The sequence below is a fragment of the Streptomyces sp. NPDC003038 genome, assembly GCF_040611115.1.
Lineage (GTDB): Bacteria > Actinomycetota > Actinomycetes > Streptomycetales > Streptomycetaceae > Streptomyces.
The window spans coordinates 173015-285984 of sequence record NZ_JBEXNN010000003.1; the positions used below are offsets into that span (position 1 = coordinate 173015).

The 112970-nt window shown below is 72.1% G+C and carries 105 protein-coding genes, 2 tRNA genes, 1 pseudogene and 1 riboswitch (2 of these 109 running past the window's edge); of the genes and pseudogenes, 40 read left to right on the forward strand and 68 right to left on the reverse strand.

Annotated features, from left to right (window positions below):
* The 3 genes from ABZX75_RS05705 to ABZX75_RS05715 form a co-directional block, all read right to left on the reverse strand.
* Positions 1-297, reverse strand: the 5' portion of a protein-coding gene (locus tag ABZX75_RS05705; RefSeq protein ID WP_355408191.1) for a glycerol-3-phosphate dehydrogenase/oxidase. Its footprint begins 1416 nt before the window's first position; the window shows 297 of its 1713 coding nt (coding positions 1-297); its start codon is at positions 295-297; its stop codon lies beyond the left edge, outside the window.
* A gap of 82 nt (positions 298-379) precedes the next feature.
* Positions 380-1897, reverse strand: a complete 1518-nt coding sequence (glpK, locus tag ABZX75_RS05710) for a glycerol kinase GlpK (protein WP_355408193.1) — start codon at positions 1895-1897, stop codon at positions 380-382.
* Positions 1898-1972: 75 nt separating this feature from the next.
* Positions 1973-2821, reverse strand: coding sequence for an MIP/aquaporin family protein (locus ABZX75_RS05715; RefSeq protein ID WP_355408195.1), 849 nt, complete (start codon positions 2819-2821; stop codon positions 1973-1975).
* Here ABZX75_RS05715 and ABZX75_RS05720 point away from each other — a divergent pair.
* Both ABZX75_RS05720 and dhaK read left to right on the forward strand, forming a co-directional pair.
* Entirely contained in the window at positions 2820-3077 is a 258-nt protein-coding gene (locus ABZX75_RS05720; protein ID WP_355408197.1) for a hypothetical protein, read from the forward strand. The two genes, ABZX75_RS05715 and ABZX75_RS05720, sit on opposite strands and share 2 nt — an antisense overlap.
* Positions 3078-3194: 117 nt before the next feature.
* The gene (dhaK, locus tag ABZX75_RS05725) at positions 3195-4199 is read left to right on the forward strand and encodes a dihydroxyacetone kinase subunit DhaK (RefSeq protein ID WP_355408199.1); all 1005 of its coding nucleotides are present in this window, start codon (positions 3195-3197) and stop codon (positions 4197-4199) included.
* A gap of 168 nt (positions 4200-4367) precedes the next feature.
* Here dhaK and ABZX75_RS05730 read toward each other — a convergent pair.
* Positions 4368-4441: transfer RNA gene (locus ABZX75_RS05730), tRNA-Pro, on the reverse strand.
* A gap of 148 nt (positions 4442-4589) precedes the next feature.
* On the opposite strand from ABZX75_RS05730, the gene ABZX75_RS05735 reads away from it, so the two are divergent.
* On the forward strand, positions 4590-5291 hold the full coding sequence (locus tag ABZX75_RS05735; protein ID WP_355408201.1) for a transketolase: 702 nt from the start codon (positions 4590-4592) through the stop codon (positions 5289-5291).
* A 13-nt stretch (positions 5292-5304) separates the two neighbouring features.
* Positions 5305-6213: a transketolase C-terminal domain-containing protein gene (locus ABZX75_RS05740; RefSeq protein WP_355408203.1), complete on the forward strand. Its 909-nt coding sequence runs from the start codon at positions 5305-5307 to the stop codon at positions 6211-6213.
* A 130-nt stretch (positions 6214-6343) separates the two neighbouring features.
* Here the strand turns inward: ABZX75_RS05740 and ABZX75_RS05745 are convergent, their stop codons facing one another.
* From ABZX75_RS05745 to ABZX75_RS05780, 8 genes are all read right to left on the reverse strand, one after another.
* Entirely contained in the window at positions 6344-6889 is a 546-nt protein-coding gene (locus ABZX75_RS05745; protein WP_355408205.1) for a GAF domain-containing protein, read from the reverse strand.
* Positions 6886-7569, reverse strand: coding sequence for an ATP/GTP-binding protein (locus ABZX75_RS05750; RefSeq protein WP_355408207.1), 684 nt, complete (start codon positions 7567-7569; stop codon positions 6886-6888). The genes ABZX75_RS05745 and ABZX75_RS05750 overlap by 4 nt, the downstream gene beginning before the upstream one ends.
* Positions 7547-7885 (reverse strand): DUF742 domain-containing protein, encoded by a 339-nt coding sequence (locus ABZX75_RS05755; RefSeq protein ID WP_355408209.1) that lies wholly within the window; start codon positions 7883-7885, stop codon positions 7547-7549. Before ABZX75_RS05755 ends, ABZX75_RS05750 begins: the two co-directional genes overlap by 23 nt.
* A 122-nt stretch (positions 7886-8007) precedes the next feature.
* Positions 8008-8442 carry a roadblock/LC7 domain-containing protein gene (locus ABZX75_RS05760; RefSeq protein ID WP_355408211.1) on the reverse strand — a complete coding sequence of 145 codons (435 nt, stop codon included), beginning with the start codon at positions 8440-8442 and terminating at the stop codon, positions 8008-8010.
* A gap of 74 nt (positions 8443-8516) precedes the next feature.
* Positions 8517-10220: an ATP-binding protein gene (locus tag ABZX75_RS05765; RefSeq protein WP_355408213.1), complete on the reverse strand. Its 1704-nt coding sequence runs from the start codon at positions 10218-10220 to the stop codon at positions 8517-8519.
* A 479-nt stretch (positions 10221-10699) separates the two neighbouring features.
* The gene (locus ABZX75_RS05770) at positions 10700-11899 is read right to left on the reverse strand and encodes an MBL fold metallo-hydrolase (protein WP_355408215.1); all 1200 of its coding nucleotides are present in this window, start codon (positions 11897-11899) and stop codon (positions 10700-10702) included.
* 179 nt (positions 11900-12078) lie between these two features.
* Entirely contained in the window at positions 12079-12864 is a 786-nt protein-coding gene (locus ABZX75_RS05775; protein WP_355408217.1) for an SGNH/GDSL hydrolase family protein, read from the reverse strand.
* 162 nt (positions 12865-13026) lie between these two features.
* A complete protein-coding gene (locus ABZX75_RS05780) occupies positions 13027-14025 on the reverse strand; it encodes a LysM peptidoglycan-binding domain-containing M23 family metallopeptidase (protein WP_355408219.1) in 999 nt (332 codons plus the stop codon).
* Between the two features lie 4 nt (positions 14026-14029).
* A riboswitch (cyclic di-AMP (ydaO/yuaA leader) is annotated at positions 14030-14202 on the reverse strand.
* 321 nt (positions 14203-14523) lie between these two features.
* Here ABZX75_RS05780 and ABZX75_RS05785 point away from each other — a divergent pair.
* Positions 14524-15342, forward strand: a complete 819-nt coding sequence (locus tag ABZX75_RS05785; RefSeq protein ID WP_355408221.1) for a tyrosine-protein phosphatase — start codon at positions 14524-14526, stop codon at positions 15340-15342.
* Positions 15343-15408: 66 nt separating this feature from the next.
* Here the strand turns inward: ABZX75_RS05785 and ABZX75_RS05790 are convergent, their stop codons facing one another.
* The 15 genes from ABZX75_RS05790 to ABZX75_RS05860 all read right to left on the reverse strand — a co-directional run bounded on the left by ABZX75_RS05790 (position 15409) and on the right by ABZX75_RS05860 (position 32936).
* A complete protein-coding gene (locus ABZX75_RS05790; RefSeq protein WP_355408223.1) occupies positions 15409-16839 on the reverse strand; it encodes an aspartate aminotransferase family protein in 1431 nt (476 codons plus the stop codon).
* The gene (hpnH, locus tag ABZX75_RS05795) at positions 16836-17867 is read right to left on the reverse strand and encodes an adenosyl-hopene transferase HpnH (RefSeq protein WP_355408225.1); all 1032 of its coding nucleotides are present in this window, start codon (positions 17865-17867) and stop codon (positions 16836-16838) included. The genes ABZX75_RS05790 and hpnH overlap by 4 nt, the downstream gene beginning before the upstream one ends.
* A gap of 5 nt (positions 17868-17872) precedes the next feature.
* Positions 17873-18550, reverse strand: coding sequence for a 1-hydroxy-2-methyl-2-butenyl 4-diphosphate reductase (locus tag ABZX75_RS05800; protein ID WP_355408227.1), 678 nt, complete (start codon positions 18548-18550; stop codon positions 17873-17875).
* Positions 18550-20952, reverse strand: a complete 2403-nt coding sequence (gene shc / locus ABZX75_RS05805; protein WP_355408229.1) for a squalene--hopene cyclase — start codon at positions 20950-20952, stop codon at positions 18550-18552. The genes ABZX75_RS05800 and shc overlap by 1 nt, the downstream gene beginning before the upstream one ends.
* Before the next feature lie 119 nt (positions 20953-21071).
* Positions 21072-22244 (reverse strand): polyprenyl synthetase family protein, encoded by a 1173-nt coding sequence (locus ABZX75_RS05810; RefSeq protein ID WP_355408231.1) that lies wholly within the window; start codon positions 22242-22244, stop codon positions 21072-21074.
* On the reverse strand, positions 22241-23620 hold the full coding sequence (gene hpnE, locus ABZX75_RS05815; protein ID WP_355408233.1) for a hydroxysqualene dehydroxylase HpnE: 1380 nt from the start codon (positions 23618-23620) through the stop codon (positions 22241-22243). The genes ABZX75_RS05810 and hpnE overlap by 4 nt, the downstream gene beginning before the upstream one ends.
* 160 nt (positions 23621-23780) lie before the next feature.
* Entirely contained in the window at positions 23781-24737 is a 957-nt protein-coding gene (gene hpnD / locus ABZX75_RS05820) for a presqualene diphosphate synthase HpnD (protein ID WP_355408235.1), read from the reverse strand.
* Positions 24738-24745: 8 nt separating this feature from the next.
* A complete protein-coding gene (hpnC, locus tag ABZX75_RS05825; RefSeq protein WP_355408237.1) occupies positions 24746-25675 on the reverse strand; it encodes a squalene synthase HpnC in 930 nt (309 codons plus the stop codon).
* A gap of 362 nt (positions 25676-26037) precedes the next feature.
* A complete protein-coding gene (locus ABZX75_RS05830) occupies positions 26038-26820 on the reverse strand; it encodes an ABC transporter ATP-binding protein (RefSeq protein ID WP_355408239.1) in 783 nt (260 codons plus the stop codon).
* The gene (locus ABZX75_RS05835; RefSeq protein ID WP_355408241.1) at positions 26813-27742 is read right to left on the reverse strand and encodes an ABC transporter permease; all 930 of its coding nucleotides are present in this window, start codon (positions 27740-27742) and stop codon (positions 26813-26815) included. Before ABZX75_RS05835 ends, ABZX75_RS05830 begins: the two co-directional genes overlap by 8 nt.
* Positions 27743-27835: 93 nt before the next feature.
* Positions 27836-28720, reverse strand: a complete 885-nt coding sequence (locus ABZX75_RS05840; RefSeq protein WP_355408243.1) for a glycosyltransferase — start codon at positions 28718-28720, stop codon at positions 27836-27838.
* Entirely contained in the window at positions 28717-29496 is a 780-nt protein-coding gene (locus tag ABZX75_RS05845) for a CDP-alcohol phosphatidyltransferase family protein (protein WP_355408245.1), read from the reverse strand. Before ABZX75_RS05845 ends, ABZX75_RS05840 begins: the two co-directional genes overlap by 4 nt.
* Positions 29474-30535, reverse strand: coding sequence for an iron-containing alcohol dehydrogenase family protein (locus tag ABZX75_RS05850; RefSeq protein WP_355408247.1), 1062 nt, complete (start codon positions 30533-30535; stop codon positions 29474-29476). Before ABZX75_RS05850 ends, ABZX75_RS05845 begins: the two co-directional genes overlap by 23 nt.
* A complete protein-coding gene (locus tag ABZX75_RS05855) occupies positions 30523-31287 on the reverse strand; it encodes a phosphocholine cytidylyltransferase family protein (RefSeq protein WP_355408249.1) in 765 nt (254 codons plus the stop codon). Before ABZX75_RS05855 ends, ABZX75_RS05850 begins: the two co-directional genes overlap by 13 nt.
* Positions 31284-32936, reverse strand: coding sequence for a DUF5941 domain-containing protein (locus ABZX75_RS05860; RefSeq protein ID WP_355408251.1), 1653 nt, complete (start codon positions 32934-32936; stop codon positions 31284-31286). The genes ABZX75_RS05855 and ABZX75_RS05860 overlap by 4 nt, the downstream gene beginning before the upstream one ends.
* Here ABZX75_RS05860 and ABZX75_RS05865 point away from each other — a divergent pair.
* The 3 genes from ABZX75_RS05865 (at position 32913) to idi (ending at position 35564) form a co-directional block, all read left to right on the forward strand.
* Positions 32913-33050, forward strand: coding sequence for a hypothetical protein (locus tag ABZX75_RS05865; RefSeq protein WP_355408253.1), 138 nt, complete (start codon positions 32913-32915; stop codon positions 33048-33050). The two genes, ABZX75_RS05860 and ABZX75_RS05865, sit on opposite strands and share 24 nt — an antisense overlap.
* A 506-nt stretch (positions 33051-33556) precedes the next feature.
* Positions 33557-34807, forward strand: a complete 1251-nt coding sequence (locus tag ABZX75_RS05870; protein WP_355408500.1) for a bifunctional class I SAM-dependent methyltransferase/N-acetyltransferase — start codon at positions 33557-33559, stop codon at positions 34805-34807.
* 157 nt (positions 34808-34964) lie between these two features.
* Positions 34965-35564 carry an isopentenyl-diphosphate Delta-isomerase gene (gene idi / locus ABZX75_RS05875; RefSeq protein ID WP_355408255.1) on the forward strand — a complete coding sequence of 200 codons (600 nt, stop codon included), beginning with the start codon at positions 34965-34967 and terminating at the stop codon, positions 35562-35564.
* A 14-nt stretch (positions 35565-35578) separates the two neighbouring features.
* On the opposite strand, the gene ABZX75_RS05880 is transcribed toward idi, so the two are convergent.
* Positions 35579-36124: an ATP-binding protein gene (locus ABZX75_RS05880; RefSeq protein WP_355408257.1), complete on the reverse strand. Its 546-nt coding sequence runs from the start codon at positions 36122-36124 to the stop codon at positions 35579-35581.
* A 106-nt stretch (positions 36125-36230) separates the two neighbouring features.
* Entirely contained in the window at positions 36231-36947 is a 717-nt protein-coding gene (locus ABZX75_RS05885; protein WP_355408259.1) for an HdeD family acid-resistance protein, read from the reverse strand.
* Positions 36948-37023: 76 nt separating this feature from the next.
* On the opposite strand from ABZX75_RS05885, the gene ABZX75_RS05890 reads away from it, so the two are divergent.
* Positions 37024-37836, forward strand: coding sequence for an enoyl-CoA hydratase-related protein (locus ABZX75_RS05890; protein ID WP_355408261.1), 813 nt, complete (start codon positions 37024-37026; stop codon positions 37834-37836).
* On the opposite strand, the gene ABZX75_RS05895 is transcribed toward ABZX75_RS05890, so the two are convergent.
* Entirely contained in the window at positions 37820-38449 is a 630-nt protein-coding gene (locus ABZX75_RS05895; RefSeq protein ID WP_355408263.1) for a DJ-1/PfpI family protein, read from the reverse strand. The genes ABZX75_RS05890 and ABZX75_RS05895 overlap by 17 nt on opposite strands.
* Positions 38450-38797: 348 nt before the next feature.
* Entirely contained in the window at positions 38798-39766 is a 969-nt protein-coding gene (locus ABZX75_RS05900; RefSeq protein ID WP_355408265.1) for a GlxA family transcriptional regulator, read from the reverse strand.
* A gap of 108 nt (positions 39767-39874) precedes the next feature.
* Between ABZX75_RS05900 and ABZX75_RS05905 the strand changes: the two genes are divergently transcribed.
* Positions 39875-41512, forward strand: coding sequence for an ABC-F family ATP-binding cassette domain-containing protein (locus ABZX75_RS05905; protein ID WP_355408267.1), 1638 nt, complete (start codon positions 39875-39877; stop codon positions 41510-41512).
* Between the two features lie 204 nt (positions 41513-41716).
* On the opposite strand, the gene ABZX75_RS05910 is transcribed toward ABZX75_RS05905, so the two are convergent.
* The 6 genes from ABZX75_RS05910 to ABZX75_RS05935 form a co-directional block, all read right to left on the reverse strand.
* Positions 41717-41926 (reverse strand): hypothetical protein, encoded by a 210-nt coding sequence (locus ABZX75_RS05910; RefSeq protein ID WP_355408269.1) that lies wholly within the window; start codon positions 41924-41926, stop codon positions 41717-41719.
* A gap of 84 nt (positions 41927-42010) precedes the next feature.
* Positions 42011-42790, reverse strand: coding sequence for an SDR family NAD(P)-dependent oxidoreductase (locus tag ABZX75_RS05915; protein ID WP_355408271.1), 780 nt, complete (start codon positions 42788-42790; stop codon positions 42011-42013).
* A gap of 30 nt (positions 42791-42820) precedes the next feature.
* Positions 42821-43999 (reverse strand): MAB_1171c family putative transporter, encoded by a 1179-nt coding sequence (locus ABZX75_RS05920; RefSeq protein WP_355408273.1) that lies wholly within the window; start codon positions 43997-43999, stop codon positions 42821-42823.
* On the reverse strand, positions 43989-44489 hold the full coding sequence (locus ABZX75_RS05925; RefSeq protein WP_355408275.1) for a hypothetical protein: 501 nt from the start codon (positions 44487-44489) through the stop codon (positions 43989-43991). Before ABZX75_RS05925 ends, ABZX75_RS05920 begins: the two co-directional genes overlap by 11 nt.
* Before the next feature lie 271 nt (positions 44490-44760).
* Positions 44761-47298, reverse strand: coding sequence for a Tex family protein (locus ABZX75_RS05930; protein ID WP_355408277.1), 2538 nt, complete (start codon positions 47296-47298; stop codon positions 44761-44763).
* Between the two features lie 80 nt (positions 47299-47378).
* Entirely contained in the window at positions 47379-48242 is an 864-nt protein-coding gene (locus ABZX75_RS05935; protein WP_355408279.1) for a hypothetical protein, read from the reverse strand.
* A 187-nt stretch (positions 48243-48429) separates the two neighbouring features.
* Here ABZX75_RS05935 and ABZX75_RS05940 point away from each other — a divergent pair, with 187 nt between their 5' ends.
* A complete protein-coding gene (locus ABZX75_RS05940; RefSeq protein ID WP_355408502.1) occupies positions 48430-49959 on the forward strand; it encodes a M1 family metallopeptidase in 1530 nt (509 codons plus the stop codon).
* 5 nt (positions 49960-49964) lie between these two features.
* On the opposite strand, the gene ABZX75_RS05945 is transcribed toward ABZX75_RS05940, so the two are convergent.
* Positions 49965-50867, reverse strand: coding sequence for an oxygenase MpaB family protein (locus tag ABZX75_RS05945; RefSeq protein ID WP_355408281.1), 903 nt, complete (start codon positions 50865-50867; stop codon positions 49965-49967).
* Positions 50868-51038: 171 nt separating this feature from the next.
* Between ABZX75_RS05945 and sph the strand changes: the two genes are divergently transcribed.
* Complete coding sequence (sph, locus tag ABZX75_RS05950) at positions 51039-52037, forward strand: sphingomyelin phosphodiesterase (RefSeq protein WP_355408283.1); 999 nt, start codon at positions 51039-51041, stop codon at positions 52035-52037.
* Between the two features lie 143 nt (positions 52038-52180).
* Here sph and ABZX75_RS05955 read toward each other — a convergent pair whose 3' ends face one another.
* The gene (locus tag ABZX75_RS05955) at positions 52181-52495 is read right to left on the reverse strand and encodes a 4a-hydroxytetrahydrobiopterin dehydratase (RefSeq protein ID WP_355408285.1); all 315 of its coding nucleotides are present in this window, start codon (positions 52493-52495) and stop codon (positions 52181-52183) included.
* A gap of 1 nt (position 52496) precedes the next feature.
* Positions 52497-53741, reverse strand: a complete 1245-nt coding sequence (locus ABZX75_RS05960; RefSeq protein WP_355408287.1) for a Twin-arginine translocation pathway signal — start codon at positions 53739-53741, stop codon at positions 52497-52499.
* A gap of 260 nt (positions 53742-54001) precedes the next feature.
* Here ABZX75_RS05960 and ABZX75_RS05965 point away from each other — a divergent pair, with 260 nt between their 5' ends.
* The 3 genes from ABZX75_RS05965 (at position 54002) to ABZX75_RS05975 (ending at position 55093) form a co-directional block, all read left to right on the forward strand.
* Complete coding sequence (locus ABZX75_RS05965) at positions 54002-54211, forward strand: hypothetical protein (RefSeq protein ID WP_355408289.1); 210 nt, start codon at positions 54002-54004, stop codon at positions 54209-54211.
* Positions 54212-54420: 209 nt separating this feature from the next.
* A complete protein-coding gene (locus ABZX75_RS05970) occupies positions 54421-54933 on the forward strand; it encodes a hypothetical protein (RefSeq protein ID WP_355408291.1) in 513 nt (170 codons plus the stop codon).
* 28 nt (positions 54934-54961) lie between these two features.
* A complete protein-coding gene (locus ABZX75_RS05975; RefSeq protein WP_355408292.1) occupies positions 54962-55093 on the forward strand; it encodes a hypothetical protein in 132 nt (43 codons plus the stop codon).
* A 213-nt stretch (positions 55094-55306) separates the two neighbouring features.
* On the opposite strand, the gene ABZX75_RS05980 is transcribed toward ABZX75_RS05975, so the two are convergent.
* On the reverse strand, positions 55307-57175 hold the full coding sequence (locus ABZX75_RS05980) for an AMP-dependent synthetase/ligase (protein WP_355408294.1): 1869 nt from the start codon (positions 57173-57175) through the stop codon (positions 55307-55309).
* Between the two features lie 85 nt (positions 57176-57260).
* On the opposite strand from ABZX75_RS05980, the gene ABZX75_RS05985 reads away from it, so the two are divergent.
* The gene (locus ABZX75_RS05985) at positions 57261-57989 is read left to right on the forward strand and encodes a MerR family transcriptional regulator (protein WP_355408296.1); all 729 of its coding nucleotides are present in this window, start codon (positions 57261-57263) and stop codon (positions 57987-57989) included.
* Between the two features lie 25 nt (positions 57990-58014).
* Here the strand turns inward: ABZX75_RS05985 and ABZX75_RS05990 are convergent, their stop codons facing one another.
* From ABZX75_RS05990 to ABZX75_RS06015, 6 genes are all read right to left on the reverse strand, one after another.
* On the reverse strand, positions 58015-60186 hold the full coding sequence (locus ABZX75_RS05990) for a 3-hydroxyacyl-CoA dehydrogenase NAD-binding domain-containing protein (protein WP_355408298.1): 2172 nt from the start codon (positions 60184-60186) through the stop codon (positions 58015-58017).
* Between the two features lie 54 nt (positions 60187-60240).
* Positions 60241-61455: an acetyl-CoA C-acetyltransferase gene (locus ABZX75_RS05995; protein ID WP_355408300.1), complete on the reverse strand. Its 1215-nt coding sequence runs from the start codon at positions 61453-61455 to the stop codon at positions 60241-60243.
* 138 nt (positions 61456-61593) lie between these two features.
* Positions 61594-62736: an acyl-CoA dehydrogenase family protein gene (locus ABZX75_RS06000; RefSeq protein ID WP_355408302.1), complete on the reverse strand. Its 1143-nt coding sequence runs from the start codon at positions 62734-62736 to the stop codon at positions 61594-61596.
* The gene (locus ABZX75_RS06005; RefSeq protein ID WP_355408304.1) at positions 62733-62867 is read right to left on the reverse strand and encodes a hypothetical protein; all 135 of its coding nucleotides are present in this window, start codon (positions 62865-62867) and stop codon (positions 62733-62735) included. The genes ABZX75_RS06000 and ABZX75_RS06005 overlap by 4 nt, the downstream gene beginning before the upstream one ends.
* Positions 62867-64030, reverse strand: a complete 1164-nt coding sequence (locus ABZX75_RS06010) for a CaiB/BaiF CoA-transferase family protein (RefSeq protein ID WP_355408306.1) — start codon at positions 64028-64030, stop codon at positions 62867-62869. The genes ABZX75_RS06005 and ABZX75_RS06010 overlap by 1 nt, the downstream gene beginning before the upstream one ends.
* A 113-nt stretch (positions 64031-64143) precedes the next feature.
* Positions 64144-64545, reverse strand: coding sequence for an MmcQ/YjbR family DNA-binding protein (locus ABZX75_RS06015; RefSeq protein WP_355408504.1), 402 nt, complete (start codon positions 64543-64545; stop codon positions 64144-64146).
* A 259-nt stretch (positions 64546-64804) separates the two neighbouring features.
* Here ABZX75_RS06015 and ABZX75_RS06020 point away from each other — a divergent pair, with 259 nt between their 5' ends.
* Positions 64805-66454: a PKD domain-containing protein gene (locus ABZX75_RS06020; protein ID WP_355408308.1), complete on the forward strand. Its 1650-nt coding sequence runs from the start codon at positions 64805-64807 to the stop codon at positions 66452-66454.
* 185 nt (positions 66455-66639) lie between these two features.
* A complete protein-coding gene (locus ABZX75_RS06025) occupies positions 66640-67839 on the forward strand; it encodes a saccharopine dehydrogenase NADP-binding domain-containing protein (protein WP_355408310.1) in 1200 nt (399 codons plus the stop codon).
* Between the two features lie 54 nt (positions 67840-67893).
* Here the strand turns inward: ABZX75_RS06025 and ABZX75_RS06030 are convergent, their stop codons facing one another.
* Complete coding sequence (locus tag ABZX75_RS06030) at positions 67894-68571, reverse strand: endonuclease V (RefSeq protein WP_355408311.1); 678 nt, start codon at positions 68569-68571, stop codon at positions 67894-67896.
* Between the two features lie 26 nt (positions 68572-68597).
* Here ABZX75_RS06030 and ABZX75_RS06035 point away from each other — a divergent pair, with 26 nt between their 5' ends.
* Positions 68598-68897, forward strand: coding sequence for a YciI family protein (locus ABZX75_RS06035; RefSeq protein ID WP_355408313.1), 300 nt, complete (start codon positions 68598-68600; stop codon positions 68895-68897).
* Between the two features lie 173 nt (positions 68898-69070).
* On the opposite strand, the gene ABZX75_RS06040 is transcribed toward ABZX75_RS06035, so the two are convergent.
* Positions 69071-70180: an oxidoreductase gene (locus tag ABZX75_RS06040; RefSeq protein WP_355408315.1), complete on the reverse strand. Its 1110-nt coding sequence runs from the start codon at positions 70178-70180 to the stop codon at positions 69071-69073.
* Between the two features lie 323 nt (positions 70181-70503).
* Here ABZX75_RS06040 and ABZX75_RS06045 point away from each other — a divergent pair, with 323 nt between their 5' ends.
* The 3 genes from ABZX75_RS06045 (at position 70504) to ABZX75_RS06055 (ending at position 74330) form a co-directional block, all read left to right on the forward strand.
* Positions 70504-70920 (forward strand): SsgA family sporulation/cell division regulator, encoded by a 417-nt coding sequence (locus ABZX75_RS06045; RefSeq protein WP_355408317.1) that lies wholly within the window; start codon positions 70504-70506, stop codon positions 70918-70920.
* Between the two features lie 278 nt (positions 70921-71198).
* The gene (locus tag ABZX75_RS06050; RefSeq protein WP_355408319.1) at positions 71199-72839 is read left to right on the forward strand and encodes an ABC-F family ATP-binding cassette domain-containing protein; all 1641 of its coding nucleotides are present in this window, start codon (positions 71199-71201) and stop codon (positions 72837-72839) included.
* Positions 72840-73358: 519 nt separating this feature from the next.
* Positions 73359-74330: an acyl-ACP desaturase gene (locus ABZX75_RS06055; protein ID WP_355408320.1), complete on the forward strand. Its 972-nt coding sequence runs from the start codon at positions 73359-73361 to the stop codon at positions 74328-74330.
* Positions 74331-74444: 114 nt separating this feature from the next.
* Here ABZX75_RS06055 and ABZX75_RS06060 read toward each other — a convergent pair whose 3' ends face one another.
* Complete coding sequence (locus tag ABZX75_RS06060) at positions 74445-74687, reverse strand: WhiB family transcriptional regulator (RefSeq protein WP_355408322.1); 243 nt, start codon at positions 74685-74687, stop codon at positions 74445-74447.
* 319 nt (positions 74688-75006) lie between these two features.
* Between ABZX75_RS06060 and ABZX75_RS06065 the strand changes: the two genes are divergently transcribed.
* Entirely contained in the window at positions 75007-75669 is a 663-nt protein-coding gene (locus tag ABZX75_RS06065; protein ID WP_355408324.1) for a TetR/AcrR family transcriptional regulator, read from the forward strand.
* Here ABZX75_RS06065 and ABZX75_RS06070 read toward each other — a convergent pair.
* The 4 genes from ABZX75_RS06070 to ligD all read right to left on the reverse strand — a co-directional run bounded on the left by ABZX75_RS06070 (position 75653) and on the right by ligD (position 78949).
* Complete coding sequence (locus ABZX75_RS06070) at positions 75653-76024, reverse strand: hypothetical protein (protein WP_355408326.1); 372 nt, start codon at positions 76022-76024, stop codon at positions 75653-75655. The genes ABZX75_RS06065 and ABZX75_RS06070 overlap by 17 nt on opposite strands.
* A complete protein-coding gene (locus tag ABZX75_RS06075; protein WP_355408328.1) occupies positions 76021-76926 on the reverse strand; it encodes an alpha/beta fold hydrolase in 906 nt (301 codons plus the stop codon). The genes ABZX75_RS06070 and ABZX75_RS06075 overlap by 4 nt, the downstream gene beginning before the upstream one ends.
* A gap of 289 nt (positions 76927-77215) precedes the next feature.
* Positions 77216-77632 (reverse strand): nuclear transport factor 2 family protein, encoded by a 417-nt coding sequence (locus tag ABZX75_RS06080; protein WP_355408330.1) that lies wholly within the window; start codon positions 77630-77632, stop codon positions 77216-77218.
* Between the two features lie 297 nt (positions 77633-77929).
* On the reverse strand, positions 77930-78949 hold the full coding sequence (gene ligD, locus ABZX75_RS06085; RefSeq protein ID WP_355408332.1) for a non-homologous end-joining DNA ligase: 1020 nt from the start codon (positions 78947-78949) through the stop codon (positions 77930-77932).
* A 75-nt stretch (positions 78950-79024) separates the two neighbouring features.
* Between ligD and ABZX75_RS06090 the strand changes: the two genes are divergently transcribed.
* Positions 79025-80098 carry an ATP-dependent DNA ligase gene (locus ABZX75_RS06090; RefSeq protein ID WP_355408334.1) on the forward strand — a complete coding sequence of 358 codons (1074 nt, stop codon included), beginning with the start codon at positions 79025-79027 and terminating at the stop codon, positions 80096-80098.
* 91 nt (positions 80099-80189) lie between these two features.
* On the opposite strand, the gene ABZX75_RS06095 is transcribed toward ABZX75_RS06090, so the two are convergent.
* Positions 80190-81632, reverse strand: coding sequence for an NAD(P)-binding protein (locus tag ABZX75_RS06095; protein WP_355408336.1), 1443 nt, complete (start codon positions 81630-81632; stop codon positions 80190-80192).
* Positions 81633-81765: 133 nt separating this feature from the next.
* The gene (locus ABZX75_RS06100; RefSeq protein ID WP_355408338.1) at positions 81766-82842 is read right to left on the reverse strand and encodes an NAD(P)/FAD-dependent oxidoreductase; all 1077 of its coding nucleotides are present in this window, start codon (positions 82840-82842) and stop codon (positions 81766-81768) included.
* Between the two features lie 66 nt (positions 82843-82908).
* Here ABZX75_RS06100 and ABZX75_RS06105 point away from each other — a divergent pair, with 66 nt between their 5' ends.
* Complete coding sequence (locus ABZX75_RS06105; RefSeq protein ID WP_355408340.1) at positions 82909-83547, forward strand: cupin domain-containing protein; 639 nt, start codon at positions 82909-82911, stop codon at positions 83545-83547.
* A 108-nt stretch (positions 83548-83655) separates the two neighbouring features.
* Positions 83656-84219, forward strand: coding sequence for an NUDIX domain-containing protein (locus ABZX75_RS06110; RefSeq protein WP_355408342.1), 564 nt, complete (start codon positions 83656-83658; stop codon positions 84217-84219).
* A 171-nt stretch (positions 84220-84390) separates the two neighbouring features.
* Here ABZX75_RS06110 and ABZX75_RS06115 read toward each other — a convergent pair whose 3' ends face one another.
* The 3 genes from ABZX75_RS06115 to ABZX75_RS06125 form a co-directional block, all read right to left on the reverse strand.
* Entirely contained in the window at positions 84391-86487 is a 2097-nt protein-coding gene (locus tag ABZX75_RS06115) for an MDR family MFS transporter (protein WP_355408506.1), read from the reverse strand.
* Positions 86488-86546: 59 nt separating this feature from the next.
* Positions 86547-87902: a 6-phospho-beta-glucosidase gene (locus ABZX75_RS06120; protein WP_355408508.1), complete on the reverse strand. Its 1356-nt coding sequence runs from the start codon at positions 87900-87902 to the stop codon at positions 86547-86549.
* Between the two features lie 142 nt (positions 87903-88044).
* Positions 88045-89031, reverse strand: coding sequence for a helix-turn-helix domain-containing protein (locus tag ABZX75_RS06125; RefSeq protein ID WP_355408344.1), 987 nt, complete (start codon positions 89029-89031; stop codon positions 88045-88047).
* A gap of 218 nt (positions 89032-89249) precedes the next feature.
* On the opposite strand from ABZX75_RS06125, the gene ABZX75_RS06130 reads away from it, so the two are divergent.
* The 3 genes from ABZX75_RS06130 (at position 89250) to ABZX75_RS06140 (ending at position 91730) form a co-directional block, all read left to right on the forward strand.
* A complete protein-coding gene (locus ABZX75_RS06130) occupies positions 89250-89918 on the forward strand; it encodes a helix-turn-helix transcriptional regulator (protein WP_355408346.1) in 669 nt (222 codons plus the stop codon).
* A gap of 64 nt (positions 89919-89982) precedes the next feature.
* Complete coding sequence (locus ABZX75_RS06135) at positions 89983-90540, forward strand: toxin-antitoxin system, toxin component (RefSeq protein ID WP_355408348.1); 558 nt, start codon at positions 89983-89985, stop codon at positions 90538-90540.
* Positions 90537-91730, forward strand: coding sequence for an MAB_1171c family putative transporter (locus ABZX75_RS06140; protein ID WP_355408350.1), 1194 nt, complete (start codon positions 90537-90539; stop codon positions 91728-91730). Before ABZX75_RS06135 ends, ABZX75_RS06140 begins: the two co-directional genes overlap by 4 nt.
* Before the next feature lie 22 nt (positions 91731-91752).
* On the opposite strand, the gene ABZX75_RS06145 is transcribed toward ABZX75_RS06140, so the two are convergent.
* The 3 genes from ABZX75_RS06145 to metG form a co-directional block, all read right to left on the reverse strand.
* Positions 91753-92529, reverse strand: coding sequence for a hypothetical protein (locus ABZX75_RS06145; RefSeq protein ID WP_355408352.1), 777 nt, complete (start codon positions 92527-92529; stop codon positions 91753-91755).
* A gap of 41 nt (positions 92530-92570) precedes the next feature.
* A complete protein-coding gene (locus ABZX75_RS06150) occupies positions 92571-93122 on the reverse strand; it encodes a hypothetical protein (protein ID WP_355408353.1) in 552 nt (183 codons plus the stop codon).
* Between the two features lie 298 nt (positions 93123-93420).
* Entirely contained in the window at positions 93421-95148 is a 1728-nt protein-coding gene (gene metG, locus ABZX75_RS06155; RefSeq protein ID WP_355408355.1) for a methionine--tRNA ligase, read from the reverse strand.
* A gap of 507 nt (positions 95149-95655) precedes the next feature.
* Between metG and ABZX75_RS06160 the strand changes: the two genes are divergently transcribed.
* The gene (locus ABZX75_RS06160; protein ID WP_355408357.1) at positions 95656-96177 is read left to right on the forward strand and encodes a sigma factor-like helix-turn-helix DNA-binding protein; all 522 of its coding nucleotides are present in this window, start codon (positions 95656-95658) and stop codon (positions 96175-96177) included.
* 803 nt (positions 96178-96980) lie between these two features.
* Positions 96981-97700: pseudogene (locus ABZX75_RS06165) on the forward strand (IclR family transcriptional regulator C-terminal domain-containing protein); the annotation flags it as partial.
* A gap of 449 nt (positions 97701-98149) precedes the next feature.
* Here the strand turns inward: ABZX75_RS06165 and ABZX75_RS06170 are convergent.
* Together ABZX75_RS06170 and ABZX75_RS06175 are read right to left on the reverse strand one after the other, a co-directional pair.
* Positions 98150-98237 (reverse strand) — tRNA-Leu (locus tag ABZX75_RS06170).
* Positions 98238-98589: 352 nt separating this feature from the next.
* Positions 98590-99531 (reverse strand): beta-ketoacyl-ACP synthase III, encoded by a 942-nt coding sequence (locus ABZX75_RS06175; RefSeq protein ID WP_355408359.1) that lies wholly within the window; start codon positions 99529-99531, stop codon positions 98590-98592.
* Between the two features lie 217 nt (positions 99532-99748).
* Here ABZX75_RS06175 and fdhD point away from each other — a divergent pair, with 217 nt between their 5' ends.
* The gene (gene fdhD, locus ABZX75_RS06180) at positions 99749-100588 is read left to right on the forward strand and encodes a formate dehydrogenase accessory sulfurtransferase FdhD (RefSeq protein ID WP_355408510.1); all 840 of its coding nucleotides are present in this window, start codon (positions 99749-99751) and stop codon (positions 100586-100588) included.
* 68 nt (positions 100589-100656) lie between these two features.
* Here fdhD and ABZX75_RS06185 read toward each other — a convergent pair whose 3' ends face one another.
* Positions 100657-101085 (reverse strand): (2Fe-2S) ferredoxin domain-containing protein, encoded by a 429-nt coding sequence (locus tag ABZX75_RS06185; protein WP_355408361.1) that lies wholly within the window; start codon positions 101083-101085, stop codon positions 100657-100659.
* Positions 101086-101094: 9 nt separating this feature from the next.
* Positions 101095-102225, reverse strand: coding sequence for a bile acid:sodium symporter family protein (locus tag ABZX75_RS06190; protein WP_355408362.1), 1131 nt, complete (start codon positions 102223-102225; stop codon positions 101095-101097).
* 211 nt (positions 102226-102436) lie between these two features.
* Between ABZX75_RS06190 and ABZX75_RS06195 the strand changes: the two genes are divergently transcribed.
* The 4 genes from ABZX75_RS06195 (at position 102437) to ABZX75_RS06210 (ending at position 107113) form a co-directional block, all read left to right on the forward strand.
* On the forward strand, positions 102437-103291 hold the full coding sequence (locus ABZX75_RS06195; RefSeq protein WP_355408364.1) for a LysR substrate-binding domain-containing protein: 855 nt from the start codon (positions 102437-102439) through the stop codon (positions 103289-103291).
* 494 nt (positions 103292-103785) lie between these two features.
* Complete coding sequence (locus tag ABZX75_RS06200; RefSeq protein WP_355408366.1) at positions 103786-105609, forward strand: AMP-dependent synthetase/ligase; 1824 nt, start codon at positions 103786-103788, stop codon at positions 105607-105609.
* A gap of 181 nt (positions 105610-105790) precedes the next feature.
* Positions 105791-106639, forward strand: coding sequence for an aldo/keto reductase (locus ABZX75_RS06205; RefSeq protein ID WP_355408368.1), 849 nt, complete (start codon positions 105791-105793; stop codon positions 106637-106639).
* A gap of 54 nt (positions 106640-106693) precedes the next feature.
* Positions 106694-107113, forward strand: coding sequence for an RICIN domain-containing protein (locus ABZX75_RS06210; protein WP_355408370.1), 420 nt, complete (start codon positions 106694-106696; stop codon positions 107111-107113).
* A 259-nt stretch (positions 107114-107372) separates the two neighbouring features.
* Here ABZX75_RS06210 and ABZX75_RS06215 read toward each other — a convergent pair whose 3' ends face one another.
* Entirely contained in the window at positions 107373-107678 is a 306-nt protein-coding gene (locus tag ABZX75_RS06215; RefSeq protein ID WP_355408372.1) for a 4a-hydroxytetrahydrobiopterin dehydratase, read from the reverse strand.
* Between the two features lie 172 nt (positions 107679-107850).
* Here ABZX75_RS06215 and ABZX75_RS06220 point away from each other — a divergent pair, with 172 nt between their 5' ends.
* Both ABZX75_RS06220 and ABZX75_RS06225 read left to right on the forward strand, forming a co-directional pair.
* Positions 107851-109647, forward strand: coding sequence for an FAD-dependent oxidoreductase (locus ABZX75_RS06220; protein ID WP_355408374.1), 1797 nt, complete (start codon positions 107851-107853; stop codon positions 109645-109647).
* A gap of 52 nt (positions 109648-109699) precedes the next feature.
* Entirely contained in the window at positions 109700-110488 is a 789-nt protein-coding gene (locus tag ABZX75_RS06225; protein ID WP_355408376.1) for a helix-turn-helix transcriptional regulator, read from the forward strand.
* On the opposite strand, the gene ABZX75_RS06230 is transcribed toward ABZX75_RS06225, so the two are convergent.
* Entirely contained in the window at positions 110474-110644 is a 171-nt protein-coding gene (locus ABZX75_RS06230; protein ID WP_355408378.1) for a hypothetical protein, read from the reverse strand. The genes ABZX75_RS06225 and ABZX75_RS06230 overlap by 15 nt on opposite strands.
* 265 nt (positions 110645-110909) lie before the next feature.
* Here ABZX75_RS06230 and ABZX75_RS06235 point away from each other — a divergent pair, with 265 nt between their 5' ends.
* Positions 110910-111944, forward strand: coding sequence for a hypothetical protein (locus ABZX75_RS06235; protein ID WP_355408380.1), 1035 nt, complete (start codon positions 110910-110912; stop codon positions 111942-111944).
* A gap of 226 nt (positions 111945-112170) precedes the next feature.
* Positions 112171-112970: the 5' portion of an FAD-dependent monooxygenase gene (locus tag ABZX75_RS06240; RefSeq protein ID WP_355408382.1), read on the forward strand. Its footprint extends 667 nt past the window's final position; only the first 800 of its 1467 coding nucleotides appear in the window; it begins with the start codon at positions 112171-112173; its stop codon lies beyond the right edge, outside the window.

Here is a 112970-nt window from a genome sequence, read left to right on the forward strand (position 1 = left end):
GGCTAGGAACTGAAGCAGGAGTCCGCGTTCCTTCAGGGCTTCGGCGACGAGCCGGAAGTCCAGCATCTCCAGGTAGCGCAGACCGCCGTGGATGAGCTTGCTGGAGCGGCTGGACGTGCCCGAGGCCCAGTCCCGGGCTTCGACGAGGCCGACTCTCAGGCCTCGGGTGGCGGCGTCCAGGGCCGCGCCGGCGCCGACGACGCCGCCCCCGACGACGAGGACGTCAAGCTCGCCCTCTCCCAGTCGGACGAGGGCCTCCGCGCGCGCCCCGGGCGAGAGAGCCACCAGGTTCGCCATGGTCTCCTCCTCGTGCACCGGGTGCGGGTGTGGGCGGCGTACGCGGCTCGGGCCGGCCCATGCGGTCGCTCCCGGCCGGAACTCATTCGACCTTGGCCCAGTCGAGCGTGCGCTCTACCGCCTTCTTCCAGCCCGCGTATCCTTCCGCGCGCTGTTCCTCGGACCACTGGGGTTCCCAGCGCTTGGACTCCTGCCAGTGGGTGCGCAGTTCGTCCGTGTCCCGCCAGAAGCCGGTGGCCAGACCGGCGGCGTAGGCGGCGCCGAGAGCGGTGGTCTCGGCGACGACCGGGCGGCTGACCGGGACGCCGAGGACGTCGGCCTGGATCTGCATGCACAGGTCGTTGGCCGTCACGCCGCCGTCGACCTTGAGCACGTCGAGGTGGACGCCGGAGTCCTGCTCCATGGCCTCCACCACGTCGCGGCTTTGGTAGCAGATGGCTTCCAGGGTGGCCCGCGCCAGGTGGCCGTTGTCGTTGTACCGGGCGAGGCCGACGATCGCGCCGCGGGCGTCGGAGCGCCAGTACGGGGCGAAGAGGCCGGAGAAGGCGGGGACGAAGTAGATCCCGCCGTTGTCCTCGACGGTACGCGCCAGGCGTTCGCTCTCGGCGGCGTCACTGATGATCTTCAGCTGGTCGCGCAGCCATTGCACCGCGGAGCCTGTGACGGCGATGGAGCCTTCGAGTGCGTAGATCGCCGGGCTGTCGCCGAATTGGTACGCCACGGTGGTGAGGAGGCCGTGCTGGGACCGCACCAGTTCGGTGCCGGTGTTGAGCACCAGGAAGTTGCCGGTGCCGTAGGTGTTCTTGGCTTCGCCCGGCGCGTAGCAGACCTGCCCGACGGTGGCTGCCTGCTGGTCGCCGAGCACACCGGTGATGGGGATGGCGGCCCGCAGCGGCCGGGACGTACGGGTCTGTCCGAACGCCTCCCGGTGGGAGGACGGGCTGATGGTTGGCAACATCGCTCGGGGAACGCCGAAGAAGCCCAGCAGCTCGTCGTCCCAGTCGAGGGTCTCCAGGTCCATCAGCATGGTGCGGCTGGCATTGGTCACGTCGGTGGCGTGGATGCCGCCGTCGGGGCCGCCGGTGAGGTTCCACAGCACCCAGCAGTCGGTGTTGCCGAAGAGGGCATGGCCCTGCTCGGCCGCCTCGCGGACTCCGTCGACGTTCTCCAAGATCCACTGGATCTTGCCGCCGGAGAAGTACGTGGCCGGCGGCAGCCCTGCTTTGCGGCGGATGACGTCGCCCTGGCCCGAGCGTTCCAGCGCTGCCGCGATGGAGTCGGTACGGGTGTCCTGCCAGACGATGGCGTTGTAGTACGGGCGGCCGTTGCGCGGGTCCCAGACGACGGTCGTCTCCCGCTGGTTGGTGATGCCGATGGCCGCCAGGTCCTCCGGCGAGAGGTTTCCGTGCCGGAGCGCGTTCTGGATCACCGAGTTGGTGCGCTCCCAGATCTCCACCGGGTCGTGTTCGACCCACCCCGAGCGCGGGAGGATCTGCGCGTGCTCCAGCTGGTGCCTCGCCACCTCGTTGCCGGCATGGTCGAAGACCATGAAACGGGTGCTGGTGGTCCCTTGGTCCACCGCGCCGACGAAGTCCGCCATGGGGTGCCACCTCTCCTTGGGCTCTCCCGGGGGCGGCCGGATCACGGCCGCCCCGGGAGCCGGTCAGCTCTCGTGTCAGCTCCGGTCCGGGGTCGGGACCCGTCCGGGGGGCTCCGGCTCAGCGGTCGGCAGGAACCGGCCGATGAAGAACTTGTAGAGGCCCGCTCCCAGCACGCCTCCGATCAGCGGACCGATGATCGGCACCCAGAAGTAGAAGTGCCCGTACTGATCTCGCCACGCTCCTCCGTAGCCGGTGAGGAAGCTGGCGAGCCGGGGACCGAAGTCGCGTGCCGGATTGATCGCGTAACCCGCGTTGGTGCCCCAGGCCATACCGATGGCCACGACGATCAGGCCGATGATGAACGGCGCCAGGTTGGCACCGGGGGCCGTGTTGAGCAGGTCCGTGACCGCGAGGACCAGCAGCAGCAGGATCGCGGTGCCGATGATCTGGTCGCGGAGCGCTCCCCATTCGGTGACCGGCAGATTCGTGTTGCCGTTGGCTGGCAGCGTGGAGAAGACGCCCTGTGTCTTGATCGTGTGGGTGGGGTCCGCCTTCGCCAGCGCCTCGCTGTAGTTCCACCGGACGATCAGGGCCGCCACGAAGGCGCCGGCCGTCTGGGCCAGCGCGTAGGGAGCCACTTTGCTCCACGGGAAGCCCTTGAACACCGCCAGCGCGACGGTCACCGCGGGATTGATGTGAGCACCGCTCAGCCTCGCCGCGACGTAGACGCCGAGAGTGACGCCGAGGCCCCAGGCCCAGGCGATGCTGTCGTGGTCTCCCAGGCCGCCCGCCGGATCCGTGAGGGCCCCGCCGGCGACTACCTGAGCCACCACACCACAACCGAAGAGGATGAGGATCATCGTGCCGGCGAATTCCGCTGAAAGCTCGCCGACCAGTCCTGATCTCTTGAGGCGCTCAGCCATGGGTGCCCGCTTCCCGCCGGCCCAAGGACCGGCCGTCGACTGCCCCGAGTCCTCCAGGACTCATTGTAGGACCGGCCAGAGCCATACGCGCGCGAGGCGATACTGCCCGCTGCCCGGCCAGGGAGGAGAGTACGCCGCCACCTGCGGCATCGTCTGCGTCGACGGCGGCGCCCTGGCCGCGTGGACCGAACTGGCCGCGCCCCCGCCCTGGGAGGCGGGCGGCACCGAGCACGCATCGCGGATGTCCGCGGCGTGACGGCACACTGTTCGTATGGCGTGCGATCGCGAATGCGCCCGCCTGTCACCGGCGATGCTTGAGCTCCGTGAGGACACTGGGCAGAGGCTCGGCCGCCGGTTCCACCCGGGAGGTCCCATGAAGATGCTGATCAACAGTCCGGAGACCGTGGTCGCCGATGCCCTGCGGGGGATGGCTGCCGCCCACCCGGAGCTGAACGTGGACGTGGAGCGGCGGGTGGTCGTACGGCGGGACGCGCGGGAGGGCGGGCGGGTCGGGCTGGTGTCCGGCGGCGGCTCCGGGCACGAGCCGCTGCACGCCGGGTTCGTCGGGTACGGGATGCTGTCGGCCGCGTGTCCCGGGGAGGTGTTCACCTCGCCCGTCCCGGACCAGATGCTGCGCGCGGCGAGCGCCGTCGACGCCGGGCAGGGCGTGCTGTTCGTCGTCAAGAACTACACCGGGGACGTGCTGAACTTCCAGATGGCCGCCGAGCTCGCCGAGGAGGAGGGCGTCCGGGTGGAGCGGGTCCTGGTCAACGACGACGTCGCCGTCACCGACAGCCTGTACACGGCCGGGCGGCGGGGCACCGGGGCGACCCTGTTCGTGGAGAAGATCGCCGGGGCGGCCGCCGAGGAGGGCGCACCGCTGGAGCAGGTGGCCGCGATCGCCCGGCGTGTCAACGAGTCCTCGCGCAGCTTCGGCGTGGCGCTCAGCGCCTGCACCACTCCGGCGAAAGGCAGCCCGACCTTCGACCTGCCGGACGCGGAGATGGAGCTCGGGGTCGGGATCCACGGCGAGCCGGGCCGAGAGCGGCGCGAGACGATGCCGGCCCGAGAGATCGCGGAGGTCGCGGTGGGCGCCGTACTCGAGGAGCTGGCGGAGGTGGCTCCGGCCGACGGGCCGGTACTGGCCCTGGTCAACGGGATGGGAGCGACGCCGCTGCTGGAGCTGTACGGGTTCCACGCCGAGGTGGCGCGGCTGCTGGAGGCCCGGGGCGTGCCGGTGGCGAGGGCGCTCGTGGGCAGCTACGTCACGTCGCTGGACATGGCGGGCTGTTCGGTGACGCTGTGCCGGGCCGACGCGGAAATGACGCGGCTGTGGGACGCGCCCGTGCAGACCGCCGCGCTGCGCTGGGGCCGCTGACCCCATGGTGGCGGTGGGCCGGCCAGACCCGGTGCGAGGCGAGGAGATCCGGTGCGTGACGCAGACTTCTTCCGTCGCTGGATGACGGTCCCCATCTGGTCCCCAGGAACGATCAAAAAGCCGTGCCGGATTGCTCCGACACGGCCTCTGACCTACGACTCTTACGAGTCGGGACGACAGGATTTGAACCTGCGACCCCTTGACCCCCAGTCAAGTGCGCTACCAAGCTGCGCCACGTCCCGATGCCCGCTGACCTGGGGTTTCCCCTGGTTGAACGCGCAGGAGAACAATACCGCACTTCGCGGGGTGGTCGCGCGCGCCTTTCCCGGTCCGGTGGGCGCGGCTGCCGCCTCTTGACCTCAACCGGGCTTGAGGTTGCAGGGTGAGTGTATGACGCAGGCAACCGCGGACAGAGCGTTCCGCTACGAGGACCTGAGCCGCCTCATCGCGCTCATGACCGGGGCCGAGAAGCACGGGCCCGCCGCCACCTCCACGCTCGACGTGCTGTGGGTGCTCTACGACCGGGTACTGCGGGTGGGGCCCGGGGCCGCCGCCGACATGGGGAGGGACCGGTTCCTGCTGTCCAAGGGGCACGGGCCGATGGCGTACTACGCCGTACTCGCCGCCAAGGGATTCTTCCCCGTCGACTGGCTGAGCGGCTTCGGCTCGTACGACTCGCCCCTCGGCCATCACCCGGACCGCACCCTGATCCCCGGCGTGGAGATCGGCAGCGGCTCGCTCGGGCACGGTCTGCCGCTCGCCGTCGGCAGCGCGCTCGGGCTGCGGGCCCAGGGGCTGGACGACCCGGCGGTGTGGGTGCTGATCGGGGACGCGGAGCTGGACGAGGGCAGCAACCACGAGGCAATCGCCTACGCGGGCTCCGCCCGGCTGGACCGGCTGCACACGGTGGTGATCGACAACGACTCCGCGACCCACGGCTGGCCCGGTGGGATCGCGGCCCGCTTCGAGGCGGCCGGCTGGTCGGCGATCACCGTGGACGGCCGGGACCATACCGCGCTGCTCGCCGCATTCACCGCACCGCATCCGGGCCGGCCGCATGTCGTGGTCGCCCGCGTCGAGAAGAAGCAGTAGGGGGCAGGGAAGCATGAACACCATGCGGGAACGGTTCGTCTCGGTCACGTCGCGCCTGCTCGATGAAGATCACCGGCTGGCACTCGTGCTCGCTGAGATCACCATGGACGGGTTCCGCCCCGCCCAGCGGCGCCACCCGGAGCGGGTGATCAATGTGGGGATCCGGGAACAGCTGCTCGTGGGCGTAGGCGGCGGGCTGGCTCTCACCGGCCTGCGGCCGATCGTCCACACCTTCGCCAGCTTCCTGGTGGAGCGGCCGTTCGAGCAGGTGAAGCTGGACTTCGGACACCAGGGCACGGGCGGCGTCCTCGTCAGCGCGAGCGCAAGCTACGACTGGCCGTCCGGCGGCTTCACGCACATGGCGCCGGGCGATGTGGCGCTCCTGGACACGCTCGACGGCTGGACCGTCCACGTCCCGGGTCACCCGGACGAGGCCGAGGCGCTCCTCCGCCACGCCTACGCCGCCGGGGACGACAAGGTGTACGTCCGGCTCTCCGAGCAGTCGAACACCACGCCGCGACCGGTGGACGGCTCGCGCTTCCAGACCGTACGGGAGGGTCGCGCGGGCGTCGTGGTCGCCGTCGGGCCGCTGCTCGACAACGTCCTCGCCGCGACTGAGGGGCTGGACGTGACGGTGCTGTACGCCTCCACCGTGCGCCCCTTCGACGACGCGGCGCTCCGCGAGGCCGTCGGCCGCAGCGCGCCCGACGTGGTCCTCGTCGAGCCCTACCTCGCCGGCACCTCCACGGCAGCGGTCGGCCGCGCCCTGGCCGACACGCGTCACCGGGTCCTGGGGCTCGGCGTGGCCCGGGCCGAGCTCCGCCGCTACGGCACCATCGAGGAGCACACCTCCGCCCACGGCTTGGACCCGCGGTCGCTCCACGAGCGGATCAGCGCCTTCCGCCGCCCCTCCGCGGACTGACACGGCCCGGCCGCGGCAGCCAAGCAGCCGCAGCCGGGCTGCCGCGGGCCGGGACTCAGCCCCTGCCGGCCCCGGCCCCGCCACCGACCCGCCACCGACCCCCCACCGGCCAGCTCCGGGTGGGCCGCGCTCAGCCTCGCCGGTCCTCCCGCTCGTGGAGCAGCGTCACCAGCTCCGCGGCCAGCGCCTTGACGGTGGCCAAGCCCTCCGTCCCCCACCGCCTCGGCATCACGTCCACCGCGCAGACGGTCCCCAGGACGGTCCCGCGCCGGTCCGTCAGCGGCGCGCCGATGTACGACCGCACGCCGTTGCCGTCGACCACCGCGTTGCCCGCGAAGCGCGCGAAGTCCCGTACGTCCTCCAGCACCAGCGCCCGCCGCCGCACCACCACGTGCGGGCAGTACCCCTGGTCCCGGGCCAGCACGCGCGCCGGGTAGCCGTTCGCCGGGACCTCCGGCGCGTGGTGCAGTCCGGCGAAGAACTGCCGCTCCTCACCGATGAAGTTGACCCCGGCATGGGGTGCGGCCAGTGTCTCCGCGACGCGCTGCGCGAAGGCGTCCAGTTCCGCGTCCGCCCGCTCCCCCAGGCCCAGTTCGCGCAGCCGGACGGCGCGCTCGGGCGCCTCCCGGTCCACCGGTGTGAGCAGCAGGTGTCCGGTCGATTCGTAGTACGTCACGGCGGTTCCCCCGGTTCCGAAGACGAAGAGCTGGATGTGTTCAGCAGATGGCGGACGAGGGCGGCCAGCGTCCCCGTCCCGGAGCTCGACGACCGCGCGTCGCACCGTACGACGGGCACGCCCGGCCCGAGCCCCACCGCCGCGCGCACCTCGTCGGGCGTGTAGCGGTGCGCGCCGTCGAACTCGTTGACGGCGACGATGAAGCCGATGCCGCGCCGCTCGAAGAAGTCCACGGCGGGAAAGCAGTCGGCGAGGCGGCGGGTGTCGGCGAGCACCACGGCTCCCAGCGCGCCCACGCACATTTCCTCCCACAGGAACCAGAAGCGCTGCTGCCCGGGCGTACCGAAGAGGTAGAGCACATGCCGCTCGTCCAGCGTGATCCGGCCGAAGTCCAGTGCGACGGTCGTCGCCGTCTTCGCCTCGACCCCCTCCAGCGCGTCGGCGGACTCGCTCAGGCCGCTCAGCAGCTCCTCCGTGCTCAGCGGTTCGATCTCGCTCACCGCGCCCACGAAGGTGGTCTTGCCCGCCCCGAATCCGCCCGCGATCAGGATCTTGAGCGTCGCCGGCGGGGACGCCCCCGCGCCCCCGCCGGCGCCCTCAGTGGCGTCCACGCCGACAGCAGCGGCAGCGGCGTCGGCGTCGGCGTCGGCGTCGGCGTCACAGTCGCTTATGTAGGCCATCGAGCACCGCCCGGAGAAGGGACTGGTCGTCGGCGGCGAACGAGCCGCCGCCGGGGAACCGCGGCGCCTGCGCCGTGAGGGCCCCGTGTTCCATCAAGTCGGACAGCAGCACCTTCACCACCACCGCCGGCAGCCGCAGCTGTCCGGCCACCTCGGCGACCGTGACCGCCGCGGCGCCCGCGCACATCCGCAGCGCCAGGGTGTGTTCCGTCCCGAGCGGGACGCGCGGGCGCACCCCCGTCGCGGTCAGCAGGGAGAGCAAGTCGAGCGCGACGCCCGGCCTGGTCCGGCCCCCGCTGGCCGTGTACGGGCGCATCAGCCGGCCCGCCGAGTCGTCGAGCCACGGTGTGTCCCGGCCGGTTCCCTTCCCGTACGGCCCCGTCGTGCGGGCCCCCGTCCTGTATGCCCCTGAAGCACATGCCCCCGTCCCGCGCTCCCTCATCGCTCCGGGTCGGCGACGGGCCGCCGCGGCGGGGCCGCCAGGTACGGACGTACGCTCTTGACCAGCATCGCCATCTCGTAGCCGAGCACCCCGGCGTCGGCCTCGCGGTCGGCGAGCACCGCCAGGCAGGTCCCGGATCCGGCCGCCGACACGAAGACGAGCGCCGTGTCGAGTTCGACCACCACCTGCCGCACCTCCGCGCCGTCCGCGAAACGCGATCCGGCGCTCCGCCCCAGCGAGTAGAGGCCCGATGCCAGCGCCGCCATGTGGTCGGCGCTGTCCGCGTCCAGCCCGTGCACGCACGTCACCAGCCCGTCGGCCGTGAGCAGTACGGCGCTGCGCGTGTAGGGGACCCGCTGTACGAGGCCGCTGAGCAGCCAGTCGAGATCCGAGAGCCGGCCGCCGGTCTTCGTCGCCACTTCGCCGCCCATGGGGGTGCGCTCCTTGCTGAGGTGAGGGGTCGGGGTCCTCGGGGTCCGGGACATCGGGGTCGGGATCATCGGGGTCATACCTGGTTCTCCGACTGGGCGAGGCCGAAGCCCCGTTGGAAGGCGGCCATCAGGCCCGGGTCGTGCACGGGTGGTTCGGCGGCGTCGGACCGCCGCGGGACGGGTGCCTCCCGCAGCTGGGAGGCGAGGTGTTCCTGGGCACGGCGCCGTGGCAGCGGCGGCCGGTCGTCGCCCGCGGCGCGGGCAGCGGGCACGGTCGGAAGCGCCGACCCTCGCGGCACCTCCGGCAGGGGCGCGAAGGACGGCGCGGGCGGCGGCTCGGTCGCCGACGTGCCGAGTGCCCCGGGCCGGCGCTCCGGGTCCCAGGCCCAGGTCTCCGCCGGCTGCGTCCACGAAGGGCGCGGCGCGTCCGTCGCCCAGGCCGGTACGGTCGGCCCCGCCCCCGGCGCGTCCGGCCGGGGCGGGGTCATCCGTACGGGCTCCAGGGGCGGCATCACCGTGCCCTCGCCGGTCCCCCACGAGGTGGCCCGGGAGCCACCCGCGGCGTCGGCGGCGCTCGGCGCCTCGGCGCCCAGCAGTTCCTGCGGCAGGACGAGGACGGCCAGGACGCCGCCGTAGATGTTGGACTTGAGCTCGACGGCGATCCCGTGCCGGCGGGCCAGCGCCGAGACGACGAAGAGGCCGATCCGCCCGTCGGCCAGCAGATGCCGGACGCTGATCTGGTCGGGGTCGCCGAGCAGGGCGTTCATCCGGCGCTGTTCCTCGGCCGGCATGCCCAGCCCGCGGTCCTCCACCTCGACCGCGATCCCGGCGGTGACCCGTTCGGCGCGCAGCACCACATCGGTGTCCGGGGCGGAGAACACGGTGGCGTTCTCCACCAGTTCGGCCAGCAGGTGCACCACGTCGGCGACGGCGTGGCCACGGACGCTGCCGCCCGCCGGTGGCACCACTTTGACCCGTGTGTACTGCTCCACCTCCGCGACCGCGGAGCGGAGCACCTCGCTCAGGTCGATGGGCCGGGTCCACTGGCGGCGGGAAGCCGCGCCGCCGAGCACGGCGAGGTTCTCGGCGTGCCGGCGGATCCGGGTGGCGAGGTGGTCGACGTGGAAGAGCTCCTTGAGCAGGTCCGGGTCCTCGACCGTGTCTTCCAGTCCGTCCAGCAGCGAGATCTCGCGGTGTACGAGGGATTGCAGCCGGCGCGCGAGGTTGACGAAGACCTCCACTTTCCGTTCGCTGTCGGACGGGGTGGCCGGACCGGCCAGCCGTACGAGGGTCGCGTGCGCCTGCTCGCGGGCGCCGCGCAGTTCCTGGGAGAGCAGCCAGAACTCGTCCACCCCGGCCGGGTCGGTGCCGGGCGGGGGTGCGGTGGGGCCGCCGCGCACCGGGCGGGGCGGGGTCTCGCCGCGCTCCAGCCGCACGGCGGCGGCCCGCAGCTCCTGGCGGCCGCGCACGCTGGAGCGGCGCAGCGCTTCGCACCGGTCCCGGACGGCCTTGGCCGCGCGCTGGGCTCCGAGCAGGGCGGCGGCGAGCGCGCCGACGACGAGGAGGGCGCAGCCGGCGAGCACCGGCCACAGCCGGGGGTCGCGTTCGCCCGCTCCCCCGCCGAGCTGCAGGGTGAAGATCACCGCGGCGGTCCCGCTGAGCCCGGCGGCGAGCGTGGGCAGTACCGCGGCGCGGACCAGCTGGGGGCGTATCTGCCGACTGGGACCGGTGACGGCGTGTCTCGACGGGGAGTGGCGGGCGGCGCGGAGTCCGGACATCGGCGTCCTCGGTACGTGGGGCCCGGCTCCCAGTAGTTCCCGGGGCCGGTGTTGATCACCGGATACCCACGCTAGACCGCACGCTCACGCCCCGGGCGGGCAGTTGGGGAAGTTCGCCGCAGTGCTTCCCGCTCCCGACGGAGCGCTCGTACGACAGCCCGAATGCGCCGGGAGCGTGCACGCCCCGGCGCGTGTCCTCCACCCCCGGGCCCCGGCGCGGATCCCGCGCGGCGGCGACCCCGGTCTGTGCCCCCGCGGCCGGGCAGGCCGCCGGTAACGGCCACAACGGCCGTCAGCGCCCCCGGCGGCCTGCACGTGATCAGCCCGCGATCAGCCCGTAAGCCGTGCCGTCACAGTTCCGTCGGGCCGATGCCAGGGGGCGCCTCCCCGCAGTAGCTGGGGTAGCCGGGTAGCCGGGTAGCCGGGTAGCCGGGTAGCCGGGTAGCCGGGTAGCCGGGTAGCCGGGGTGGCCGCACTCCCTAGGAACCGACGGCTTCGGGCTCCTCGCGGACCACGGCCTTGGGCCGGCCGGTCACGGCGGGCCGGGAGACCGCCGCGGGCGCGGGCGGGCTGGCCGCCGCGAAGGGGCGCCACCACGGCGAGGCCGGCACACCGGCGGCGCCGGGCTCGAAGGGCTGCCCGGGCACCGGCAGCGCGACCGCCGCACCGGCCGCCTCGGCTGCGGTCAGCGTGCCCTCGCCCGGTTCGTCCCACGGGTGCGGCGCCAGGTTGAAGGTGCCCCAGTGGATGGGCAGCATCGTGCCGTGCGGGACGCCGCCCTGGAGGTCGAGGTGGGCGCGCACGCCCTCCTCGGGAGTCATGTGGATGTCGGGCCAGTACTCCGAGTACGCCCCGATCTGGATCATCGTGGCGTCGAAAGGCCCGTGCTCCGCGCCGATCTCCTTGAAGCCGGGGAAGTAGCCGGTGTCACCGCTGTGGTAGATCCGGTGCTCGTCCCCCGCGACGGCCCAGGAGGCCCAGAGGGTGTGCTGCTGGTTGCGCAGACCGCGTCCGCAGAAGTGCCGGGCCGGGGTGGCCGTGAGCGAGAGGCCCGCGACCTCGGTGCTCTCGTCCCAGTCCAGCTCGCGCAGCCGGTCGGCCGGAACGCCCCAGCGCTCTAGGTGCGCGCCCACACCCAGCGGGACGGCGAAGACCGTGTCCGTACCGGCCAGAGCCTTGATCGTCGGCAGGTCGAGGTGGTCGTAGTGGTCGTGCGAGATGACCACGACGTCGACCCGGCCCAGCGAGGCCAGCGGCACGGGCACCGGGTGCAGTCGCTTGGGTCCGGCGAAGGGGAAGGGAGAGCACCGCTCGCCCCACACCGGGTCGAACAGCACGCGGCGCCCGTCGATCTCCGCGAGGACGCTGGAGTGGCCCATCCAGGTCAGGCGCAATCCGCTGACCGGAGGCTTCGCCAGCTCGGCGAGGGTCGTGGGGTACACCGGGATCGGCGCGACCGGACTCCTGCGCAGCCTCTGCTCCTTGTGGAAGTAGATCTTCGCGAACTCCGCCATCGAGCCCGAGGGCCTGGTCCGGGCCCCGACCGGATTCTGGAAGGCGCCGTCGGCGAAGTTCGGCGAGCGGCGGATGCGCTCCAGCCGGGCACCGGACGGGTCCGCGCCGAAGGCTTCGGTCCGCAGGGCGCGCAGCCGTGGACGCAGGGGACGGGAGCCGGTCAAGGCGCCTCCTGGGAGGATGGGGTCAGGGCGGTCGTACGTCTACGACCATCCCAACGAACACCGACCCCGAAGGATTCCGCGTGCGGGCCCCGCCGCCCCCGTGTCCGGGCCTCCCCCGCCCGCCCCCGTGTCACGGACGGCCGCCGGGCCCGCCGCCGTGTCCGAGGCCCACCCCCCTCCTACAGCGGCAGCAGGTCCGGCCGCTTCGCCTCGACATGGTCCCCGGAGGACTCCCCGCGCAGCCGGCGGCCGATCCACGGCACCAAGTGCTCGCGCGCCCACTGGATGTTGTCCCGCGTCACGTCGACCGAGCCGCGCGGCCGCTGCGGCGGCCACGGCTGGTCCGGATCGGTCGGCACCTCCAGGCCGAGCACCTGCGCGGCGCGCAACGCGACCCGGGTGTGCCCTTCCGGCGAAAGGTGCAGCCGGTCGGCGTCCCAGGCCCGCCGGTCCTGTACGGACTTCAGCGACCAGAGGTCGAGCACGGGGCAGTCGTAGCGGTCGGCGATGGCGCGGACGTGCGCGCTGTACGTCGCCACCTTGCCCCGGATGTGCCGCAGGACCGGCACGCCCCGCGTGTCGAAGCCGGTCGTGATCATGACCTTGCCCACGGACGCCGTGAGGTCGGCGACGGCCGCCTCGAACCGCTGCGCCACGTCGTCGGGGTCGCTGCCGGGCCGGATGATGTCGTTGCCGCCCGCGCAGAAGGTCACCAGGTCCGGCGCGAGCGCCTTCGCCCGTGGGACCTGCTCGGCCACGATCTGGTCGAGGAGCCGTCCGCGCACGGCCAGGTTCGCGTATCGGAAGTCGTGCTCGTCACGCTGATCGGCCAGGAGCACGGCAAGCCGGTCCGCCCAGCCGAGAAACGAATCCCCGGGTCCCGGGTCCCCCACACCCTCGGTGAAGCTGTCCCCGATCGCCGCGTACGAGCCGATGGTCTTGAGTGTCGTCGTCGTCGCTGCCACGGAACGACATCCTTCACCCCCGTGGGCGACCTACGCCAACGTAAGCAGGGGTTGACGGACCGTGATCTATACCACCCGAGGGGTAAGGAATAAGTACACGTCAGGCCGGGACCCCCTTCGGGCCCCGGCCTGACGCCGTCCGTGCTTCGACGGCGGGTGCCGTCAGATGCTCACGCCCTTCGAACGGAGGTAGCTCACCGGGCTGATGTCGGAGCCGTAGGACGGGCCCGTGCGGATCTCGAAGTGGAGGTGCGGGCCGGTCGAGTTGCCGGTGGAGCCGACGAGGCCGATGCGCTGGCCGCCGGTGACGCTCTGGCCGACCGAGACGGAGAGCGCCGACATGTGGGCGTACTGCGAGTACTTGCCGTCCGCGTGCCGGATGACGACCTCGTTGCCGTACGAGCCGCCCCATCCGGCGGAGACGACGGTGCCCGCACCGACGGCCTTGACGGTGGTGCCGGAGCTCGCCATGAAGTCCACGCCGGTGTGGTAGCCGGAGGACCACATGCTCCCGCTGGCCCGGTACTGGGTGGAGATCCCGCCGCTGACCGGGGCCACGAAACCGGAGCCGGTGGGGGCGCTCGAACCGGAGGAAGCCTCGCCGGAGGCCGAGGTTCCGGTGGAGGACCGGCCGACGGACGCCGCGGGCTTCTCGGCCTGCTTCTCGGCGGGCTTCTCGGCCGGCTTCTCGGCGGGCTTACGGGCCGGAGCCTTCGGGGTCGCCGGGGCCGGCTTGACCGGAGCCGCGGCCTGGCTCTTCCCGCCGAGCGTCAGCTTCAGGCCCGGGTGGATCAGGGACGGGTCGGCGCCGACGGCCTCGCGGTTGTCGGCGTACAGCTGCTGCCAGCCGCCCTCGAGCCGGCGCTCCGCCGCGATCTTGGAGAGGTAGTCGCCCGGAACGACCGTGTACTGGGTCGGTGCGGCCTGCACGGCGGCGACGGGCTCGGCCCGCAGCGCCACGGGGACCTGCTCGACGTGCTGGACCTGCGGCGCCTGCACGGTGGAGGCGGCGGCGGTCGAGACGGTCGGCGCACCGGCCGCCTGGGCGCCGGTGGCTCCCATCAGCGGCAGCGCGAGGGCCGCGCCACCGGTGCCGGCGACGGCGAAACCGCGGGATATCGAACCGGACTTGGGACGGCGGTGCTTACCCTTTGCAGGCATGCTGAATTCCTCTCCGGCGCCTGCGAGGTGAGCTGTCGGGTTCGGACTGGAGATGTCCGGCCGTACACATGTGGCACATGTACGGCTTCACCCCGAGCCGTCCCGGTTTATAGACCCGGAACGGCGGCTTACCTGGTTCCCCCGCTCCTGCCGCGCGTGAGTAGTCGGGTGCGGTTTCCGGGCGGCGGCAGGATTTGGCGGTCCACCCGGATCGATCGCGAAGGTAATCGAGTCCGGCCACAGGGAACAAGCCATGAATTTCCTGACGGAATCACAGGGATGGGAGATCGGCGGAATTACGGTCACCCTCCGTCCATTCCCTCCCGTCAACAACCGCCCCCGCTAGGCCATTCGCTTTTCGCGATCAGGCACTCACGGTCACCGTATGATCTGGCTCACGGGGACGGCCTGATGTCCCTTTCGATGACGGCAAGTTGTGGCGAAGTAGTGGCCAAGTAGCTCAATTCGGACACCCCAGGACGATACGGAGGAGCTCCCGTGACCCAGCAGATACCCCCGGCCCCGCTGGCGCAGCCCGAGCCGGAGCCCGAGCTGATCGGGGTGCGCAACTTCCGTGACGTGGGCGGGCTGCCGACCTCGGACGGACGGAGGGTCAGGACGGGACGACTCTTCCGAAGCGGACATCTGGCACATGCCACCGAAACCGACGCACAGTTCCTGTCCTCGCTCGGACTGCACACCGTCTTCGACTTCCGCAACGAGGCCGACCACGCCCTGGAGGGCCCGGACGTCGAGCTGCCCGGCGTACGGAACGTCAACATCCCCCTGTCGGACCCCGCCGACGGGCGCGAGTTCTGGAAGATGGTCCGCGAAGGCGACCTCGGCCAGCTGCGCTCCCTCCTCGGCGACGGCAAGGGCGCGGCCCGCATGTCGCACTCGTACCGCGGGATCATCACACACCGCACCGCCGAGCACAGCCGGGTCGTGCACGCCCTCGCCGAGGACAGCGTTCCCGCCCTCATGCACTGCGCGGCGGGCAAGGACCGGGCCGGCCTGTCGGTCGCCGTCACCCTGCTCGCGCTGGGTGTCGAGCGCGAGGCGATCCTGGCGGACTATCTGGAGTCGAACGCCCCGAACCGCCGTTACGTGGTGCAACGCAGCAGCGCGACGGCCGAGGCGCGTTCCCCCGAGGTGATGGAGCTGCTCGCTCCGCTCTTCGACGCCCGCGCCGAGTACCTGACCGCCGCCTTCGACACCATCGACGGGCACTGGGGCGGGGTCGAGCGCTACCTCGCCGAGGGTCTCGGGCTCACGCCCGACACCCTCGGCCGGCTCCGCGAGCGGCTGCTCGACTGACCCCCGTCCCGGGGGCCGCCTTCGGCGGGCCCCGCGACAGCCGGGGAGGCGGGCCGGGGCAGGCCGTCAGCCGTTGCCGACGGCCTGCTTCACCAGGGTTCTGCCGAAGTCCCACATCAAAGTGCCGCCGCCGTGCGCCTCGTCCATGACCGAGCGGAAGGCGCCGACGAACCGGGCGACGTCCCGCTCGTCCACGATCAGCGGCGGAATGAGCTTGATCACTTCCAGGTGGTCGCCGGAGACCTGGGTGAGGATGCGGTGCTTGCGCAGCAGCGGCACCACGACCATCTGCGCGAAGAGTCCCTTGCGGGCCGCCTGCAGCATGGCCCACCGGCTGCGCAGCCCCAGCGAGGACGGCCGGCCGAACTCGATGCCGATCATCAGCCCGCGCCCCCGCACCTCGTGCAGCAGCTCGTACTCGTCCACCAGGGCCGCGAGCCGCCCGCGCAACAGGTCGCCCATCGCCCGGGCGTTGGCCACGACCTCCTCGTCCTCCATCACCGACAGCACCGCCAGCCCCGCCGCCATCGCCTGGGCGTTGGACCCGAAGCTCGCCGAGTGCACGAGCACCCGGTCCATGGACGAGTAGACCTTCTTGAAGATCCAGTCCTTGCCCAGGGTCGCGCCGACCGGTACGTAGCCGCCCGACAGGGCTTTGGCCACGCACACCAGGTCCGGCTCCACGCCCGGCTCGTGCTGGTACGCGTAGAAGTCACCGGTCCGTCCCAGCCCGGTCTGTACCTCGTCCACGATCAGCAGCGACTTGTGCCGGTGCAGCAGTTCCTGCGCGGCGAGCAGGAACCCGGGCGGCGCTTCGAGCACCCCCTTGCCCTGGATCGGTTCGACGACGAAGGCGGCCACGTCCCCGCGCCGCAGCTCCCGCTCCAAGGCGGCCAGATCGCCCAGCGCGATCTTCGTGTCGGGGAGCAGCGGGTCGAAACCGTCCCTGAAGCTCCGCTCCCCGTTCACCGAGAGCGAGCCGGTGGTCAGCCCGTGGAAGGCGTGGTCGCAGTAGAGGACCCTGGGCCGCCCGGTGGCGTACCGGGCGAACTTCAGGGCCGTCTCGACGGCCTCGGTGCCGCTGTTGCCGAAGAAGACCCGGTCCAGGTGCGGGCTGTACGAGAGCAGCTTCTCGGCCAGCAGTCCGGGCAGCGGCTGGCAGTCGAAGCGGGTGAGGTCGGCGAGCTGGGCGTCCAGGACGTCGTGCAGCGCCCGGCGGACGACCGGGTGGTGCCGGCCCAGGCCCATCACCCCGAACCCGGCCAGCATGTCGAGGTAGTCGTTGCCCTCGGCGTCCCAGAAGTGCGCTCCCTCGGCCCGCTCGTAGACCTTGTCGAAGCCGATGGTGTGCAGCATCCGGGGCAGTTGGTGGTTGAGGTGGCGGACGTGCAGCTCGTACCGCTCCCCTCCACGCGCCGCCAGCAGGGCGCCGAGGTCGAAGCCCTGGCCCCGGCCGCCCTGCGCCGAGGCCCTGGCCCCTTCCGGTGCCGCCGTCATGCCGAGGTGCCCCGGTTGCCACTCACCGTCTCCCGGGCCGCCCGCAGGGATTCCTTGAGCGAGCCCATGGTGGCGAGGACGGCGGTGGGTTCATAGCCGCAGTGCGCCATGCAATTGGCGCAGCGCGGGTCCTTTCCGCGGCCGTACTTGCTCCAGTCGGTGTCGTTGATCAGTTCCCGGTACGTCGGCACGTAGCCGTCGCTCATCAGATAGCAGGGGCGCTGCCAGCCGAAGAGGGAGTAATTCGGAATGGCCCAGGCGGTGCAGGGGAAATCGGCCTTGCCTTCCAGGAAGTCGAGGAAGAGCGGCGAGTGGTTGAGCCGCCAGCGGCGCCGGTTGCCACCCGCGAAGGCCTTCTTGAAGAGTTCGCGGGTCTGCTCGACGCCGAGGAAGTGTTCCTGGTCGGGGGCTTTTTCGTAGGCGTAGGCGGGCGAGATCATCATCTCGTCGACCCGGAGGTCGTCGTTGAGGTAGTTCAGTACCTCGATGACTGTCTGCGGAGTGTCCGTGTTGAAGAAGGTGGAGTTGGTGGTCACCCGGAAACCGCGTTTCTTCGCTTCCTTGATGGCCGCTACGGCCTCGTCGAAGACGCCCTCCTTGGCCACCGACTCGTCGTGCCGCTCACGCAGGCCGTCGATGTGCACGGCGAAGGCGAAATAGCGGGACGGGGTGAATTTCTCGATCTTCTTGCGCAGCAGCATCGCGTTGGTGCAGAGAAAGACGTACTTCCGCTTCGCCACCAACTGCCGGACGATCTCGTCGATCTGCGGGTGCATCAAGGGCTCGCCGCCCGCGATGGACACCATCGGCGCGCCGGATTCCAGCACGGCGCCGACCGCCTGGGCGACCGGCATGCGCTGCTTGAGCACCCCGGCCGGGTGCTGGATCTTCCCGCACCCTTCGCAGGCCAAGTTGCAGGCGTAGAGCGGTTCCAGCTCGACGATCAGCGGGAACTTCTCACGCTTGCGGAGCTTTTGTTCGAGAAGATAGGTCCCGACCCTGACGGTCTGGCGCAGTGGCATGGCCATCTGGCTCACCTCCTGGGGAGCAGCGAAGAACGGTGCCATTCATAAAACGCGGGCAGTACGGCACGCAGTACACGGAAGGCCGATATTCCACCGCGGACCGTGCCGATACGGACGAGTTCGTGCTCCGGAGCGTCCACGATCACCCGGACGGCCGCAACGGGGCGGCTCGCGCCCGACGCGGGGCCGCCGAGGGTGGCGGTCCACAACGTGGCCGCCGACTCCATGTCGACCGCGATGGCACCGGTGGCGCGCAGGTGCGCGCGTTCCTGGCCGCGGACGACGTGATCGGATCCGGTCAGTGCACCGGTGTGCACGGTCCGGCCCGGCAGGGCCCGGGCCAGTGCTTCGGCGAGCAGGCCGGTACCCGTGCACGTGACGGCTCCGTGCGGGTCCCGGGTCTCCTCGGCGACGACGAGGTCGCCGGGGTGCATGCCGGGGACCAGTCCGGCGCAGAATCCGGTCGCGAGGACCGCCGCCCGGCTCAGCTCCGGCCGGTCGAGGGCCCGGCCGACGGCCCGCTCGGCCGCGCGCGGGCCCATGCCGGTACGCAGGACGGCGTGCGGCGCTTCACCCGTGCCGCCCTGGCCCGCGCTGCGCAGGGCGAGCTGCTCGATGCGCAAGGCGCAGGCGATCAGCAGCGGGGCCGCGGACCCGGCACCGTCCCCCGTGCCGGGGGCAGCCATCAGGGCTCCCCGGGCAGCGCTCCGGCGGGAGCGCACGGTTCTCCGTACAGGTAGCGGCCGAGCGCCGTGAGCGGGAACACCTGCCGGTAGAGGTGGTAGTTGATGGAGAAGTCCCAGGGGAAGCCGGTGCCCGTGAAGTACGGCTCGTCCCAGGAGCCGTCCGCCTGCTGCGTCTCCACGAGGTACGCGATGCCCCGCTCGACGGCCCTGCCGCCCCTCTCTCCGGCCGACAGCAGGGCCATCAGCGCCCACGCGGTCTGCGAGGCGGTGGAGGCGCCCTTCCCGGCCCACGACCGGTCCTGGTAGGAGCGCTGGTCCTCGCCCCATCCGCCGTCGTCGTTCTGTACGGACTCCAGCCAGCGCACGGCCCGCCGGATCGCGGGATGCGCCGTGGCGATGCCCGCGGCGGTGAGCGCCGGGACCACCGACCCGGTCCCGTACACGTAGTTGGTGCCCCAGCGGCCGAACCAGCCGCCGTCCGGCTCCTGTTCGGCCAGCAGCCAGGCGATGCCGCGCCGGGCCCGCGGGTCGGTGGCCCGGCCCTCGAACGCGAGCATCTCCACCACGTGGGCGGTGACGTCGGCCGAGGGCGGGTCGATGACCTCGCCGAAGTCACAGAAGGGCAGCTTGTTCGGGAAGGGGCTGGTGTTGTCGGCGTCGAAGGCGGCCCAGGCGCCGTTCTTCGACTGCATGCCGAGGTTCCAGGAGACCCCGCGGGCGATGGCCGCCTCGACTCGCGCCGGGTCGGGGTGCTTGATCCGGCGCAGTGCGAGGACCACCTCGGCCGTGTCGTCGATGTCGGGGTAGGTGTCGTTGTGGAACTCGAACGCCCAGCCGCCGGGGGCCAGTCCGGGCCGGCGCACCGCCCAGTCCCCGCTGCGGACGATCTCCTCGCCGAGCATCCAGTCGGCGGCCTTGACCAGTGCCGGATGGTCGCGCCGCACGCCCGCGTCCACCAGGGCGATCGCGGCGAGGCAGGTGTCCCAGACCGGGGACTGGCAGGCCTCGATCATCCGGGCGCCGTCCTCGCGCCACACCGTGAACCGGTCCAGGGATTCCAGCCCGGCGCGCATCACCGGGTGCCTGAGGTCGTAACCGAGCAGGTGCAGGGCGATGATGGAGTACACGGCGGGCGGCTGGATTCCGCCCCAGCAGCCGTCGTTCTCCTGGCGCTCGATGATCCAGCGGGCGGCCGTGGCCATCGCGGCCTTGCGCAGCCGGCGCGGCGCGAACCGCCGGTAGAGGTGCAGGGCCCTGTCCATGCGCTGGAAGGCGCCGTCCCAACTGGCAAGCGGGGCGAGCGGTTTGGCCGGGTTCGGCACCCGCGCGTCGGCGTGCAGCTCGTCCAGGGTGAAGGGGGCCGGGCGGACCGGGCGCATCGCGGAGACGACGGTGAGCGGGACGATGGTCTGGCGGGCCCAACAGCCGAAGTCGTAGATGTTCAGCGGCACCCAGGGCGGCAGGAAGACCAGCTCGGGCGGGAGTTCGGGGAGGTCGTCCCACTTCCACCAGCCGAAGAGCGCCAGCCAGATCCGGGTGAAGACCCGGGCTGCGGCGATCCCGCCGTGGGCCCGGATCCAGGCCGAGGCCCGGGACATGTGGGGGGAGTCCGGCGCGTCGCCGGCGAGGCGCAGTGCCACGTACGCCTCGATGGTGGCGGACAGTTCGGGCGGTCCGCCGTGGAAGGTGGCCCAGGTGCCGTCGTCCCGCTGCTCGCCGCGGATGAAGAGGGCGGCGGCGTACGTGGTGGCCTCGTCCCGGATGCCGAGGAACTGCCGCAGCAGCAGGTCCTCGGCGTCCATGGTGACGTTGGTCTCCAGGTCGCCCTTCCACCAGCCCTCGGGGTCCTGGCGCTCCAGCAGGTGCCGGGTCGCCCGCACGGCTGCCTCGTACGCGGCCCGGTCGGCGGGATCCGCGGGCGCGGGCTGCCCGTACGGGCCCTGCCCGTCCGCCTGCCCCCTGCCGTCGGGCCGTTCCGGCAGATCCAGGGTGGTCCGCCCCGCCCCCGGTGCCCCGGACCTCGCGGCTCCGGCCCGGCCCGCCTGCTTCGGCCCGGCGGGCGCCAGGAGCGGTACGCGCCGCGCGGGCGCGTCCGCGAGCGCGCCGGCGCGGATTCGGCCGTCTGCGGCGGTGTCCGGCAGGTCGGAGGCGAACCCCGGCGGGGCCGAGCCGGCCGGCGCCGTTCCCGCCGGGGTCCGGGACGCACGCTCCTCGGCCGGAGCCTGTGCCGGGCCCCTGACCCGGACCCGGATACCGCCTGCCTCCTCGGCATCGGCCCGGACTGCTCCGGGCGGAGCCGGCCGGGCCGGTGGGCCCGGTTCGGCGCGGTCGGGCCGCGGCTGCGGATCGGTGTCGCTGCCAGCGCCAGCGCTCTCCGCGCTGCCGTCGGTCGTCGCTGTCATGGCTTCCCCTTCGAACAGTGTCCTCTGCTGAACTGGGGTCCGCCGTCGGCCGGTGCCCGCCCTTTCAGGCAGTGGCGCCGGCCGGCGACTCGCGAGTCATATCCTCGATCGGGTGGCGATCACCGCTTGCGCACGACGACGAAGTCGGCGAGGGCGACCAGTTGGTCGCGTACGCGCTGCGGCATGTCGACGTCGTCCAGGGCGCGGATCGCGACGGCGTGCTGGCGGCGCGCCTCGTCCGCGGTCCACTGACGGCCTCCGGCCGCCTCGATGAGCGCGGCGCGGGCGGCGAACTCCTCCTCGGAGAAGTTCTCGAAGTCGTTGCTCTTGGCGTCGGCGGAGAGCAGCTCGGCGAGCTCCTCGCAGGCGGGTCCGCCCGCCGCCAGCGCGGCGACGACCGGCAGGGACTTCTTGCGCTGGCGCAGGTCGCTCCAGGTCCGCTTGCCCGTGGCCTCCGGGTCACCCCAGATGCCGAGCAGGTCGTCGACGGCCTGGAAGGCGAGGCCGAGGTGGTAGCCGTACTCCTCCAGCTTGTCGGCCGTACGGTCGTCGGCGCCGCCGAGGACGGCGCCGATGGAGACGGCGCAGGCGAGCAGGGCGCCCGTCTTGTTGCCCTCCATCTCCAGGCACTCCTCGACGCTGACGCTCTCGCGGTGCTCGTAGGAGATGTCCTGGGCCTGGCCGTCGATGAGCTTGCGGGTGGCGGTGGTCAGCCGGCGCGCCGCGCGGCCCGCCTCGACGGTGCCGAGTTCCAGCAGCACCTCGTTGGCGAGGGCGAAGAGTGCGTCGCCGACCAGGATGGCCTGGGCGGGGCCGTGCACCTTCCACACCGTGTCGCGGTGGCGGCGCTGTTCGTCGCCGTCCATCAGGTCGTCGTGCAGCAGCGAGAAGTTGTGGACGAGCTCGACCGCGACGGCGCCCGGGATGCCGACCTCGGCGGCGACGCCCGCGGCTTCGGCGGAGAGCAGTGCGAGAGCGGGGCGTACGGCCTTGCCGCCGTCGCCGTCCGCCGGCTTGCCGTGGGCGTCGATCCAGCCGAAGTGGTAGGCGGCGACGGTGTCCATGGGCGCCGCGAGCCGGTCGACCGCGGCGCGGAGTGCGGGGGTCGACAGCGTGCGGCCGCGCTCCAGGAGGGCGAGGGTGTCCGCCTTCTCCGCTCCCCTTCCGGCTGTGCCGGCAGCGGCATCCGTGTTCTCGACAGCCGGATTCCCCGGGTTCACTGGCTCTCCTCTGGTTCCTGTTCGTGCGGTGCTTGCCGTGCCTGTGCCGGTGTCGCTGATGCCGGTCGTCATGCCGCCTCCTGCAGAGGGTGTACGCGGGGGCGGCCGAGTGCGGCGAGCGCGGCATGTGCCGCGCTCAGTCCGCTCCGGACTGCGCTCTCCATGGTCGCGGGCCAACCGGTCGCAGTCCATGCACCGGCCAGGTAGAGCCCCGGCGTGTCGGTCCGCGCCCCGGGGCGCAGCCGGCCGACGCCGGGTGTGGGGGCGAAGGTTGCCGTCCGCTCCCGGGTGACGAAGAAGTCCCGTACCTTGGCGCCGCGTGCGGCGGGCAGCAGCCGTTCCAGCTCGGGCAGGTACTTCGTCCGCAGGACCGAGACGGGTTCGTCGATGTCGTCCTGGGCGACCGACTGGGACAGCGCCAGGTACTGGCCGCCGTCGGGGAGCCCGGAGGCGTCTGTACGGTCGAACACCCACTGGACCGGGGAGCCGAGCGCGGCGAAGAAGGGTGCCTTGAGCACCTTGCGGTTGTAGACGACGTGGACGTTGAGGATGGGCGCGGTGCCGATGTCCAGGAGCTTGTCGGGGTCGGCGAGGGCGCCGGCCGGGAGCAGCCCGTGCGCCTCGCGCTGCGGGACGGCGAGGACGACTGTGCCCGCGTCGAGGGACTCGCCCTCGGTGTCGATCCGCCAGTCGCCCTCCGCCGTACGGGAGAGGGCGGTGACGCGGGTGCGCAGTTCGGTCCGTACGCCGGCCGCGTCGAGCGCCCTGCGGGCGAGGGTGTCGTGCAGGTCGCCGAGCGGTACCCGGGCCCAGCCGATGTCGGCGGCGCCGTTCTCGGAGAGCAGGCCGGTCTTGAAGACCATGGCGGCCAGGCCCAGCGAGGACTGCTCGGCGGTGGCGTTGAGGGTGGCGATGCCGACGAGGTCCCACAGGGCCTCGATCGTCCGGGCGGACTGGCCGTAGCGGGCGAGCCAGGTGGCGAAGTCCAGGCCGTCCAGCGCCGGGTCGGCGGGGTCGAGGCGGCGCAGCGCGAGGGCGGCGCGCCCGACGCTCGCGCGCTCGGCGAGCGAGAGGTGCGGGTAGCGGGCCAGCGCCCCGGCCAGGTGCAGGGGCACGGGCAGGGCGCTGCGGCGCAGCCGGCCGAGGCGCGGTCCGCCGGGGTGGGCGACGTCGAGTACGGGTACGTCGAGCCGGTCCTGGAGGGGGGCGAGGGCGGCGCCGTCGACGCGGTCGAGGAACCACCGGTAGGCGGTGCAGCACCGCAGGTAGACGTGCTGGCCGTTGTCCACGGTCAGTTCGCCGCGCTTGAAGGAGAACGCGAGCCCGCCCAGGCGCGGTCGGCCTTCGAGCAGGGTCACCTGGAGCCCGGCGTCGGCGAGTTCGAGGGCGGTCGTGACGCCGGCGAGGCCGCCGCCCACGACGACGGCACGCTGCTCGCTGCCGCTCATGCGTCCTCCCCGGTGGTGCGGTGACCTGCGGGCCGGGCCCGCACGGCGCCGGGGGCCCCTCCCCCGGCGCGGGCGGAGCCCGCGGGGAGAGACGCGGCCGTCGGCCGGGGGGTTGCCTGAACCGCGCGGCCCCGCGCCGGGGCGATCGTCGTCGGGGACATCAGACCCGCCTCCGGTTGCTCTGGCGTGAGATGGTCCGCGCGTCGAGGCCGGACAGGCCGCGCACGGCGACGTACGCCTTCTCGTGCGGCGGCAGTGAGACACGGCCCCGCAGCACGGCCTCGGGCTCCCGCTCGATGCGGTCGAGGAGGCGCCGGTAGATGCCCGCCATGGCGGCGACGCAGGCTCCGCTGCGCCGGTCGAGCATGGGCAGCAGCCGGTAGCCCTCGACGAACAGGGCGCGGGCTCGCCTGACTTCGTGGTGGACGAGACCGGCGAAGTCGGCGCCGACGGGGGCCCGGTCGTCCTGGAAGCCTTCGGAGCAGCCGAACTTGGCGAGGTCCTCGGTGGGCAGGTAGGTGCGGCCGTTGGCCGCGTCCTCGCGAACGTCCCGGAGGATGTTGGTGAGTTGGAGGGCGAGGCCCAGCGTGTCGGCGTACTCGGAGGCCCGCGGCGCGTCGGGCACACCGGGTGTGGTGCCGAATACGCCGAGCGAGAGCCGCCCGATGGCTCCGGCCACACAGCGGCAGTAGACCTTGAGGTCGTCCCAGGTTTCGTAGGTCTCGCCGCGGACGTCCATCAGGACGCCGTCGATGAGTTCGTCGAGGCCGCCGAGCGGGATGGGGAACCGGCGTGCCGCGTGCGCGAGGGCGACGGCGACCGGGTCGGTGTCGTCCTCGTCGATCTCCTCGGCCCGGATCCGCCCGAGCAGGGCGCGGGTCTCCTCCAGCCGGGCCAGCTTGACCTCGGGCGCCAGCGTGCCGTCGCCGATGTCGTCGACGCGCCGGGAGAAGGCGTACAGCGCGGACATCGCCTGCCGCTTGTCGGCGGGCAGCAGCCGGATGCCGTATGCGAAGTTGCGCGCCTGTGAGCCGGTGACCGCCTCGCAGTAGCCGTATGCCGCCGAAACCGATGCAGACGGTGCGGTCGGTGCGGTCGGGTGTGTGGGGCCCTCCACGGTCGGGCTCACCCCTTTCTCGGCGCTGTGCGCAGGACGGCGGCAACCTCGCGGAGCAGGCCGCTCTTGGTGGGCTTGGGCGGGCCGGGGAGGACGTCGAAGCCGGCGGCGGTGACGGCTCGCAGGGCGGCACGCCCCCCTCCCACGAAGCCCGCGAGCAGCAGCCGGAGTCTGCCGTGCACGCTGCCCACGAGGGGCGTGCCGTCCTTCAGGAGCTCGCGTGCGCGCTCGGTTTCGAATGCGACGAGGGCGCGTACGGACGCTCCGGCGCTCGGGGCCTTGAGGTCGGCCTCGGTCACGTGGAAGCGGCGCATGTCCTGGCCGGGGAGGTAGATCCGGTCCCGGCCGAGGTCCTCGGCGACGTCCTGGAGGTGTTCGGCGATCTGCAGGGCGGTGCAGATGGCGTCGGAGTGGCGGACCCGCTCGGGGGTGCTGGTGCCGGTGAGGGCGAGCACGAGGCGGCCCACCGGGTTCGCGGAGAGCTCGCAGTAGCCGAGGAGGTCCTCGTACGTCTCGTAGCGCGTGACCCGCTGGTCCTGGCGGTTGGCTTCGATGAGCCCGAGGAAGGGCTCGGGGGTGAGGCCGTGGGCGCGGACGACGGGCTGGAGGGCGAGCAGCAGGGGATGGCGCGGAGGGCCGCCGGGGCCGCCGAAGACACGACGCAGGTCCGCCTCGAAGGCGTCGAGCATGGCGAGCCGGTCGTCCACGGCGGCGGGGTCGAGGCCGAGGAGTACGGCGTCGCGTCCGCCGGGCGCGAGGTCGCCGTCGCCGATGTCGTCGACGAGGCGGGCGTATCCGTAGACCGCCATCAGGCCATCGCGCCAGGCGCGGGGAAGGAAGGAGGGGGCGACGGGGAAGTTCTCCGCTGTGGCCTTGTCGAGGGTCGCGCGCGTGTGTGCCGTGTCGGATCGGGGCCGGGTGCCGTGCCCCGGGGTCACCGACCGCCGCCCGTGGCGAGGACGGCCGTAATGCCTGGGGGCCGGAGAATTCCCGTAGCCATTGCCGTCACATCTCCCGTTCTACACTGCCAACCCAATGCATCCTATTTCGGACACGCCGCCGGGGATTCCCCCGGACCGCCCCCGGGCCGTTCACCTGCGGTGAATCGTCCCCCCTTGCCGCGATTCAGGACTGGCTCAGCTTACGCTGTACAACGCCGCCGAGGCCGCTCGGGTATTCGCTCCGCCACCGAATGTCGTCGCTTCGAATAGGTGAGCGCGCCGAGGCCCCCGCCACGCGGAGCGGCGGGGGCCTCGGGTGGTGCGGCCCTGAAGTGCGAAAGGACGGCGCGACCCGGGGGTCAGCCGTTGGACGCCTTCTCGTATGCCGAGACGACTTCCTCCGTGGGCCCGTCCATCAGGAGCTCGCCCTTTTCCAGCCACAGCACCCGGTCGCAGGTGTCGCGGATGGACTTGTTGTTGTGGCTCACCAGGAAGACGGTGCCCGCCTTCTCCCGCAGTTCGCGAATGCGGTTCTCGGAACGCACCTGGAAGCTGCGGTCACCGGTGGCCAGGGCCTCGTCGATCATCAGGACGTCGTGGTCCTTGGCCGCCGCGATGGAGAAACGCAGACGCGCCGCCATGCCCGAGGAGTAAGTGCGCATCGGCAGGGAGATGAAATCGCCCTTCTCGTTGATGCCCGAGAAGTCGACGATTCCCTGGTAGCGCTCCTTGATCTGCTCGCGGGTCATACCCATCGCGAGACCGCCGAGGACGATGTTGCGCTCACCGGTGAGGTCGTTCATCAGCGCCGCGTTGACACCGAGCAGCGAGGGCTGGCCGTCCGTGTAGACCTTGCCGTCCTCGCAGGGCAGCAGGCCCGCGATGGCGCGCAGCAAGGTGGACTTGCCGGATCCGTTGGAGCCGATGAGGCCGATCGCCTCGCCCCTGTACGCGGTGAAGGAGACCCCTCGCACGGCGTGGACCCGGCGGACGCCCGGTGCGTCGCCCTTGCCCCGGCGGACTATCTTGCTGAGCGCCGCGGTGGCGGCGCCCTTTCCGGCGCCGCCGGTGTTGACCCGGTAGACGATGTGGACATCGTCCGCGATCACGGTGGGGACGCGCCCCTTGGTCTTGTCAGCCACGGCCGTAACGCTCCTCAGCCTTCCAGAAGTACACGAAGCCGCCGAGACCGATCACCGCGGCCCACCCCACGGCGAAGAGCCAGACGTGCGGAGGCAGGTTGCTGCTGCCGTAGTCGTCGATCAGCGCGAACCGGATGAGGTCCATGTAGATCGCCACCGGGTTCCACAGCAGCACGTCGCTGATCCACTGGGGCTGGTCCTTGAGGTAGATCCCGATCGGGAACATGACCCCGGAGGCGTACATCCACGTACGCATCACGAACGGCATCAGCTGCGCCAGGTCGGGGGTCTTGGAACCCATCCGCGCGAAGATCATGGCGAGACCGGTGTTGAAGATGAACTGCAGCGCCAGTGTCGGAATCACCAGCAGCCAGGAGAGCCGCGGGTAGTTGCCGAAGCTGACGGCGATCACGAAGACGACGATCATCGAGTACATCAGCTGCTGGAGCTGTTGCAGCGAGAAGGACACCGGGAGGGCGGCTCGCGGGAAGTGCAGCGCCCGCACCAGCCCGAGGTTCCCGGAGATCGCCCGGACGCCCGCCATCACCGAGCTCTGGGTGAAGGTGAAAACGAAGATGCCCATCATCAGGAACGGGACGTAGACGCCCTTCGGCATCTCCCGGCCCGCGCCGAGGATCAGGCCGAAGATCAGCCAGTAGACGGCCGCGTTCAGCAGGGGGGTCACCACCTGCCAGACCTGGCCGAGCTTCGCCTGGCTGTACTGCGCGACCAGCCTGGCCCGGGAAAAAGCCATGACGAAGTGACGCCGGCCCCAAAGCTGCCGCACGTAGTCGCGCAGGCCGGGCCTGGCGCCGCTCACGGAAAGCCCGTACTTCCTGGCGAGCTCCGCGGGGGTGAGCCCCGCGTCTTCGGACGGCGGCTTGCTCGTGGCGAGGGCGCCGTCGTGGGTTGTGTCACTCACAAGTTGAAACTTTCCGTCTTCAAGATGCGGCAGGGGACATCGGGCCGGTGGCGCTGGGCCCGTGATCGCGCCATGTTCCCAGACGCGAGCGGGTCAGATGACAGGTGGTCTGCCCAGTCGGGTCAACCGCCAGACCGTACGCCACCTCATGGGGCGCCGGGCACCGCAGGGAGTGGTCCATCCCTCCTTGAACCCCCCGAACCAGGCCTTGAGCGCGGGACCCGAAGGCCTGCGCACGAGCGTCAGGAGAAGCCAGACGCCCAGGTAGACCGGGACCAGCGGAACGGGCAGGTTGCGGCGGGCGAGCCACACCCGGTTACGAGCCACCATACGGTGGTAGACCGCATGCCGGGACGGCGCCGTCGTCGGGTGGAGCAGCACCATGTCCGCGCGGTAGTCGATCAGCCACCCGGCGTCGAGCGCGCGCCAGGCCAGGTCGGTCTCCTCGTGCGCGTAGAAGAACTCCCCCGGCAGGGTTCCGACCTGCTCGAACACCGCCGTGCGGACGGCATTGGCGCCGCCCAGGAAGGTCGTCACGCGGGAGGAGCGCATCGGGTCGGAAGCGCGCAGCCGCGGCACGTGCCGGCGCTGGGTCTCGCCGGTCTGCGGATCCGCGATCCGGAAGCTGATGATCCCCAGCCCGGGGTCCTCGGCGAAGGCCTGGCGGCACAGCTCGGCGGTGTCGGTGCGCTCCAGCAGTCCGTCGTCGTCCAGGAAGAGCAGGGCGTCCACATCGCGGCCGCCGGGACCGAAGGCCTCGATGCCGACGTTGCGCCCGCCGGGGATGCCCAGGTTCTCGGGCAGCTCGACCGTGCGGACGCCCTCGGGCAGCCCGGTGACCTTGACGCCCTGACCCACGACGACCACGTCGACGGGGTCGCCGTCCTGGCGGGCCACCGAGTCGAGGAGCGCCTTGAGCTCGTCGGGCCGGGTGCCCATGGTGATGATCACGGCGCCCAGCCGCATCGGGGCGGTCACTTGAGCCTGCTGGAGGCGAGGACCGACACCAGGTGCAGCAGCGTCTGCAGCAGCGCGATGCCGGCGAGTACGGCGACACCGAGCCGGGTGAAGAACAGGTCGCCCCGGACCGTGTCCAGGACGGCCAGCAACAGAATGAGCAGGGACGCCTCGATGCCGAGGACCAGCCGGTGGAACTTCAGCGCGGCGGCGGCCCGGCGGGCGAGCGCCATGCCGGACGAGCGCGGCTCCGAGGCCGCCTCCTTGACCGGGGGCTTGCCCACCTGGTGCCGGGCGACGCCGACCAGGTCGGTCTCGGCCTTGATCAGGATCGCGCCGAGCGCCGCCAGGGTGCCCAGGAAGGCCCACAGCCAGTCGATCCGCCCGCTGCCCCACAGGTCGGCCGCGCGCAGGCCGAAGCCGACCAGGACCGCCGCGTCGCACAGGTAGGCGCCGACTCGGTCCAGGTACACCCCGGAGAGCGAGAACTGCTGCCTCCAGCGGGCGATCTCCCCGTCGACGCAGTCGAGCAGCAGGTAGAGCTGGACCATCACCACCCCGAGGACGGCACCCCAGACGCCCGGCACCAGGAGGGCCGGGGCGGCGAGGACACCGGCGACGGTCATCAGGTAGGTCAGCTGGTTGGGCGTGACGCGGGTGTTCACCAGGAAGCGGTCGATGCGCAGGGAGATCTCGCGCATGTAGAGGCGCCCGGCCCAGTGCTCGCCGCTGCGCCGGTCCTTCACGCCCTCCGGGTGAACGACGGGCCGGAGTTCAGCTACGGATGGTCTTGGCATAGTCGGCGTAAGCGTCCCTGATCTCGGCTGCGGACAGGTTGAGGTGCTCCAGGATCGTGAAACGTCCCGGGCGGGTCTGGGGGGCGTACTCGACGGCCGCGACGAACTCGTCGACGCTGAAGCCGATCTCCTCGGGCAGCACCGGCAGGCCGTGGCGGCTCAGCACGTCGACGAAGAGGGCGGACTGCTCCTCCGCGCCGCGCAGGTGCATGGCGAAGGCGGCTCCGATGCCGACCTGCTCGCCGTGGAGCGCCGAGCGCCCCGGGTAGAGGAGGTCGAAGGCGTGGCTGATCTCGTGGCAGGCGCCGGACGACGGGCGGGAGTCCCCGCTGATCGACATGGCGATGCCGGAGAGGACGAGCGCCTCGGAGAGCACGGTGAGGAACTCGTCGTCGCCGCAGCCGCCGGTGTGGCGCAGCACGGACTGGCCGGCCGTACGGGCCATGGCGGCGGCGAGGCCGTCCACGGCCTCGCCGGTGATCTGGTGCGAGAGCTCCCAGTCGGCGATCGCGGAGATGTTGGAGATCGCGTCGCCGATGCCGGCGCGGATGAACCGCACCGGGGCGTCCTTGATCACGTCGAGGTCGATGACCATCGCGATCGGCGTGGGGACGCCGTAGGAACCGCGGCCGTTGTCGTTGTCCAGGATGGACACCGGCGAACAGATGCCGTCGTGCGAGAGGTTGGTGGCGACGGCCACCATGGGCAGCCCGACCCGCGCCGCGGCGTACTTCGCGACGTCGATGATCTTGCCGCCGCCGAGGCCCACGACGGCGTCGTAGCGGCGGCCCTTCATGTCGTCGGCCAGCTTGACCGCGGAGTCGATGGTGCCGTCGACGACCGGGTACCAGTCGGCGTGCGGAAGTACGGGCTCCAGCTTCAGGCGCAGCGCCGCGCCCGAGCCGCCGCTGATCGCGATCGCCAGCTTGCCGGAGGCGGAGATCCGCTGGTCGGCGAGGAGGCCGGCCAGGTCGTCCATCGCCCCGCGGCTGATGTCGACGACGACGGGCGAGGGGATCAGCCTCGTCAGTACTGGCATGCGATCGTCCGGCCCTTGGCGAGGTCGTCGTGGTTGTCGATCTCGACCCACTTGACGTCACCGATGGGGGCAACGTCGATGGTGAAACCGTCGTTGACGAGCTGCTGGTAGCCGTCCTCGTAGTAGAGGTCGGGGTCGCGCTCGAAGGTGGTCTTCAGCGCCTCGGCCAGCTCCACGGCGGCCTCGGGCTCGATGAGGGTGACACCGATGTACTCGCCCGTCGCCTCGGACGGGTCCATGAGCTTGGTGATCTTCCGCACGCCGGTCCGGGAAGCACCGCCGTCGGCGGTGACGACCTTCATCTCCTCGTCGGCCAGGGTCTTGACCGTGTCGAGGGCCAGGATGATCTTCCGGCCGTCGCCGCGGGCGGCGAGCAGGGTCTTCTCGACGGAGACCGGGTGGACGGTGTCGCCGTTGGCGAGGATCACACCCTGCTTGAGGACGTCACGCGCGCACCACAGGGAGTAGGCGTTGTTCCACTCCTCGGCCTTGTCGTTGTCGATCAGCGTGATCTTGACGCCGTACTTGGCCTCCAGTGCCTCCCTGCGCTCGTAGACGGCTTCCTTGCGGTAGCCGACGACGATGGCGACCTCGGTGAGGCCGACCTCGGCGAAGTTGCCGAGCGTCAGGTCGAGAACCGTCAGGCTCTCCTCCCGGCCTTCGGGACCGACGGGCACGAGGGCCTTGGGCAGGGTGTCGGTATAGGGACGCAGGCGGCGTCCGGCACCGGCAGCGAGTACAAGGCCGATCATGCTGGTTCTCCTTCGTCATGTACGGCGGGTGCTCCGGAGGAGACCCAGAAGCGGATGCTCTCCACGAGCACCACGAGTGCCACGAACACGGCCAGGGCCGTGAGCGCGACGGGGAAGTCCGTGTGGCGTGTCACCAGGACGGCGGCCAGTACCGCGGTCAGCAGCACCCGGCCTTCATGGCCGCCGATCGTCCGCACCAGCCAGTGCGGGGGCGCGCCGGTGCCACCGCGAATGCGGTACACCGTGTCGTAGTGATGGTAGGCGACCGCCGCGATCAGGCCGAATGCCGCCGGAAGGGCTCCGGGGACGTCCGCCTTGGCGGCGAGGATCAGCACGGTGGTGTATTCGGCGGCCCGGAACACGGGCGGGACGAGCCAGTCGAGGGCGCCCTTGAGGGGACGTGCGACGGCTGCCCCGGCGAGCAGCGCGTAGACGACCGCGGCGATGACCACCTGGCGGCTGCCGAACTCGTAGGCCCAGGCCGTCCACAGCAGGGCGGCCGAGCCGACGACGGCGGCGATCCCGGCGCCGGGCGCCATCCGGCCCACCACACGGCCGGCGAGCTCGGCGACGGGGCCGGAGTCGGCCAGGTCCGCGAGGGCCCGGGCGGCGCGGTCCGTCCTCTTCGCCTTGCGGGTCAGGGACCGCAGGACGCGGCCCGCGGTGGTGTAGAGGGCGCCGAAGGCGCAGCCGACGAGCAGGGCGTAGAAGACGATCCGCGGGGTGGTGACGGCGGTCAGGACCGCGATCATCGCCCAGCGCTCACCGATGGGGAGGATGATCATCCGCCGGACCCAGACCGTCCAGCCGACACTGTCGAGCTTGACGGAGAGCGCTGCCGTCGGGCTCCCGGTGACGGATGTACCGGCGGCCGTGGCGTCGTGGTTGGCCTCGTTGAACGAGAAGTCGACGACGTGGCGGCAGGTCATCAGGACCATCGCGCCGACGGCGAGGGCCCATACGTCGTCCCCGTCGCGGGCCGCTCCCAGCGCCAGGCCCGCGTAGAAGGAGTACTCCTTGGCGCGGTCGAAGGTCGCGTCGAGCCAGGCGCCCATCGTCGAGTACTGGAGCGAGTAGCGGGCGAGCTGCCCGTCGGTGCAGTCCAGGACGAAGGAGACGAGGAGGAGCACACCGGCCGCGGCGTAGCCCCAGCGGTCGCCGGTGGCGGCGCAGCCGGCCGCGATGAGCGCGGTGATCAGCGAGGCGGTGGTGACCTGGTTCGGGGTCAGTCCGCGGCGCGCGCACCAGCGGGCGATGTAACGCGAGTACGGGCTGATGAAGAAGGTGGTGAAGAAGCCGTCGCGGGACTTCACGGCGGTCCGCAGGCGCACCGCCTCCTCGTCCACGGCGGCGACGGCGGCGGTCGCCGCGTCCCGGTCCGCGGCGGTGGCGGGGACGGCGGCGACGAGGGTGCCGAGCTCGGGCCGCTGGACGGAGGTCCCGGCGGCCTCGACGCCGGCGGCGAGCCGGTCGGCGTAGGGCTCGGTGGCGCCGCCGGCGGCGGTGTCCGCCTCGGCGGCCGCCTTGTCCAGGGCCCCGCGGGCGCCCGGCTGGACGGCGAAGGCACCGGTGACGGCGCACGCGTCGTAGCGGGGGTCGGTCAGGGCGAGACGCAGCGCGTGCACATGGCCGACGAACGCGCTGTCCACGAAGGCCACCCGCTGGTCGGCGGGTACGGCGGCCAGCGCGGCGGCGGCCTCCTCGGGCCCGGCCGCGGGGCGGACCTCGAAGCCGAGGGAGCGCAGCTCGTCGGGGAGCGGTGATCCGGGGACCGGCAGGCCGGTAAGGATGACGGTCGGCAGACGAACTCACTCCTTGCGACGAACACGGGACGTACGCCAGGTGGGGCGGCGGCACGTCGGCAGAGGCTATCGGATGAATGGAAGCGGGGGTTCACCGCCCGTTTACGCCCCGATGAGCCGATATCCCTGTGCTTCGGGCCTACGTGTGGCCATCATCGACGATCACGCCGAGGGACCACAAACCGCCCCGGTGCTACGGTGGGCGCAGGGCCGTACGCGTCTCGTACGGGTCTGTCTGAAGGCGACTGAGCGGGAACCCGAGCGAGAAAGAGGTGGGTTGATGACCGTCGTAGTGATCGCGGCCACGCGCGGCGAACTCCGGTGCATCTCCCATTCCTCCCGGGCGTCCGGCCAGGCCTGATCTCACACGATCCGCCTCGTCGGCCGGAGCCCCTGTTCAAGGGTTCACGTTGACCGACAACAACACCTCCCGCAGCGCCGACAGCTCCGATGGCGCCGACAGCTTCCTGCGGGCTTTCTTCACGCTGCACCACGACCTGCCCCGGCAGGCTCCCGGTTCCGATGCGACCACCCGGCACCTGCTGTCGCTGTGCGGACCTCTGCCCGAGCGGCCGCGCGTCCTCGACCTGGGCTGCGGTCCGGGCCGCAGCGCTCTGCTCCTCGCCGCCGAGGCCGGCCGGGCCGGCGGCGACGTGACGGCCGTCGACCTCCACGACCACTTCCTCGGCGAGCTGCGCACGGCCGCGGCGGCCCGCGGGCTCGCCGACCGCGTCCGGGCCGTCAAGGCGGACATGGGCGCACCGCCCTGTGCGGACGGCTCCTTCGACCTCGTCTGGGCGGAGGGCTCCGCCTACGCCATCGGCTTCGACACCGCGCTCGCGCGCTGGAAGCGCCTGCTCGCACCGGGCGGCACCCTCGTGCTCACCGAGTGCGAGTGGAGCGTCGCCGAGCCGTCCCCCGGCGCACGCGCCTTCTGGGACCCCCGGTACGCGCTGCGCTCCACCGCGCGCAATCTCGCGGCCGCCCAGGCCGCCGGGTACCAGGTGCTGGGCGTGCACCACCTGCCCGACTCCGACTGGGCCGAGTACTACGGCCCGCTCGCCGGGCGGGTCCGCGCCCACGCCGACGGCGACACTCCCGCGATGGCGGCCGCGGTGGCCGCCACCCGCGAGGAGCTCGACGTACGGGCCCGGCACGGGCACGAGTACCGGTACACGGGATACGTCCTGCGCCCGGTGAGCGCCGGGCAGGGCGACGCCTGGCCGGCCCGCCCGGAGACCGCGGCCGACGTGGCCGCCGTCAGGGAGGTCAACCTCGCGGCCTTCGAGACCCCGCTGGAGGCGGACCTCGTGGACGCGCTGCGCACGGACGCCTCCTGGCTGCCGGGGCTGTCGTACGTGGCCGAGGGCCCGGACGGGTCGGTGGCCGCGCACGCCCTTCTCACCGTCTGCGAGGTCGACGGCGTACGGGCGCTCGCTCTCGCCCCGGTGGCCGTCGATCCCGCGCTCCAGCGCTCGGGGGCGGGCAGCTCGGTCGTACGTGCCCTGCTCGCGGCGGCCAAGGAGCGCGGGGAGGCGCTGGTCCTCGTCCTGGGCCATCCGGAGTACTACCCGCGCTTCGGTTTCGTACCGGCGTCGCGCTTCGGGATCCGGGCGCCCTTCGAGGTCCCGGACGAGGCGATGATGGCGCTGGTGCTGGACGATTCCGTGCCGGTCCCGGCGGGCACGGTCGGCTATCCGGCCCCCTTCGGGGTCTGACGCGCCGGGTGCCGGTGCCCGTGAGGTGACCTGCCTCCGCAGCTGCTCCTCGCCGCTTATCACGCGGCGACGGGCAGACATGCGCGGATCACCGAAGTGCGGACAAGCCTCTTTTGTACGGCAGACTGAAGGCCGAAGTCCGAAGCGAAGGATGGGTATGCCGACCACACCAGCCACCGCCGCGAGCAGCGCGTCCAACGGCACCGGCACTCAAGAAACGATCATGCTCGAACTGGTCGACGAGTCCGGCAACACGATCGGCACGGCGGAGAAGCTCTCCGCCCATCAGGCGCCCGGGCTGCTGCACCGGGCGTTCTCCGTGTTCCTCTTCGACGAGCAGGGCCGCCTGCTGCTCCAGCGGCGGGCCCTGGGCAAGTACCACTCCCCCGGCGTCTGGTCGAACACCTGTTGCGGTCATCCCTACCCCGGGGAGTCACCGTTCGCGGCGGCGGCCCGGCGGACCCACGAGGAGCTGGGGCTGTCCCCCTCGCTGCTCGCGGAGGCGGGGACGGTGCGCTACAACCACCCGGACCCCGCGTCGGGCCTGGTGGAGCAGGAGTACAACCACCTGTTCGTGGGACTCGCGCAGGCGGCGCTCCGGCCGGATCCGGAGGAGGTCGGCGACACCGCCTTCGTGACCGCCGGGGAATTGGCGCAGCGGCATGCCGAGGCGCCGTTCTCGGCCTGGTTCACGACCGTGCTGGACGCGGCGCGGCCCGCGATCCGCGAGCTGACGGGTGACGCGGCGGGCTGGTAGCGGTATCCCGCCGGTCAGACGGCGGAGGCCGAGCCGGCGGGGCCGGATGCGGTGAGCGGCAGGGCCGCCCAGATGACCTTGCCGCCGGTCGAGGTGTGCTCGACGTCGCAGACCCCGCCGGCCTCCAGCGTTACCTCCCGCACCAGGAGCAGACCCCGGCCGCCGGTCTGGCCGAAATCCGCTTCCAGCGCCTTGGGGCGGTAGGGGTGGTCGTCCTCGACGGCCACCCGTACCCACTCGCGTCCGATCGCGACTTCGACCGCGACCTCCGGGGAGAGCAGGGCGGCGTGCCGGACCGAGTTCGTCACCAGCTCGGAGACGATCAGGAGCAGCGCGTACACGAGGTCCTGATCGGCCGGCACCCCCTGGCGCCCGAGCAGCTCCCGGACCGCCCGGCGCGCCTGCGGAACGGATTCTTCTACGGCGGGAGCGGTGAACCGCCAGACTCCCTCGTACGCGAGAGGGTCGGCCGGAGCCTCCGGCTCACCTCCCGTGACCGGCGGGACACTCCCGCTGACATCCATCTTCCGTCCCCCGTCTTCACGCTCGATCGTCTCCACGCGTCAAGAGTGGGGAACGGGGCCGTCCGGGCCGGACGACTGACCAGAAGACAGCGTCAATCGCACACTTTTTGACCGCTGGCGTATGACAGAGTCAATTGTTCGACTATTCCTGCTCTTCTACTCGTCGGTTCTCGGCCGCCTCGCGCGCCTCGTCCCGCCCGCCCGCATCCGCCGCCACCTCGTCCTCCCTGACCAGACCCAGAATGCGCCGGGCGCCCAGGCCCAGGGCCACCAGGCTGAGGCCGTCGAACAGGAGGGCGAGGGAGAAGAAGGTTCCGATCACGTACAGACTGCTGCCGGGCCAACTGGCGAGCACCAGGATGCCCAGCAGGACCCCGAAGGCGCCCTGGACGAGCGAGAGCCCGAAGTTCGCCCCGCGCACGACCAGGGACCCGGCCAGCCGGAACAGGCCGCCGGTGAGGAAGAGCAGCGCGGCGAACATGGTCAGCGCCTCGGCGCTCGCCTCGGGACGGCGCAGGATCACGAAGCCGGCCGCGAGGTTGATCGCCGCCACGATGACGGCGAGCCAGAAGTAGTTGCTCTCGCGCGACTGCACGGCCTGGAGCAGGCCCACCACACCGCCCGCCAGCAGCAGCCAGCCGAAGAGGAACATCGAGGTCAGGGTGGCCACGCCGGTGTAGACCAGACCCACCAGGCCGACCAGTACGAGGATCAGGCCGAGCAGGGCCAACAGCCCGAAACTGCGGCTGAGCTTCTTCTTCTCGTGCTGCGGTTCCGGGCCGCCTGCCCGTCCCCACGCCCGTCGACCCCGCGCCCGTCCCCTCGCCTCGCCCTTCGCCTCGCTGCGGTCTGCGCCCATGGACGTGCCACCTCCTCGCAACCCCCGGGTCCGACTCCCGATCATAGGGACCGGGGCGCCGGATAGCATCCGGCGCATGGACGCAGCACAGGACGCCGCACAGGACGCCGCACAGGAGGCAGCCCTCCTGCACACGGTCGCCGGCGGAGTCGCCACCGTCGTCATCTCGCACCCCGCCAAGCGCAACGCCATGACGGCCGCGATGTGGCGGGCGCTTCCCGGCCTGCTGACCGCACTGGCGGCCGATCCCGTCGTACGGGTGCTGGTGCTGACCGGCGCCGGCCCGACCTTCTGTGCCGGGGCGGACATCTCCTCGCTCACGGGGGACGACGACGCCCGGATGCTGGCGGTGACGGCGGAAGAGGCCCTGGCCGCCTTCCCGAAGCCCACACTGGCGGCGATCCGCGGATTCTGCGTGGGCGGCGGCAGCCAGCTGGCGGCCGCCTGCGACCTGCGCTTCGCCGAGGAGGGGTCGTCGTTCGGGGTGACCCCGGCCAAGCTGGGCATCGTCTACCCGGCGTCCTCCACCCGGAGGCTGGCGGGACTGGTGGGCCCGGCCTGGGCCAAGTACCTGCTGTTCTCGGCGGAGTTGATCGACGCCGAGCAGGCACTGCGCGCCGGATTCCTGAACGAGCTGCTGCCGACCGGCCAACTGAACAAGCGGGTCGCCGAGTTCACGCGCATCCTGGCCGCGCGTTCGCAGCTGACGCAGGCGGCGGCCAAGGAGTTCGCGGACGGCCGGACGGACCGGGACGGTTACTGGGCGGAGCAGGCGGGCGCGAGCGGCGACACCGCGGAGGGTGTCGCCGCGTTCCTGGAACGCCGTACCCCGGCCTTCGGCTGGACACCGGGGAGCGGGTCCGCGCCAGGAGCTACTCCGGCGGGTTGAGGGCCCTGAGCCGGGCGACGATCTCGGCGGGGGCCTTGGCCGGCGAGCCGGCGTCGTAGGGCGGCTGGGGGTCGTACTCCGTCATCAGCTGCACGGTCTGCGCGTACGCGTCACCCGCGATCCGGCCGAGCAGGGTGAGCCCCATGTCGATGCCGGCGGAGACCCCGGCGGCGGTGACGTACTTGCCGTCGGACACCACGCGCTCACCGGTGGGGGTCGCGCCGAAGGGGAGCAGCCGGTCGAGGTAGAGCCAGTGGCTGGTGGCCCGCCGCCCGTCGAGCAGCCCGGCGGCGGCCAGCAGCAAGGACCCCGTGCAGACCGAGGTGGTCCAGGTGCTGGTGGCGTCCACCGCCCGCAGCCAGTCCAGTACGGCGGGGTTCCTCATCTCGGCCTCGGGCTGCGGCCCGCCGGGCACGATGACGATGTCCGGCCGTGTGACCTCGTCGAACCCCTTGTCGGCGATGAGCGCGAGCGACCCCGAGTCGTTGCGCACGGCTCCCGGCCGCTCGGCCACGAACACGGTCTCGGCCCCTTGGAGCGCGCCGAGGGTCTCGTAGGGCCCGACGGCATCGAGGGCGGTGAAACGGTCGTAAAGCAGTACGGCGATCTGCATGTCTCCTCCGGAGCGGTTGACGCGCTTACGGTGCGCTGCCCGGGGTGCGGGCCAGCGGGTCTCTGTCAGGCGAGGCGTCCCCGTCCCTCGGGGCCGCCCCACCGCCTGTCTGTTCGCGGCCCGGCCCGGAACGGACCGGGCCGAGGCCGGGCGCCGCCCGGAACGGGGCGGCGTACGCCATCAGGTTCCGGGGGCGCAGCCCGGTGCCGGGAAGGGCGGGGTGGGGCCCGGACTCAGCGCAGCGGCTCCGGCCCGCCGGGGCACGGGCGGTGTCGGGCACGGCGGGGACGACCAAGGCAAGGTCGAGCAAGGCAGCGGCAGCGGCAGCGGCAGCGGCAGCGGCCAGGTCTACGGGCCCGCCGTGGTCCCGAAGCGGCGGCGGTATTCCGTCGGGGGCTGGCCCAGCGTTCGCACGAACGCCCGCCGCAGCGCCTCCGGCGTCCCGTACCCGCACTCCCGCGAGATCTGCGCGATCCCCTCCCCGCTCTCTTCCAGCAGCCGCCGCGCATGCTCCACCCGCACCCGCTCGACGTACCGCCCCGGCGTCACCCCCGTCTCCGCGTGGAACGCCCGCGCGAAGTGCCGCGGCGACAGCCTGGCCCGCGCCGCCAGGGACTCCACGCTCAGGTCCTCGCCGGGGTGCTCCGTGATCCACTGCTGGACATCCCGCAGCGGCTCCCGCCGCGCCGTCTGCGCCGCCAGCTGCGCGCTGAACTGCGCCTGGTTCCCGGGCCGGCGCAGGAACACCACCAGGTGCCGGGCGATCGTCAGCGCCACCTCCCGCCCGTGGTCCTCTTCCACCAGCGCCAGCGCGAGGTCGATCCCCGCCGTGACCCCGGCCGAGGTGGCGACCGGTCCGTCCCGTACGTAGATCGGGTCCGGCTCGACCACGACGTCCGGGTAGTCCCGCGCCATCCGCTCGCACACGGACCAGTGCGTCGTGGCCCGGCGCCCCTCCAGGAACCCGGCCTCGGCCAGCAGCAGTCCGCCCGTGCACACGGACACCAGCCGCTCCGCGCCACCCCCGTGAGCGCGCAGCCAGTCGGTGATCCGCGGCTCGAAGTCCGCCGTGTACTGGCCTCCCGGCACCAGCAGCGTCGTCCCCGCCCCCGGCCGGGCGCTCTCCAGGTCCCCGTCCGGGACCAGCGTCAGCCCGCTGTTCGTGCGGACCGGCGCACCGCCCGGCGACACCGTCCGGATCTCGTACCCGGTCCGCCCGGGGAAGCGGGCGGCGCCGGCGAAGACCTCGACCGGCCCGGTCACGTCCAGGCTCTGGACCCCGTCGTAGAGGACGACGAGCACGCGTGGCAACGACATGGCCTCATGGTGTGACGCAGGTCCCGGTGGCCGCAATGCCGTGCTTCCCACCTATCCGGCCATCTGTCATCCAGGACGGCTCCGGGGCGCGGATAGGATCGGCACATCATGACTGCAACCCTCGTCGCCAAGAAGCTGACCGCCGCGCACGGTGAGCGCACGCTCTTCGCCGATCTCGACCTCGTCGTCGCGCCCGGCGACGTCATCGGCCTGGTCGGCGTCAACGGCGCCGGGAAGTCCACGCTGCTGCGCCTGCTCGCCGGGCTGGACACGCCCGAGACCGGTGAGCTGCGGCTCTCCCCGCCCACCGCCGCCGTCGGCCACCTGCCCCAGGAGCCGGAGCGCCGCCCCGCCGAGTCGGTGCGGGACTTCCTGGCCCGGCGTACGGGCGTGGCCGCGGCGCAGGCGGAGCTGGACACGGCCACGCAGGGCCTGGTGGACGGGACCCCGGGCGCGGACGACGCGTACGCGACCGCGCTCGACCAGTGGCTGAACCTGGGCGGCGCGGACCTCGACGAACGGGCCCAGGAGGTCGCCGACGACCTCGGCCTCTCCGTCGGCCTGGACCTCCCCATGACCGCGCTCTCGGGCGGCCAGGCGGCCCGTGCGGGTCTCGCCTCGCTGCTCCTCTCCCGCTACGACGTCTTCCTCCTCGACGAGCCCACCAACGACCTGGACCTGGACGGCCTGGAGCGGCTGGAGCGGTTCGTCAAGGGGCTGCGCGCGGGCACGGTCGTGATCAGTCACGACCGCGAGTTCCTCACCCGGACGGTCACCAAGGTCCTCGAACTCGACCTGGCCCAGCAGCAGATCAACCTCTACGGCGGCGGCTACGAGGCCTACCTGGAGGAGCGCGAGCGCGCCCGCGACCATGCCCGCGAGGAGTTCGACGAGTACGCCGACAAGCGCTCGGCGCTCGAAGGCCGGGCCCAGATGCAGCGCGGCTGGATGGACAAGGGCGTCAAGAACGCCCGCCGCAAGGCGACGGACAACGACAAGATCGGCAAGAAGTTCCGCAGCGAGGCGAGCGAGAAGCAGGCGTCGAAGGCCCGCCAGACGCAGCGCGCGATCGAGCGTCTCGAAGTCGTCGACGAGCCGCGCAAGGAGTGGGAGCTGCGGATGGAGATCGCGGCGGCGCCGCGCTCCGGCTCGGTGGTGGCGACGCTGCGCGAGGCGGCCGTCCGGCGCGGGGACTTCGTACTCGGCCCGGCCAGTCTGCAGATCGACTGGGCGGACCGGGTGGCGATCACCGGTGCCAACGGTGCCGGCAAGTCCACCCTCCTGGCCGTCCTGCTCGGCCGGCTGACGCCGGACTCCGGTGCGGCCACGCTGGGTTCGGGGGTGCTGGTCGGCGAAGTGGACCAGGCCCGGGGGCTCTTCCTCGGCGAGGAGCCGCTGCTGGAGGCCTTCTGCGCGGCCGTCCCGGAAACGGAACCGGCCGAAGTGCGCACCCTGCTGGCCAAGTTCGGACTCAAGGCAGCGCACGTACTGCGCCCCGCGGCCACCCTCTCCCCCGGCGAGCGCACCCGGGCGGCCCTGGCGCTGCTCCAGGGCCGCGGGGTGAACCTGTTGGTGCTGGACGAGCCCACGAACCACCTCGACCTCGTGGCGATCGAGCAGCTGGAGGCCGCCCTGGAGGCGTACGAGGGCACTCTGCTGCTGGTCACCCACGACCGCCGCATGCTGGACGCCGTCCACGTGACCCGGCGCCTGGAAGTGGCGGACGGCAAGGTCACCGAGCTCTAGCACGGCCCCGGGCACACCTGGTCATGCCGGGCTCCCGGACTAGCCCGTCTCTTTTGGATCTTGCCGGGCCCGCGCTGCCCGGCACCGCACCTCGCTGCGTTGTCGAAAGCGCCCCAGTACGTCCAGTACAAGGACGCTCCTCCGCCTTCCGATGCACGGCACCGGTCAACGCGGGCGCGGCCGACAAGATCCAAAAGAGACGACCTAGTACTCCTCGGGCCCCTTCCCCTCACTGCGGTGCTTGCGGGGCTCCTTGGGGTCCTGCGGCCGGTCGAGGCGGCTGGCCTCGTCCGTGTCCGCGGCCCGGACGGGCCCCGGCTCGGCCTCGGGCCGTTCCGTGTGCGGCTTGCGGCGCTGCGCCTCGTCGCCCTCGTCGTTCAGCGGAACGCCTCCGGCGCCACCCTGGTCCTCCATGGCACACCTCCTCTACCCCGTGCGGCCCTCCCTCGCCCAGCGGGTGCCCTGGCGAGGGCCCGGCAAACCCGGCCCCCTGCCCGCTCAGGCCGGGCGGTCGGCCGGAGGTCGGCGCTTGCGGGCCATCCTGCGGGCCACGAAGCCGCGCGGGAGGTGACGTGCGGCCAGTGCGTACGCCTGGTAGCGGCGGCCGGTGATGCTGACCGGGCGGCGCAGCGCGAGGTCGCGCAGGGCCTTGGCCACCACCTCCTCGGGCTCCAGCCAGACCGCTTCGCGCAGCGCGCTGACGTCCATGCCGGCCCGCTGCTGGAACTCGGTGCGGGTGAAGCCGGGAACCACCGCCAGGACCCTGACCCCGTACGGCTCCATGTCCACCCGGAGCGACTCGCTGAAAGCGGTGATCCAGGCCTTGGCGGCGCCGTAGGTCCCGGTCGGCAGGAGTCCGGCCACCGAGGAGACGTTGACCACCGCGCCCCGCCGGCGCTCGCGCAGGCCGGGCAGCACGGCGTGGGTGAGCCGGAGCGGGACCTTGACCAGCAGGTCGAGCATCCGCTCCTCGTCCTCGACCGGGCTGTACGGGAAGGGCGCGGGAAGTCCGAAGCCCGCGTTGTTGACGAGGATGTCCACCGGCCGCGCCCGGTCGGCGAGCCGCTCGACCACCGAGGCGCGGCCGCTGGGGTCCAGCAGGTCGGCCGCCAGTACCTCGGCGGCCGCTGCGAACTCCCGGCCGAGCTCTGCCGCGACCGAGTCGAGCCGGTCCTTGTCACGGGCGACGAGGACCAGGTCGCAGCCCTTGGCGGCGAAGCCACGGGCGAAGGCCGCGCCCAGTCCGGCACTGGCCCCGGTGATCAGAACGGTGGTCAAGAGAGCGTCACTTCCCAGCGGTCGAACGTGTCACGGGGTGAAGGCGGTGGTGGCCGGCGAGGCGTAGGCGTGGGCGACGTCGACGAGGAAGCGGGCCTCGTCCGCCAGGTCTCCGCCCTCCGCGGAGGTCTGCATGGCGGCGGGCAGCTCCAGCGCGGCCGCCTCGCCCGGCTGCCCGGCCCGTCCGGCCAGTTTCGCCTGCCGCGCCTCCTTCAGTACGCAGGCCAGCGCGGCCGCGGTGCGCCGCTGCTCGGGGACCCCGCTCCCGGCGACGTGGCTGCGGGCGCGTTCCGGGACGCCCGGGGCGACGTACTCGCCGAGGATCAGGATGGCGTCGCGCGTCTCGATGACCTTGCGGTACACCAGCAGGTTGCGCGGGACGGGCGGCCACAGCAGTTCCAGGACCCGGCCGGCCCGGGGCTTGTTGAGGGCGACGTGCGGGACGGCGTGGACCAGGTCGCGCCACAGCGGCCACAGCCGCCAGGCGGTGGCGATGTCGGCGGCGGTGCGGCGGAAGGTGAAGAGCGTCGGCACGAGGATCGCGGCGGCGCGCAGTATGCCGTGCAGGTTCATCAGCAGCGGCAGGGCGGGCATCGCCCAGGTGCTGTCGAAGAGGGCCTTGAGCAGGTACGCGAACCAGAACAGCCCGGCGAGCGCGGTGCCGAGGCCGAACAGGCGCAGCCCGGCTGCCAGGCCGCGGCTCTCGGTACGACGGCTGTAGCGCCAGCACAGCGAGACACAGATGATGTTCGCGATCACGTGCGCGGAGATCAGGACGAGCCAGTACGCGAGGGAGGGCACGGGCTCGCCGACCGGGGGCATGGTGTGCGTGCCGTGTGCCGGCGCGGCGGCGTCCAGAGCCACGAGCGTGGTCAGCCAGCACGCGGTGGCGATCCAGGCGGCGAGCTGGAGCCGGCGGCCGCGGGTGGCCGCGGCCACGAAGTAGATCACGGCGCCCGCCGACAGCACGCCGATGAGGTTGCGGACGAGGCCTACGGTGTGCGAGTAGCCGGGGTCGCGCATCGCGTAGGCGACGACGTCGGGGAGGTTCAGGGTCATCGCGGCGGCGGCGGTGGCGACGGCGAGCCACAGGCCGCGCTGTTGCGGGGAGCGCAGGGCCCCCGGGGCGCGGAGCAGGACCGCGATCCACAGGCAGAGCACACTGGGGACGGCGAGCCAGTTGCCGAAGGCTGTCAGGTCAGCTGCCATGGTTCCCCCGCTCGTACCCCATGGCGGATTCCAGCCGGGCCAGGGTGCCGCGGGCCGGGGCGGCCGACTGCGGGCCGGTGTTCGCCGTGCGGATGCGGATCATGCTGGCGAGCATCTCCGCCTCCTGCTCCTGGCGGGTGGTGTAGTTGGTGCGCCCCAGGACGACGGGAGCACCTCCATCGGCATCCTCGCCCTCCAGCGAGTGGTGGCCGAAGAGGATGTGGCCGAGCTCGTGGAGCACGATGTGCTCGCGGTGCAGCGGGGTGGTCTGGGCCTCGTAGAAGACGTAGTCGACGGTGGCGGTGCCCACCCACAGTCCGCAGACGCCGGATTCCGCCGCCTCTTTGGGGAGCGGGTGCAGCCTGATGGGGCGGCCTCGCTGTTCGGCTATTCGATGGCACAGCCCGTCGAGAGAGAACGGATGGGTCAGATCCAGATGGCCGAGAATGGTCTCGCACCTTTTGCGCAGGCTGAGTTGCGGGTACGGCATGTGATCCCTCTTCGGACCCTTTCTCGGGCAGCGTCGGTAGGCGTGTGTGGGCATGGGCATGGCGTCCTGTGCCTTCAAGGCGGCCTCGGGGAATGCGGTCCTGAGGGAAATACGGAAGCCCGTCCGCCGGGTGACGAACGGGCGTTCCACCATGCCTACAGATCTTGTACGGGAAATGGCAAGGCAAGTCCGCTTCGCGGGTGCCTATTCGGCCATTCCGTACGGAGACCGCCGCGCGCCGGGTGGCCGCAAAGGCACGGGGCCGAGGTCCCTACCGCTTGCGACGCTCCTCGGGCCCGGTGAGTCCGGCGCGTCGCAGGGCGTCGGCCATCGCACTGTTGGCGGGAGCGGGGGCGGACGTGCTGCCGCCGCCCGGCCGACGGCTCGGCCCCTGGCCGCGCCGGCCCTGGCCGCCGCCCTGACCGCCCTGACCGCCCTGGCCGCCCTGACCGCCTTGTCCCGCCTGCCGCTGGCCCTGGTCCTGCCCCTGGCCTTGACCCTGGCTCTGGTTCTTGGCGCCCTCGCGTGCCGTTCCCGCGCCACGCTGCTGCGGAGGACGGCCGCCGCCGCCCCGCCGCTCCTGCCTCTCCTCGCGCTGCCTGGGGGCGCCCGGCGCACGCTCCGCCCCGGCCTCGTCCTCCAGCCGCAGCGTCAGCGAGATCCGCTTGCGCGGAATGTCCACGTCCATGACCTTCACGCGGACGATGTCCCCGGGCTTGACCACGTCGCGGGGGTCCTTGACGAAGTTCTTCGACAGCGCCGAGACGTGCGCCAGGCCGTCCTGGTGGACGCCGATGTCGATGAAGGCGCCGAAGGCGGCCACGTTGGTGACCACACCCTCAAGGATCATCCCGGGGGCGAGGTCGCCGATCTTCTCCACGCCCTCCTTGAAGGTGGCCGTCTTGAAGGCGGGTCGCGGGTCGCGGCCCGGCTTGTCCAGCTCCCGCAGGATGTCGGTGACCGTGGGCAGGCCGAAGGCCTCGGTGACGAACTGCTCCGGCCGCAGGGAGCGCAGTACACCGGTGTTGCCGATCAGGGCCGCCACCTCACCGCCCGCCGCCTTGCCCATCGCCCGGACCACCGGGTAGGCCTCGGGGTGCACGGCGGAGGCGTCCAGCGGGTCGTCCCCGCCGCGGATCCGCAGGAAGCCCGCGCACTGCTCGTACGCCTTCGGACCCAGCCGGGCCACGTCCTTGAGCCCCTTGCGGCTGCGGAAGGGGCCGTTGGCGTCGCGGTGGGCCACGATGTTCTCGGCGAGTCCGCCGCTGATGCCCGAGACCCGCGAGAGCAGGGGCGCGGAGGCGGTGTTGACGTCCACGCCGACTCCGTTCACGCAGTCCTCGACCACCGCGTCGAGGGAGCGCGACAGCTTCACCTCCGACAGGTCGTGCTGGTACTGGCCCACGCCGATCGACTTCGGGTCGATCTTGACCAGCTCGGCGAGCGGGTCCTGGAGACGGCGGGCGATGGAGACCGCGCCGCGCAACGACACGTCCATGTCGGGGAGTTCCTGCGAGGCGAAGGCCGAGGCCGAGTACACGGAGGCACCGGCCTCCGAGACCATGACCTTGGTGAGCTTCAGCTCGGGGTGACGCGTGATGAGGTCCCCGGCCAGCCTGTCGGTCTCGCGGGAAGCCGTGCCGTTGCCGATGGCGATGAGATCTACCGCGTGCTCCTCGGCGAGGCGGGCGAGCTTGGCGAGGGACTCGTCCCACTTGTTGGCGGGCACGTGCGGATAGATCACATCGGTCGCCACGACCTTGCCGGTCGCGTCCACGACGGCGACCTTCACTCCCGTACGGAAACCCGGGTCCAGGCCGAGCGTCGCGCGGGTGCCGGCGGGTGCGGCGAGCAGCAGATCGCGCAGGTTCGACGCGAAGACCCGTACGGCTTCGTCCTCGGCGGCCTGCCGCAGCCGCATCCGCAGGTCGATGCCGAGGTGCACCTGGATCTTCGTGCGCCACGCCCACCGGACCGTGTCGGCCAGCCACTTGTCGCCCGGCCGGCCGCGATCGTTGATGCCGAACCGGCGGGCGACCATCCCCTCGTACGTGGAGGGCCCGGGGGTGGCTGAGTCCTCGCGGTCCTCCGGCTCCAGGGTGAGGTCGAGGACGTCCTCCTTCTCACCGCGCAGCATGGCCAGGACGCGGTGAGAGGGCAGCGCGGTGAAGGGCTCGGCGAAGTCGAAGTAGTCGGCGAACTTGGCGCCCGCCTCCTCCTTGCCCTCACGGACCTTGGCGACGAGCCTGCCGCGGGTCCACATGCGTTCGCGGAGCTCGCCGATCAGGTCGGCGTCCTCGCCGAAGCGCTCCGTGAGGATGGCGCGGGCGCCGTCCAGAGCTGCCGCCGGATCGGCGACGCCCTTGCCGGCGTCGACGAACGCGGCCGCCGCCGCGGCCGGTTCCACCGACGGGTCGGCCAGCAGCCCGTCGGCGAGCGGCTCCAGGCCGGCCTCGCGGGCGATCTGCGCCTTGGTGCGCCGCTTGGGCTTGAAGGGCAGGTAGATGTCCTCCAGCCGGGCCTTGGTGTCGGCCGCGTGGATCCGCGCCTCCAGCTCGGCGTCGAGCTTGCCCTGCTCCCGTACGGAGTCGAGGATCGCCGCGCGCCGGTCCTCCAGCTCGCGCAGATACCGCAGCCGCTCCTCGAGGGTGCGCAGCTGGGCGTCGTCGAGCATCTCGGTCGCTTCCTTGCGGTAGCGCGCGATGAACGGCACGGTGGAACCGCCGTCGAGCAGCTCGACGGCGGCCTTGACCTGCCGCTCCCGTACGCCGAGCTCCTCGGCGATCCTGGCTTCGATGGACGTCGTCACGATCGGGTTCCGCCTGCCTTCGTTTGCACTGGAAGGCTGCCAATTGTGGCAGGTGGTGGTGACGGACGCCGGGACCCTGCTCAGACCTTGCCGAAGAGGTCGCGCGGAAAGGCCCCGGCGGCGATCGCCTTCATGACGAAACCGCCGCCGAGTTCGGCGAGACGGGCCAGGCCCTGGGCGCCGAGGTGTTCGTACGGGGCCGCGTCGAGGCGGTCGGTGTCCGCTTCGAGGCGCTCGCGTACGGCCTTGCCCTCCTCGGTGAGCTCGCCGTTCGCGTCGAGGATCCCGCGGGCGCGCAGCCGCTCGGCGGCGGCGTCCAGGTCGGACTGCTCCCAGCCACGGCTGGCCGTGATCCACTTCGGGGTCATGCCCCGGCCGGTGGCGGTGTGGCTGACCAGGGCCTCCACGGGGTCGAGGTCCGCGATGAGCAGGGCCGCGAGGTGGCCGTCGCCGCGGTGCTCGCGCAGCAGGGTGGTGGCGTGCCACAGGAGCAGGTGCGGCTCCTCGGGTACGGGGAGGTCCGCGTGGGCGGCGTAGAGGGTGCGGGCGTGGCGGGTGCAGCCCTCGGCTGCGCGCATCGCCAGGCCGGCGGCCTCCGCGAGCTCGGGGGACTCGATGGTCTCGGCGCCGAGCAGGCGGCGCAGGGTGGTGTCGGCGGCCCGCAGCCGGGCCGCGAGGACCTGCTCCGGGGTGGCGCTGTCCCATACGGCGGGCAGGTGCCGGGCCACCAGGTCCTGACGGTAGTTGTAGAAGGTGGCGGTCACCGTGCCGGAGCCGACGGCGCCCATGGCGGCGGCGCGGCTGGCGAGGTTGACGGCGACGGGGTCGGTGACGCCGAGGGCCGCGAGTTCCTTGGCGAGGTCCGGCGAGAAGTAGATGGTGGCGTGCAGCGGGTTGATCGCGGCGTGCCAGCAGCGGCGGGCGGCGAGCGGGGGAAGCGTCATGGCGCGTAGGTTACCGACTGCTCAGTATGTCGGGTAGACCCGCGCGGCACGACGGCGGTTTCGGGCCGTTTCTCCCCGGTGGCGGCCGCATGGCGATCGTGTGACAGCAGGGGCCATGGACATGACCTCCCGCTCCGGGGTGAATACCTTCGAACGGAACCGCCTCCTCTCCCACTTGGAGTTCTGCGTGCACCGCAAAGTCATCGCCCCGAGCGTCCTCGCCGCCTCCCTGCTGCTGGTGATCCCGGCGTCGGCGGCGAGTTCGGTTCCGGGCGCCCCGGGCATCGGCGATCCCTACTACCCGGCCAGCGGCAACGGCGGATACGACGTGTCCCACTACGACCTGCGCCTGAAGTACCAGCCGCAGACGGACCTCCTCGAAGGGACGGCCACCCTGCTGGCCACCGCGAAGCAGGACCTGTCCCGCTTCAACCTCGACTTCGGCCTTCAGGTCAGCGAGGTGCGGGTCAACGGTGTCAAGGCCGGGTTCGCCACGTCCGGGACGCAGGAGCTGGAGGTCACCCCGGCGAAGCCGCTCGCGCGCAACACTCCGCTGACCGTCGTCGTCAAGTACGCCGGCAAGCCCTCCGCGTTGAAGGTGGACGGGTGGACGGCCTGGCACCGTACGCCCGACGGCGGCGTGGCGGCGCAGGAGCCCGACTCGGCGATCTGGTGGTTCCCGAGCAACGACCACCCGCTCGACAAGGCCACCTTCGACGTGTCCGTCAGCGTCCCCGACGGCACCCAGGCCATCAGCAACGGCGTGCTCCAGTCGCAGACTTCGCGGCTCGGCTGGACCCGGTACAACTGGCGCTCCAACAAACCGCAGGCCACCTACCTCACCACGCTGGCCGTCGGCAAGTTCGACATCACCACCGACAAGACGGCGAGCGGGCTGCCGATCCTCAACGCCTACAGCAAGGACCTCGGTGACCACGCGGGCGCGGCGCGGGCGAGCGTGGAGCGGACCGGCGAGGTCGCCGAGTGGCTGGAGGGCGTGTTCGGCCCTTACCCCTTCAACGCACTGGGCGGCTACGTCCCGAACGTGAGCGCGGGCTTCGCACTGGAGACCCAGACACGGCCGTTCTACGGCCCGCGCCAGTTCCAGAACGGCGCCAACGTCTCGGTGGTCGTGCACGAGCTGGCCCACCAGTGGTACGGCGACAGCGTGTCCGTCGAGGGCTGGAAGGACATCTGGATCAACGAGGGCTTCGCCCGCTACAGCCAGTGGCTGTGGTCGGAGAAGGAGGGCGAGGGCACGGCTCGGGAGCTGGCCGACTGGGCCTATGCGTCCCGCCCGGCCGAAGACCCGTTCTGGCAGGTCAAGCCGGGTGACCCGGGCGCGGCGAACCAGTTCCACGGAGCCGTCTACGACCGGGGGGCGATCGCGGTGCAGGCGCTGCGCAACGAGGTCGGCGACGAGAAGTTCTTCCGGATCCTCAAGGGCTGGCCGACCGAGCGCGCCTACGGCAACGCCGAGGTCGGGGACTTCGTCCGGTACGCGGAGGAGGTCTCCGGGCAGCCACTGGCCCAGCTGTTCGACACCTGGCTGTACACCCCGGGCAAGCCGGCCGCCTCGGCCCTCGGCCCCGCCGCCGCCCGGACCACCCAGTCCCCGGCGGCCGGCTCACTCCGGAGCGCCCCGGCCGCGCCGGTGGAGCCGAAGTCCTGGAAGAAGATCGCGGAGACGAACACGGTCCACGACCACGGCCACTGAGCCCCTCAGCGGGCGGCGGCGCGCCATCGGGCCCGCGCCGCCCGCGCGATGGGCAGGTACCGCAGTCGCTCCGGCAGCAGCGGTACGAGGAGCCGTACGGCCGTGCTGAACCACCGGAGCCTGCGCTCCTGGGCCGGGCTCCACTCCAGCCCGATGGCGGCGCGCGCCTCGGGCGGCATGTACCCGACGGTGGTGAAGGCGCGGAAGCGCAGGAACGCCACCCGCAGCACCGGCCAGGCGAGCCGCAGCAACAGCCGTACGGCGGGCGGCCCGCCCTCCGGGGGCGGGAGCGGCACATCGGTGGCGACCAGCTCGCGGGCGACCTCGGTGGGTTCGATCTCCTCGGCCAGCATCCGGCGGTAGTAGGGCCAGTACTCCTCGATGCTCTGCGGCATGTCACGGTCGTGGAGGCCGAGGATCCGGCCCACCTGGAGCCACTCGCGGTAGAGCTGCCGCTCCTGGGCGGGGGTGAAACGGCGCAGCAGGTACCGCCCGGCGTACAGGTAGACGGGGAAGCCGGTGGCGTGCACCCAGGCGTAGCAGGCGGGGTCGAGGGAGTGGTAGCGCCTCCCGCGGGTGTCGGTGCCCTGGATCTCCTTGTGCAGCCGGCGCACCCGGCGGCCCTCCTCGGCGGCGTCCTCCCCGCCGTACACCCACAGCTGCACGGAGCGCAGCGAGCGCTCGCCCCGGCCCCAGGGGTCGGTGCGGAAGACGGAGTACTGGTCCACCCCGGCCGCGATCGCCGGGTGCGCGACCTGCATGGTGAAGGCGGCCGGCAGCATCAGCAGGGCCCGGATGTCGCCGGCGATCGTCCACAGCACTCCGCCCGGCGGAGGCGGCTCGGGGTCGCTCCGGCGGCGGGCCGTCGTCCCGGAGGGCCCTTCGGCCGGATGTCGCGTGGTGCTCATGCGCTTGCCCCCAGATGTAGCCCCTCTGTCCTTCCAGTATGACCGCGGTCGGGCGCACCCCCGCGATGTCCCGGAGCGGACAGAAAGTCTTGTCACAGGTGTTACCCAGAGGTAACCGCGGCTGCTTGGATGACGGAGCCGATCTTCCCCCGCAGGAATGATGGAGACTCCATGCTGCACACCTCGCACCAGCGCCACCGGGCCGCCGCCGCGGCCGTCGCGGTGGTCGCCGCCGGCGCGCTGGCCGTCACCACCGCGCCCGCCGCCACGGCGGCGGAGAGCGCCGCCGCCCCGCGGCTCAGCGTCCTGTCGTACAACGTGTTCCTGATGAGCAAGAACCTCTACCCGAACTGGGGCCAGGACCACCGGGCCGCGCAGATCCCCCGGGCCTCCTTCTACCAGGGGCACGACGTAGTGGTGATCCAGGAGGCCTTCGACAACGCCGCCTCGGACGCGCTGAAGGCCAACTCGGCGGCGCAGTACCCGTACCAGACCCCGGTCGTCGGGCGCGGCAAGACCGGCTGGGACGCCACGGGCGGCGCGTACTCCTCCACCACCCCGGAGGACGGCGGCGTCACGGTCCTGAGCAAGTGGCCCATCGTCCGCAAGGAACAGGTCGTGTACAAGGACGCCTGCGGCGCCGACTGGTGGTCCAACAAGGGCTTCGCCTATGCGGTGCTGGACGTGAACGGCAGCAGGGTGCACGTGGTCGGCACCCACGCGCAGTCCACCGACCCGGGCTGCGGCGCGGGCGAGGCGGCCGACATGCGCGCCCGCCAGTTCCGCGCCATCGACGCGTTCCTGGACGGGAAGAACATCCCGGCGAGCGAACAGGTCATCGTGGCGGGCGACATGAACGTCGACTCGCACACTCCCGAGTACGCCGCCATGCTCGCGAACGCCGACCTGGCGGGCTCCGACACCCGCACGGGCCACCCGTACTCCTTCGACACCGCGATGAACTCGATAGCGAGCTACCGCTACCCGAGCGACCCGCGCGAGGACCTGGACTACGTCCTCCACCGCAAGGGCCACGCCCGCCCGGCGGGCTGGGAGAACAACGTGGTCAAGGAGGAGTCGGCGCCCTGGACGGTCTCCAGCTGGGGCACTTCCTACACCTACACCAACCTCTCCGACCATTATCCTGTTGTGGGGTATGTGGCCCCCTAGTTGAACAAGGCCTTTCAGCCGCCGTGGGCCGCTCAGCGGGCACCTCGTCCGCCGGAGCCCACACCGGCACCACCCGCCTGGACGCACACAGCCCCCTCTCGGCCCTTTGGGGTCCGGGAGGGGGCGCCTTCGTGCGTCCCGGCTCAGTCGAGCGGGAGGGCCTGGTGCGCGGCCACGATTGCGTCGATGCGGTGCGCCAAGTCGAAGTCCGCGTCCGTCAGCCGGTGACCGGCGTCGTGGGTGGTGATGGACGCCCGGAGGTGGTCGATGCGCAGGTCGAGATCGGCGTGGTGCTGGATGCGGCGGGACCGGTCGGCGATGGTCACGATCGCGGCCACCGCCGCGTGATAGCGGATGTCGTAGGTGCGGGTGATCTCGTGACCCTTCCGCTCCCACCCCGGCAGCCCGGCCAGATGCTCGGCGATCTCCTCGTCGGACAGCGGCGTCGGTACGTCCATGTCAGCTCCCCTCGTTGACAGGCGCCAGGATCTCGGTGAGGTCCCGGCCCACCGGGGCATCGTGCCACGGCCGCATCGCCCGCTCCAGGCTCGTCAGTTCGCCGTGCATTCGCACGGAGCGGGTCTCCACAGCAATGGCTGCGGCTTCCCGAGCGATCTCGACCGCGTGATCCGGCTCCCGGGCTACGGCGGCCGCCGTAGCGTGCCGGGCAAGGTACACACCACGGTCTCTGCGCGCGGTGGACGGCACTGCGACGAGCACCTGTGACCACAGGTACTCCGCTTCCCGGCCGAGACCCAACCGGCCGTAGCAAGTGGCCCGCTGCACCTCCAGGTAACCGGGTGTCCGTCGGCAGGCGTTGCCCCAGGGCAGGTCATCGTCCACGTGGGAGATGAGGCTGTCCGCGGTGTCGATGAGGCGGTCGACGGCGGTGCGGTCTCCGGTGAGGCTGGCGCCGTGGGCCTGCTGCTGCATGGCCATCACACGGACCTTCGGAAAGAGCCTGTCGTCGTCGAGGGCGGCCTCGCACAGGCCGATGACCCCGTGGCCGTCGCCGAGGTCTGTGCGGACCTGCGCAAGGTTGACGAGGCTGTAGCCGATGAGATGCGGGTCCCGGGAGCGGGCCGCGATCTCCTGCGTTATGCCCCGCCAGAACCTGGCCGCGCCGAGGTCCCCGGCGTCCTGGTAGAGCCAGCCGACCAGCGCGGCGTACGCAGCGCCGACTCGGAGCAGGCCGCGGCGGGTCTCGTCCTTCGCATTGCGAACCAGCTTGTCGATGAGCTGGTACTGGGCAGATACGGTGCCGATGAGGTCGTGCGGGCCGAGCATCATGTCTGCCCGGTAATGGCCCTCCAGCTGGCTTTGGAAGTACCCAATCAGTGCGGGGTCAACGTGCTGGGGCGCGGTGGGGCCGGGCACGAGCGCGGCGGCTGTCAAGGATGCGAACGTCCTGCGTTTCACGTCTTCCTCTTGGTGTGCCTCGGGACGGATCCAGTCGGCGGGCGCCGTGAATCCGAGATCCTCGGGCCACTGGCCGAGCGCGTCGTGCAGCACGATCGCCCGCTCCTCCGGCGGCCAGCCGGGCTCCGGGCCTTCCCACCGCCGCCATGTCCGGGCCGACACCGTGAAGTGCGAATCATCGAGGAGGCGTTGCCCGTGCGCCTGAAGCCCCGCGGCGGCAGCCTCCATGGTGCGCCAGCTCACCCGGAGCCGGGCGGCCCTGAGTGCGTCATTGCGGTGGCCCATGGCCCCAGTCTGAGGTGTCATCACGTCTGTCCCCGGCCGTGGCCGCTACGTGGCCACCGATGGCCACGCGATGGCCTATCTGCCCATCTGCGTGCCAGCCCATCATCCTCCTATGACGACGAACAGCGCAGACGAACGGGGCCGGGAGCGCCGGACATTGCCTGAACGTCCGTCGGGCCCCAGCGCCGAGCTGATCGCCCGAGCGGACGCCGGTTGGGCGCGGTTCCTCGCGGCCGCCAGCTGGAAGCTGGAGCCGTCAGATGACTGAGGCATACGAGTACGTGCCGCACCGGCTACTGAAGCGGCGGGTACGTGACATCGCGTCCGGTGCCGAGGGCGAGCTGATGGCCGTCATCAACGAGAACGTGTCGGATGACGCTGCATACGGGCGCTGGGTCGAGCTGGCGTACATCCGCGTCCCGTCCGGCCGTGAAATCACCACCGCCGTCGACAACATCGAACCGGTCTGATGGGCGAGCTCGCCCGGCAAGTCCTGTACGTCGTCATCGTGCTCGGCGTCTTCGCCGCGATCGTCGTCGGCACCCACTAAGACCCCGCCCCTGCCGGGATGAACCGCCGGTCCCCGACGGGGGCGGCCCCTTCGCACCATCGGAATCTCACCAAGGAGACCCCTGTGGCCCGTAAGAACCAGCCCTGCAGCCCGGTACCACCCTGCTCCGTGAAGCCGGCCGGAGGCGCAGCACCCGGCCGCGCGGCGACGCTCACGCGCGGGGCCCACGACGCCCGGGCCCTGCTCTCCGCTGACGACTTCATGGCGGTTGTCGCGACTGTCGCCGGCAACAACCCCGACATGGGTTGGACGATGGCCGAGCGGGTCACCGTCGAGGGCCTCAAGTTCGTCGCTGCTGGCGCAAGGACCGACAAGGGCATCGCCCCGTCCCGCGTTGTGGACGAGGGGTGGCACGCCCTCATCCTGCACACCGCCGTGTACGCGGGCCTGAACAAGCGGCTCGGCGGCGAGTTCGTCCACCACTACCCCCAGCTGCCCGACGCCGGCCGCTACGACCCGGCAGTCCACGAGCACACACTGGCCGCGATCCGAGCCGCTGGATACGAGCCGGACCTGGAACTGTGGACCGCCCCTGGCGACGGCGTCACCGAGGTCTCCGCGAAGTGCCAGCACGCACCGAGCTGCGCGATCCGCCCGATGCCCAAGCCTGAGTGGCCGTAGTCTCTGGGGCCAAGGCAAGGAGGCCAACGTGACCGAGTGGATCGATCCGCGGTACGCAGATCTGGTAGCTGAGTGGCGAGCAGCGCAGGAGCCCGACTCCCGCGACCCGGATGAGCCCCGCCCCGTGCGTGGCTTCCTCTTCCCGAGCGGCCAGAACTGAGCCGTCTGGAGCCCCGGCCGGTCCTCTTCCGACCGGGGCTCCTCACACCGGGCGCCGCCTGCGGCTCGTACGGTGGTGGCCGTGAGGTACCTGAGCGTCATGTTGCGCTTAGTCTCTATCCGACCACCACCCGGTGATCGGCCGCTGACCGGCTCCCGCGGGTGCCCGCCGGACGGCGGGCACCCGCGGGAGACCTCCGGGCGCCCGCCCCGGTCAGCCGCCTTCCTTCACCGCCCGCGTTTCCGGGCCGTCGTACGGGGCCTCGTACAGGCCGTCGATGAGCGCGCCGTACTTGTCGCGCACCACCCGGCGGCGCAGCTTGAGCGAGGGGGTGAGCTCGCCGGACTCGGGGCCCCACTCCTCGGTCAGCAGCCGGTACCTCTTGATCTGCTCGGTCCGGTTGAGCCGGGCGTTGGCCGCCTCGACCGCGCGGGCGATCTCCTCCCGGACGGCGGGGTGCCCGGCGAGCGCGCTCAGGGAAGGGGCCTCGATCCCCCGGGCCGCCGCCCAGGCCGGCGCCAGCTCCGGGTCCAGGACGAGCAGGGCGACGAGGTAGGAGCGGCCGTCGCCGTGTACCAGGGCCTGCCCGATGAGCGGATGCTCCTTGACGGTGTTCTCCACCAGCGCCGGTGAGACGTTCTTGCCGTTCGAGGTGATGATCAGCTCCCTCTTGCGGTCGGTCAGCCAGAGGAACCCGTCCTCGTCCATCCGGCCGATGTCGCCCGTCGGGAACCAGCCCTCCCCGTCGGCCGCGCTCTCCACCGACCCGTCCGCCCGCAGATAACCGCTGAAGACGGTCGCACCTCGGGTCAGGATCTCCCCGTCCTCGGCGACCTTCAGCTCCAGCCCCTCGATCGGGCGGCCCACCGAACCGAGCCGGAAGCCGTCCGGGCTGTTGACCGTGCACACGCCGGAGGTCTCGGCGAGCCCCCAGGCGTCCATGATGGTGATGCCCCAGCCCGCCCAGAAGCGGACCACGTCGATCGGCATCGGCGCCGTCGCGCTGGCCGTCCAGAGCAGCCGGTCCAGCCCGGCCAGGGCCAGCATCGGGTCGAGGACCCGCTCCTTCGCCCTGGCGTACGAGGCTTCGAGCGCGGCCGGGACCTCCTCGCCGCGCTCACGGTGCCCGGCCCGGGCGCGGGCGAGGTCGTTCGCGGCCTCGATCGCCTCCCGCTGTTCCCGCGGGAGGCGGGCGAGCACCGCCCGTACGGAAGCGGCGAGCTTCTCCCACACCCGGGGCACGCCGAAGAACTGCACGGGGTGCAGTTCGCGGACCGCCTCCGAGACGGCGGCGGGGTCGGCGCACAGCCGCACGTGGGCGGCGCGCAGGAGCGGCAGGTAGATGCCGAGAATGCGTTCGGCGATGTGCGCGAAGGGCAGGTAGCAGATGTGCTCGGCGTGTTCCGGCAGTTCGACGTTCCGGTCGAGGCGGACCGCCTGGAGCATGATGTTGCGGTGGGTCAGCGGGACGCCCTTGGGGTCGCCGGTGGTGCCGGAGGTGTAGACGACGGTCAGCGGGTCCTCGGGGCGGGTCTCGCGCCAGGCCTTCTCGAAGGCGTCGGCGCGGTGCGGGCGGGCCCCGCTCGCCTGGAGGGATCCGTACGTCCGGTGCGGGCCGGCGTCCGCGGCCTCGGCGACGACCAGCCGCTCCAGCGGGACCGTGTCGTCGGCCAGCAGCGGTTCCCAGCGGCCGAGTTCGCGGGCGCCTTCGACTACGGCGACCCTGGCCCGGCTGTGGCGGGCGATGTGGGCCACCTGCCCGGGCGCGGAGGTTCCGTAGACGGTGACGGGGACCGCGCCGAGGTGGACGAGGGCGAGGTCGCTGAGCCAGTGTTCGGGGCGGTTGCCCATCATCAGCAGCACGTGCTCGCCGCGCCCGATGCCGAGGGCGGCATAGCCGGAGGCGAGGGCGGCGACCTCGCGGCGGACCTCGGTCCAGCTGAGGGTGGTCCACTCCCCCGCGCCGGGGCCCGCGCGCCACGACAGGGCGGGCAGCTCTCCGTACTCGGCGGCGTTGCGCGCCAGCAGGGCGGGGAGTGTGATCTCCTCGGGTCGTCCGGGCAGTCGCAGGTTCGTGGTCATGGGCAGCTCCTGGCCGTTTCACATCGTTGGTGCGACAGCAATACTGTTGAACCCAAGCTGTGGAGCAGAGAGCGAGGCGCAGACGATGGCCGACCAGGCACCCGAGCCGATGCTCACCGTGGACGAGCTGGCGGCCAGGGCGGGCGTCACCGTCCGCACCGTACGGTTCTACAGCACGCGCGGGCTTTTGCCCCCTCCCGTGATCGGCCCTCGACGGGTGGGGCACTACGGTCCGGAACACCTCTCCCGGCTGGCCCTGATCGAGGAGTTGCAGCATCAGGGCATGACCCTCTCCGCCATCGAGCGCTACCTGGACGCGCTGCCCGACGACCTGAGCGCCCACGATCTGGCGATCCACCGCGCGCTGGTGGCCACGTGGGCGCCGGATGCGGCGCAGGAGGTCTCGCGGTCCGAGCTGGAGAAGCGGGCGGGGCGCGGCCTGTCCGACACCGACGTCCGGCGGCTGACGGCCATGAACGTGCTCGCGGCGTCGGGGGACGGTTTCCGGGTGGATGTGGGGCTGCTGCGGCTGGGGGTGGCGCTGCTCGACGTACCGATCGCCCACGAGACGATCCTGGCGGCCCGGAAGGTGCTGATGGAGCACACCAGGTCGGCGGCGCACGAGCTGACGGCCCTGTTCCGGGACGAGGTGTGGGGGCCGTTCACCCGGGGCGAGAGCGATCCGGAGCGGGTGGAATCGATGAAGGCGCTGTCGGCGCACATGCAGCCGATGGTGGTGCAGGCGCTGGTGACCGCTTTCCAGCGGTCGCTGAAGGAGGAACTGCGGGCGGCGTTCGTCTCCGGCGAGGAGTGAACGCCGCCCGCGTGCCGCGAGGGCGTCAGTCGCCGTAGGTCTCTCCCCGCTCGGCCTTCGCCACGAGGGAGGCCGGCGGGGTGAAGCGCTCGCCGTACTTCTCGGCGAGCTCCCGGGCGCGCGTGACGAAGCCGGACAGGCCGCCGTCGTAGCCGTTGATGTACTGGAGGACGCCGCCGGTCCAGGCCGGGAAGCCGATGCCCATGATGGAGCCGATGTTGGCGTCGGCGACCGAGGTGAGCACGCCCTCGTCGAGGCAGCGGACGCTGTCCAGCGCCTCGGAGAAGAGCATCCGCTCCTTCATGTCCTCGAAGGGGATCTCGTAACCGGGCTTCGTGAAGTTCTCGCGCAGACCGGGCCAGATCCCCGCGCGCTTGCCGGCCTCGTCGTACGCGTAGAAGCCGGCGCCACCGCTGCGGCCCGGGCGGCCGAACTCGTCCACCATCCGGTCGATGACCGTGTCGGCGGGGTGCTCGGCCCAGGGCCGGCCCTCGGCCTCGAAGGCCTTGCGGGTCTCGTCGCGGATCTTGCGCGGGAGGGTGAGGGTGAGCTCGTCCATCAGGGAGAGCACCTTGGCGGGGTAGCCGGCCTGCGCGGCGGCCTGCTCGACGGAGGCGGGTTCGATGCCCTCGCCGACCATCGCCACGCCCTCGTTGATGAACTGGCCGATGACGCGGGAGGTGAAGAAGCCGCGCGAGTCGTTGACCACGATCGGGGTCTTGTTGATCTGGCGGACGAGGTCGAAGGCGCGGGCGACGGCCTCGTCGCCGGTCTGCTCGCCCTTGATGATCTCGACCAGCGGCATCTTGTCCACGGGCGAGAAGAAGTGCAGCCCGATGAAGTCGGCCGGCCTCTTGACGCCCTCGGCGAGCCCGGAGATCGGCAGGGTGGAGGTGTTGGAGCAGAGCAGTGCGTCGGGCGCGACGACGTCCTGGATCTCCTGGAACACCGTGTGCTTGAGGGAGGTGTCCTCGAAGACGGCCTCGATGACGGCGTCGCAGCCCGCCAGGTCGGCGGCGTCGGCGGTCGGGGTGATCCGGGCGAGCAGCTGGGCGCGCTCGGACTCGGTCGTGCGCCCGCGCGTGAGCGCCTTGTCGAGGAGCTTCTCGGAGTACGCCTTGCCCTTGGCGGCGGCCTCGGGCGAGACGTCCTTCAGCACCACCTCGATGCCCGCGCGGGCGCAGGAGTACGCGATGCCGGCGCCCATCATGCCCGCGCCGAGGACGGCGACCTTGCGGACCGTGCGCGGCAGGGCGCCGCGGGGGCGGCTGCGGCCGGCGTTGACGGCCTGGAGGTCGAAGAAGAACGCCTGGATCATGTTCTTGGCGGTCTGCCCGGTGACCAGCTCGGTGAAGTAGCGGGCCTCGATGGTCAGTGCGGTCTCGAAGTCGACCTGGGAGCCCTCGACGGCGCAGGCCAGGATGTTGCGCGGCGCCGGGTACGGGGCCCCGTTCAGCTGCTTCTTCAAGTTGGCCGGGAAGGCGGGGAGATTGGCGGCGAAGCGCGGGTGGGAGGGCGTACCGCCGGGGATCTTGTAGCCGGGGACGTCCCAGGGCTGCTTCGACTCGGGGTTGGCGTCGATGAAGGCGCGGGCCTTGGCCAGCATCTCTTCGGGGGTGGCGGCCAGTTCGTGGACCAGCCCGTTCTCCAGGGCCCGCCGGGGGTTGTACTGGGTCCCCTGGAGCAGGACCTTGAGCAGCGCGTCGGCGATGCCCATCAGGCGCACGGTGCGGGTGACGCCGCCGCCGGCCGGGAGCAGGCCGAGGGTGACCTCGGGCAGGCCGATCTTGGAGCCGGGCGCGTCGAGGGCGATGCGGTGGTGGGAGGCGAGGCAGATCTCGTAACCGCCGCCCAGGGCCGCGCCGTTGATGGCGGCGACGACGGGCTTGCCGAGGGTCTCGATGCGACGCAGCGAGTTCTTGATGGCGTTGCCGGCGTCGAAGGCCAGCTGCGCGTGCTCGGGGCGCAGCTGGATCATGTCCTTGAGGTCGCCGCCCGCGAAGAAGGTCTTCTTGGCGGAGGTGTAGATGATCCCGCGGATGGAGTCCTTCTCGGCCTCGGCGCGGTCGGCTACGCCCGCGATGGAGTCCTTGAAGGCCTGGTTCATCGTGTTGGCGGACTGGCCGGGGTCGTCGAGGATCAGGGTGACGACGCCGGTCTCGTCCTGTTCCCAGCGGATCGTGGTGGACTCGCTCATGGTCACTGCTTTCGGTTAAGTCCGTACGGAAGGGGGTCTGGGCACGGGACGGTCTCAGAGGCGCTCGACGATGGTGGCGACGCCCATGCCGCCGCCGACGCAGAGGGTGACGAGCCCGTAGCGCTTGTCCTGGCGCTCCAGCTCGTCGACGACGGTGCCGAGGATCATCGCGCCGGTGGCGCCGAGCGGGTGGCCGAGCGCGATGGCGCCGCCGTTGACGTTGACCTTGTCCAGGGAGACGCCCATGTCCTTGACGAAGCGCAGGACGACGCCGGCGAAGGCCTCGTTGATCTCGATCAGGTCGATGTCGTCGATGGTCAGCCCGGCCTTGGCGAGGGCCTTGCGGGTGGCGGGGGCGGGGCCGGTGAGCATGATGGTGGGCTCGGAGCCGGAGACCGCGGCCGAGACGATCCGGGCGCGGGGGGTGAGACCGCCTCGCTCGCCGGCCTCGCGGGAGCCGATGGCGACGAGCGAGGCGCCGTCCACGATGCCGGAGGAGTTGCCCGCGTGGTGGACGTGGTCGATCTTCTCGACCCAGTGGTACTTCTGCAGCGCGACGGCGTCGAAGCCGCCGAGTTCGCCGATGTCCGCGAAGGACGGCTTGAGCCTGGCGAGGGAGTCGGCGGTGGTGCCGGGGCGGATGAACTCGTCGTGGTCCAGGACGACCAGGCCGTTGCGGTCGGTGACGGGGACGACGGACTTGGCGAAGCGGCCGTCCTTCCAGGCCGCGGCGGCCCGCTCCTGGGACAGGGCCGCGTACTCGTCCACATCGCGCCGGGAGAAGCCCTCGATGGTGGCGATCAGGTCGGCGCCGATGCCCTGCGGGACGAAGCCGGTGTCCCAGTTGGTCATCGGGTCGGCGAACCAGGCCCCGCCGTCGGAGGCCATCGGGACGCGCGACATGGACTCGACGCCGCCGGCGAGGACGAGGTCCTCCCAGCCGGAGCGGACCTTGGCGGCGGCCATGTTGACGGCCTCCAGGCCCGAGGCACAGAAGCGGTTCTCCTGCACGCCCGCCACGGTGTCCGGAAGCCCCGCCGCGATGGCCGCGATCCGGGCGATGTCGGAGCCCTGGTCGCCGACCGGTCCGACGACGCCGAGCACGATGTCGTCGATGGCCGCCGGGTCCAGGCCGGGGTTGCGCTCGCGCAGGGCGTGGATGAGGCCGACGACCAGGTCGATCGGCTTGGTGCCGTGCAGGGCGCCGTTGGCCTTGCCGCGGCCGCGCGGGGTGCGGATCGCGTCGTATACGTAAGCTTCGGTGCTCACTGGTCAAGCCTTTCGGAGGTTCGGGGCGAGAGGGGATCGGGCGGGAAGCGGGCGGAGACCACAGGAAGCGGGTGGCGACCGGACGGGGTTCGAGCGGCGATCGGGCGGGGATCGGGCGGGAAGCGGGGGCGGGGAAGGTCAGCCGAGCAGGGAGCGGCCGATGATCTCTTTCATGATCTCGGTCGTGCCGCCGTAGATGGTCTGGATGCGGCCGTCAGTGAAGGCCCGCGCGACCCGGTACTCGGTCATGTAGCCGTATCCGCCGTGGAGTTGCAGGCAGCGGTCGGCGACCCGCTTCTGGAGCTCGGTCGCCCACCATTTGGCCATCGAGGCGTGCACGTGGTCCAGCTCGCCGCTCGCGTGGTCGGCGATGCAGCGGTCGAGGAAGGACCGGGTGACGGCGCACTCGGTGGCCATCTCCGCGATCTCGAACCGGATGTGCTGGAGCTTGGCGAGCGGCCGGCCGAAGGCCTCGCGCTCCTTCACGTACCGGGTGGTGATCTCCACCAGGTGTTCGGCGGCGGCGATGCCGGCCATCGCGATGCCCATCCGCTCCTGCGCGAGATTGGTCATCAGGTGGACGAAGGCGCCGTTCAGCTCGCCGAGCAGGTTCTCCTTGGGGACGCGCACGTCGTGGAAGAACAACTCCGCCGTGTCCTGGGCCTTCTGACCGATCTTGTCGAGGTTGCGGCCGCGCTCGAAGCCCTCCGCGCCGCGCTCGACGACGAGCAGCGACAGGCCGTGCGCGCCGCCCTCGGGGGTGGTCTTCGCGACCACGATCACCAGGTCGGCGAGGATGCCGTTGGAGATGAAGGTCTTGGAACCGTTGAGCACCCAGTGATCGCCACGGTCCTCGGCGCTCGTGCGGATCCCCTGGAGGTCGGAGCCCGCGCCCGGCTCGGTCATGGCGATGGCGGTGATGATCTCGCCGGAGCAGAAGCCGGGCAGCCAGCGGCGCTTCTGCTCCTCGGTGGCCAGCGAGGTCAGGTAGGGCCCGATGATGTCGTTGTGCAGGCCGATCGCGAGCCCGGGGGCACCTGCCCGGGTGAACTCCTCGGCGATCACGGCGGCGTAGCGGAAATCGGCGTTCCCACCGCCCCCGTACTCCTCCGGGACCGCCAGGCCCAGCAGTCCCTGCCGGCCGGCCGCCCGCCACGCCTCGCGGCTGACGATGCCGTCCTTCTCCCACTGCTCGTAGTGCGGCAGCACCTCCTTGGCGAGGAAGGTGCGGACGCTCTCGCGGAACGCCTCGTGGTCGGCGTCGAAGATCTGTCGCTTCATCGGTCGGCTCCCTGCGGCCGGTTCTGGACGGTTTCGACCAGCCGGGCCGGCTCGCGGCCGACCGGCGTGACGTGGAGCATGGTGACGCGGGCCTCGCCGGCCGGCCGGGTGAGGCTCGGGGACCGTTCCATCAGCCCTCCCCGCCGGGCTTGTTCAGGGCCGGCAGGTCCCAGTCCCGGGCGATCTCCTCGGCGTGCGCACCAGGCCGGGCGGGGCCGCTGGTGACGGCGGCCGGGGTCAGCGAGAAGCGGGGCGCGGGCGCGGGCTGGGTGATCCCGCCGAAGTCGGTGAAGGTCCCGCGGGCGGCGAGGTGCGGGTGGTGCGGCGCCTCGCGCAGCGAGAGCACCGGCGCCACGCAGGCGTCGCTTCCGGCGAAGACCGCCGTCCACTCCTCGCGCGTACGGGACTTGAAGCGGGCGGTGACGGCCTCGCGCAGTTCACCCCAGCGGTCGAGGTCCTTGCGGGCCGGGGCCTGCTCCTTGATGCCGAGGAGCTCGGTGAACTCGTCGTAGAACTGCTGCTCCAGCGCGCCGACCGCCATGTACCGGCCGTCGGAGGTCTCGTAGGTGCCGTAGAAGGGGCAGCCGCCGTCGAGGAGGTTGGACCCGCGCCGGTCCTGCCAGCCCCCGGCCGCCATCATCCCGTGGATCATGGCGGTGAGGTGGGCGGTGCCGTCGACGATGGCCGCGTCGACGACCTGGCCGGCGCCGGTGGCCCGGGCGTGCTGGAGGGCCGCGAGGACGCCGATGACGAGGTACAGCGAGCCGCCCGCGTAGTCCCCGACCAGGTTGGCGGGGACGGCCGGCGGCTCATCCGGATGGCCGATCATGCCCAGCGCGCCGGTGACGGCGATGTACGCGATGTCGTGCCCGGCGGTGTGGGCGAGCGGGCCGTCCTGGCCCCAGCCCGTCATCCGGCCGTAGACCAGCCGCGGGTTGCGGGCGTGGCAGTCGGCCGGTCCGACGCCGAGCCGTTCGGCGACCCCGGGGCGGAAGCCCTCGATGAGTACGTCGGCCCGCTCGACCAGGTCCAGGACGCGGGCGGGCCCCTCGGCCGCCTTGAGGTCGATCAGCACGGACCGTTTGTTGCGGTTGGTGATGTCGAAGGCCGGGTCGACCGCGAGCCCACCGCCGCCGGGCCGGTCCACCCGTACGACGTCCGCCCCGAGGTCGGCGAGGAGCATGGCGGCGAACGGGCCGGGGCCGATGCCCGCCAGCTCGACGACGCGCACGCCGGCGAGCGGGCCGTTCCGGGTCTCCCGGCCGTTCTCGTGCCCGTTCCCTGTCACTGCCATCGAGCCCCCAGCATTCTGGTGTGCGTGCTGTGCATGGTGTGCGACTGTTTGACACAACTGATGTAACACCAGTGATGCTAGGAACGTGTTCCACTCAGCACAAGAGCAAGCGCTTAGCCGTTTGCCTCGATTCCCGCGATCCGGGCGTCCAGCTCCTTGATGTGCCGCTTGAGCGCCACGGTCCGGTAGCTCTCCTCCACCCACTCGCTCAACACCTCGACCGTGGGCGCCCCCTTCTCCCTCAGCGGCACGGTGACCCAGCCGGACCGCCCCAGGCCGTAACCGGTCGGCTCGGCGCCGGGCGCGGTCATCGCGTGCCCGTGCAGCGCCTCGTCCTTGAGCTTGACGGACAGTCCGGGCTGCTGCGGCCCGTCGACGGATCCCAGGAAGACGAAGATCTTCTTGTTGACCTTGATCACGCAGTCATCGGGACCCCACGGGTGGTCCTCCACGGCCTCCGGCAGCCCGAGAGCGAACTCCCGCACCGCCTCCCACTTGCGCACACCGGCCTTCATGAACGCCTCCAGACACCGCAGGTCCGACCTGCTCACACGGACAGTCGGTCCTCACGCTAGCGCCCGCCGCCGACACCGCAGGAGAGGCCGTCACACGGGTGGCTGCCGCCTTGGTCCGGCCTTGCGCCGATTGTCCCGCCAACCCGCTCCCGCACCGCGGCAGGACGGGGCTACCCGGGGAAACGGAGGCCCGCGGGCTATGTACTCTGAGCGGGCTTTCGATCCTGTTCAAATGTTCAAACAGAAAATAGGGGGGCCGGTGCGCAATCGCCGACTCGCAATTTCCGCCGCCGTCATCGCGGCCAGCGTGGGTCTCATACCGGGCATCGCCCACGCGGACGATCCGGCTCGCGGCGACGCGTCCGGTATGAGCGTTCCCGACCTGAGCGAGGCCGCGGCGGAGAACTTCCGCACCTTCACCAGCCCTGCCGACCGGTCGGTCCGCAAGACCCCTCCGACCACCGAGGGCAAGGCGACCGCTCAGGCGGAGAGCGCCGGCAACCCGGACCTGGCGGTCGGCCTGGGGGCCTACAACATCAGCGCGCACTCGCTGGATCTGGACACCTCCATCAACAGCGCGCCGGACGCCCAGCTCAGCGTCACCATCGCCTGGGGCGACGGCACCACGAGCCAGAAGAACGTCGTCGGCAGCATCGAGTTCGCCACCGAGCACAACTACGCGGAACTCGGCACCTACAAGGTGACCGTCACCGTGACGGACGCCGCGAACAGCACCTCGGCCTCCAACAGCGTCGCGGTCACCACGGCCGGCTCGGACTTCACCCCGTACGGCCCCACCCGGCTGCTGGACACCCGCAACGGTACGGGCGCGGCGCAGGCCAAGGTGGCCCCGTACTCCTCGTCCCGGGTGAAGATCGGTGGCAACGGCGCGATCCCGGCGGGCGTCAGCGCCGTGGTCCTGAACGTGACGGTCACCAACACCACCAGCGGCGGCCACGTCACGGCCTTCCCCTCGGGGTCCACGCGCCCGACCACGTCGAACGTCAACTTCGCCCCCGGCCAGACCGTCCCGAACCTGGTCATCGTGCCGGTCGGCAAGGACGGTTACGTCCAGCTGTACAACGGCGGCTGGGAGTCGATCGACCTGATCGCCGACGTCACCGGCTACTTCACCCGGACCGCCTCCAGCGGTTACACGCCGATGGCGCCGGTCCGCTTCGCCGACACCCGCGAGGGCCTCGGTACCGCCAGGGGCCAGCTCGCCGGCCAGGCCTCGTTCGGCCTCCAGATCGGCGGCACCCGCGGCGTGCCCGCCGGCGTCACCGCCGTGGCGCTCAACGTGACGGTCACCAACCCGCGCGAGGCCGGCCACCTGACCGCCTACCCGAGCGGGCAGCAGGCGCCGACCGCCTCCAACGTGAACTTCAGCGCCGGTCAGACCATCGCCAACTCGGTGATCGTCCCGGTCGGGGCCGACGGCAAGATCAACATCCGCAACGGCGCCTGGATGCCGACCGACGTCATCGTCGACGTCGTCGGCTACTACAGCACCGCCGGCGAGGGCTCCTACCTGAGCTTCACGCCGGGGCGCATGTTCGACACCCGCGACTACGGGCCGATGGAGGGCCGCAGCTACATCTGGGCCGACATGTCCCCGGACGAGCCCAACATCACGGGCTTTGTGCTGAACACCACGGTCACCAACCCGGGCGGCCCCGGCTTCCTCGCGGTCGCGCCGGACCCGAACTCGCTCTGGCAGTACGACAACGGAAAGGACAACTGGCCGACTCCGCCCACCTCCTCCACGCTGAACTTCACTGCGGGCAAGACCGTCCCGAACCTGGTCCAGGCGAGCACGGGCGACAACGGCATCGTCGACTTCTGGAACCAGTCCGACAACGACATCGACCTCATCGTCGATGTGTTCGGCTACTACGACAAGAACTGATCCACCGGCAGGTGTGGAACCCAGCGCCCCGGGAACGGCCGTCCAGGCCGTCCCCGGGGCGCTGTTCGTGCCGCCTGCGGGGCCCCGCGTGCTCGCGGCTGCTCGCACACCCGATCGCACCTGCCCGCACGGCCTGTCGAAGCGCACGCTAGCCTCAGCCACCGACTGCAGCTGGAGGAGCCGTGATGAGCAACGAGATGCGCCGGAGCGATCCGGAACGGGCCTACGACGTGGTGCTCTTCGGCGCCACGGGATTCGTGGGGGCGCTGACCGCCGAGTATCTCGCCGCGCACGCCCCGGCGGGCTGCCGGTGGGCCCTCGCGGGACGGGACCCCGTAAAGCTGGAGCGGCTGCGCGAGCGGCTGGCCGCGATCCATCCCGGATGCGCCGAGCTGCCGCTGCTGCGGGCCGACTCCCGGGACGCCGAGGCACTGCGTGAACTGGCCGCCTCCACGCGGGTGCTGGCCACGACGGTGGGGCCGTACGTCTGGTACGGGGCGGAGCTGGTCGCCGCCTGCGCCGAGGCGGGCACGGACTACGTGGACCTCACCGGCGAGCCGGAATTCGTGGACCGCATGTACGTCGAACACGACGCGCGCGCCCGGGAGACCGGGGCGCGGCTCGTGCACGCCTGCGGCTTCGACTCGATCCCGGCCGACCTCGGCGCGTACTTCACGGTGCGCCGGCTCCCCGAGGGGGTCCCGCTGAGGGTCGACGGGTTCATGCGGTCCAACGCCCTCTTCTCGGGCGGAACGCTGGCCTCAGCCCTCACCGCGCTGAGCCGCGGCCCGCAGACCCTGGCCGCCGCGCACGCGCGCCGGCTGTACGAGCCCCGGCTGCTGGGGCGGCGGGCGCGAGGGCCGCTGGGGGCACCGCGGTTCAGCCGCGAGACCGGCACCTGGGCGCTGCCGCTGCCCTCGCTGGACCCGCGGATCGTGGCCCGGTCGGCGGCGTCGCTGGAGCGGTACGGCCCGGACTTCCGCTACCGGCACTACGCCTCCGTCGAGAACCTCCCCGTCGCGGTGGGCGGTACGGCGGCGCTCGGCGCGACGGTGGCCCTCGCCCAGCTCCCGCCGGTCCGGCGGTGGCTCATGAACCGCTGGGAGCCGGGCCGGGGACCGGACGCGGAGCGGCGGGCGCGCAGCTGGTTCACCGTGCGGTTCGTGGGCGAGGGCGGCGGACGGCGCGTGTTCACCGAGGTGTCGGGCGGCGACCCGGGCTACGGGGAGACGGCGAAGATGCTGGCGGAGTCGGCGCTCTGCCTGGCGTACGACGCCCTGCCGCGGGCCGCCGGACAGCTGACGACGGCGGTGGCGATGGGCGACGCCCTCATCGCCCGCCTCCAGAAGGCCGGGATCACCTTCCGGGTGGCGGACGCGCGCTGACGGTGACGCCCGCTGCACCACGCGGACGGGGACGGCGACAGGGACGGGGACGGGCTACGAGGCTTCGCGCAGGGCGCGGCGGCACAGGGAATCGGCGTGCCGGGTCGTCTCGGGGATCCGGAAGCGGGGACTCAGCGCGAGGACGTGGGCGCACGCGTTGTCCAGCGAGACGCGGTGGCCCACGGAGACGTAGACCGGCTTGACCTCGTCCTGGGTGCGCAGCGCCCGGCCGACGACCGAGCCGTCGGGCGCGAGCAGCGGGGCGGCGTCGCCGCGCCGGGCCCCCGGTTCCTCGTAGGTGAAGGTGAACGGATTCTTCGCGACGCCGATGGCCGGCAGGCCGGTGACGACCCCGAGGTGGCAGGCGAGGCCGAAGCCGCGGGGGTGGGCGAGTCCGTAGCCGTCGCAGACGACGAGCCCGGGCTCGGTGGTGAGGGCGTCGAGGGCGGCCAGTACGGTCGGCAGCTCGCGGAAGGCCAGCAGGCCGGGCACGTACGGGAAGCTGACGTGCCCGACGGCGGTGGCCTGCTCGACGACCTCCAGGGTGGCGGCGTCGAGCACCACGGCCGCGGCGGCGACCAGGTCGCGCGCGTCGTCGTAGGCGACGTCCACGCCCGTGACGAGCCCGTGGCCGGGTGGCGGTCCGGGCTCGGTGAGCACGACCTGGTGACGTAGTTCGTCCTGTATCGCCCGGGCCTCGGCCTCGTCGGCGGGGGTCTTCACACGTGTCATGATGGTGCGAGAGTAGCCTGGCGATCATGTTCGTCATGGAGCTCACTTACACCGCGCCCGTCGAAGCCGTCGAAGAGGAGATGGACGCCCACATCGCCTGGCTGGACGGCTATTACGCATCCGGCGTCTTCCTCGCCTCGGGCCGCAAGGTCCCGCGCGACGGAGGCGTGATCCTGGCCGGCGGGGTCTCGCGGGCGGAGATCGAGAAGATCGCGGCCGAGGATCCCTTCACGGTGGCGGGCGTCTGCGCCTACCGCATCACGGAGTTCATCGCCACGAAGACCTCGGCGGACCTGTCGACGGTTCGGGAGAGCCCGGTGGTGTAGCGCCGCCCGGGCCACGGCCGCCGGATCGTCGACGGTCTCGTCGCCCGGCTCGGCGGAGCCCCGGCATCCGCTACGTCCAGCCGCGCGCCGGTCTCTGCGGCGAGCCCGGGTACAAGGCGGCGGGCTTCACCTCCGGCCTCTGCCCCGGCATGGACCTGTGCACGGACGAGAGATCACCGCCGCTCCAGGCGGCCCACCCGGCCCTTCTCCCCCGCGGCCCAACAGCCGGTGTCCGCCGCGCAGTCGACCGTGTCGAACGAGCCCGCCTCCAGCGCCCGCCAGCTGCGGCCCCCGTCGGTCGTCACGTCCGTCCCCGTCGGACCCACCGCCAGCGCCGTACCGCGGCTGTACGGGTACCAGGCCGCGCCCGAGCGGTAGGCGGGGGGAGGGGTCGCCGCCTGGCTCCAGGTGTGCCCCCCGTCGCGGGAGACGGCCGCGGCCCGCGGGGAGGCCTGCCCGGTGCGGTAGTCACCGCCGACCGCGAGGCCCGTCGTACGGTCGCGGAAGGCGAGGGCGAAGACCCCGCGCGCCGGGTCGCCCGCCGGGACGGTGGAGTCGGCGACCCGCCAGGTCAGGCCGCGGTCCGCGGAGTGCAGGACCCGTGCGGTGGCCCCGCCTCCCGTGGCCAGCCAGACGTCGCGCGGGCCGGAGCCGACCAGGCACTGGCCACTCGCGGCGAAGCCCGCCTCACCCGGCAGCGCCTCCGGCATCCCTTCGCTCGGCAGCACCTGCCAGCTCCGCCCGCCGTCGTCCGTGGACAGGATGCGGAACTTGCCGTCCACCGGGTCGCTCATCGCCAGCCCGCGCCGGGTGTCGAAGAAGGTGAGGCAGTCGTAGAAGGCGCGCGGGTCCGGGTTGCGGAAGGTCTCGGTCCAGGTGGCGCCGCCGTCCTCGGTGCGCAACACCCTGGACGCCTCGCCCTCCCCGATGGACAGGGCGACCGCACGGCGCGCGTCGAAGGCCTCGATGTCCCTCAGTTCCAGCTTCTCCGCGACGGCGCCCGGCGGTGAGACGTCCCGCCAGCTGCGGCCGCCGTCGACGGTGCGCAGCACCGTCCCCCGGGAGCCGGCCACCCAGGCCGTCGAGCGGCTGACCGCCGCCAGCCCCCGGAAGCGGGCGTCCTTGCCGGTTTCCTTCAGCGCCCAGCCCGCGTGGCGCAGTTCCCCTGGCAGGCCGGCCCCGGACGTCCTTCCGGTCTCACCCGCCTGGGCGGCCTGGGCGGGCGCCGCAAGCACCCCGATCGCCAAAGCCGCCACGCACATGCCCACTCCCAGACGTCTCATGGCGCCGGAAGCTAACGCACCCCCGATCGGCCGTCCAGAGCGCGTTTCCGCCTGCCCACAGCTGGCTGAGCGTGACTTTGCGCCTGTCGAGTGAGCGGTAACCGGCCGTACTTCGACCCCTCCGGGGCTTGTGGGGCCGACCGGGCACCCTTCCGGCGCACCCCGCACATGGTCACTCGGTGCGATCACACAGGCGCCTTCCAGCCAATCGGTGACACAGCTCACGTGATCGCGCGTGCACTGATCCGCCGATTCCCGCGTCTATCGGGTTGCCGGGGTCCACCCACAGCTCCGGCAGCAGATCCGCCCCAAGGGAGTGAGCCTTGATCACTGTCATCGAACAGGCCGTACAGGCACGTCTGATCGCCACCGCGCCGAGGGTCGAGACCGTTCCCGTCACCCTCTGCTACGACCGCGCGGATCCCTTCGCCGTGCGCATGGCCTTTCCGGCGCCGGCCACGCTGGAGGGCGTGGAGGTCTCGTGGACCTTCGCGCGCGAGCTGTTGGAGTCCGGGCTCGACCGCCCGTCGGGCAACGGCGACGTCCGCGTGCGCCCGTACGACGGCGACCGGACCACGATCGAGTTCCACGCGCCGGAGGGCGTCGCGATCGTGCTGATGGCGACGGCCGAGCTGTACCGGTTCCTGGAGCGGGCGTCGACCGTGGTGCCGCCCGGCCTGGAGCACCTCTACCTCGACATGGACCACAGTCTGGCCGAGCTGCTGCGCGACACCTGCTGACTGACGCCGACCGCGGGTGACCGCGGTGACCCCTGCGAGCGCTGTGAGCACTGTGACCGGCGTGAACGGATGTGACCGCCGCGTAAATCGTTTGCGGGCCTCTTCGGCCGCCCGTACCTTCGTAGCTGCCCCATCACCGTCGAAACGGAGCAGGACATTGCTCGTCTGAGGTTGGAGACACCGACCCCGGTCCCGCCGTCAGCGCCCTCGCCCTGACCGTCCGACCGTCGGCCGTCTCCCCACGTTGCACGCACCACTCACGCAACCTGGAGGCCTCCATGAGCCTTGCCCCTGTTTTCATCAACTGCTCCTCCCTGTCCTTCGACTGGCCTGACGGCACTCCCGTATTCGACGGATTCCAGCTCGCCGTCGGACCCGGACGTACGGGGCTGATCGGCCTCAACGGCTGTGGGAAGTCCACCCTGTTGAAGCTGATCGCGGGCGAGCTCATCCCGTCGGACGGCCAGTTGTCCGTCGCCGGCACCGTGGGCTACCTCCCGCAGAGCGTCACCCTCGACACCTCGCTGCGCGTGGACGAGGCACTCGGTATCCGCACCACCCGCGCGGCCCTGCACGCCATCGAGGCGGGCGAGGCCACCGAGGCGAACTTCACCGCGGTCGGCGACGACTGGGACGTGGAGGAACGCGCCCTGGCCGCACTCGACGAGCTGGGGCTCGCCCGGATCGGCCTGGACCGCACTGTCGGTGAACTGTCGGGTGGTGAAGGGGTGTTGCTGCGGCTGGCCGCCCTGCTTCTCGCCCGGCCCGACGTCCTGCTGCTGGACGAGCCCACCAACAACCTGGACCTGCGTGCCCGCCGCCGCCTCTACGCGGCGGTCGAGCACTGGACCGGGGTGATGGTGCTGGTCAGTCACGACCGGGAGCTGCTGGAGCGGGTCGATCAGATCGCCGACCTGCGTGACGGTGAAGTCCGCTGGTACGGAGGGAACTTCACGGACTACGAGGAGATCCTCGCCGCCGAGCAGGAGTCGGCGCAGCGGATGGTCCGCGTCGCGGAGGCCGACGTACAGCGGCAGAAGCGTGACCTGGCCGAGGCGCACGTCAAGTTGGCGCGGCGCAAGCGGTACGGCCAGAAGATGTACGACAACAAACGCGAGCCGAAGGTCGTCATGGGCGCCCGCAAACGCTCGGCGCAGGAATCGGCCGGCAAGCACCGGATCATGCACACCGAGAAGCTGGCACAGGCGAAGGAGCGGCTGGACCAGGCGGTGGAGGCGGTGCGCGACGACGACCAGATCCGGATCGAGCTGCCCGCCACCCAGGTCCCGCCCGGTCGGCACGTCCTCAGCCTCAGCGACCTGCACCTCGCCCACGGGGCCACCGTGGCGGGGGAATGGGAGCTGCGTGGTCCCGAGCGGACCGCTCTGGTGGGTCGCAACGGCTCGGGCAAGACCACGCTGTTGCGCACGATCGCGGGACTGCTCGCGCCGGTGTCCGGGGCAGCGGTGACGCACGTGACCACGCGGTACCTGCCGCAACGGCTGGACGTACTGGACGAGAGCCGCTCGGTGGTGGAGAACGTGGCCCGGTTCGCCCCGCAGGCTACGAACAACCTGATCCGGGCGCGGCTCGCGCACTTCCTGTTCCGGGGCGAGCGCGCGGACCGGCCGGCCGGCACCCTGTCGGGCGGCGAGCGCTTCCGGGCGGCGCTGGCGGCGCTGCTGCTGGCGGAGCCGGCTCCGCAGCTGCTGATGCTGGACGAGCCGACGAACAATCTGGATCTGGCGAGCGTTCGGCAGTTGGGGGACGCTCTGGAGTCCTACGAGGGCGCGCTCGTGGTGGCGAGCCATGACGTGCCGTTCCTGGAGTCGATCGGCATCACGCGGTGGCTGCTGCTGGACGGCGAACTGCGGGCGACGACGGCCGAGGAGGTCCGGGAGTCGCTGTGGCACGAATAGCCATCCGTGGCGCTCGGGTCCACGTCGCCTGACCGGGTGATTGAAGCGCGGGACGGCGGTGAGCTCGCCGTCCCCGCCACACACCTCGGCGACCGCGGCGGACACCCCTGGCGGCTCCGGCACTCCCCGCTCCCGGTGGGCGGGGAGTGCGCCGCTGGACCCCGGCCGTGGACGACGATCCGCGGGGCTCGCACTGCCTGGCTGTCCGCTGTCCGCTCGGCCGCGGCGAGGAGGGAAAGGCGTACATCGGGGACATAAAGGGTCATAACGTAAGCCCCTGACTCGACCTGCGCCCTCCGCGCCACGATCTCGGCCGTCAAAATCAGGACCTCAGATCACCTGCTGGCGTGACTTTCGTCCTTCACTGCCTACTCAAACCCCTCGCGAACTGCATAGATAACTGGACGTAACCAGACATATGCCTGCCGGGGGCTTGGCTGCCCCTTGATGTCGCGCTTAACCTACGATTCCGTAGGCTACGCAACCGTAGGTAATTCGCTTTTGCACCCAGGAGTACCCGTGACAATCACCTCTCCCCACCTCGGCAGCTCGGAGGCGTGGACGGACGCCAAGCTGCTGTTCGCGCTGGAAGAGGTGGTCGAGAAGGAACTCAACCGCCATCTGAAGGTCACCAAGGACTGGATGCCCCACGAGTACGTCCCGTGGAGCGACGGCCGGAACTTCCCGGGCTTCTTCGAGGACGGCGAAGCCTGGGACCCGAAGCAGTCCAAGGTCACCGAAATCGGCAAGATCGCGCTCGTCGTGAACCTGCTGACCGAGGACAACCTCCCCAGCTACCACCACGAGATCGCCTCGCTCTTCGGCCGCGAGGGCGCGTGGGGCACCTGGGTGCACCGCTGGACCGCCGAAGAGGGCCGCCACGGCATCGTGATGCGCGACTACCTGCTCGCCTCGCGCGCCGTGGACCCGGACAAGCTGGAAGCGTTCCGCATGCAGCACATGTCGGAGGGGTTCGAGTCCGACAACCGCCACTCGATGCTGCACTCCGTGGCGTACGTGGCCTTCCAGGAGCTCGCGACCCGCATCTCGCACCGCAACACGGGACACCAGTCCGGTGACCCGGTCTGCGACCGGATGCTCGCCCGCATCGCGCAGGACGAGAACCTGCACATGGTCTTCTACCGCAACCTGCTGGGTGCGGCCTTCGAGCTCGCCCCGGACCTGACGATGCAGGCCGTGCGGGACGTCGTGGTCAACTTCCGGATGCCCGGACACGGCATGCCCGGCTTCGAGCGGATGGCCGCGCAGATGGCGATCGGCGGGGTCTACAACCTGCGGATCCACCACGACGACGTCCTGAGCCCCGTGATCCGCTACCTGAAGATCATGGACATCGACGGCCTCGGCCCGGACGGCCAGAAGGCCCAGGAGGAGCTCGGTCTGTTCATGAACGGCCTGGACTCCGAGGCCCGCAAGTTCGACGAGCGCCTGGCCGCCCGCGCCGCGCGAATCGCGGCCCGCAAGGCCTGAACGATGTCCGCTCGCTCGCGCGAGTGACGCCGATTGCCCTGGCAGAGCCCTGGTGGAGCCGCGACGCTCTGCCAGGGCTTCCTGCTGCGCAGCCGGAAGGGGACGCGGACCTGATCAGCCGCGGCGAGGCCGCAGGGCGAGGCGTTCCGACTCGGAGAGGCCGCCCCAGACACCGAAGCGCTCATCATTGGCCAGGGCGTATTCGAGGCATGCCGCCCGCCCCTCGCACGCCCCGCACAGCCGCTTCGCGTCGCGCAGCGACGAACCCGGCTCCGGGAAGAAGAAGCTCGGGCCCGTCTGGGCGCACAGGGCGAGGTCGAACCAGGCGGTGGCTGTGGCAGCGGTGTTCATCGACATGCCGGAGATACTGAGCGCCGCCGATGGACGTCCGATCAACGCCTGATCAACACCCTGCCGCCGGCGCCGGCCGTGTGCCGACGGTCGGCGCGCCGGCCATGACCGTGAACCGTACGCCGAAGAGATCCGCCGGCTTCGCGAAGCGGCCGGCTCCCTCCAGGGAGACGGGGCTCAGCCGGACCTTGCCCCCGTGTCCTCCTCCGCCCTCCCCTTCCGCCCCCCTTCCATCCCCCCTTCCGTGCTCTTCGAGCATGGCACCCGCCACTGACAGCGGCCGCTCCGACAGAGTGAACGACCGTGCGTTCTGTAAGATGGTGGGATGGCAGACGGACGTGTGGAACGCGGGAACCAGACGCGACGAACCGTTCTCGACCGGACGATGAGGATCGCCTCCGTGGACGGTCTGGAGGGTCTGTCCCTGGGGAAGATCGCCACCGATCTGGGCCTGAGCAAGAGCGGTGTCTTCGCTCTCTTCGGCTCCAAAGAGGACCTTCAGCTCGCGACCGTCCGCGCCGCCGTGGACGTGTTCGTGGCCCAGGTCGTACGCCCCGTGCGCGAGGACGCCGCCGGTGTCGCCAAGGTGTGGCGCCTGTGCGAGCGCTGGCTCGACTACTCCGACCGCCGGATCTTCCCCGGTGGGTGCTTCTTCTACTCCGTCTCCGCGGAGTTCGATGCGCGCCCCGGCCCCGTACACGACGAGATCGCCAAGGTGCGCTCGGACTGGACGCGTTACGTGGAGCGGGTCCTGGACGAGGCGCGCCTCGCGGGCGGTTTCCGGGCCGGGTACGGGGCGGCGGACGTGCCGCAGCTGGCCTTCGAGATCATCGCGCTGATGGAACTGGCCAACGCGCACTCGGTCCTGCATGAGGAACCGGTGGCCTACGAGCGCGCCGGCCGAGGCATCCTCGACCGGCTGCGTGCGGTGGCGGCCGCCGCGGACGAGCTCCCGGAACGGCCTCCTGCCGTCAAACCCCCTGCTTGACCCGGCTCCTGACTCGCATCGAGCACCCCGCGGCCGCCGCACCCAGCGCGCTGAGCGCCGCCAGGAGAAAGACCCCGCGCCACTGCTCCCCGCCGTCTGCTCCGGCGCCCGTCAGCAGCGCTGCCGTGGCCGCGATGCCGAGCCCGCCCAGCAGCCCGGCCGGCAGGAAGATCTGGGCGTACGAGGTCGAGGCCTCGGTCCAGCCCCACAGCAGCAGGGCGTTGGCGGCGAACAGCAGGGAACCGACGGTGACGGCCGCGGGACCGTTGCGGTCGGCGCCGGGGGCGGTGCCGGGGGTGCCGGCGGCATCTGGGCCGGGGCCGGGGTCGGTGACCGGCGGAGCGGGGCGGCTCACCGGGCGACCGCCGGAGCGCCGGCCGCGGCCGGCCCGGAAGACGGCGGCACGGGCGGTGGCGACGTGGCGAACTCGACCGACGCGGCGATGACTCCCGGATCGGCGAGGATCCGGCGATGGCCCAGCCCGCTGGTCTCGATCAGGCGGGCCCGGGTGCCGTAGGCGGTCGCGATCACCCGGGACTGGGCCGGCGCGGCGACGTCATCATCCGTGTCGTGGATGAGAAGGACCGGTACCGGGATGTCCGACGGTCGCCAGCGGGCGTCGAGGCGCTCCCAGATGTCGGCTTCGCCGGGGAAGAGGCGCTGCTCGACGTGGCTGCGCAAGAGCTGCCCGATTCGCTCGCTCAGACCGAGACGGAGACGGAACTGGTCGACGAGATACTCGAATTGGGCGACTCCCCCGATGGCGACGATCCGGTCGGCGCGCACCCCGTCGCGCAACGTGAACAGGCTGGCGAGCACCCCGAGGGAGTGGGCCACGACGGTCGAGAAGTCGCCGTACCGCGTGTGTAGTTGGCGGATGACCTCGCGGAAGTCCCGGACCGTGGCGGCCCGGCCGCCGGACTCGCCGTGCCCGGGGGCGTCGAACGACACCACGGTGTGACCCTGGGCGCGCAGGGCCTCGACGAAGCCGGCGAACCGTGAGGCGCGCGAGGACCAGCCGTGGACGAGCAGGACCGGCCGGTCGCCGTCACCCCAGCGGTACGTGGTGACGGGTGCGCCACGTACGACCAGTCGGCCGGTCTCGGCCCGGGCCATCAGCTCCGCCTCGTCCGGACGGAGCCGTGCGCGGCCGAGCGGGCGGACGAACAGCGCGAACACGCGGGGCCCGGCGAGGCCCGGCGCGAGACGTGCGCTGATGTTGAGGGTGGCGCGCAGGAGTGAAGCCGTGGGATTCATGCCTGGTTCTCCGGATCCTCAGGACGGCCGAACGACCAAACGGCCGCAGGGCCGGACGGCGATGACAGGACGATGAGGAGACATTAGCACGATCGTTCGTGTTGTTTTCGCCTCTGGCTTCGGCTGGTGGATGCGTCAGCGGGTGTTGGGGGTGCGACGGGGGCGAGCGCGGCGCTCGGTTCACGCCGCGTCGCCCGCCTTGCGGCACGGTCGGAGACCGAACCGGCTACGGCTGAACGGTTGCGGTTTCTCCACTCTGCTCCTGGTCACCGGCCCCGAACGGGGTCAACTACCGTGGAACTTCGCCGAAGACCATGCGGAGACCGCGGGCTGTGTCCACGTACTCGCGGACCCGGTGGATCAGTCCGTCCCGGAGCTCGATGACGAAGCAGTAGTCGTTGCTGTAGGGGTTGCCGTTGGCGAGCGTCGCCGTCACGGCCGCCTCCACGGCCACCCGCTCGCCGTCGACGTGGACCCCGTGGAAGGTGACCGCGACGTCACGCGCGTACAGGCGGGGGAAGTCCTGGGCGAAGAAGCGCACGATCGCCTCCCTGCCCACCATGTGGTTGCTCCCCCCGAGCGCGACGGCAGCGGCGTTCCCAGGGGGCGACAGCCATTCGGCGTCCTCGGTGAGGACCGCGGAGATCCGGTCCGGGTCGTTGCCGGCGAGCGCCTGGAAGGCGTTCTGGATGATGTCGTGGCTCATGAACCCACTGTCGCCTTCAGCGCGCGTCAGCGTATTGGACAAATGTTCCCTTAAGCCCTCGCTCGAATGGGGCGGTGCCGTCCACCGCCTGGTGGCGACAGGTCACCACCGACTCGCCGGCACCCGGCTGCCCGCCCGAGCGCCCGTACTCGTCGACATCCGGGGGATCAACACCGATCCCGCCCGCTCACCGGGACCCGACCTGGCCCTCGGGGCCGGCCCCACTTCTGCATCGGCGCCCGGCTCGCACAGCTCGAACCGCGCGCCGTGGCCACCGTGCTGCGAACCCGTACGGGGCTACTGCTCGGGCTTCGCCCGGCTCGGCTGTACGCGCTTCGGTTCGCCCGGCATCTTCGGGTAGTCCGGGGGATACGGCATGTCCCCCAGGCCGTGCTTGTGTTCGTCCCGGGCGGCCAACTCCAGTACCGCGTCCAAGGCGAAGGCGTGCTCGTCCATGTCCGCGTGCAGGTCGCCCAGTTCGGCGTAGCGCGCGGGCATCGTCACGATGTCGAAGTCGCGCGGTTCCGCGTCGTCCACCTCGTCCCAGCGCAGGGGCGCCGACACCGGGGCGTGCGGACGCGGGCGGACGGAGTAGGCGGAGGCGATCGTGCGGTCGCGCGCCGTCTGGTTGTAGTCGACGAAGATCCGCTCGCCGCGCTCCTCCTTCCACCAGGCCGTGGTGACCCTGCCCGGCATCCGGCGCTCCAGTTCCCGGCCGAGGGCGATCGCGCACCGCCGGACCTCGGTGAAGGTCCAGCGCGGCGCGATCGGCACGAAGACGTGCAGCCCGCGCCCGCCCGAGGTCTTGGGCCAGCCCCGCAAGCCGAGCTCCTCCAGCAGGGCGCGCAGCTCATGGGCGGCCGCCACCGCGTGGTGGTAGTCGGTGCCCGGCTGCGGGTCCAGGTCGATCCGCAGTTCGTCGGGCCGGTCGGTGTCCTCGCGCCGCACCGGCCAGGGGTGGAAGGTGAGGCAGCCCAGATTGGCAGCCCACAGGACGGCGGCCGGTTCGGTCGGGCAGATCTCGTCGGCCGTACGGCCGCTCGGGAAGGCGATGTGGGCGGTCGGGATCCAGTCGGGGAGGTTCTTCGGTGCCCGCTTCTGGAAGAAGGACTCGCCCTCCACTCCGTCCGGGTACCGCTCCAGGGTTGTGGGACGGTTGCGCAGGGCTCGCGTGATGCCGTCCGCGACCGCCAGGTAGTACTCGGCCACGTCCCGCTTGGTGAGGCCGCGCTCCGGGAAGTACACCTTGTCCGGGCTGGACAGCCGAACCGTCCGCCCACCCGCCTCCAGCTCGATCGCATTACCGGCAGCACCCATGTGCGCCACGGTAGGCGCGCCTGGCCGGGCGCGCATACCGGGCGGGGCCGGACGTACCACCGCAGAATCTCAGGTATGGATCTGCCGGTGATGCCCCCCGTGAAACCGATGCTCGCCAAGTCCGTGACCAAGATCCCGCCGGGCATGCAGTACGAGGCCAAGTGGGACGGCTTCCGTGCCATCGTGCACCGCGACGGCGAAGAGATCGAGATCGGCAGCCGGACGGGCAAGAGCCTCACCAGGTACTTTCCCGAGCTGGTCACCGCCCTCACGGCAAACCTGCCCACCCGCTGCGTCGTGGACGGCGAGATCGTCATCGTTCACGGCGGCCGGCTCGACTTCGACCGGCTGACCGAGCGGATCCATCCCGCGCAGTCCCGCGTCACCATGCTCGCCGAGAAGACGCCCGCCGGTTTCATCGCCTTCGATCTGCTGGCGCTCGGCGACGAGTCGCTCCTCGACACCCCGCTCGCCGACCGCCGTACCGCCCTCGTCCAGGCACTCTCCACCGCTCGTCCCCCCGTCCATCTCGCGCCCGCGACCACCGACCCCGCGCTCGCGCAGGAGTGGTTCGAGCAGTTCGAGGGCGCCGGGCTCGACGGGGTGATCGCCAAACCCCTCGATCTCCCCTACCGGCCCGATGCCCGCCTCATGTACAAGATCAAACACGAGCGTACGGCCGACGTCGTCGTCGCGGGTTTCCGTTTCCACAAGAGCGGTCCGATTGTCGGATCGCTACTCCTCGGCCTGTACGACGACCGCGGCACCCTTCAGCACGTGGGCGTCTGCGCCGCCTTCCCGATGAAGCGCCGCGCCGAACTGGTCGACGAGCTCGCACCGCTCCGCATGCCGGACCCGGAGGGCCACCCGTGGGCCGCCTGGGCCGAGGAGGCCGCCCACGAGAGCGCCCGGCTGCCCGGTGCGCAGAGCCGCTGGACCGGCAAGAAGGACCTGTCCTGGGTGCCGCTGCGGCCCGAGCGGGTCGTCGAGGTGGCGTACGACCACATGGAGGGGGACCGCTTCCGGCACACCGCGCAGTTCCGGCGCTGGCGGCCCGACCGGGCCCCGGAGAGCTGCACCTACGCCCAACTGCAGGAGGTCGTCCGGTACGACCTCGCCGAGGTGCTGGGCGGGCCTCCGGACGGCTGAACGGCGGTGGCCCGGCCACCTCGGCCGTCCACCTCGGCCCACCCCCTCGGCACGGCTACCACCTCGGCCCCGTCACCTCGGCCCGGCGCCCTCACCCCGAGGTCAGCTTCTCCCACTCCGCCCGCTCCGGCCCGGCCGCGTGAGGCGCGTACTGCGGCCGCGCGTCCAGCCACCGGGCCACCCGGGCCCGGACCTCCGGGTCCGCGTACGCCCGCTCCGGGGAGTCCGCCAGGTGCCGGACCTTGGCCCGCGCCCGCATCACCTCGGGATCCTCCAGCGCGCAGTCGAACAGCGCCGCCACCTCGCGGGCCGTCCCCGTACGCGCGGCCCGCGTCGCGAAGCGCTCCCCGATGGCAGCGTCGGCGACGACCTGGAAGTCGAACCACGGCTTCAGGGTGCGCAGCGCCCAGGCGTGGTGGTCGGCGGCGAACCGCTCCGACCCCGGGTCGCGGTGGGCCGTACGGGCTACCCTGCGCGCACCCCACAGCGCCAGCGAAGTGCCCTGCCCGAGGGTCGGGTTGGTGTGCGTGATGGAGTCCCCGACGGGCACCAACCCGCTCACCACCGGGCCCTGCTCGTCGACCAGCGCGCTCCACCGGTTGTCCAGGCTCGCGGTGGCGAGGACTTCGGACAGCGGCTCGGCACCCAGTTCAAGCCAGGCCGCGCCGGGCGGGAAGGTACGGGCGGCGGCTTCGAAGACGGCGGGATCACGCAGGGCGGAGCGCGTGGTGTCCTCGGTGTGAACGAACAGCGTCACGGCGAACAGCCGGTTGTCGGCCGGGAAGGCCGCGCAGCCGGCGAAAGTGCCGCCGGTCACCGCCCAGGGCCGGCGCGGGCCTTCCTCCACGCCCGCGGGCAGGCGGTACCAGCGGCAGAAGTACGCGAGCCCCGTGCGGTGCCGTTCCACGACGGGCGGGCGGCAGCCCGCCACGGCCAGCCAGCGCTCCACACCCCCGCGCCGCCCGCCCGCGTCCACGACGAGGTCCCCCGCGTAACTCCCGGTGCCCGTGGTCACTCCCGTCACCCGGGTCCCGCGCCCCGAGCCCGGCTCCGACCCCGCAGTGGACAGCGACCGCGGCCCCGACCCTGACCCCGGCTCCGTGGTGAGCCCGGTGACCGGCTCCCCGTACCGCGTGACGACCCCGGCTTCCGCGCGCAGGGCCGTGACCAGCGCGCTCTCCAGCACGATGCGCCTGGCCTGGAGCATGACGAGGTCCTCGTCGCCCGGCCGCGCCGGCGGACGCGCCTCAAACCAGTCCAGCTCGTGCCGCTCGCGGGCCCCGAGCCGCAGCATCTCCTCATAGACGTCGGGCAGTTCATCCCGCAGCACCTTGCGCGCGGCCCCGAGCAGCACGTGCGGCTGGGTCGCCTGGGGTACGGCGGGCCGGCGCCAGCCGAAGAAATCCCGGTCCAGCGCGGTGCCGGGGGCACGCGTGTCCCGCTCGAACAATTCGACGGTGTGCCCCTGCCGCGCCGTGAGCAGGGCCGTGGCCAGCCCTCCGACGCCTCCGCCGATGACCAGTACATGTGCCATTCGCGCGCCCCCCTGAGCCGATGAACCGTACGACCATCACACCGTCCGGAGCCTGCGCGAACGGAACCCGACCGAAACCCGCACAGGTGGCCGAGGTCCGACATGTACGTCGACCCGCGCCCGGCCGGTGCGATCAGCCGAGACCCCTCACGGTGCGGGTGCCGGTGCCGGTGTCGGTGCGGGTGCGAGTGCCGGTGCGGGTGCCCGTGTTGGTGCTGGTGCCGCCACGCCCCGCGCCACCCGCGGCGGCCCGGTGGATCTCCACCGCCCGGCGGGTCTCCGCCTCGATCAGGTCGGCGTTGATGGCGACGGCCGCGTGCTCGCCCTGGGCAGCCGCGCCGGCGACCTTCTCCATCGGGGATGTCACATTGCCCGCCGCCCAGACGCCCGCGAGCGCGGTGGCCCCGGTCGCCGGGTCGGACTCGACGCAGACGCCGATCACCTGTCCGCCCCGCTCCATCGTGACCGCCGGCAGGCCCAGGCTGGTCAGGACACCCGAACGGGCGGTGAACCGCGGAGCCACCACGAGCGCCCGGCACGCCACCGTCGCCCCGTCGGCCAGGGTCACCCCGCTCAGCCGGTCGTCGCTCACGACGAGGCCGGTCACCTCGCCCTCGACGACCTCTACGCCCCGCGCGGCCAGCAGTTCCCGGTTCTCCTCCGTGAGCTTCCAGGTGTGCGACAACAGCGTCGTGCGGTCGCTCCACTGCCGCCAGAGCTGAGCCTGATGCACGGCGAGAGGCCCGGTGGCCAGCACCGCGAGCGGCTCGTCCCGCACCTCCCAACCGTGGCAGTACGGGCAGTGCAGCACGTCCCGCCCCCAGCGCGCACCGAGGCCCGGCACCGCCGGAAGCTCGTCCACCAGACCGGTGGCGACCAGCAGCCGCCCCGCCCGTACGGTCGAGCCGTCCCCGCAGCGGACGAGGAAGCCCCCCTCGGGCAGCCGGTCGGCGGCGACGGCCGTGCCCGACCGGATCTCACCGCCGTAACCGGTGACCTCCGCCCGGCCCTCGGCCAGCAGATCGGCCGGGCTGTCCCCGTCCTTGCCGAGGTAGCCGTGCATGTGCGCGGCGGGGGCGTTGCGCGGGCTGCCGGAGTCGATCACCAGCACGGAACGGCGGGCCCGGACCAGGGTGAGCGCCCCGGCCAGCCCGGCGGCCCCGCCGCCCACGACCACCACGTCGAACCGGTCTTTCCTCGTGTTCTCCATGTCGGTGAGGATCCGCCCGCGAGCTCCCCCTTGACAAATGTTGTTGCCGAAGCGGCAAATGGAGCCATGGCCACCGAAGAGCGGGACGAAGACCTCGCGGACGTGCTCACCGCCGTCGGCCCGCGACTGCGTGCACTGCGTCGGCAGCGCGGCACCACGCTGTCCCAACTGAGCGAGATCACGGGCATCTCGCTCTCCACCCTCTCCCGGCTGGAGTCCGGCCAGCGCCGGCCGACGCTGGAACTGCTCCTGCCGCTGGCCAAGGCCCACCGGGTGGCGCTCGACGAGCTGGTCGGCGCCCCCGAGACCGGGGATCCGCGGATCCGCCCGCGCCCCTTCGTCCGGAACGGCGGCACCTACGTCCCGCTGACCCGCAATTTCGGCGGGGTGCACGCCTTCAAGCAGATCCTCCCGCCCCTCGCGGTTCCACCGCCCGCGCCCGAACTCAAGGTCCACGAAGGCTACGAGTGGCTGTACGTGCTGTCCGGACGCCTCCGCCTGCTGCTGGGCGAGCACGATCTCGTCCTCGGCGCGGGTGAGGCCGCCGAGTTCGACACGCACACCCCGCACGCCTTCTCCAACGCGGGTCCGCAGCCGGTGGAGTTCCTCAGCCTCTTCGGCCCACAGGGTGAGCGGATCCACGTACGGGCCAGGCCCACCACCACCTCGGGCTCCCCGGGCCCCACCGGCACCGCAGCCCCCTGACCGCAGCCCCTGACCCCTAACGTCTGACGTCTCACGTCTCACGTCTGAAGCCTGACGCCTGACCGAATGAACGACCCGCCGCCGACCGGCCCGGAACAGAGGATCGCCATGACCGTCCCCAACGAGCGCCCCGAGCGGGCCGTACCCGAGCCCAACGCCGTCGCCGGCGTCGGACTGATCGTGGTCGCCCCGGACGGCCGGGTGCTGCTCGGCCAAGCGCACGACGGCCGCTGGGAGCTGCCCGGCGGCAAGGTCGACCCGGGTGAGGGCTTCGAGCAGGCCGCCGCCCGGGAGCTCGCCGAGGAAACGGACCTGCGGGCGGCCGCCGGGGGGATCCGGGTCTTGGCCGTCCACTTGGAGGCGGAGTCTGACGTGCCCCGGCTGACGGCGGCCGCCGTCACCACCACCGCGCAGGGCGTCCCCACCGTCACCGAGCCTCACAAGATCGCCCGCTGGCAGTGGTTCTCCCCCGCCGAGATCCCCTCGGCCCTCTATCCCCCTTCGGCGGCCGTCCTGCGCACCTGGCGCCCGGAGCTCACGACGCTGCCGTACGTGCCCTCGTACGACTACCCGATCGCGACCGCGGGCCTCGACACGGACGGAGAGGTCGACACGGACCCAGGCGCGGGCACGGCTTCGGGCGCAAGCGCGGCCGCGGAGACCAGCGCCTGAAACACCGGGCCCCGCCCCCGTCGGAGGCTCCCAGGCAGGCGCGGCGGCGGCGACCCGGACCGTCCGACCCGACCCCACCCGACCCGGACCAACCCGGCCCGGACCGTCGAGGCCGCAGAGCCGCAGATCCCCTTGCCCGGGGCGGCGACGGCGCGCCGGCCGACCGGCCCGTTACCCCCGCGGCGCCACCCGCGGCGCGAAGTTCCCCTCGCTCAGGTCCTCGGCCAGCAGCCGCTTCGCGATCGCGTCCGCCGCCACCCGCAGTTCGGCGCTCCGCGGCCGCCCCCGGTCCTTCTCCAACTGGTCGCCGAGCCAGTCCGCCCACGCCCGCGAGATGACCGCGGCCTCCCGCTCCCCCGCCGGGGTGTGCGCGAAGAAGCCGTTCTCCCGCGTCAGGTACCCCTCGTCCACCATCCGCTCGAAGACCGGAAGCAGCACCTCCGGCGGCAGCGACCGCCGGTTCGCGACGAGTCCCAGGCTGGCGTGGCCGACCGTCCGGGTCAGCAAGTCCACCTGCATCACGGCCCACACGCCCGCCATGTCCAGCCGCGTGTCCGAGGCCTCCACGATCCTGCGCGCCGTGTCCGTCCCCATGGTCCGTACGAGCTTGCCGACCGCCAGCTCCAGCAGCTTCGCGGAGTCCCCGGAGGCCGTGGCCGGCGAGGCGAAGCCGTCGCCCATGTCCCTGGAACCGGCCCGGGCGCTGTCGCGGAGCCGGACCTGCTTGAGGAAGAGCGCCACGACGAAGCCGACCACCGCCACCGGCACGGTCCACAGGAACACCGTGTGCAACGCCTGCGCGTACGCGCCGATGACCGGAACCGCGGCCGCCGGATCGAGTCCGTGCACCCCTTGCGGGCTCTGTGCGGCCGCGCCCAGGCGCGCCGGATCCGCCCCGGTGGCCCGCGCCGCCTCCTCGACCCCCTTCGTCAGCTCGGGCTTCAGGCTGTTCGCGTAGATCGTGCCGAACACGGCCGTCCCGAAGGAACTGCCGAGCGTACGGAAGAAGGTGACGCCCGACGTCGCGGTACCGAGGTCGGCGTAGTCGACGGTGTTCTGCACGGCGATCGTCAGTACTTGCATGCACAGGCCGATGCCGGTACCGAGCACGAACATGTACACCGATTCCAGCCATGCGCTGCTCTGCGGTCCCATCCGGGAGAGCAGGTACAGGCCCACGGCCATCACCAGACAGCCCGCGATGGGGAAGATCCGGTACCGCCCGGTCTTGCCCGTGACGTTGCCGCTGAAGACGGACGCGATCAGCAGGCCGATGACCAGCGGCAATGTCCGTACGCCCGACACCGTGGCCGAATCACCGTCCACGTACTGCAGGTACGTCGGCAGGAAGGTCATCGCGCCCAGCATCGCGAAGCCGACGACGAAGCTGAGCACCGAGCAGACCGTGAAGACGGGGTTGCGGAAGAGCCGCATCGGCAGCATCGGCTGCGCCGCCCGCGTCTCCACCAGGCAGAACAGGGCCAGGGCTACGGCGCCGCCGCCGAACAGCCCGATGATCATCGCCGAGCCCCAGGCGTACTCGTTCCCGCCCCAGCTGGTGGCCAGGATCAGCGCGCTGGAGCCGGCCGCGACCAGGGCGATGCCCAGGTAGTCGATCACCGGCCGCCCGGCCGCCCGTACCGACGGGATCGTGCGCGCGGCGGTCACGACCACCAGGACGGCGATCGGGACGTTGACGTAGAAGGCCCAGCGCCAGCTCAGATGGTCGGTGAAGAGCCCTCCCAGCAGCGGCCCGATCACGGTCGCGACGCCGAAGACGGCGCCGATCGTGCCCTGGTACTTGCCCCGATCGCGCAGCGGGACCACATCGGCGATCAGGGCCATCGAGGTGACCATGAGGCCGCCGGCGCCGATGCCCTGCACGCCCCGCCACAGGATGAGCAGGGTCATGTTGCCGGCGAGGCCGCACAGGAACGAACCGGTGATGAAGATGACGGCCGAGACCTGGAAGATCACCTTCCGGCCGAAGAGGTCACCGAACTTGCCCACCAGCACCGTCGCGACGGTCTCCGCGAGCAGATACGAGGTCACCACCCACGACATGTGGGCCGCGCCGCCGAGATCCGCAACGATCGTGGGCAGGGCGGTGCCCACGATCGTCTGGTCGAGGGCGGCCAGCAGTACGCCCAGCATGATCGTGCCGAAGACCACGTTGCGCCGCCGCCGGTCCAGCACGGGTGGCGCCGCGGTGACAGCGGGGGCAGTGGTCACACCTCGCACTCTCACAGCGCCCCCGCCGCGCCGCATGCGGCGCGGGCTGTACGGGTGACCCGCGGGCACACCGTGGGACGTTGGGAAGTGCGGAGTCAGCGCAGGTAGGCCAGGCCCGGATGGGCCGCCGCATACCCGTCCAGCAGCCGCCGGGCCACCCCCACCGAGTCCACCAGCGGGTGCAGCGCGAAGGCCTTCACCGCGTCCGCCCGCGAACCGCTCGCCGCGGCCGCCAGGATCTCCCGCTCCACCGCCTTGACGGCCGTGACCAGGCCCACCGCGTGGAGCGGGAGCGGGGCCACGGCCACCGGGTGGGCGCCGTTCGCGTCGACCAGACAGGGCACCTCGATGACCGCCTCCGCGTCGAGGACGGACAGCGTGCCGCGGTTGGGGACGTTGAGGATCAGCGTGGCCCGCTCGTCCCGGGCGATCGCTCGCATCAGCGCGAGCGCGACCTTCTCGTAGCCCCCGGATTCCAGGTCGCTCTCGTCGCGCTCACCGACGCCCGCCGCCTCGCGGTTCTCGGCCATGTACGTGGCTTCGCGCTCGGCCCTGGTCCGCTCCCAGGCGGCGAGTGCCGCCCCGGCCCGCTGCCCGGCCCGGCCCGCCTCGGCGTAGAAGCCGCGCTGCTGGTCGCGCAGGAAGGCGCCGCGGGTCTGCTCGGCCTCCTGGTAGGCCCGTACGGTGTCACGGTTGAAGTAGTAGTAGTGCAGGTACTCGTTCGGGATCGCGCCGAGCGAGCGCAGCCACTCGGCTCCGAAGAGCCTGCCCTCCTCGAAGGACTCCAGGGCGTCGGCGTCGGCCAGCAGCCGGGGCAGCTCGTCGCGGCCGCCGATGCGCAGCCCGCGGACCCAGCCCAGGTGGTTGAGGCCGACGTAGTCGATCCAGGCCTCGTCCGGCCGGGCTCCCAGCAGCCTGGCGATGCGACGGCCGAGCCCCACGGGCGAGTCGCAGATGCCGATCACCCGCTCCCCGAGCTCTTCGGCCATCGCCTCGGTGACCAGCCCGGCCGGGTTGGTGAAGTTGATGACCCACGCGTCGGGGGCGATACGGGCGATCCTGCGCGCGATCCCACGGGCCACCGGCACGGTCCGCAGACCGTACGCGATCCCGCCCGCGCCCACCGTCTCCTGCCCCAGCACACCCTCGGCCAGGGCGATCCGCTCGTCCGCGGCGCGCCCCTCCAGGCCGCCGACGCGGATGGCGGAGAAGACGAAGTCGGCCCCGCGCAGGGCTTCGTCGAGGTCCCCGGTGGCGCTGACGGCCGGGGCGTCCGGCACTGCGGCGGCGGCCGCCTGGCCGGCGAGGACCCGGGCCATGGCGCCGAGGCGCCCGGGATCCTCGTCGTACAGCGTCACGTGGGACACCCGGCCCTCGGCGTGGTCGCCGAGCAGCGCTCCGTATACGAGCGGTACCCGGAACCCGCCCCCGCCGAGGATCGTCAGCCGCACGCCCCTACCGCCCTTCACGAGTGCCACGACGCGTGCCACGGCGAACGCCACGATCCGCGGCATCCGCGGCCTCCGCACCCTGCGGCACACCGTCGGCGCACCACCGCGCACACGATTCAGGGCACCAGTGTCCCCCGGCCGGTCACTCCCCCAGCGGCGGCACGGCGCGCAGCCTGGCCCCCTGCTGCTGCGGAACCCCGCCGCCGCGGACCGGACCCGCCGGCGCACCCTGCGGCGCGGAGAGGATCAGGGTGATCCGGGTCAGCCCCATCGCGTCCAGCATCCGGCTGGTTTCGGCCACCATCCGGCAGCGTGCCAGGCCCCACCGCGGGTCGGGATGGCGCACGGTGCGCACCGCCCCGTCCTGCTCTGCGGCGTGGGCCCCGTGCGTGCTCAGCCAGTGCGGCACCCCGTACCGGTAGGCCGCCTCCATGAACGGGTCGCGGGCCACCTCCTGGCGGATGCTGCGCAGCCCCTCGTCCTCCGGCGCCTCGGACAGCGCGGTCGCGAACCGGGCCAGGAGCGGTACACACCAGGCCGGTTCGTGGTCCTCCAGCACGCCCGCGGCGTCCGGGTGGAACAGCACGAAGCGCAGGAAGTTGTCGTCCGGCAGGGCCGTCGGGTGCGGCCGTACGGCCTGGAAGAGCTGGTCGAAGGCGGAGTTGGTGAGCGCGACGTCCCAGCGGTGGTCCACCAGGAAGCTGGGGTAGGGCACGGACTCCATGAGCGCCGCGTAGTCGCACAGGTAGTCGCGCTGGGCCGGGTCCGCGGGCAGCCGGTTCTCCTCGGCGGCCCGCCAGGTCGGCGGCGGGTCGCGGTCGACCATGACGCGGAAGAGCCAGAAGCACTGCCGCTCGCTCATCTCCAACGCCTCGGCCAGGGCGAGCAGTTTGCGGTCCGTCCATTCCTTGACCAGGCCGCGCTCCCAATTGCCGTACGCACGGACGCTGATGCGCAGCCGTGCGGCCAGGTCCTCCTGGCTCAGGCCCAGTTCTTCGCGGCGCTGGCGCAAAATCTCCTTGCGTCGCTCCGACCGCACGGCGCCGCGTGCGGACTCCTCGCCCGACAGGCGGCCCTCACCGGCTCGGGCGAGGCCATCGGACGGGCCCACCGCTGCGAGATGTGGCACCGAGAGCTCCCCCTTCTCACGGTCTGGATCTTCATTTCCGTGTGGCGATCCTGCTACCGACTTCATTCGAGTGTCAACTATTGTGGCAATTCCAGCCTCTTGACAGCTCATTCCCGCCACAGCTGTGGCACGTTCTAGCCCTTCCGGAGCAGAACGGCTAGATTCCAGAAGCCGACCATGTGCCCGAACCGACTTCGCGCGATCTAGGAGAACCACTGGTGACAGACGGCTTCCCGGCTCCCGTCGCGGTGGCCCACGCACCCCTGGCCGCCACCGTCACACGCGTCGCCGAACTCGCGGGCAAGATGGGCCGCGACCTGAACCAGGTCTTCGACCTGCGGCGCCTCTCGGAGGCCTCCGGCGTGCCCACGGACGTGGTCAGGACCCTGTTGGAGGGGCGGCCGGCCGGTGAGCCCGATCTCCAGACCCGCTTCCTCCAGCGTCTCGACCTGCTCCGGCGCACCCGCGTCAAACCCAACGGCCGCCGCTACACGCAGCAGGAGATCGCGGACGGCGCCGGCATGTCCCGGCAGCAGGCCGGGGCCCTGATCAACGGCGACCGCCGGCCCACCATGGAGCACTGCGACGCGATCCAGCGCTTCTTCGGGGTGCACGCCGGCTTCCTCACCGCCCACGACGCCGACGCCCTCACCGACGCTCTCCAGCGGACCGAGCAACAGCTGCTCCAGGACTTCGCCGGCCGTTCGCGGGAGACGGCACCGGCCGTGGCCGCTTCGGCGGGCGATCCGCTGGCAAGACTCCTCCAGAACCACGGGGTGCGGGGCATCGCCTGGCGCGCCGCCCAACTGCCCAGCGACAAGCACCGGGACAAGGTGACCGAATGGCTGGACATGCTTCTCGAAAGCGTCAAACCGAATGAATCCTGACCCAGTCGAAAGCCTGGGTCTGATCCTTGAGTCCTGATCCGGATCCGCGCCGACGGGGAGAACGGTGAGCATAGGCAGAGAGCAGCGGCGGTTGTGCGGGGAGCTGGTGGCCGGCATCCGGCTGACCGCGCCCGTGGAACCCGTGGACCTCTACGCCGCCCTCTGCGAGGGCATGAGCAGACACCGCGGCCGCCGGGTGGACTTCCGGATGGCCTCGTTCCCGCCGGGGACGGCCAGCGGCCTGTGGCTCGACATGGCGGACCGCGATCTGGTGGTCATCGAGGAACGCACCGCACCGGACCACCAGTTGGTGATCCTGGGTCACGAGCTGTGGCACATGAAGGCCGGCCACTGCAGTCACCACGTCGACGGCGCGGCCGTCGCCGCTCGGCTGCTGTCCGACGAGGCCGATCTCGGCGAGACGGTCCGCCGCGTCGCCGCGCGCACGCGCGCCGACGTCCAGGAGGAGACCGAGGCCGAAACCTTCGGCTTACTGCTGGGCAGCCGGTGCAGGACCTGGCTGGCCGGATCGGCGAACCACCGGGCTCCGGCCCAGCGTGACCATTTGGCGGGCCGGATCGAGGCCTCGCTCGGATACCGGGGGCACAGGAACGACCGTTGAACGGCGAGGACTACTACATACCGGCGGCCGCGATGGCGATCTCGCTCGCCTTCAAGCTGCCGGCGCTACGACACAACTGGCGTGACCCTTTGCTGCGCTCGGTCTGCGCCCTGCTGACCCTGGCCGGAGCGGTGTTCACCTTCGCCGCCCCGCCCACCATCGAGGCGGTCAACCGCTGGACCGGCATCGTCAACGTCTCGGCCCCCCTCGTCTACTGCCTGATCACCGCCTTCAGCGCCTCCTGCCTGGTCCTGGTCGTCAACTGGCGGGGCGGCCCGCCCGAACAGACACGGCGGATCTCACGGCGCTGGATCCTCGGCTACAGCGCCGTCATCGTGGCCCTGATCGTGCTGTTCGTCCTCGGCGAGGCCCCCGTCGAGCGGCTGCGCGACTTCGACACCCACTACGCGAACACGCCCTACATCCGCCAGATGATCGGCCTCTACCTGCTGGCGCACCACGTGGCCGCGGTCGTGATGGTGGCCATGTGCTGGCGCTGGTCCCTGCAGGTGCGCGGGTGGCTGCGGGTCGGCCTGGTGATCATCGTTTCCGGCTACATGTTCAACCTCAGCTACGACGCCACCAAGATCTCCGCGGTCGTCGCCCGCTGGCTGGGCCACAACCTCGACGGCCTGAGCACCTTCGTCGCCCCGCCGCTCGCCGCCGTGGGCGCGCTGATCAGCGCGATCGGTTTCGTGCTCCCGCTGGTCTGCCAGCGGATGTCGGACAACTGGCAGACCTGGACGACGTACCGGCGGCTCGGCACGCTCTGGCAGGAGGTGCAGATCTCCGCACCCGGCGGCGGTACCCCCGGCGTGCGGATGTCGTGGTGGTCCGCCGCCGAACTGCGCGTGATCCAGCGCGAGTCCGACATCCACGACGGATTCCTCCACCTCGGCCCGTACTTCGACCGCCGCCACCGCGACGACGCCTACGAGCGCGCCGTCGCGGAAGGGGCCGACGAGGAGACCGCCCGCGCGGTCGCCGACGCCGCCATGGTCGCGGCCGCCGTACAGGCCCGCTCGGCCGACCCCGAGGGCGCGGTCATCGGGGCGGCCGCCGAGGAGACCACGCTCGACACCGCCGACGGGCCGCGCGATCTCCTGCGGATCTCGCACGCCCTGCGCCATTCGCCGGTGGTGGCGGCCCTGCGCCGGCAGGTGGCGCTGTCGGGCAGCGGCCCGGGCTGAAGGATGTCCGGCGCCCCGCGGCTCAGTGCGCGGCCGACACCACCGACTGGGGGAACAGGTCCTGGAAGGGGTCGGCCGAATCGATGCCGTTGCGCCCGTAGGGCGCGTCGAAGCTCCACACCATGAACAGCAGGAACACGATCAGCGCACTGAACAGCCCGGCCAGCAGCAACTCCCGCCCGGAGCGGCGGATCTGCAGAGCGAAGATCAACCCGACGGTGACCACCCCGCCGACCAGCAGCCCGAACCACACCACACCCGGCAGCGTCGGCTCGGAGCTCTGCGTCCGCGAGTGCCGGGCGTCGTCGGCGGCGGCGATGTGGTCGAGCAGTGGCTGGTAGGCCTGCGCCTGGAGCTCGGTGGTAGGGCTCTGGTGCGTGAGGTCGCTGCGCAGCTTGCCGAGCAGCTGGGCGCCCTCGGCGGACGCGCGCTCGCCGGACGTCAGCAGCGGCCAGTCCACGGCGACGGTGTGGGAGACGTACGCGTTCACCTCGCCGCGGATGCGGTCGCGGACCGGGGCGGGGTAGACGTCGGCGCGCTGGGTGACCTCGTACAGCGACTGGGCCTCGCGGCGGACGCTTTCCTCGGCGGCGCCGCGTGCCTCCCAGACACCGGCGATGGCCAGGCCCAGCACGATGGCGTAGACCACACCTACCATCATCGTCATGTACTCGATGACGTCGGGGGTTTCGCTGGTGTCCTCGTCGTCCGCGACCCGGCGGTGCCGGATCGTGGTGATGGTGAAGACGAGGGCGCAGACGAGCGCCATGGCGATGGCCAGAACCACCCATTCGGACACGTGGATTCTCCGTTGTGGATCGGTGGAGGGATGCGCGGAGGTCAGCCGCGGCTCTTGGAACGAGGCCGCAGGGCGGCGGCGGCCAGGACGGCCGGCGTGGTGACGACGGCCATGAGCATCATGGTGGACAGGCCGTCCGGGCCGCGCAGCTCACGTGCCACAGCGCGGTACGGACGCACGTGAAAGGCGCTCACGGGCGCGGCGGCGGCCCTGGCCCGGGGCGGGGCGGGTGTGTCAGCCGGCGCCGGTCCGGTCGCGCTCGCGGCAGCCGGCGCGGGAGCCGGCGGCTTCGGATCCCCCGCCTCAGCCTTCGCGCCCGGCCCGGCCGGCTCCGGCCGGGCGGCGACCGCGGACGGCTCGGGAGTCCGGCCCGGGTGGTGCACAGTGGGCCGTTCGGCCCCGGGCGCGGGCATCCGCAGCGAGGGCCGCGGGGAGGGCCGTGCCGGGGGCGGCGCGGCCACGCCCGGCCGCGGTGGCCCGGCCGGCACGCACACGTCGACCCGTGCGCCGTCGCCCGCGACCGCCACATGGCCGTGCAGCGGGCAGAGCACCGCGACCAGACCCGCTCCGGTGAGGTACTGCCAAGCGGCCACCGCGCGTCCTTCCGTTTCCGCAGCGCATATAAGGGTTACGGCTGAAGAAACGATCAGGACGGGGGTTCGACACGCGGCAGACAGGTCAAGATCCTTGACGGATGGACGACTTCCGGCCATCGCCGCGGCATCCGTCCCCCGGACGGGCGCGCGCGACCACGGGACGCGGTGGAGTCCCTCCCGCCCCCGGCTGCCGCTGGGCGCGGCGGGACGAGGGCCGAACCGCCCCGCCCCCGGGGACACGTGAGGGGCGCGGCCCCGAACGGGTCGCGCCCCTCACCTCGTCACGCCACGGGTGTCAGCCCGTCTCGGAACCGCCGAAGCGCTCCCGGTAGGACTCCAGGTCCTCTTCGGTGATCTTCGCGAAGAGGACCGGCGGCACGGTGAACGGCGTCCCCGCCGGAACCGCGTCGAGCGCCTTCGCCTGCTCCGGGGTCACCCAAGCCGCCGTGTCGTCGGCGAGCGTGAACGCGGAGCGCATCGCGCGGGCCGAGGCCGGGATGAACGGCTCGGAGACCACCGAGTAGAGGTGGATGAGGTTCATCGCGGTGCGCAGGGTGAGCGCCGCGCCCTCGGGGTCGGTCTTGATCTCCAGCCAGGGGGCCTTCTCCTCCAGGTAGGAGTTTCCGGCGGACCACAGGGCGCGCAGCGCGGCCGCGGCCTTGCGGTACTGGAGGGACTCCATGTGGCCCTCGTACTCGGCGAGCAGCTCGGCGATCTGCTCGCCCAGCTTGGCCTCCGCCTCTCCGGCGGCGTTGCCGGCGGGCACGTCGTCGCCGAACCGCTTGCGGGAGAAGGACAGCACGCGGTTGACGAAGTTGCCGAGGGTGTCGGCGAGGTCCTTGTTGACCGTGGCGGTGAAGTGCTCCCACGTGAAGGACGAGTCGTCGGACTCGGGCGCGTTGGCGATGAGGAAGTAGCGCCAGTAGTCGGCCGGGAGGATCTCCAGCGCCTGGTCGGTGAAGACGCCGCGCTTCTGCGAGGTGGAGAACTTGCCGCCGTAGTAGGTCAGCCAGTTGAAGGCCTTGACGTAGTCGACCTTCTTCCACGGCTCACGGGTGCCCAGCTCGGTGGCGGGGAACATCACGGTGTGGAAGGGGACGTTGTCCTTGGCCATGAACTCCGTGTAGCGGACGTCATCGGCCTCGTACCACCAGGACTTCCAGTCGCGGGCGGCCGGGTCCGTGTCCCGCGCGGCGTCCGACCACTCCTTCGTCGCGCCGATGTACTCGATCGGGGCGTCGAACCAGACGTAGAAGACCTTGCCCTCGGCGGCCAGCTCGGGCCACGTGTCGGCCGGGACCGGGACGCCCCAGTCGAGGTCGCGGGTGATCGCGCGGTCGTGCAGGCCCTCGGTCAGCCACTTGCGGGCGATGGAGGAGGCCAGCTGCGGCCACTCCTCCTCGTGGCGGGCCACCCAGGCCTCGACCTCGACCTGGAGCTTCGACTGGAGGAGGAAGAGGTGCTTGGTCTCGCGGACCTCCAGCTCGGTGGAGCCGGAGATGGCCGAGCGGGGCTCGATCAGGTCCGTGGGGTCCAGGACGCGGGTGCAGTTCTCGCACTGGTCGCCGCGGGCCTTGTCGTAGCCGCAGTGGGGACAGGTGCCCTCGACGTAGCGGTCCGGCAGGAAGCGGCCGTCGACCGGCGAGTAGACCTGCCGGATCGCGCGCTCCTCGATGAAGCCGTTCTCCTTGAGCCGGCGCGCGAAGTGCTGCGTGATCTCGACGTTCTGCGCGGAGGAGCTGCGGCCGAAGTAGTCGAAGGACAGCTCGAAGCCGTCGTAGACCGCCTTCTGGGCGTCGTGTGCCTGCGCGCAGAACTCGGCGACCGAGAGGCCGGCCTCCTTGGCGGCGAGCTCGGCGGGGGTGCCGTGCTCGTCGGTGGCGCAGATGTAGAGGACGTCGTGGCCGCGCTGGCGGAGGTACCGGGAGTACACATCCGCCGGAAGCATCGACCCGACCATGTTGCCCAGGTGCTTGATCCCGTTGATATAGGGAAGCGCGCTGGTGATCAGGTGTCGAGCCATCCTCGGATGCTCCATTTCATATATGCCGGTACAACATGACGTACGTGACGGATTGTGATCCGGTTCATCGTATCGAACCGCCGAAACGCCACGTGCAGCATTTACAAGGGGTGGACGCCCTGCTGGACGCCTCCTGGACGCAATGCAAAAGCGAGGACAGTGACCTCTCCGTCACGGCCCTCGCGATTGCGCCCATGGTACAGCCGCGGCGGTTCGTCCCGGACCGCCGGTCCGGCGGCTCGGGAGGGGAAGGGCCCGGTGTGCGCCCCCGTACCGGGACCGGCATATGCGTACGGGTCGGCCGGGCACCGCGGATGATCAAGATCGATCACGAGTCGATCATCACCGACCGTAATGCTTCCAGGTTTCTCCTCTGCGCCCCCTGGGTGCGCCCGCGCTGATTTCCTGACACCGCACAGGGGATGAGGTGGAACGGTGAGCGATGGCGGACCGGAGGAGTCCGGTGGGGCCGTGGGACTGCCGAGCCGGCGCCGACGGCCGACTCCCATGAGCCAGTGGAACGCGACGGCGCGCCTGTCGTACTGGGCGTTCCACGGCAACCGACGGCCCTCGTACATGCGCTTCGCGTATCTACAGCTGGGCTCCGACGCCGCCGCCGAGGAAGCGGTGGACGCGACCTTCGGCTCGATCATGGACGAGTGGCTCAGAATGCTCCACATGGACCGGCTGGACGCCTACGCCTGGACCGTCCTCAAGCACTGCATCGTCGACCGGCAGCACCGGCGCAGTCCCGGGCCCCAGCCGATGGACATCAGCGCCTTCGAGGCCGCCCTCAAAGAGGCCCACGCCGACCAGTACGAGGTACTGACCGACACCATCCGCTTCTACTCCGCCGTCTCCCGGCTCGCCGAACGCCAGCGCGACTCCGTGCTGCTGCGCTACGGACTCCGGTGCAGCGCCGGTGAGGCCGCCGCCGTGATGGGCGTCGACGAGGCCACGGTCCGCTCGTACCTCGGCCAGGCCCACCGCCGGCTCGCCCGCCTGCTCGACGCGTCCGCCGAATCATGAGGCGGCACGAACGGCCCGAGCGGCTCGACGGCGACGGCGCCCCCCGCTCCCTGGCCGAGTTCCTGTCCCGCGCGGGCGTGCGCGACCGCTACCCGCACTACGACCTCATCGCGGCCGAGGCCCGGCTGCTGCGCGCGCCGCACCCTCCCCTCCCGGCCATCCGCAACCGGCGCCGCTCCTACGGCTGGAGCGACCCCGCACGTGACTGCCCGCTCGACGCCGAACGGGCCCGGCGCGACCTCAAAGCCGCCTGCCTGGCCGCCGTGTGTTCGCCGAAGGCCGCGGCGCGGCTCGGCTCCTTCCTCGCCGACGGCCACACCGACCTGCCCGGCGCCGTCGTCTTCGGCTGCCTGCTGCACCTCGCCGGGCTCCGCGAGGGGGCGCGCTTCTGGTGGCAGTTCGCCGCCGGTTCCGGGAGCCCGCGGACCGCGCCGGCCGCGTACTGCCTCTTCCTCGACCACTCCCGGCGCGGTGAGCACCACGACGCCCGGCACTGGGCGCGCGAGCTGGGCCGTCGCGAGTTCCGGCCGGGCGGGCGCCGGGATCTGCGGGAGGTCCGGCTGTGCGCGCAGGCGGCCGTCCTGCGCTACGTCGACCAGCGCGACGATCCCGATCTCGGCCCGGTGCCGCTTCCTCTGCCGGGGCTGCCCGGGACGCTGGCCGCGTTCCTGCCGCTCCCCGCCCCCACGGTCAGGCCCACCGTCCCGGTGGTCCCGCCCCGACCGGACGCGCGGCCGCTGCGCCACCCCGCGCTGACGTCGGCGGCCCGCCGGAGCGGGCCCGCGGCCGGTACCGGCGAGGCCCTGGCGGAGGCTCGCCGCGCGCTGGCCGTCGTACGGGTCCTCGAACGGCACCCGCTGGGCGTGCGGGCCGCGCAGCTCGGGCGGGAGGCGGGCCTGGCCGAGGCGGAACTCGGGCCGTTGCTCGCGATGCTGTGCGAGGAGGAGTACGCGTACCGCCCGGGCGCGGACGTGTACAGCGGCGGGCCGGCCCTGGACCGGCTCGCCGCCCCCGGAAGCAGCGGGCTGGTGGGGCAGCTCCAGCGCACTCTGGCCCTGGCACGGGACAGCGCGGGCGCCGCGGTCTACCTCAGCCGGTACGCCGAGGGCGAGGTCCGGATCACGCAGATGGCCGACGGGCCCGGGGCGCCGCGGGTGCGGGAGTGGGTGGACTTCCGGGCGGCCGCCCACGCCAGCGCGGTCGGCAAGTGCCTGCTGACCCAGCTCGACCACGACGGGCGTCGCGACCACGTGGCCCGGCACCGGCCCGCGCGGCTCACCCCGCAGACCATCACGGACAGCCGGGCGCTGTTCTCCGCCCTCGATGCGGTGGCCCCGGGAGCGCCCGTCTTCGACCTGCGGGAGTACTCCCCCGGGGTCGTCTGCTCGGCGGTTCCGATCGCGATCGGCGGCGCCGCCGGGAGCCTCGCGCTCTCCCTGCCCGCCGCCCGTGCGCACCGCCTGCCCTCCGCCACCGAGGCCCTGCGCCGCAAGGCGGTCCCCGTCCTCCTGGCCCTGCTCCTGACCGGCGCGATCCCGCCGGACGCCCCGGACCCGGACACGCCGGACCCGGAGATCCCCCTCCCCCGGACCGGGACCGAGCCGCAGGCCCGGATCCGGCCGACGACGAAGGCCCCGCTCACGCCGGAGACCCTGCGCCACCTCCGCCGCCTCTTCCGCACCCCGGTCAGCCGCACGGCGACCTCACCGGGCGGCGGCCCGCATCTGGTGAGCGACACCACGGCCGCGGCGGCCTACCTCTTCGACGCCCTCGATGACACCGACCCGCCCCGCCTGTCCCTGCCCCACACCTTCACCCAGGTCACCCCGGGAAGCCTGACGCCGCCGAACGGCCTGGTGGTCCTCCACACATGACCCGCGCGCCGGTCCCCGGGGGGACGGCCCCGGGGACGGCCCCTCGCGATGGACCCCGAAAAACGAGAAGAACCCCACACGATGTGTGGGGTTCTCGCTGGTGTCCGAGGGGGGACTTGAACCCCCACGCCCGATAAAGGGCACTAGCACCTCAAGCTAGCGCGTCTGCCATTCCGCCACCCGGACCAGGTGATCGGCCCCGGTTTCCCGCGGCGACATGGACAACAATAGCAAAGGATCGGCTGGGCTCCGACCACATATCCGACCGGTGGCAGTCCGCCACGCCGCGCTGACCTGCACGCATACCCGACTCTCCGCGGCGAGACGAGGTGTCTCGCCGCAGGACGGCCGCCGCCGGCCTCCCGGATCCTGGTACCGGCCGAGACAGGACGGGCGCCGGGACGGTCGGACGGGCCGTCCGGCGGGTTTGCGGCTGCTGCGGTCGCCCTCGCGGGCGGGGTCGCCCTGTACCTGGCGGGTGACCTCGCCTTCAAGGGCCGCGCTGAGGACAGGGACGCCGCGGACTCCACGGAGGGCGTTACGGGCAGCGGATGACCTGGCCGGCGTACGAGAGGTTGCCGCCGAAGCCGAAGAGGAGGACCGGGGCGCCGGACGGGATCTCGCCGCGCTCGACCAGCTTGGACAGGGCCATCGGGATGCTGGCGGCCGAGGTGTTGCCCGAGTCGACGACATCGCGGGCGACGACCGCGTTGACGGCGCCGATCTTGTGCGCGAGGGGCTCGATGATGCGCAGGTTCGCCTGGTGGAGCACGACCGCGGCCAGTTCCTCCGGGGTGACGCCGGCCTTCTCGCACACCTTGCGGGCGAGCGGCGGGAGCTGGCTGGTGGTCCAGCGGTAGACGGACTGGCCCTCCTGGGCGAAGACCGGCGGCGAGCCCTCGATCCGGACCGCGTTGCCCATCTCCGGGACCGAGCCCCACAGCACCGGGCCGATGCCCGGCTCGTCGCAGGCCTCGACGACGGCCGCGCCGGCTCCGTCGCCGGTCAGCACGCAGGTGGAGCGGTCGGTCCAGTCGGTGATCTCGGTCATCTTGTCGGCGCCGATGACCAGGGCGCGGGTGGCGGAGCCGGCCCGGATCGCGTGGTCGGCGGTGGCCAGGGCATGCGTGAAGCCCGAGCAGACGACGTTGAGGTCCATCACGGCGGGGCCGTTGCCCATGCCCAGCTTGGCGGCCACGCGGGCGGCCATGTTGGGCGAACGGTCGATCGCCGTGGAGGTGGCGACCAGGACGAGGTCGATGTCGTCGGGGCTCAGACCGGCGCCGGCCAGGGCCTTGCCCGCCGCCTGGAAGGCCAGCTCGTCCACCGGCTCGTCGGGGCCGGCCATGTGGCGCGTCTTGATGCCGACGCGCGACCGGATCCACTCGTCCGTGGTGTCGACCATGACCGCGAGGTCCTCGTTGGTGAGCACTTTCGCGGGCTGGTAGTGCCCTAGCGCCACCACGCGTGAACCGGTCATGGGCGGGGTCCCCCTTCGTAGACAGTCAGGATCACCCAGCTTTGCCTGCTACCGGCCAGTACCCGTGCGTGTGACCCGACAGGATTCGGGCCCCCTAATTTGGAGATTCCCGAGGATCCGGCTGCCGGGAGCGTGCATCGAAGCGGAACCGGGAGAATGGGCTCGTCAGGTTCACGATGGGCTACTCGACGAGCACGGAATGGATGGGCTGATCGCCATGGGACGGGTCACCGAGCGCCGACGCGTCGTGCGGATCCGGAACGGGGTGGTGGGAACCCGCCCGGACACGCTGGTCGCCGAGGAGCCGCTGGAGATACGGCTGGGCGGAAAACCGCTGGCCATCACGATGCGCACGCCGGGCGACGACTTCGCGCTGGCGGTGGGCTTCCTGGTGAGCGAGGGCGTGCTCGGCTCGGCCTCGGACGTACAGGCCGTCACCTACTGCGAGGGCGCGACGGAGGAGGGTTCGAACACCTACAACGTCGTCAACGTGCAGCTGGCCCCCGGCGTGCCCGTGCCCGACATCACGCTGGAGCGGAACGTCTACACCACCTCCTCCTGCGGCCTGTGCGGCAAGGCCAGCCTGGACGCGGTCCGTACGGCGACCCGCTTCCCGGGGGCCGCCGCGGCCGATCCGGTACGGATCCCCGCCGGTCTCCTCGGCACGCTCCCGGACCGGCTGCGCGCGGCGCAGAAGGTCTTCGACCGTACGGGCGGGCTGCATGCGGCCGGGCTGTTCTCGGCGGAGGGCGAGCTGCTCGACGTACGGGAGGACGTGGGCCGGCACAACGCCGTGGACAAGGTCGTCGGCCGGGCGCTCCAGGCCGGGCGGCTCCCGCTGACCGGAGCGGTCCTGCTGGTGTCGGGCCGGGCCTCCTTCGAGCTCGCGCAGAAGGCCGTGATGGCGGGGATCCCGGTCCTGGCCGCCGTCTCCGCCCCCTCCTCGCTCGCGGTGGACCTCGCGCTGGAGTCGGGGCTGACGCTGGTGGGGTTCCTGCGCGGGGCGGACATGAACGTCTACGCGGGCGAGGAGCGGATCATCCTGCCCGGAAACTAGGGCCGGCCCGGAAGCTAGGGCCGGCCCGGGCGCGCGGCCGGGCCGGGCGCCCGGGCCGGGCCGGGCACTCAGCGGCGGCGGGAGCGGCGCGGTGCGGGCTTGGAGGGGGCCGGGGCGGGCGGTTCGATGCGGTGGAGGTCCAGGGTGGGCGGCAGCGGGGTGGAGCCCGGGCCGCCGGACTCGGCCCAGGCGATGATCTCGTCGGTCGCGGTGTCGTCCAGCGCCCAGCCGAACCAGGCCGCGCGGGCGCCGCGGCGGCGGGCCTCGGTGGTGGGCTGCACCACGATGACGTTGGCCTGGGCGCAGGGGCCGAGGCAGTCGCTCGTACGGACGGCCAGGCGCCCCTCGGAGGCCTCGGCGGCCGCGCGCAGGCGGGCGAGTTGGCCGGCGTGGTCGGAGCCCGGGTTCTTGCGGGGGTCGCCGCAGCAGCAGCCGCGGCAGACCACGAGGGTGCAGGGGCGTTCGGCGCGGGCGGCGATCGGGCGTATCCAGGTCACCGCCGCACGTTACCGGGCCTGCGGGGCGGGGTGTTGGGACGACTGCGAGACCTCCGCCACATGCCCGGCGGGGAGTTCGGCCCCGCAGCCCTCGGCCACCGAATGCTCGGTGGGCGGGGCTTGAGCGGCCGGGTCCCGGGCGGCCGGGTCCTGGGCGGCCGGGTCCTGGGCGGCCGGGTCCTGGGCGCGGCGGCGGGCCAGGACCGCGCAGACCATCAGCTGCATCTGGTGGAACACCATGAGCGGCAGCACGGCGAGGGCGGCCTGGGTCCCGAACAGCACGCTGGCCATGGGGAGTCCGGCGGCCAGGCTCTTCTTCGACCCGGCGAACTGGATGGCGATGCGGTCCTCGCGGCCGAAGCCGAGGCGCTGGGCGCCGTACCAGGTGACGAGGAGCATGACGGCGAGGAGTACGGCCTCCACCGCCACCAGGGCGCCCAGGCGCGGGGCACTGACCTGGTGCCAGATGCCCGCGACCATGCCCGCGCTGAAGGCGGTGTAGACGACGAGCAGTATCGAGCCGCGGTCGACAAGGCCCAGCACCTTCTTGTGGCGGACGAGGAAGCCGCCGACCCAGCGCCGCATGAACTGTCCGAGGAGGAAGGGCAGCAGCAGCTGGAGGCCGATCCTGAGGAGCGAGTCGAGGGAGAAGCCCCCCGCGACGCCCCCCAGCAGACCGGCGGCGAGGAGGGGAGTGAGGAAGATGCCGGCGAGGCTGGAGAAGGAGCCGGCGCAGATCGCGGCGGGGACGTTGCCGCGGGCGATCGAGGTGAAGGCGATGGAGGACTGGACGGTCGAGGGGACCAGGCAGAGGAAGAGCAGGCCGCTGTAGAGCGACGGTGTGAGGAGGGTGGGGACGAGGCCGCGGGCGGCGAGGCCGAGGAGGGGGAAGAGGAGGAAGGTGGCGGCGATCACGGTGAGGTGCAGCCGCCAGTGGCGCAGGCCGCCCTGGACCTCGCGGGTGGAGAGCCGGGCGCCGTAGAGGAAGAAGAGCAGGCCCACGGCGGCGGTGGAGGCGCCGCCCGCGACGGTGGCGGCCGGGCCGCGGGCGGGCAGCAGGGCGGCGAGGCCGACGGTGCCGAGCAGGGCCAGGACGTACGGGTCCAGGGGCAGCCGGGCGGGTAGGTGCGGGCGGCGCATGGGCGGTGCTCACTTGCTCTCGGGACGGGCGGTCGGCGGGTGGCGGGGCGGGCGGCGCGGGGCGGGTGGTGCGGGCGGGCGCTGGCTCGGGCGAGGTGGGAGGTGAGGGGGCCGGGTGGCGTTCCCCTGTTCATGGTCGGGGTTCGACCGGTGATCGGGAAACACGTACACCGGACTCACTGCCATCGCCATACGCAATAACATGGGGGTTATGTACGACCCTGTCCAGCTGCGTACGTTTCTCACGGTCGCCCAGACGCTCAGCTTCACGCAGGCCGCCGGGCGGCTCGGCGTACGGCAGTCCACGGTCAGCCAGCACGTGCGGCGGCTGGAGGAGGCGACGGGGCGCCTGCTGTTCGTCCGGGACACACACCGGGTGGAGCTCACGGAGGACGGCGAGGCGCTGCTGGGCTTCGCACGGACGATTCTGGAGGTGCACGAGCGGGCGGTGGCGTTCTTCGCGGGGACGCGGCTGCGGGGGCGGCTGCGGTTCGGGGCCTCGGAGGACTTCGTGCTGACGCGGCTGCCGGAGATCCTGGAGGGCTTCCGGCACGAGCATCCCGAGGTGGACCTGGAGTTGTCGGTGGAGCTGTCGGGAACGCTGCACGAGCGGCTGGACGCGGGGCGCCTCGACCTGGTGCTGGCCAAGCGGCGGGGCCCGGGGGACGAGCGGGGCCGGCTGGTGTGGCGGGACCGGATGGTGTGGATCGGGGCGGAGGGTCTGCGGGTGGACCCCGAACGCCCTGTTCCGCTCATCGTCTTCCCGCCGCCGGGGATCACCCGGGCCCGGGCGCTGGAGGTGCTGGAACGCGAGGGGCGGGCCTGGCGGATCGCGTGCACGAGCGGCAGTCTGAACGGACTGGTCGCGGCGGCCCGGGCGGGGCTGGGCGTGATGGCCCACACCCGGGGGCTGATCCCGCCGGGCCTGGTGCGGGTGGGAGGCCTGCCGGAGCTGGGCCCGGTGGAGTTCGCGCTCCTGCGCGGGGCGCGCGGCGGAGGCGCGGCGGCCGAAGCACTCGCCGCGGCCGTCCTCTCGGGCGCGGACCGCCTCAGCCGCACGGCCTGACCGGGCCTGGGGCCGCCGGGGTGCCGTGGCGGCCCCGCGGGGGTACGGGGCTACCGGGCCACCGCGGCCGGGGCCGCCCGGCCCGAAGGCCGCCCAGGTACCGGGCCAACCGGCACCAGGTACCGGGCCGCCGACTCGCAGGCCACCGGGGTGCCGTGGCGGCCGCCGCGGGGTTGCCGGGCCACCTGCGCGACGCCCGCCCAGGTGCCGGGCCCCGGGCCCGAAGGCACGCGCCGGGGGGGCGAGGTGTCGGTGCGCCGAGCCGTTGCCCCAGCCCCGCCCCTGCCCGAAACCGTGGGCTCCGCTCCCGGGCCGCCGGAGGCCCCCCGGCGAGGCCGGCTTGACCGCCGTTCCCCCAGCAGGGGGACACCGTTCGCCCCGCCCGACCCCCGGCGGGGGCCCGGCTGAGGAGGTCTTGTGGAGGTGGCCCAAGGCTGATCGACTGCCCTCGGGCGTGGGGTAGCGTCGCCGCGCTGCGCGGAGAGGAGCGGGCCTTGCGGGAGATCACCGTCCCACCGGTCGTCACGGGCACGCCCGTCGGAGGTCTGGCCGACTCCGTCTTCCTGCACGCTCGTCAGGAGCCCGGCCGGGTGGTGCTCGGCCGCAAGACCGGCGGGGTCTGGCGGGACGTGACCTCCGCGGAGCTGGCCGCCGAGGTGCTCGCGCTCGCCAAAGGGCTGCTGGCCCAAGGGGTGGGGTTCGGGGACCGGGTCGCCGTCATGGCCCGCACCCGGTACGAGTGGACGCTCTTCGACTTCGCCCTGTGGGCGATCGGCGCCCAGCCCGTCCCCGTCTACCCGACCTCCTCCGCCGATCAGGTGCACTGGATCCTGTACGACTCGGAGTGCACGGCCTGCGTCGTCGAGAACGAGGACCAGGCCATGACCGTCGGCTCGGTCATCGACCGGCTCCCCCGCCTTCGGCTGCTGTGGCAGCTCGACGCGGGTGCGGTGGGGGCGCTCGTCGCCGACGGGCGCGGAGTCGCCGAGGACGTGGTGCACCGGCATCGCGGCGCCGTGACCCCCGACGCGGTCGCCACCGTCATCTACACCTCGGGGACCACCGGCCGGCCCAAGGGGTGCGTGCTCACGCACGCGAACTTCATGTACGAGGCCGACACGATGGCGAGCCGCTGGGAGTCCGTCTTCCGGGCCGGGCCGGGTGAGCAGCCGTCCACCCTGCTCTTCCTGCCGCTGGCCCACGTCTTCGGGCGGATGGTGGAGGTGGCGGCCGTACGCTCCCGGGTCAAGCTCGGTCACCAGCCCGTGCTGGCCGCGGCCGAGTTACTGCCGGATCTCGCCGCGTTCCGGCCGACCTTCGTACTGGGGGTTCCGTACGTCTTCGAGAAGGTCTTCGCGGCGGCCCGCCGCGCCGCCGAGGCACAGGGGCGCACGGGCTTGTTCGACCGGGCGGTGGAGACGGCCGTACGGTACGCGGAGGCGCGCGAGCAGAGGGCGTTCGGGCTCGGTCCCGGGCCCTCCGCCGGGCTGCGGATGGAGCACCAGCTGTTCGAGCGGCTGGTCTACGGGAAGGTCCGCGCGGCGATGGGCGGCCGGGTGCGGCACGCCATGTCGGGCGGATCGGCGATGTCGCGCCGCCTGGGGCTGTTCTTCGACGGCGCCGGGATCACGGTCTTCGAGGGGTACGGCCTGACGGAGACGTGTGCGGCGGCCACCGCGAACCCGCCGGGGGCGACGAAGTACGGCACGGTGGGCCCCCCGATCCCGGGCAGCACGGTCCACATCGCCGAGGACGGAGAGATCTGGCTGCATGGCGGTCACGTCTTCTCCGGCTACCTGAACGACACCCGTTCCACCGAGGCGGTGCTGCGCGACGGGTGGCTGGCGACGGGGGACCTGGGACGGCTGGACGAGGACGGCTACCTCACCATCACCGGGCGCAAGAAAGAGATCCTGGTGACGTCCAACGGCAAGAGCGTCGCGCCGACCGCCCTGGAGGAGCGGGTGCGTTCGCATCCGCTGGTGTCGCAGTGCGTGCTGGTGGGCAATGACCGGCCGTACATCGCGGCGCTGCTCACCCTGGACATGGAGGGGGTGGCGCACTGGTTGTCGATGCGCGGCCGTCCGCAGGTGCCGGCGGCGGACCTGGTGGACGACGCGGAGCTGATGGTGGAGGTCCGCCGGGCGGTGGTGGCCGCCAACACCCTGGTCTCCCAGGCCGAGGCGATCCGCACGTTCCGGGTGCTGGGTGAGCAGTTCACGGAGGAACGGGGCCTGCTGACCCCGTCCCTGAAGCTCAAGCGCCGGGCCATCGAGAAGGTGTACGCGAGGGAGGTCGCGGCTCTCTACGAGTCGTGAGCCGGCCGCCTCTCGGGCCCGCGTCGACCGGGTCCGCGTCAACCGGGTCCGCGTCGACCGGGTCCGAGTGACGGAGCAGTGGCGGGAATACGGTGTGCGGGGGGCCGGTTGTGGCCCCCCGTACGGCGGCAGCCCCACGTATTCACCCGCACCCGTCCCGACCGCGAGGGAACGACCAGACGTGAACCAGGTCCCCACCATCAAGCTCAACAACGGCACCCTCATGCCCCAGCTCGGCTTCGGCGTCTGGCAGGTGCCGGACGCCGAGGCGGAGCGGACCGTCGCGACCGCGCTGAAGGCGGGCTACCGCAGCATCGACACAGCGGCCGCCTACGGCAATGAAACCGGCACCGGCAAGGCCCTGGCCGCGTCCGGAGTGCCGCGCGAGGAACTGTTCGTCACCACCAAGCTGTGGAACCGGCCGTCGCACACCTGGGGCCGGGACGAGGTGCTGCGCGCCTTCGACGACTCGCTCGCCAAGCTGGCCCTCGACCACGTCGACCTGTACCTCATCCACTGGCCGCGCCCGATGCGCGACGACTTCGTCTCCATCTGGAAGACCTTCGAGGAGATCGCCGCCAGCGGTCGCGCCAAGGCGGTCGGCGTGTCGAACTTCCGCCCGGCCGACCTGGACCGGATCGGCGCCGAGAGCGCGCTGGTCCCGGCCGTGAACCAGATCGAGCTGCACCCGCTCTTCCCGCAGCCCGAGCTGCGCGCCCTGCACGCCGAGCGCGGGATCGCCACCGAGGCCTGGTCCCCGCTGGGCCAGGGCAAGGGGCTGCTGACGCTCCCGGCCGTGGCGGAAGTCGCCGCCAAGCACGGCCGTACCGCCGCGCAGGTGGTGCTGCGCTGGCACCTCCAGCACGGAAACATCGTGATCCCGAAGTCCGTGACGCCGTCCCGTATCCGGGAGAACCTGGACGTCTTCGGCTTCGAGCTGGACGCCTCCGACATCGCCGGGCTCGACGCCCTGGGGGCGGGCGGCGCGGGCCGCCGGATCGGGCCGGACCCGGCCGTCTTCGATGCCTGAGAGCCGAGAGCCGAAAGCCGAAAGCCAAGTCCGGAAGAGAGTGAGACCGCGCGCATGACCGTCCCCGACGGGCTCTACCGGGTCCGGAACGTGGCCAGCGGACTGCTGCTCCAGGTGGAGAGCGGCAACCGGGTGCGGGTGGGCGCCGAGGTCCCGGTGCCGGCGGCCCAGGAGTGGCGGATCTCGCCGGTCCACAGCGGCGGCGGGATCTTCCATGTCGTCAGCGCCCACAACGGCAAACGGCTGGATGTGGCCAACGCGTCGACGGAGAGCGGCACCCGCGTGCAGGTGTGGAAGGCGAACGCCTTCGGAGCCCAGGAGTGGATCGTCGAGGAGCACCTCGACGCGCCGGGCGTGGTCTCCCTGATCGCCGCCATCAGCGGCCTGCCGCTGGAGGCGGACGAGGAGGGCCGGGCCCGCCAGTGCGAGGACGAGGACTCCCCCGCCCAGTGGTGGCGCCTGGAAGCCCTCTGACCGGCCCACCCCGCAAGCCTGCCCGCTCCGAGGCCTTGCCCCCTCCGACCGCCCGCGCGGAGCCGTCAGGCGCGTAGAAGCTCCGTACGCGGTACGTCGGCTCCGCGCGCGGCGCGTCCTGGTCGGGCAGCGGCTCCAGGTTGGCGCTGACGGGCGTCGTGCGCGGCGTCCCTGTCCACGGCGGTGACGATCGCCGTCGCGGCCATCCCGTACGAGGCGTCCGGGCCCCGGATCCGCGGGCCAGGCAACGGGTGCGGCCTCAGCGCGCGCCGTGGGCCGGGGCGAGGGACTCGACCCGTTCGGCGAGTGCGAAGTCCCGCTCGGTGACCACGCCGCCGGCGTCGTGGCTGTTCACCGACAGGCGGACGGAGTGGTAGCCGAGGGTCAGATCGGAGTGGTGGTTCAACTCCTCCTGCACGGCGACGATGTGCGCGACGAGAGCGCCGGCGGCGACGTGCCCGCCCAGGCGGTAGACGCGGACGAGGCGCTCGTCCTCGAAGGACCAGCCCGGGAGTTCCCGCAAGCGGTCCTCGATCTCCTTCTGCGAAAGCGGCTCACTGGGCATCTGCGGGCTCCTTCTCGCCGTGACGTGGAGTCAAGGTTCCCACAGCGCACGCCGCTGCGTTCCTTTCGCGCCATAGTGCGCTCGGGTACTCCTGCACCTTCCGCCCCCCGCCCCGCCCCCCTATGCTCCTGCGCCGGACAGGCTGTTACCAGCGGTAACGAGGGGGTACGGGATGGCAGGCACGGGCAGTTCCAGGCGTACGTTCATCACGGGCGCGGCGGCCGCCGCCGGGGCGCTGGGGGCCGTCGGCGCCGCGGCTCCCGCCGCCGGGGCCGCCACCTCCCCGGCCCCGGGGGCGGCAGCCGCGAACGGCCGGCGCGTCGCCGTCCTCGGCGGCGGGGTCGCCGGGCTGACGGCCGCGCACGAACTCGCCGAGCGAGGCTACGCCGTCACGGTGTACGAGCGGCGGGCGCTCGGCGGCAAGGCCCGCAGCATGGACGTGCCCGGCAGCGCCCGCGGCGGCCGCAGACCACTGCCCGCGGAGCACGGCTTCCGCTTCATTCCGGGCATCTACCACAACCTTCCCGACACCATGCGGCGCATCCCCTTCCCCGGCAACGCGAACGGCGTGTGGGACAACCTCGTCGCACCGCGCGAGATGATGTTCGCCCGGGCGGGCGGCCGCGAGGACCTGCGCGCGCCCATCCCGTGGCCCGAGCACTCCCCCGCCGAGCTGACGCCCGAGGAGCTCCGGCGCGCCCTCACCGGCATCCTGCAGTCCCTGGTCCGGCTCCCGCCGCACGAGACGGCGTACTTCGTCAACCGGGTTCTCGTCTTCTTCACCAGCTGCGACGAGCGGCGCAACCAGGTCTGGGAGCGGACGCCCTGGTGGGACTTCGTGCGAGCCGAGCAGATGTCGACGGAGTACCAGCGCATCCTCGCCATCGGCATCACCCGCAACATCGTGGCGACCAAGGCCGAGGAGGCCTCCACCCGTACGGTCGGCGCGCTCGGCGAGGCCTTCGTCTTCAACCTGCTGGGCCGCGGCGCGGACGGCCCGCCGGACCGGATCCTCAACCTGCCGACCAACGAGGCCTGGATCGACCCCTGGGAGGCCCATCTGCGGTCCCTGGGAGTGGAGTTCGAGATCGGCTGGACGGTGCGGGAGGTGCAGTACGGGAACGGCCGGGTCAGCGGGGTCGCGGTCCTGGATCCGGACGGCGTACGCAGGACCGTCACCGCCGACCACTACGTCAGCGCCCTTCCGGTCGAGCACGCCCGCCGCACCTGGAGCGCGGGACTCCGGGCCGCCGATCCGATGCTCGGGCGCTGCGACAAGCTGAAGACCGACTGGATGACCGGCATCCAGTTCTACCTGACGGATCGGGCGCCGCTCGTGCACGGCCACCTCAACTGCATCGATTCGCCCTGGTCGTTGACGGCGATCCAGCAGGCCGAGCACTGGCCGTCGCGGAACTTCCCCGCGGACTACGGCGACGGCGCGGCGGTGGACTGCCTGTCGGTGGACATCTCGGAATGGGACAAAGCGGGGCTCCTGTACGGCAAGACGGCCAAGCAGTGCACCCGCGAGGAGGTGGCGCGCGAGGTGTGGGCGCAGCTGAAGGCCTCCCTCAACGACACCGGGAAGACGCTGCTCTCGGACGGCGCGCTGCACTCCTGGTTCCTGGATCCGGGCGTGGACGGTCTCGGCACCCCGAACCCCACCAACCAAGACGAGCTGCTGATCCACCCGATCGGCACCTTCCACAACCGGCCGAGCGCGGACACCCGTATCCCCAACTTCTTCCTCAGCGGGGACTTCGTCGCGGTCGACATCGACCTGGCGACGATGGAGGGCGCCAACGCGTCCGCCCGGGCCGCCGTCAACTCGCTGCTCGACCGGGACGGTTCCGCGGCCGCGCGGTGCACGGTCGAACCGCTGTACCGGGCCCCGGAGATCGAGTCGGCCAAGCGGCACGACCTGTGGCGCTACCGCCTCGGCCTGCGCAACGTCTTCGACCTCGGGTGACCCCGGTCTCCGGTGATACCGGCGGAGAACCCGCTCGGCTAACGTCGTGGCCATGACGACGGCGAAGGTGGGCACGCTGCTGCGCGCCTGGCGGGAGCGGCGCGGTATCAGCCAGCTGGAGCTGGCCGGCCGCGCCGACTCCTCGTCCCGGCACATCAGCTTCGTGGAGAACGGGCGGTCCCGGCCGAGCGAGGAGATGGTGCTGCGGCTCGCGGACCACCTCGACGTGCCGGTGCGGGACCGCAACGCCCTGCTGGTGGCGGCTGGTTACGCGCCCCGGTACGCGCACACTCCGCTGGACGCGCCGGCGATGGGCGCGCTGCGCGAGGGCCTGGAGCGGCTGCTGACCGGCTACGAACCGTATCCGGCTCTCGTCGTGGACGGCACCTACACGGTGGTGGCGGCGAACCGGGGCATCGCGATGCTGATGGAGGGGATGCCCGAGGAGCTGCTGACGCCGCCGCTCAACGCCATGCGGCTCACCCTGCACCCGCGCGGGCTCGCCCCACGGATCCTCAACCTCAGGGAGTGGCGCGGGCATCTGCTGGAGCAGATGGAGCGGCAGATCGCGCTGGGCCGCTCCCAGGCGCTGCGCGCGCTGTACGCGGAGGTGGCGGCGTACCCGGTGGTGGAGCGGCCCGCCGACGACGGGCCGGACGAGGCCGTTCCGTACATCGCGCTGCCCCTGCGCATCGAGCACGACGGACACGTGCTCTCCTTCGTCTCGTCGATCTCCACCTTCAACACGCCGATGGACGTGACCGTCGCCGAGCTGGCCATCGAGACCTTCCTCCCGGCCGACCCGGCGACGGTGAAGTACCTGCGCTCACTGGGTCCCTGAGCCGCCCGCGCGCAGCGCGAGCTGCTGGAGGAGCGCGAAGGAGGCGACGCAGGCCGGACCGTTGCCGGTGGTGACGACGGCGTCGAGGGCGAGGAACCGGCGCGGCGCGGTCTGCGGGACGGTGGTGCGGACGATGCCGGACAGGGCCGCGGACATGGCGGGTCAGCCTCCAACGAGGTCGAACGCGCTGGTGGGGTCGAGGTGCGGCCGGGTTCCGGAGCCGAGTGCGCGGCTCCGGAACCCGATGACTCCACTGTGGCGCCCACCTCCGGCAGGGTCGATTACCTCCGACGTCATGCCAACCTTTCTTGAGCCGGACATCAGGAAATGTGGGGGGCGCCTGGTTCGACGGCGGCCGGGAGGCTACGCTTCACGCAGCCAGATGGCTCGAACGTCTTGTCGAACTACGGAGGTTCAGCTGGTGGGGACCGCCGCCCGAGCCGGCCTCGCCGCAGCCTGGCGTCGCGTGGCGGAACTGTCGCAGCGGTGCGGCCGGGACCCGGCCGAGGTACTGGCCGTGGAGCGGCTGAGTCACCTGTCCGGGGTCGACCTCGGCCGCATCCCCCACGTGGTGGCCGGTACGGCCCCCGACGTGCCGCTGGAGCAGCGCGTGCACCAGCGTTTCCTGCGGCTGCGCGCCACCCGCCGCGACAAGCACGGCCGGGAGTGGCCGCTCGCCGCGATCGCCGACGACTTCGACGCACCCGGCGCCTCCCTCGGACCCCTCAACGCGGGCACCGGGCTGCCCCGGCTCGGCCACGCGGCGGGCATCCAGCGGTTCTTCGGGGTCTACGCCGGTTTCCTCCTCGCCGACCCCAAGAGCGCGGTGGAACGGGCCCTCGCCCTGTCGGCCGACACCGTCCCGGCCGGCCGGGACGACGCGGAGCGCCTGGAACACCTGTCGTACCTCACCGGCATCACCCCGCAGGCCATCCGGCTCACCCTCGACGGCAGGCCGCCCCTGCTCCCGCTGAAGGAGCAGGTACGCCTGCGGTTCGAGCACCTGCGCCGCACCCGCCTACGGGAGGACGGGCAGCCCCACTCGCTGGCGGCCATCGCCCAATCCTTCGACGCGTCCGGGCAGTCACTCACCCGCCTCGCGCAGGGGGAAGGCCTCCCCAACCTCGCCGCGGCCGCCGGGATCCAGCGGTTCTACGGCGTCGAGGGGGGCTTCCTGCTGGCCGACGACGCGGAAGCGCTCGCCGCCGCCCTCACCGGGATCGAGCGCGAGCTGGAGGCCGCGGAGCGGGCGGAGGAGAACCCGATGCTGGCCGTGATGCGGGCGCACGACGTACGGAGCATCGTCACGCGGGCCGGTCGGCTCTCCCCGGGGGGCTGGAAGTCGCTGGCCGACCACCTGGACGATCTGCTCGCGCGGGAGGGGCAGTTGCGCCCGCCGGCGGCGGGCGGCGGGGCGCCGACCGAGGGCGGGACAGCCGAGGGGGAAACGCCATGAGGAACCCACGCGCCCTGCGGGAGCCCGTCGGCGACCTGCCGACGAAGGCGCACCCGGCCCCGCCGGCCGATGCCACCGAGACCATCTCCTGGGAGCGTTGAGTGCCGCCCCGGTGACCGCGCCCCGGGACACGCCCCGGGCGACCGCACTGGGGACCTCCGCTCCCCCGCCGACGCACCTTCCCCGCCGCTGCCCCTCGCACGGCCCTGACAGAGAGCACCACACGATGACCCAGTCTTCCCCGCCCCGTCACGCCGTCGTCATCGGCGGCAGCATGGCCGGCCTCCTCGCGGCCGCCGTCCTCGCCGAGCACGCGACGGTCACGATCATCGACGCGGACACGCTGCCGGACAGCCCGGCGCCCCGCCGCGGCCTCCCGCAGGCCCGGCACGTCCACGTCATGTGGTCCGGCGGAGCGCGCGCCATCGAGAAGATACTGCCGGGCATCACCGAGGCCTGGACGGCGGCGGGCGCGATCCGCCGCAGCCTGCCCACCGACCTGGTCACCAAGACCGCCCAGGGCTGGATCCCGCGTTTCGGGGAGAAGCAGTTCACCATCTCCTGCAGCCGCGACCTCCTCGACTCGGTGGTCCGCGCCCGGGTGAGCGCCCTGGAGGGGGTCTCCACGCTCCAGCGGAGCCGGGTCCGGAGCCTGGAGGGCACGGCGGCCCGCGTCACCGGCGTCCGTGTCGACACCCCGGAGGGGGAGGGCAGGGTGGTGAGCGCCGACCTGGTGGTCGACGCGAGCGGGCGCGGCTCCCGAGCCCGGGCCTGGTTGCAGGAACTCGGCGTGAGCGGCATCAGGCAGGCCCAGGTCGACTCCGGCCTGGTCTACGCCACCAGGATCTTCGAGGCACCCGCGGGAGCCCACGCCTTGGGCTTCCCCATCGTCAACGTGCAGTCCGACCCCCGCGTGCCCGTCCCCGGCCAGACCGCCACGATCGTGCCCATCGAGAACGGCCAGTGGCAGGCCACCCTGTCCGGCACCCGCGGCGGCCAGCCCACCGGTGACCCCGACGCGTTCAT

Bases quoted from the DNA above. Each gene is read 5' to 3' on its own strand.
- glpK (WP_355408193.1), bottom strand. From the start codon at position 1,897: ATGGCGGACTTCGTCGGCGCGGTGGACCAAGGGACCACCAGCACCCGT.
- ABZX75_RS05720 (WP_355408197.1), top strand. From the start codon at position 2,820: ATGGGTGCCCGCTTCCCGCCGGCCCAAGGACCGGCCGTCGACTGCCCC.
- ABZX75_RS05715 (WP_355408195.1), bottom strand. From the start codon at position 2,821: ATGGCTGAGCGCCTCAAGAGATCAGGACTGGTCGGCGAGCTTTCAGCG.
- dhaK (WP_355408199.1), top strand. From the start codon at position 3,195: ATGAAGATGCTGATCAACAGTCCGGAGACCGTGGTCGCCGATGCCCTG.
- ABZX75_RS05735 (WP_355408201.1), top strand. From the start codon at position 4,590: ATGACGCAGGCAACCGCGGACAGAGCGTTCCGCTACGAGGACCTGAGC.
- ABZX75_RS05740 (WP_355408203.1), top strand. From the start codon at position 5,305: ATGAACACCATGCGGGAACGGTTCGTCTCGGTCACGTCGCGCCTGCTC.
- ABZX75_RS05750 (WP_355408207.1), bottom strand. From the start codon at position 7,569: ATGGCCTACATAAGCGACTGTGACGCCGACGCCGACGCCGACGCCGAC.
- ABZX75_RS05755 (WP_355408209.1), bottom strand. From the start codon at position 7,885: ATGCGCCCGTACACGGCCAGCGGGGGCCGGACCAGGCCGGGCGTCGCG.
- ABZX75_RS05760 (WP_355408211.1), bottom strand. From the start codon at position 8,442: ATGGGCGGCGAAGTGGCGACGAAGACCGGCGGCCGGCTCTCGGATCTC.
- ABZX75_RS05765 (WP_355408213.1), bottom strand. From the start codon at position 10,220: ATGTCCGGACTCCGCGCCGCCCGCCACTCCCCGTCGAGACACGCCGTC.
- ABZX75_RS05780 (WP_355408219.1), bottom strand. From the start codon at position 14,025: ATGCCTGCAAAGGGTAAGCACCGCCGTCCCAAGTCCGGTTCGATATCC.
- ABZX75_RS05790 (WP_355408223.1), bottom strand. From the start codon at position 16,839: ATGACGGCGGCACCGGAAGGGGCCAGGGCCTCGGCGCAGGGCGGCCGG.
- hpnH (WP_355408225.1), bottom strand. From the start codon at position 17,867: ATGGCCATGCCACTGCGCCAGACCGTCAGGGTCGGGACCTATCTTCTC.
- ABZX75_RS05800 (WP_355408227.1), bottom strand. From the start codon at position 18,550: ATGGCTGCCCCCGGCACGGGGGACGGTGCCGGGTCCGCGGCCCCGCTG.
- shc (WP_355408229.1), bottom strand. From the start codon at position 20,952: ATGACAGCGACGACCGACGGCAGCGCGGAGAGCGCTGGCGCTGGCAGC.
- ABZX75_RS05810 (WP_355408231.1), bottom strand. From the start codon at position 22,244: ATGACGACCGGCATCAGCGACACCGGCACAGGCACGGCAAGCACCGCA.
- hpnE (WP_355408233.1), bottom strand. From the start codon at position 23,620: ATGAGCGGCAGCGAGCAGCGTGCCGTCGTCGTGGGCGGCGGCCTCGCC.
- ABZX75_RS05845 (WP_355408245.1), bottom strand. From the start codon at position 29,496: ATGCCAAGACCATCCGTAGCTGAACTCCGGCCCGTCGTTCACCCGGAG.
- ABZX75_RS05850 (WP_355408247.1), bottom strand. From the start codon at position 30,535: ATGCCAGTACTGACGAGGCTGATCCCCTCGCCCGTCGTCGTCGACATC.
- ABZX75_RS05855 (WP_355408249.1), bottom strand. From the start codon at position 31,287: ATGATCGGCCTTGTACTCGCTGCCGGTGCCGGACGCCGCCTGCGTCCC.
- ABZX75_RS05865 (WP_355408253.1), top strand. From the start codon at position 32,913: ATGGCCGACGAACGCGCTGTCCACGAAGGCCACCCGCTGGTCGGCGGG.
- idi (WP_355408255.1), top strand. From the start codon at position 34,965: ATGCCGACCACACCAGCCACCGCCGCGAGCAGCGCGTCCAACGGCACC.
- ABZX75_RS05885 (WP_355408259.1), bottom strand. From the start codon at position 36,947: ATGGGCGCAGACCGCAGCGAGGCGAAGGGCGAGGCGAGGGGACGGGCG.
- ABZX75_RS05890 (WP_355408261.1), top strand. From the start codon at position 37,024: ATGGACGCAGCACAGGACGCCGCACAGGACGCCGCACAGGAGGCAGCC.
- ABZX75_RS05895 (WP_355408263.1), bottom strand. From the start codon at position 38,449: ATGCAGATCGCCGTACTGCTTTACGACCGTTTCACCGCCCTCGATGCC.
- ABZX75_RS05900 (WP_355408265.1), bottom strand. From the start codon at position 39,766: ATGTCGTTGCCACGCGTGCTCGTCGTCCTCTACGACGGGGTCCAGAGC.
- ABZX75_RS05905 (WP_355408267.1), top strand. From the start codon at position 39,875: ATGACTGCAACCCTCGTCGCCAAGAAGCTGACCGCCGCGCACGGTGAG.
- ABZX75_RS05910 (WP_355408269.1), bottom strand. From the start codon at position 41,926: ATGGAGGACCAGGGTGGCGCCGGAGGCGTTCCGCTGAACGACGAGGGC.
- ABZX75_RS05920 (WP_355408273.1), bottom strand. From the start codon at position 43,999: ATGGCAGCTGACCTGACAGCCTTCGGCAACTGGCTCGCCGTCCCCAGT.
- ABZX75_RS05925 (WP_355408275.1), bottom strand. From the start codon at position 44,489: ATGCCGTACCCGCAACTCAGCCTGCGCAAAAGGTGCGAGACCATTCTC.
- ABZX75_RS05935 (WP_355408279.1), bottom strand. From the start codon at position 48,242: ATGACGCTTCCCCCGCTCGCCGCCCGCCGCTGCTGGCACGCCGCGATC.
- ABZX75_RS05945 (WP_355408281.1), bottom strand. From the start codon at position 50,867: ATGAGCACCACGCGACATCCGGCCGAAGGGCCCTCCGGGACGACGGCC.
- sph (WP_355408283.1), top strand. From the start codon at position 51,039: ATGCTGCACACCTCGCACCAGCGCCACCGGGCCGCCGCCGCGGCCGTC.
- ABZX75_RS05955 (WP_355408285.1), bottom strand. From the start codon at position 52,495: ATGGACGTACCGACGCCGCTGTCCGACGAGGAGATCGCCGAGCATCTG.
- ABZX75_RS05960 (WP_355408287.1), bottom strand. From the start codon at position 53,741: ATGGGCCACCGCAATGACGCACTCAGGGCCGCCCGGCTCCGGGTGAGC.
- ABZX75_RS05965 (WP_355408289.1), top strand. From the start codon at position 54,002: ATGACTGAGGCATACGAGTACGTGCCGCACCGGCTACTGAAGCGGCGG.
- ABZX75_RS05980 (WP_355408294.1), bottom strand. From the start codon at position 57,175: ATGACCACGAACCTGCGACTGCCCGGACGACCCGAGGAGATCACACTC.
- ABZX75_RS05985 (WP_355408296.1), top strand. From the start codon at position 57,261: ATGGCCGACCAGGCACCCGAGCCGATGCTCACCGTGGACGAGCTGGCG.
- ABZX75_RS05990 (WP_355408298.1), bottom strand. From the start codon at position 60,186: ATGAGCGAGTCCACCACGATCCGCTGGGAACAGGACGAGACCGGCGTC.
- ABZX75_RS06000 (WP_355408302.1), bottom strand. From the start codon at position 62,736: ATGAAGCGACAGATCTTCGACGCCGACCACGAGGCGTTCCGCGAGAGC.
- ABZX75_RS06005 (WP_355408304.1), bottom strand. From the start codon at position 62,867: ATGGAACGGTCCCCGAGCCTCACCCGGCCGGCCGGCGAGGCCCGCGTC.
- ABZX75_RS06010 (WP_355408306.1), bottom strand. From the start codon at position 64,030: ATGGCAGTGACAGGGAACGGGCACGAGAACGGCCGGGAGACCCGGAAC.
- ABZX75_RS06015 (WP_355408504.1), bottom strand. From the start codon at position 64,545: ATGAAGGCCGGTGTGCGCAAGTGGGAGGCGGTGCGGGAGTTCGCTCTC.
- ABZX75_RS06025 (WP_355408310.1), top strand. From the start codon at position 66,640: ATGAGCAACGAGATGCGCCGGAGCGATCCGGAACGGGCCTACGACGTG.
- ABZX75_RS06030 (WP_355408311.1), bottom strand. From the start codon at position 68,571: ATGACACGTGTGAAGACCCCCGCCGACGAGGCCGAGGCCCGGGCGATA.
- ABZX75_RS06035 (WP_355408313.1), top strand. From the start codon at position 68,598: ATGTTCGTCATGGAGCTCACTTACACCGCGCCCGTCGAAGCCGTCGAA.
- ABZX75_RS06040 (WP_355408315.1), bottom strand. From the start codon at position 70,180: ATGAGACGTCTGGGAGTGGGCATGTGCGTGGCGGCTTTGGCGATCGGG.
- ABZX75_RS06050 (WP_355408319.1), top strand. From the start codon at position 71,199: ATGAGCCTTGCCCCTGTTTTCATCAACTGCTCCTCCCTGTCCTTCGAC.
- ABZX75_RS06060 (WP_355408322.1), bottom strand. From the start codon at position 74,687: ATGTCGATGAACACCGCTGCCACAGCCACCGCCTGGTTCGACCTCGCC.
- ABZX75_RS06065 (WP_355408324.1), top strand. From the start codon at position 75,007: ATGGCAGACGGACGTGTGGAACGCGGGAACCAGACGCGACGAACCGTT.
- ABZX75_RS06075 (WP_355408328.1), bottom strand. From the start codon at position 76,926: ATGAATCCCACGGCTTCACTCCTGCGCGCCACCCTCAACATCAGCGCA.
- ABZX75_RS06080 (WP_355408330.1), bottom strand. From the start codon at position 77,632: ATGAGCCACGACATCATCCAGAACGCCTTCCAGGCGCTCGCCGGCAAC.
- ligD (WP_355408332.1), bottom strand. From the start codon at position 78,949: ATGGGTGCTGCCGGTAATGCGATCGAGCTGGAGGCGGGTGGGCGGACG.
- ABZX75_RS06090 (WP_355408334.1), top strand. From the start codon at position 79,025: ATGGATCTGCCGGTGATGCCCCCCGTGAAACCGATGCTCGCCAAGTCC.
- ABZX75_RS06095 (WP_355408336.1), bottom strand. From the start codon at position 81,632: ATGGCACATGTACTGGTCATCGGCGGAGGCGTCGGAGGGCTGGCCACG.
- ABZX75_RS06100 (WP_355408338.1), bottom strand. From the start codon at position 82,842: ATGGAGAACACGAGGAAAGACCGGTTCGACGTGGTGGTCGTGGGCGGC.
- ABZX75_RS06105 (WP_355408340.1), top strand. From the start codon at position 82,909: ATGGCCACCGAAGAGCGGGACGAAGACCTCGCGGACGTGCTCACCGCC.
- ABZX75_RS06110 (WP_355408342.1), top strand. From the start codon at position 83,656: ATGACCGTCCCCAACGAGCGCCCCGAGCGGGCCGTACCCGAGCCCAAC.
- ABZX75_RS06115 (WP_355408506.1), bottom strand. From the start codon at position 86,487: ATGCGGCGCGGCGGGGGCGCTGTGAGAGTGCGAGGTGTGACCACTGCC.
- metG (WP_355408355.1), bottom strand. From the start codon at position 95,148: ATGGCTCGACACCTGATCACCAGCGCGCTTCCCTATATCAACGGGATC.
- ABZX75_RS06160 (WP_355408357.1), top strand. From the start codon at position 95,656: ATGAGCCAGTGGAACGCGACGGCGCGCCTGTCGTACTGGGCGTTCCAC.
- ABZX75_RS06175 (WP_355408359.1), bottom strand. From the start codon at position 99,531: ATGACCGGTTCACGCGTGGTGGCGCTAGGGCACTACCAGCCCGCGAAA.
- fdhD (WP_355408510.1), top strand. From the start codon at position 99,749: ATGGGACGGGTCACCGAGCGCCGACGCGTCGTGCGGATCCGGAACGGG.
- ABZX75_RS06190 (WP_355408362.1), bottom strand. From the start codon at position 102,225: ATGCGCCGCCCGCACCTACCCGCCCGGCTGCCCCTGGACCCGTACGTC.
- ABZX75_RS06195 (WP_355408364.1), top strand. From the start codon at position 102,437: ATGTACGACCCTGTCCAGCTGCGTACGTTTCTCACGGTCGCCCAGACG.
- ABZX75_RS06210 (WP_355408370.1), top strand. From the start codon at position 106,694: ATGACCGTCCCCGACGGGCTCTACCGGGTCCGGAACGTGGCCAGCGGA.
- ABZX75_RS06215 (WP_355408372.1), bottom strand. From the start codon at position 107,678: ATGCCCAGTGAGCCGCTTTCGCAGAAGGAGATCGAGGACCGCTTGCGG.
- ABZX75_RS06220 (WP_355408374.1), top strand. From the start codon at position 107,851: ATGGCAGGCACGGGCAGTTCCAGGCGTACGTTCATCACGGGCGCGGCG.
- ABZX75_RS06225 (WP_355408376.1), top strand. From the start codon at position 109,700: ATGACGACGGCGAAGGTGGGCACGCTGCTGCGCGCCTGGCGGGAGCGG.
- ABZX75_RS06230 (WP_355408378.1), bottom strand. From the start codon at position 110,644: ATGTCCGCGGCCCTGTCCGGCATCGTCCGCACCACCGTCCCGCAGACC.